Source organism: Streptomyces sp. NPDC041814, from assembly GCF_055590565.1.
In genome coordinates this window covers 777,428-892,770 of the sequence record NZ_JBVJAM010000001.1, presented here as the reverse complement: position 1 = coordinate 892,770, position 115,343 = coordinate 777,428, and the positions used below count along the sequence as shown (strand labels likewise).

The window sequence follows — 115,343 nt, the reverse complement described above, 5'->3', positions numbered from 1 at the left end:
CGCCCCGCTCCACGGCCTCGGCGGCCCGGCCCACCAGCTCGGCGGCGATCGCGTGGTGGGTGCCGGAGCCCGGCGCGTCCTCGATGCCCAGCTCCCGGGCCAGGCGCGCGAGCACCTGGGCGCCCGCCAGTTCCTGGAAGCCGCCCGCGTTGGCCTTGGTGACCTGGCGGACCAGCGGCGCCCCCGGCACCGGCAGGAAGCCGACCTCGCCGGCGCCCCCGGTGAAGCCCCGGTGCAGCCGGCCGTTGATGACGAGGGCGGCGCCCAGGCCCTCCTCGTTCCACAGGAGGACGAAGTCGTCGTGGCCCCGGGCCGCGCCGCGCCGCTGCTCGGCCACCGCGACGAGGTTGACGTCGTTCTCGTACTCGACGGGCATCGGCAGCACCGCCGCCAGCTCGTCGAGCAGCGTGGTGGAGTGCCAGCCGGGCAGGTGCGAGGCGTACCGCAGCCGGCCGGTGTTCGGGTCGAAGGCGCCCGGTGTGCCGATGACCACCCGGTGCACGTCGGCCCGGGTCAGCCCGGCCGCCGCCACCGCGCCGTCCAGCGCCTCGGTCACCTCGCGCACCACGCTGTCGGTGCGCCGCCCGGGGGTCCGCAGCTCGAACTCCCCGACCGTCGCGCCGGTCACATCGGCGACGGCGGCGACGATCCGGTGGGCGTTGACGTCGAGCCCGGCGACATGGGCGGCGGCGGCGTTGACCGCGTACAGCTGGGCGTTGGGGCCGGGGCGCCCGGCGGCGGTCCCGGTGGCGACGACGAGCCCGGCGGCTTCGAGGCGGGCCAGCAGCTGGGAGGCGGTGGGCTTGGAGAGCCCGGTGAGCTTCCCGATCCGGGTCCGGGACAGGGGGCCGTGCTCCAGGAGCAGATCGAGGGCGGCGCGGTCGTTCATGGCGCGCAGGACGCTGGGTGTGCCCGGCGTGTTTCCGGCCATGAGCGTGACACCTGCCCCTCTGTTAGGAAAGTTTCCTGTTCGGTGAGAGGAAGGTAGGGCCCGGGTCACCGGGGCGTCAATGACCTGACGGCCGGTGGCAACCAAAGCGTTACCCGGCCGGAAACGACAGCGGCCGGGGACCCCCGCGGGTCCCCGGCCGTGCGGGCTACTTCGTGGTGCTCGGTGGCGGGATCGGGGTCGCCGCGAGCGACTGCGGGGAGGTCGCGGAGGCGTACGCGGACGGGGCGGCCATCCCGGCCGTGGGGTCGGCACCTGCCGGCGCCTCCTCCGGGGTGCCCGTCACCATGCTGATGCCCGCCGCGTCCAGCGCGACCTTGATGCGCCAGCGCAGCTCGCGCTCCACACCGGCCGCCTCGCCCGGCATGGTCTTCGCGCTCACCCGGACCGTCATCGAGTCCAGCAGCACCGTGTCCAGGCCCAGGATCTCCACCGGTCCCCACAGCCGCTCGGTCCAGGGCTCCTCCTTGGCCATCACCTGGGCCGCCCCGGTGATCACCTCACGGATCTTCTCCAGGTCCTCCGTCGGGCGGACCTGGACATCGACGCCCGCCGTGGACCAGCCCTGGCTGAGGTTGCCGATCCGCTTGACCTCGCCGTTGCGGACGTACCAGATCGCGCCGTTCTCGCCGCGCAGCTTCGTGACCCGCAGGCCCACCTCGATGACCTCGCCGGAGGCCACGCCCGCGTCGATCTGGTCGCCGACCCCGTACTGGTCCTCCAGGATCATGAAGACCCCGGACAGGAAGTCGGTGACCAGGTTGCGGGCGCCGAAGCCGAGCGCGACCCCGGCGACCCCGGCGGAGGCCAGCAACGGCGCCAGATTGATCTGGAACGCGCCCAGGATCATCAGCGCCGCGGTGCCCAGGATCAGGAACGAGGCCACCGAACGGAGCACCGAGCCGATCGCCTCCGACCGCTGGCGGCGGCGTTCCGCGTTGACCAGGAGGCTGCCCAGCGCGGTGCCCTGGACGGCCTGCGCGCTGCGGTTCATCCGTTCTATGAACTTGCTCAGGGCGCGGCGGACCAGATGGCGCAGGACGACCGCGACGGCCGCGATGAGGACGATCCGCAGCCCGGTGTTCAGCCAGGTGGACCAGTTCTCCTCCACCCAGCCCGCGGCGTCTCCCGCCTGCTTCGCGGCTTCGTCCAGCGAGCCGCCGGGCTCGGGCGACGGGGCTGCGGCCAACAGGGCGGACAGGGGCACGGCGAGACCTCCAGGGGGCGGGCGCTGAACGGACGAGCGCTGAACAACCACACTAACGGGGGACCCCTGGGGGAAAAATTCGTTCCGGCCCGTTACCCGTACGTGGTGGCGCTCCGACCAGGCGTGAGGGGAGACTGAGAGCGGAGATCGTCCCGGCGCGAGCCACGCGCCGCCGGCGTACAAGGAGGCATACGTGCCGCATGTCCTGGTTCTCAACGCGTCGTACGAGCCGCTCGGCGTCGTACCGCTCCGCCGAGCCCTCGTCCTCGTCCTCGAGAACAAGGCCATCTGTCTTGAGGAGTCCGGCGCGCTCATGCACAGCGCGACCCGGACCGTCCCGGCCCCCAGCGTCGTCCGGCTCAAGCGGTTCGTCCGCGTCCCCTACCGGGGGCCGGTGCCGCTGACCCGGCGGGCCCTGTTCGCCAGGGACGGCGGACGCTGCATGTACTGCGGGGCCGCCGCGACCAGCGTCGACCACGTCATCCCGCGCAGCCGGGGCGGCCGGCACGCCTGGGACAACGTGGTGGCGGCCTGCCGCCGCTGCAACCACGTCAAGGCCGACCGCCATCTGCCCGAGCTCGGCTGGCGGCTGCACCAGCAGCCCGCCCCGCCGACCGGACTGGCCTGGCGGATCATCGGCACGGGGCACCGCGACCCGCGCTGGCTGCCCTATCTGCAACCGTTCGGCGCGGACGACGCGATGGCCCGGATCGACGGCATCTCAGCCTGAGACCGGGCCCCCGTGCTTTCCGGGGCGGCCCGCCGCCACCCCGGAGCCCCGGCCTGCCCGTGCACCGTCAGTCGTCCTCCGCCACCGCGTACGCCTCGGCCGACCAGAGCGAGATCCCGTACTTCGTGGCCCGCTCGTCGCCCACGACGCGCACGAACCGGGTGTCCTTCGCGTCCATCCGCACCGACTCGCGGCCGCCCCGGCCCTCGCGGACGGTCGCCGCGGTGTGCCAGGTGCGGCCGTCCGCGGAGACCTGGACGCGGTAGCGCGACGGGTACGCGTCCTGCCAGTGCAGCACCATCCGGCCGAGCCGGACCGGGGCGGACAGTTCCGCCTGCCACCACGCCCCGTCCCCGGCCGGTGAGGACCAGCGCGTCTCCGGGTCGCCGTCGGACGCGGCGGACGCCGGGAAGTCCTCGGTCTCGTCGCCCGACGAGGAGGCGGTGGCCCCGCGCAGCAGGTCGGGCCCGGCGGTGCGCGGGTAGGCCCGGACGGTCAGCGTTGTCCTCTCGTCGCCGAAGGCGAACGGCACCTCGTACTCCCCGGCCGGAGTGTCCTCCGGGACCGTGATCCGCACCGGGACCTCGGTCCGCGTCCCGCGCGGCACGGTCGTACGCTTCGGCACCCGGACCTCGATGCCCCCGGGCGCCTTCGCGGTCAGCCGCCCGCGCACCTCGGCCGGGCGCAGGCCGGACAGCCGGGCCCGGACCTCCTGCGGCCCGCCGCCGATGACCGCGTCCGTCTCGCCGCGCGCCAGGTCCAGCCGGGCGGCCGGTTCGTCGCCGAACCAGGGGACCAGGGAGCGCACGTCCGGGGCGGTCCCGGCGCGGACGGACGCCCCGGCCAGCGGCGGGATGACCAGGGGCGGGGCCCCGGCCGCCAGCGGGGTCGCGGCCGGCCAGCCGATCCGGACCGCGTCGGCCCGCACGCCCTCGCCCGCCGCCTGGGTCCAGCCGCTCGCCGACAACGGACCGAGCGCGCGCCACCCCTCGCCCGGCACATGCGCCTGGACCGTCGCGCCCAGCGCCGCCCCGTCGTCCGGCACGGTCGTCGCGGTGACCGCCTCCAGCGGACGGGCCCGGCCGAGGCGCACCGTATAGCTGCCCGGTGCCTCGGACACCTCGCCGCCCGGCCGGTCCGTTCCGGTCCAGGAGCGGGCCTCCTCGCGGACCCGGTCGAGGAACGGGCCGAGCACGCCCTCGCCGACCTTCGCACCGCCCGCCGCGATGTCCTTCCGGACCGGCTCCAGCGCCAGGGACGCCCGCCAGGCGGCGGCCCCGTCGCCCCGGGCCTGGGCACACAGCAGGTCCACGGCCAGCTCGCCCGCGTGGCCGTACCGGGACAGCTGCGCGCTCCACGGCCGGACCTCGGCCCCGAGCCGGCCTCCGGCGACGCCCGCGAGCCGCGCCGGGGCCGCCCGCATCTCGCCGAAGGCGTCCCGCAGCCGGTCCGCCGCCGCGTCGAGCGCCTTGCCCGCGCCGTCCGCGTACGCCGCGCGGAACGCGGCGATCAGCGGCCGCAGATACGCGGACTCGGTGGAGCCCAGCACGGAGCCCGCGCTGTTGCCCGCGAGCGCCCGCAGCGCACCGGCGCTCCGGCCGTCGCCGCCCGCGAGGTCGTCGATCGCGGCGTCCCAGGACTTCGCGGGGTCGTAGCCCCTCGGGTTCCATGCGAAGTCGGCGGTCGTGAAGAGCGGGATGCGGGACGCGGCGGGCTGCTCCATCGCGTTGGCCAGCAGCGCCGCCGAACCGGACGCCACCGCCGGGTCCCGGCCGGTGTACGGGCCGAGGAAGATCCGGTCCTGCGCGTAGTCGTTGACCGGGTAGTTGTCCATGGTCACCAGCGGGTGCCCGAACGCGGCGCGCGCCCCGGCCAGTTCGCCGCCGGTGATGGTCCTCGGTACGACCCCGACGCCCGTCCAGGCGACCTCGGTCCCGTCCGCCAGCTCCCGGGCGAGTGCCGTGCGGTACGCCGTCGCCCCGTCCTGGTAGTACTCCGTCGGCATCACCGACAGCGGCAGGGCGTCCGGGTGGCGCTCCGCCAGGTGCCGGGCCACGCCGTTCACGACGCGGGCCTGTGCCCGGGCCGCCGCCGCGGGCCCGCTGCCGAAGGCGTCCGCGTCGGCCGCGCAGTGCCACTCGCTGTAGCTGACGTCCTGGAACTGGACCTGGAAGACCCGCACTCCCAGGTCCCACATCGCGTCGATCTTGCGGTTCAGTGCCTTGAGGTCGCGGTCCGACGAGAGGCACATGGACTGGCCCGGCGCCACCGCCCAGCCGAGCGTCACGTGCTCGGCCGCGGCCCGTTCGGCCAGCGCCCGGAAGCCGGCCTTCCGCGCCGCCGGGTACGGGTCGCGCCAGCGGGCCTGGCGGTACGGGTCGTCGCCCGCCGCGTACAGATAGCGGTTCTGCTTGGTGCGCCCCAGGAAGCCGAGCTGCGCGAGCCGGTCCTCCTGGCTCCACGGCTGCCCGTAGAACCCCTCGGTCAGCCCGCGTACGGCGGTGGACGGCCAGTCCCGCACGGTGACCCCGGCGACCTTCCCGCCCCGGACCAGCTGGCGCAGCGTCTGCACAGCGTGGAACAGGCCGTCCTCGCCGACGCCCTCGACGGCCACCGTGTCCCGCTTCGCGACCCGCCCGGCCGCCAGCCGGTAGCCGCCCGCCGGGAGGTCCGCGCGGTCCGGGGCGCCCAGGCCGCGCAGCGCGTCCGCCGCCCCCTCGCCGCCAAGACGCAGGACCGGCCCGGCGCCCGGCAGCGTCTCGTGGACCGTGCGCACCCCGGCCTCCGCCAGGACCGCGCGCAGCGCTTCCACGGCGTACGGATCGGCCTCCGGGTCCGCGAGCAGGGTGACCTCGCGGCCCAGGGCGACGGCGGGCCCGGCCGCCGCCATGCTCTGCGGGCGCGGCCACACGGCGGGGAGCGCGGAGTCCGCCGCGCGGCTCCGGTCGGCCGCGGACCTGGCCGCCGGGTCCGGGGGAGCGGCGAGCGCGGGCGGGGCTCCGGCGGCGAGCAGCCCGCCGAGCACGGCCACGGCGACGGCCGTCGCCCGTGTCCTCCCACTGAGCCGCATCCCTGTCTCTCCCCTCGCCCTACCCGTGGGTACCGAGCCCACCACCCCGCGCGCGAGGGTGTCAATGCGCGAGGCGTTCGGTACGGAAATGCCCTGATGTGACCGGTGTGATGAACGGGGTGCGTGCGGCGGGGCGAGACGCGAAGGACAGCGCCGAATGGCCGAAAAAGACGGACGTCTTGCGGACAACGGGCCCTTCGGGAACGGAATGTGACCCGGAGCACGTTGAACTCGTTGTTGTAACGCCTACGTCTGCGGCGGCGCCCGCTGGGTAGGCCGTCACTGTCCTGTTCTCCACGGCCAGGAGGCCACCATGCCCGCCACCGCGCAGCGCCCGCTCTCCGCCCTCCCCAAACAGGCATCCGGTCCCGTCCCGCTGATCAGCGCGTCCCCCGCCACCGTGCCCGGCCCGCTCACGAGCGAAGCGCCGCTCGCCGACGGCATACCCCTGACCAGCGAGCCCCCGCTCGCCGAGGCCACCCCCCTGACCAGCGAGCCGCCGCTCGCCGTCCTCGCCCCGCTGACCAGCGAACCGGCCGCGTCCGGCTGCGCATGGGGCCCGGAGTCCCCAGGAGTCTGAATGGGCTTGTCCCGGCTCGCCGCACTGCACGGCGTCGCCACCTCCTTCTCCCCGTCCGCCGGCGTCACCGGGCCCGTCCCCGAGACCACGGTCGTCGCGGTGCTCGGCGCGCTCGGCGTCGACGCCACGACGCCCGAAGCGGTACGCGACGCACTCGCCGCCGCCGAGTCGGCCGCCCGCACCCGGCTCCTCCCGGACACGCTGGTGGTGTGGTCCGGCGAACCGCTCCCGCCCGCGCTGACCGGACTGCCGCCCGGCACGGAGCTGACGGTCCGGCTGGAGGAGAGCGACGAGAAGGCGGAGCCGGTCCTGCTGCAGGTCCCCACCGGGGGACCGGATCCGGCCGGACCGGGAAGCGCCTGGTGGGCCGAGCCCCCGTTCGGCGTGCACCGGCTCACCGTCCGCGCGCCGGACCGCGAACCGCAGGACTGCACGCTCGTCGTCGCCCCGGACCGCGCCCCCCAGCCGCCCGCCCGCACCCACGGCTTCCTGGTCCAGCTCTACTCCCTGCTCTCCGCCCGCTCCTGGGGCATGGGCGACCTCGGTGACCTCGCCGACCTCGCCTCCTGGTCCGGCCGCCGCCTCGGCGCCGGCTTCGTCCAGGTCAACCCGCTGCACGCGGCGGTGCCCGGAGACCCCACCGACCCCTCGCCCTACCGCCCGTCCTCCCGGCGCTTCCCCGACCCGGTGCACCTGCGCGTCGAGTCCGTCCCGGAGTACGGACACGTGCCCGACCCGGTCGCCCTGGACGCGCTGCGCCGCAAGGGTGCCGAGCTGCGGGAAGCCGTCCTGGACAAGGGCGCCCTCATCGACCTGGACGCCGTCCGGGCACTCAAGCGGCAGGCCCTCGACCTGATCCTCGCGGTCCCCCTCACCCCGGGCCGGCACGCCGCGTACTGCGACTTCCTCGCCGCCCAGGGCCGCGCCCTGGAGGACCACGCCCTGTGGTGCGCGCTCGCCGAGGTGCACGGCCCCGACTGGCACGACTGGCCCCCGGAGCTGCGCGACCCGCGCTCCGACGCCACCGCCCGCGCCCGCGCCGAGCTGCTGGACCGGGTCGACCATCACTGCCGGCTCGCCTGGCTGACCGCCACCCAGCTCGCCGACGCCCAGCGCGCCGCCCGGGAGGCCGGGATGCCCGTCGGCGTCGTCCACGACCTCGCGGTCGGCGTGCACCCCGGCGGCTCCGACACCTGGGCCCAGCAGGACGCCTTCGCCCACGGCATGTCCGTCGGCGCGCCCCCGGACGCGTTCAACGCGCGCGGCCAGGACTGGGGCCTGCCGCCCTGGCGCCCGGACGCCCTCGCCGCCTCCGGCTACGCCCCGTTCCGCGGCCTGCTGCGCGGCGTCCTCGCCCATGCGGGCGCCCTCCGCATCGACCACGTGATGGGCCTGTTCCGGCTCTGGTGGGTGCCCGGGGGCCGCCCGCCGACCGAGGGCACCTACGTCTCGCACGACGCGGAGGCGATGCTCGCCGTCCTGGTCCTGGAGGCGCACCGGGCCGGCACGGTCGTCGTCGGCGAGGACCTGGGCACGGTCGAGCCCGGTGTCCGTGAGGCGCTGGCCCGGCGCGGCGTCCTCGGCACCTCGGTGCTCTGGTTCGAACGGGACTGGGCGGGCGACGGGCGCCCCCTGGCCCCCGAGCGGTGGCGCCGGGACTGCCTGGCCACCGCGACCACCCACGACCTGCCCTCCACCGCCGCCCGGCTGACCGGGGACCATGTGACGCTCCGCCACCGCCTCGGCCTCCTCACCCGTCCCCTGGACGAGGAGCTGAGGGAGGACGGCGCGGACAGGGCCGAGTGGCTGGCCCTCCTCACCCGGCTCGGGCTGCTCCCCGGGGGCACCGCGCTTCCCGGGCACGAGGGCGGCGCCGACGAGGAGGCGGCCGTCCAGGCCGTCCACCGCTTCCTGCTGCGCACCCCCGCCCGGATGACCGGGATCTGGCTGCCCGACACCGTGGGCGACCGCCGCCCGCAGAACCTCCCGGGCACCTGGGACCAGTACCCGAACTGGCGGCTGCCCGTCGCCGACGCGGAGGGCGTCCCGGTCACGCTGGAGCAATTGGCCGCCTCACCCCGGCTGCACCGCCTGATGGACGTCCTGCGCGCCCCGCAGGAGCCCCCGGAGGCCCGCGTGCCGTGAGCCGGACCCCGTACGGCACCCCCGGGCGCGCGGCCCGCGCGGGCGTTCGCTACGTTTGCACCGTGGACAAGAAGAACGCTATGCGCGCCGGCGCCGTCGCCGCCGGAACGACGCTGATGATGCTGCTGATGTCGTCCCCCGCGCTCGCGCTCACCCGCGACGACGGCGACGACCCGGGTACCGGCCTGAGCGTGCTCGACACGCTCGGCCTGTTCGTCCTGGCGCCCCTCGTCCTGTTCGGGGTCATCGCGGGCCTGGTCATGGTCCTCGACAAGTCCAAGAAGCAGGCCTGACCCACCTGCCCGGCGACCGGGGCCCCGCCCCGGTCCCGCCCCGCACGGCACGGGTGCGCCGCACGGTAGCCACTACCGCGCGGCGCACCCGCATGTCCGGACCCGGACGCGGCGGTAGGTTGCGCCCATGACCGAGTGGGACGTCAAGAAGCTCCGCATCCTGCGCACCCTGCGCGACCGGGGCACGGTCACCGCGACCGCCGACGCCCTGCTGATGACCCCCTCGGCGGTCTCGCAGCAGCTCTCCAACCTGGCCAGACAGCTCGGCGTGCCGCTCCTGGAGGCCCAGGGCCGCCGCGTCCGCCTCACCGACGCCGCCCATCTCGTCCTGCGCCACGCCGAAGCGGTCTTCGCCCAACTGGAGCGCGCCGACGCCGAACTGACCGGCTATCTGCGCGGCGAGGCGGGCGAGGTCCGGGTCGCCGCGTTCGCCACCGCCGTGCCCGCCCTCGTCGTCCCGGCCGTGCAGCGGCTGCGCACCGACCCCCGCCCCGGCCCCGCGGTCCGGGTGCGCGAGGCGGAGGCCTCCCAGGCGTACGAACTGCTCGCCGCCGCCGAGGTCGACCTCGCCCTGTCGCTGGCCGCCGACGCCCCGACGGCCCGCGACCCCCGGTTCACCGTCCTGCCGCTGCTCGCGGACCCGCTCGACGTGGCGCTCCCGGCCGGCCACCGCCTCGCGGACGCGGCCGGGCTGCGCCTCGCCGACCTGTCCGCCGAGCCCTGGATCTACGGCGGCTCCGGCCCCTGGTCGGAGATCACCGTCTCCGCGTGCCGGGCGGCGGGCTTCGTACCCGAGCAGGCGCACAGCGCGTCCGGCTGGACGGCGATCCTCGCCATGGTCGCCGCAGACCTGGGGATCGCGCTCGTCCCGCGGATGGCCTCGGCCGAACGGCACGGCCGGGAGGGCGTGGTGATGCGGGTGCTCGACGCGGACCGGCCCCGACGCCATGTCGTCGCCGCCGTCCGGCGCGGGGGAGAGGACGCCCCGGCGGTGGCCCGGGTCCTCGCGGCGCTGCGCGAGGCGGCGGAGCCCTACGGGGACGGCACAACCGTTCAGCCGGACTGAATGGTTCATGCGGAAACTTTCGATGGACCTACCGGCTTCCGGCGTACGACAGTGAACGCATGACCACCGAACGGAACGAGATCCGGCACGACGACCCCCACGCCAACGACGCGGCACCGTACGGCGGCGGTGACCCCTACGCCGACTACCGCACCGCCGACCTCCCCTTCACCGACCTCGTGGACCTCGCCGACCGGCGGCTCGGCGCGGGCGTGATCGCCGCCAACGACGAGTTCTTCGCCCAGCGCGAGAACCTGCTCGTCCGGGAGCGCGCGGTCTTCGACCCCGAGCGCTTCGGCCACAAGGGCAAGATCATGGACGGCTGGGAGACCCGCCGCCGGCGCGGCGCGGACGCCCAGCACCCGTTCCCGGCCCCCGACGAGCACGACTGGGCGCTGATCCGGCTCGGCGCCCCCGGCATCATCCGCGGCATCGTCGTGGACACCGCCCACTTCCGGGGCAACTACCCGCAGCGCGTCTCCGTCCAGGCCACCTGCGTCGAGGGCGCGCCCGGTCCGGAGGAACTGCTCGCCGACGACGTGAAGTGGGAGGAGATCGTCCCCCCGACGCCGGTGCGCGGCCACGCGGCCAACGGCTTCGAGATCACCGGCGGACGCCGCTGGACCCACATCCGCCTCTGCCAGCACCCCGACGGCGGCATCGCCCGCCTCCGCGTGCACGGCGAGGTCGTCCCCGACCCGGCCTGGCTGGCCACGCTCGGCACGTTCGACCTGATCTCGGTCCTGAACGGCGGCAGTTACGAGGACGCCTCGGACCGGTTCTACTCCTCGCCGACCCAGATCATCCTGCCGGGCACCTCGCGCAAGATGGACGACGGCTGGGAGAACCGCCGCCGCCGGGTCCGCGACACCAACGACTGGGTCCGCTTCCGGCTGCCCGCCCAGGGGGCCGTCCGGGCGGTCGAGATCGACACCGCCTACCTCAAGGGCAACGCGGCCGGCTGGATCGCCCTGCACGGCCGGGACGGCGAGAGCGGCGAGTGGTCCGAGATCATCCCGCGCACCCGCCTCCAGCCCGACACCCTGCACCGCTTCACGCTGCCGGACGAGGCCGTGGTCACCCACGTACGCCTCGACGCCTTCCCCGACGGCGGAGTCGCCCGGATGCGCCTGCACGGCTCCCTGACCGAGTCCGGCGCGGCAGACCTCAGGGCCCGCTACGAGGCGTCGGCCTCGTAAGGCCGGTCCCCCCCCCGCTCCCGCCCGGCGGACGGCTGCGCGTACGCGCCTGTCCGCCGGGCGGTTTCCAGCCGGGTTACGCGGTCGCGGCCGCCGCGTCCGCCGTACGGGCCCGCAGCGCGCGCTCCACGCCCGAGCGGGACTCCGAGATCAGCCGGCGCAGCCCCGCGCCCGGCTCGGCCGAGGCCAGCCAGGCGTCCGTGGCGTCCAGGGTCTCCTGCGAGACCTGGAGCGCCGGGTACAGGCCGATCGCGACCTGCTGGGCCATCTCGTGGCTCCGCGAGTCCCAGACGCCCTTCACCGAGGCGAAGAACTTCTCGGTGTACGGGGCCAGCAGCTCGCGCTGGTCCGTCTGCACGAAGCCGGCGATGACGGCCTCCTGGAGGGAGTTCGGCAGCTTGTCGGACTCCACGACCGACGCCCACGCCTCGGCCTTCGCCTCCTCGCTGGGCCGTGCCGCCCGGGCGGAGGCCGCGTGGCGCTCGCCCGCCGCCGTCCGGTCCCGCGCGTACTCGGCGTCGATCTCCTCCTCGTCGATGAGCCCGGTCGCGGCGAGCCGCTGGACGAACGCCCAGCGCAGCTCGGTGTCCACGGTCAGGCCCTCGATCGCCTCGGTGCCGTCGAGCAGCGAGCGCAGCAGGTCCAGCTGCTGAGGGGTGCGGGCGGTGGCCGCGAAGGCGCGCGCCCAGGCCAGCTGGTGGTCGCTGCCCGGCTCCGCCGCGCGCAGGTGCGCGTGCGTCGCCTCGGTCCACTGCGTCAGACCCGCCTCGCGCCACTCCGGCGTCGCGTACAGGTCGATCGCCGTCTTGACCTGGCGGTGCAGCGACTGCACGACGCCGATGTCCGACTCCTTGCCGATCCCCGACAGGACCAGCGAGAGGTAGTCGCGGGTGGCCAGCTCGCCGTCGCGGGTCATGTCCCAGGCGGAAGCCCAGCACAGGGCGCGCGGCAGCGACTCGGTGAAGTCGCCCAGGTGCTCGGTGACGACCCGCAGCGACTCCTCGTCCAGGCGGACCTTCGCGTACGACAGGTCGTCGTCGTTGAGCAGGATGACGGCCGGTCGCGCCTTGCCGGCCGGGAACGGCACGGTGGTGCGCTCACCGTCGACGTCCAGCTCGATCCGGTCCGTGCGGACCAGCTTGCCGTCGGCGTCGAGGTCGTAGCAGCCGATGGCGATCCGGTGCGGCCGCAGCGTCGGCTCGCCCTTGGCGCCCGCGGGCAGCGCGGGCGCCTCCTGGAGCACGGTGAACGAGGTGACGTGACCGTTCTCGTCGGTCTCGATCTCCGGGCGCAGGATGTTGATCCCGGCCGTCTCCAGCCACGCCTTCGACCAGGTCTTCAGGTCGCGGCCGGAGGTCTCCTCCAGCGCGCCCAGCAGGTCGGCCAGCCGCGTGTTGCCGAAGGCGTGCGCCTTGAAGTACGCCTGGACGCCCTTGAAGAACTCGTCCATGCCGACGTACGCCACCAGCTGCTTCAGGACCGAGGCGCCCTTGGCGTACGTGATGCCGTCGAAGTTGACCAGGACGTCGTCCAGGTCGCGGATGTCGGCCATGATCGGGTGGGTCGACGGCAGCTGGTCCTGCCGGTAGGCCCACGTCTTCATGGAGTTGGCGAACGTGGTCCAGGAGTGCGGCCACCCCGAGCCCTCGGCGTACGCCAGGCAGGCGATCGAGGTGTACGTGGCGAACGACTCGTTCAGCCAGAGGTCGTTCCACCACTCCATCGTGACGAGGTCGCCGAACCACATGTGGGCCAGCTCGTGCAGGATGGTCTCGGCGCGCGTCTCGTACGCCGCGTCCGTCACCTTCGACCGGAAGACGTACTGGTCGCGGATGGTGACCGCGCCCGCGTTCTCCATCGCGCCCGCGTTGAACTCCGGCACGAAGAGCTGGTCGTACTTGGCGAACGGGTACGCGTAGTCGAACTTCTCCTGGAACCAGTCGAAGCCCATCCGGGTCACGTCGAAGATCGCGTCCGCGTCCAGGTACTCGGCGAGCGAGGGCCGGCAGTAGATGCCCAGCGGGACGGTCACGCCGTCCTTCTCGTAGCTGCTGTGCACCGAGTGGTACGGGCCGACGATCAGCGCGGTGATGTACGAGGAGATGCGCGGCGTGGGCTCGAACGACCAGACGTCGTCCTTCGGCTCCGGCGTCGGCGAGTTGGAGATCACGGTCCAGCCGGACGGGGCCTTCACGGTGAACCGGAAGGTCGCCTTCAGGTCGGGCTGCTCGAAGCTCGCGAAGACGCGGCGCGCGTCCGGCACCTCGAACTGGGTGTACAGGTAAGCCTGCTGGTCGACCGGGTCGACGAAGCGGTGCAGACCCTCGCCCGTGTTGGTGTACGCGCAGTCCGCGACGACCTTCAACTCGTTGGCGCCGGCCCGCAGGTGCGGCAGCGTGATGCGGGAGTCGCGGAACACCGCCGCGACGTCCAGGGCCCTGCCGTTCAGCTCGACCTCGTGCACCGCAGGGGCGACCAGGTCGATGAAGGTCTCCGCACCGTCCTCGGCGGAGTCGAAGCGCACGACGGTGACGGACCGGTAGGTCCCGCCCTCCTGCGCCCCGGAGAGGTCGAGATCGATCTCGTACGCGTCCACGGTCAGCAGGCGCGCCCGCTCCTGTGCCTCTTCGCGGGTCAGATTCGTGCCAGGCACGCGGTCATCTCCTTGCTCTGTGATGTTTCCCGTCATACTTCCACGGGACCCCCATTCAGGGCGATGTCCGTTTTCCGCCGGACCGGGGCGGCGCGGCGCGGCACGCTCGGGACCATGACCATCTACGAGGCACGCGCCATCGAACCGGACGCGCTCGGCGGACTCCGGAAGACCGACGACGCCGGGCGGCCCTGCGACCCGTACACCGCCACCGAGGGCGGCGACCCGCTGCGGTGCTGCCTGCGCGGCAGCCGGCCGGGGGAGCGCATCGCCCTGGTCTCCTACGCCCCGCTGCGCCGCTGGGCGGCCGAGACCTGGGCCCGCCCGGGGGCGTACGACGAGCAGGGCCCGGTCTTCATCCACGCCGACGCGTGCGAGGGGCCGGAGCCCGGCCGGGAGGGCTACCCCTTCTCCCGCGCGGGCGCGCTGCGCACGGTGCGCCGTTACGACGCGGAGGGCCGCATCGTGGGGGGCAGGCTCCTGGAGATCCCCGGGGACGAGGAGCGGGGCTACGACGAGGCGTTCGCGGAGGCCTTCGCGGACCCGGCGGTGGCCCTGGTCCACGTACGGGCCGTGGAGTACGGCTGCTGGCACTTCGAGGTGCGTAAACCAAGCCCCTCCGGCGATTGAGGAGCGGGGGGTCCGGGGGCAGCGCCCCCGAACCACACGGCACCTCGGCTTCAGCCGGCAAGCTCCGCCGCGACCAGCTCCGCGATCTGGACCGCGTTCAGCGCGGCCCCCTTGCGCAGGTTGTCGTTGGAGACGAACAGCGCGAGACCGTTCTCCGCGGTCTCGTCGTTGCGGATGCGCCCCACGTACGACGCGTCCTTGCCCGCGGCCTGCAGCGGCGTCGGGATCTCGGACAGCTCGACGCCCGGCGCGTCCTTCAGCAGCTCGTACGCGCGCTCCACCGAGACCGGCCGGGCGAAGCGGGCGTTGACCTGGAGGGAGTGCCCGGAGAAGACGGGGACGCGGACACACGTGCCGGAGACCTTCAGCTCCGGGATCTCCAGGATCTTGCGGGACTCGTTGCGGAGCTTCTGCTCCTCGTCCGTCTCGAAGGAGCCGTCGTCCACGATCGACCCGGCCAGCGGCAGCACGTTGAAGGCGATGGGGCGCTTGTAGACGCCCGGCTCCGGGAAGTCCACGGCCGAGCCGTCGTGCGTGAGCTTGTCCGCGTCGGCGACGACCTTGGACGCCTGGCCGTGCAGCTCGGCGACCCCGGCGAGACCGGACCCGGAGACCGCCTGGTACGTGGCGACGGTCAGCGCTTCGAGCCCCGCCTCCTCGTGCAGCGGGCGCAGCACGGGCATCGCGGCCATCGTGGTGCAGTTCGGGTTGGCGATGATGCCCCTGGGGCGGTCCGCGATCGCGTGCGGGTTGACCTCGGAGACGACCAGCGGGACCTGGGGGTCCTTGCGCCAGGCGGAGGAGTTGTCGATCACGACGGCGCCCTGCGAGGCGACCTTCTCGGCGAGCGCCTTCGAGGTCGCGCCGCCGGCCGAGAACAGCACGATGTCCAGGCCCGTGTAGTCGGCCGTGGAGGCGTCCTCGACGGTGATCGCGCGTCCCTGCCACTCGATGACGGAGCCCGCCGAGCGCGCGGAGGCGAACAGCCGCAACTCGTCGGCCGGGAACTTCCGCTCGGCCAGGATGCTGCGCATGACTGTGCCTACCTGACCGGTGGCGCCGACGATTCCGACCTTCACAGGAACTCCCTCAGACGTACGAACGGGCACGGTTGCCGGTCCATGATGCGTCTGTCCACGCCCGCCTTGTCCAATCCATTGTCCGGCCTGCGGACGAGTGGCGCACAGCACAGTGGGGCGGGTGCCCGGTGAGCACCCGCCCCACTGCCGTACGGATCACATGTTCAGCACCGTGTGGCTACGGCGTGACCTTCTCGATCACGACGCTGCCGGTGCCCGCCGCGGTGCCCCGGGCGTTCACCAGGCCGACCTCGCCGAAGAACTGCCGGCCCTCGGGTGCCGCACCGGCCACCTTCACCTCGGCACCGACCTCGGCCGACGCGCCCGCGGCCAGGTTCACGGTCTTCGACTCGTCCACGGAGATCGTGCCGAGCGACGCGGAGTAGTACACGTCGCGGTAGTCGTACTCGGTGGTCCCGGCCGGGACGTCGTACCCGTCGATGACGACGGTGTACGTGCCGGCGGCCGGCTTCACCAGGCTGACGGACTCCTCGGAACCGGCCGTGGTGGAGGCGCCGACCTCGGCGCTCCCCTTGTACACGTACAGGTCGAGGTCGGCGTTGGCGTCGCTCGTGCCGCCGATGGCGACGTCCAGCTTCTCGACGCCCTCACCGATGGTGACCTCCTTGGTGTACGTGCCACCGGTGGAGATCGACGGGCGCTCGACGTCGGCCGAGCCCAGCGAGCCGCCCTTGAGCTTGCCCTCCAGGGGACCGGCGTTGTTGGTGACCGTCCAGTCGACCGAGGCCGGGGTGCCGATCTTCGCCTCGGCGATGGTCTGCACGGCCGGGTCGAAGGTCGCGCCGAGCAGCGCCACGTCCAGCTTGTACGGGTTGTCCAGCAGCGGCGACGTGCGCCGGGCCTCGACCTCGATCTCCCAGACACCGGGCTGCGGGTCCGGGTAGGAGCGCGCGTCCGGGCGGCAGGTGTTGGCCGGGTTCTCGTAGTTCGGGTAGCAGAACGGCGTACCGCTGTCCTCCATCTGCACCCCGTACGGGTGGATGGAGATGAAGCGGGTCTGGCTGCCCGAGCGCAGGGCGCTCATCGCGACCTCAAGGGTCCTGGCGCCCTCCGGCACGGTCACGAAGTACGACGTGGTGCCGTTGCGCTGCACCGAGCCGGACGCCTTGAACGAGTACGACGGCTTCGCCAGCTCCTTGGAGACGACGACCGTCGTCAGGATCTGCTGGTCGGTACCGGCGGTCTTCTTGTCGTCCAGCTGGAGGATCGCGCTGTGCACACCCGCGCTGCCCGGCTTCGCCTGGACCTTGACCGTGACCGGCTTGCCCAGCGGCAGCGCGACCTTCTTGGGGCCGGCCAGCGAGAAGGTGCCGTCGTTGTACTTCCAGGAGAGCGTGTGCTCGACCTTCTTGTCCGGACCCGTGGTGCGGGTGACCGTGACGTCGTAGGTCTTCTTCTGGCCGGCCCGGAGGCCGCCCTCGCGGTCGTACAGGCCGGTGCCGAAGCCCGGGGTCTTCAGCGCGAAGTCGATCGCGGTGTCGACGGGGGCCTTGACCGCGTACTCGTGCGCCGGGGCGCCCTGCTTCGCGATCAGCTTCCAGGCGTCCACGATGTTGATCAGACCGGCGCCCTGGGCGTGCGCGGGCACGTCCTTGATCTTGGTGGCGGTGCTGGTCAGCGCGGTGCGCAGGTCGGCCGGGGGCAGCTCGATGTGCTTCTGCTTCGCGGCGGACAGCAGCAGCGCGGTCGCGCCGGCGGCCTGCGGGGAGGCCATCGACGTGCCCTGGAGCATGGAGTAACCGGCCGGGAGGGAGTAGCCCGCCTCCTTGACCGGCGAACCGGGCAGCCAGGTCTGCGTCGAGTTGATCGCCGCGCCGGGCGCGGTCAGGGTCGGCGCGAAGCCGCCGTCCTCACGCGGGCCGCGCGAGGAGAACGGCATCATGTCGTACTTCTTGGTGACGTTCGATCCGTAGTTGGCGGCCCAGGTCTCCTTGGAGACGGAGGCGCCGACCGAGATGACGTGGTCGGCGAGGCCGGGGTCACCGATGGTGTTGACGCCGGGGCCGTCGTTGCCGGCCGAGATGACCAGCTGGACGCCGTAGATGTCGACGAGCCGCTTGTAGAGCTCGGCGCGGGCGTTGTTGCCGTCGTTCAGCGGCGGCAGGCCGCCGATCGACATGTTGACGACGTCGACGCCGCGGTTCACGACGAGGTCGATCATGCCCTCGGTGAGCGCGATGTTGGTGCAGCCGCCGGACCAGGTGCAGGCGCGCGAGGAGACGATCTTCGCGCCGGGCGCGGCACCGTTCATCTTGCCGCCGAACAGGCCGTTGGCGGCGGTGATGCCCGCGACGTGCGTCCCGTGCTCGGACTCGATGACCCCGATGGAGACGTAGTCGGAGGTGTCGCCGGCCGCGTTGTAGACGACGTCCTCGCGGTTCTCCACGACGAACGGGATGCGCTCCACGACGTCCGTGCGCGGGTCGTCCTCGCCGAAGTAGGAGACCTGGTGCTGCTCCTTGTACGGCTGGAGAGCGGTGTCGTCGCGGAAGTCGCCGTTGTTGTTCAGGTCGACCCGGGAGGTGCCGCTGACCGGGTCGTAGAGCACGGCCCAGGTGTCGGTGGTGTCGCCGTCGCGGTTCAGGTCGCCCGCCATGTCGCCGCCCTTGGTGGCGGCCTCGGCGAACAGGCTGATCCGGTACGAGCCCTTGGGCGCGTTGTACGTACGCCCCTTGTACGTGAACACCGGACCGGAGACGGCGTCCTTCATCCGCAGCCAGGTGCCGTCGCCGTCGCTCACCGGGTCGGTGGCGGTCACCCAGTCGGTGATCTTGCGCTCACCGGTGGTGGTCTTCTGGAGCGCCGGGTGCGCGATGTCGACGCCCGCGTCCAGGACGCCGATGGTGATCCCGCGGCCGTCCGCCTTCGGGTGCTGCTTCACGAAGTCGACCGCGCCCGTCTCGAAGGACGGGTTGTACGGGTTCTTCGCCGGCGTGTTCTTCCCGGGGGCCGGGTAGCTGCCGGTGGACTTCGCCTTGGTCTTGGCGCCGGTGGCCCGGTCGGCCGCGGGCGTCGGGTCGTCCAGCATGATCTCCTGCTTGAGATCGATGCCGTGGACGGAGCTGAGCTTCGACGCCGCCTTGATGGTGGCCTCGGCGGTCGCGGTCGGCACCGTCGCCCGTACGTAGCCCAGCTTGTCGTAGGCGCGTCCCAGCACGGAGCCCTTGACGGCGTCCAGCTGCTTGGTGACCTGCTCGGTCGCGCCGGGGGCGGTCGCGACCATCATCGTGACGTTCTTCTCGCCCTTGGCCTTGGCCTTGGTCAGGACCTCGGCGTCGGCGGTGCCCAGCTTGTCCGCCGGAGCGGTGCCGGCGGCCTTGACGGGGGCGGAGGCCGGGTCGTCGGCGGCGAAGACGGGGGCGACACCGCTGGCGGCCAGAGCGGCCACCAGACCGGCGGCGGCCGCCACCCGGGCCGCTCGTCTCGCTCCGGGTATGGAACCGGGGGATTCGGAGGTCATCAGCATCCCTGTATGTGAAAGAGAGAGTCCGGAAATCGGTACCGGATGACCGCTCACCCTTTCGTAAATGACAGGGGTTTGTGGAGAGTTGTGGGGGGCTTGTTGAGTACATGGCGGGATTCCGCCACTGGTACGGAAGCGCCGGTCGGGACGAACGGGTCGATACGGGACGCAGATTCGGCCATGGGGGACGTGCGGCCGTGAGGCGTGCGTGCGGGGCCCCGGATCAGCGGGGAAGGATCATCACGTACGCCGCCGGCTCCCGGTCCGCCGCGGCCATCAGCGCTGTCCGGACCACGGTCGCCTGCTGCCCGGGCGCGTCCCGCAGCTTCTTCGGCGTGACGTGCACGACGGTGACGCCGAGCCGTTCCAGGTGCTCGCGCCGCGCCGCGTACGCGGACCACTCGGCCTCGTGCCGCTCGTCGTGCCGGCTGTGGCGCGGAGCCCTGGTGTCCAGCTCCACCGCGACCGCCTCGTCCGGCCAGTAGGCGTCCACGCGGCCCAGGTGCGGGCCGCCGGGCAGTCGCAGGTCCACGTTCCACAGCGGCTCCCCGAGCCCGTGCGTGCGCACCACGGCGTACAGCCGTTCCTCCGCCATCGCCCGGCCCTCGGCGAGCAGCGAGTCGACCGCGTGGACCACCTGCGGCCGGCCGAGCACCTTCGCCCGGCTCAGCTCGCCCACCAGCACCGCCGGTTCGCAGTGGCCGCCGCGCACCGCCTCGGTGAGCAGCCGGCGCACCGTCACCGCGTCCCCCAGCCCGGCCACCGCGTCCGCCAGCGCCCGCGCCACCGGGGCCGCCGGCAGCCCGTCCACCCACTCCGGGACCGGCGGTTCGGCGGTCCGCAGCAGCCGGGCGTACCCGGCCGAGCGCAGCCGTCGCACCCGGGGCACCAGCACGTCGACCCGCTCCACGGAAGCGGCGGGGGGCGCGGCGGCGAAGCCGTGCAGCGCGAGCGCCGCGAGCCCGGTGAGCACCGCGTCGCCGTACGCCGGGTCCGCGGACCGCTCGGGGGCCGGGCGCCGCCCGGAGGCCGGCGGGCGGCCCGCGTACAGCAGGGCGGACCGCAGCCGCTCCGGGCCGCTGAGCGGACCGGGGTGCAGGACGAAGACGCCGGGCAGCGGCTGCTGCCACGGTCCGCCGTCCCCGCACCGCTCGACGGCCCGCCCGACGGGCACGCCCATCGCCTTCAACTGGGCTGCGGAGACCACGCGTTGACGCCCACGAGTGGGAACGGAGGGGCCGGAGTGAAGCGGGGTGTTCTGGGTCATGCTCCGGTGTATCCCGCCAACGGCCGGAACTTTAACCGTTGTTACAGGCCCGTCGACATACCCGGACAAGAACACCGTCCTGCGTCACCACCCGGCCCGTCCGGCGTCTGAGGACCTAACCCTTGCCCGGGAGCGCGGCAACCGGCCAAGGGTCCTGGGCCGGAGGCCCTACGCCACCGAGTCCGCGGCCTGCGCCCGCAGCGCGCGGGCCAGGTCGTCCCGGGCCTCCAGCACCAGCCGCCGCAGCGCGGGCGCCGCGTCCGCCCGGGCCGCCAGCCACGCGTCGGTCGCCTCCAGGGTCGCCGGGTCGTCCTGGAGGGACGGGAACAGCCCCCTGACCACGGCCATCCCGATCTGGATCGACCGCTCGGCCCAGACCCGCTCGATCGCCTCGAAGTACCGCGCGGTGTACGGCGCCAGCAGCTCCCGCTGGGAGGACTGCGCGAAGCCCGCGATCGTCGCCTCCACCAGAGCGTTGGACAGCGCGTCCGACTCCACGACGTCCGCCCACGCCCGGGCCTTCACCTCGGCGGACGGCCGCGACGCCAGGCACCGTACGTGGTGCCGCTTGCCGGAGGCCGTGTCGTCCCGGGCCAGCTCCGCGTCGACCGCCGCCTCGTCGGCGGCGCTGTGGGCGACCAGCGGCGACAGGAACGCCCAGCGCAGCTCCTGGTCGACGTCGAGCCCGTCGATCCGGGCGGTGCCGTCGAGCAGCCCGGCCAGCAGCTGGAAGTCGGAGTCCGACGCGGCGACCGACGCGAAGAACCGGGCCCAGGCGAGCTGGTGCTCGCTGCCCGGCTCGGCGAGCCGCAGTTCGCCGAGCGCGCCCTCCGCCAGCGCCCGGCCGCCCTCCTCGCGCCACGCGGGAGCCGCGTAGTTCACGAGCGCGCCGCGCGTCCAGGCGTGCAGCATCTGAAGGACACCGATGTCCGTCTCGCGCCCGGCGAAGGCCAGGACCAGCGAGACGAAGTCGCGGGCCGGCATCAGCCCGTCCCGGGTCAGGTTCCACAGCGCGGACCAGCACAGCGCCCGCGCCAGCGGGTCCGTGATGTCGCCCAGGTGCGCGCGCAGGGTGGCGAGGGAGACCTCGTCGAAGCGGACCTTGCAGTACGTCAGGTCGTCGTCGTTGACGAGGATCAGCTCGGGCCGCTCGGCCCCCGCCAGCTCCCCGATCACGGTGCGCGGACCCGAAACATCCGCCTCGGCACGCGCGTAACGCACCAGCTCGCCCTCGGTGTTGCGGCTGTAGAGCCCGACGGCGACCCGGTGGGGGCGCAGCTCCGGGTGGGACTCGGCGGCCTCCTGGATGACGGCGAGCTCGGTGATCCGGCCGGCCGCGTCGTAGGTGGCGACCGGGGTCAGCGAGTTGACGCCCGCGGTCTGGAGCCAGGAGCGCGACCAGGCGGTCATGTCACGGCCGGACGTCTCGGACAGCACCGACAGCAGGTCCCCGAGCCGGGTGTTCCCGTACGCGTGCTTCTTGAAGTAGCGCCGGGCGCCCTCCAGGAACGCCTCGCGCCCCACGTACGCCACGAGCTGCTTGAGGACGGAGGCGCCCTTCGCGTACGTGATGCCGTCGAAGTTGAGCTTGGCGTCCTCCAGGTCACGGATGTCGGCCGTGATCGGGTGCGTGGAGGGCAGCTGGTCGGCGCGGTACGCCCAGGACTTGCGGTTGTTGGCGAAGGTGATCCAGCCGTCCTCGAAGCGGGTCGCGCCGGTCATCGCGAAGACGCCCATGAAGTCCGCGAAGGACTCCTTCAGCCACAGGTCGTCCCACCACTGCATGGTGACGAGGTCCCCGAACCACATGTGCGCCATCTCGTGCAGGATGACGTTGGCCCGGCCCTCGTACGCCGCCTGCGTCACCTTGCCGCGGAAGATGTACTCCTCGCGGAACGTGACACAGCCCGGGTTCTCCATCGCGCCGAGGTTGTACTCCGGCACGAACGCCTGGTCGTACTTCCCGAACGGGTACGGGTAGTCGAAGTTGTCGTGGAAGAAGTCCAGGCCCTGCTTGGTGATCAGGAAGATGTCGTCGGCGTCGAAGTGCTTGGCGAGCCCCTTGCGGCACATCGCGCCGAGCGGGATCTCCAGCGTCGTGCCGTCCTCGAAGGTGCGGCTGTACGAGTCGGTGACGTAGTGGTACGGACCGGCGACGACCGCCGTGATGTACGTGGAGATCGGCTCGGTCTCCGCGAACCGCCACACCCCGCCCTCGCGGGACTCCTCGGCGCCGTTGCTCCACACCGTCCACTCGGCGGGAGCCGTCACGCGGAAGCGGTACGGGGCCTTGAGGTCGGGCTGTTCGAAGTTGGCGAACACGCGGCGGGCGTCCGCCGGCTCGTACTGGGTGTAGAGGTAGACCTCGCCGTCCTCCGGGTCCACGAAGCGGTGCATGCCCTCGCCGGTCCGGCTGTACGCGCACTGCGCGTCGACCACCAGGACGTGTTCGCCCTCCGTGAGGTCCGTCAGCGCGATCCGCACCCCGTCGAACACCGCCGCCGGGTCCAGCGCGGTGCCGTCCAGCGTCACCGCGTTGACGGAGGGGGCGATGAGGTCCGCGAAGGTCGACGCGCCGCCGCGCGCCGCGCGGAACCGGATCGTCGTCACCGAGCGGAAGGTCAGCGGACCGGCCGCCGTGTCGTCCCGGCCGGGACCGCCGGTCGCGGAGCGGACGTCGAGTTCGACGTCGTAACCGTCGACGGTCAGCAGCTCGGCCCGCTCACGGGCCTCGTCTCGGGACAGGTTCTCGCCGGGCACGGCACACTCCTTTGTGTCACGTTCGAATAATTTGATCCTCCCATGCCGCGCTCCGGACCCGCGGGCGGGAATGGCCGGAGCGTCGTCCGGTGTTGTGGCGCACAGACTTTCGCACCGACGCGATCCGTCCGTTCGAGGAGAGAGATGTCTGACAACAGCACGGCGACCGGCAGGACCCCCGTCGACTTCTGGTTCGACCCGCTCTGCCCCTGGGCCTGGATGACCTCCCGCTGGATGCTGGAGGTGGAGAAGGTCCGCGACGTCGAGGTCCGCTGGCACGTCATGAGCCTGGCCGTGCTCAACGAGGACCGGCTCGACGAGCTGCCCGCCGAGTACCGCGACATGCTGGAGAACAAGGCGTGGGGCCCGGTCCGCGTCGTCGTCGCCGCCCAGCAGCTGCACGGCGACGAGGTCGTCGGCCCCCTCTACACCGCGCTCGGCACCCGCTTCCACAACCGCGGCGAGGGCCCGACCCGCGAATCCGTCGAGAACGCCCTCAAGGACGTCGGCCTCCCCGTCGAGCTCGCGGACCACGCGGACTCCGACACCTACGACACCGAGCTGCGCGCCTCCCACAAGGAGGGCATCGAGAAGGTGGGCCAGGAGGTCGGCACCCCGGTCATCGCCGTCCCCGGCGCGGACGGCGAGCAGATCGCCTTCTTCGGCCCGGTCGTCACCCCGGCCCCCAAGGGCGAGGAGGCCGCGAAGCTCTGGGACGGCACCCTGATGGTCGCCTCGATCCCCGGCTTCTACGAGATCAAGCGCACCCGCACCCAGGGCCCGATCTTCGACTGACCGCCGGTCCGGCGGCGGGGGAGCCCTCCCCGCCGCCGGGCTGTGACGCCACCGTGACGCGATATGTGACCTGGCACACAGCCTGCCCGGGCGCCCTTTGATCTTCTGGGCGGATGCGTCCCGCCCCCGTCCTCGCCCTGTGTGCCGCCCTCGCGAGCACCGCGCTGCTCACGGGATGCGGGAAGGAGGACGCCGGGGCCTCCGCCTCGCCCGGGGCGACCTGCGCCTCCCTCGCGCCGCTCCCCGACCCCGCCGGGCGGACCTGGGACGACGTCCGGGTGGTCAGCGGCAAGTGCGGCCCCTCCGGCGCCCCGTCCACCGGGTTCGAGGTCACCAACACGGACGACGAACCGCTCACCTTCACCATCACGTTCGCCCTGGTCAACGGGTTCGGCGAGGCCATGGACTCCACCACGCGCACCGTCGAGGCGGTGAAGCCCGGCCAGACCGTGCGGCGGCCCCTGGACGCCGAGGGCGGACCGGGCTCGGCCCGCGCGTACCGGGCCCGGATCACGAAGGTGCGGGCCGTCCCGGCGGACGGGGCAGGCGGCGGCTGCCCGTCCTCCGGGGTCCGCATCACCAACGACCGGGGCGACGCCGCGATGGGGCTGCGGGTCGTGGGCATCCACCTCGCCAACTGCGGGACCACCGACTACGAGCTGAACGGCTACCCGGCGCTCCGGCTCCTCGGTGAGGACCGCGAGCCGGTCAGCGGGGTGAAGATCCTGCACGGCACCGACGCGATCTCCACCGGCATCGGCGGCGACGCCGAACCCCGCCCCGTCACGCTGCGCCCGGGCGAGAGCGCGTACGCCACCCTCGCCTGGCGCAACACCACCACGGACGGCGACCCGGTCGACGCCCCCTACGCCGAGGTCACCGCGAAGCCCGGCGCCGCGCCCGTGACGGTCACCCCGGAGCTGGACCTCGGCACCACGGGCCGGCTCGGCGTGAGCCCGTGGACGAAGGACGACACGGCCGCGCGGTCCGGTGAACGCCCCGGTCAGGAGTAGAAGTTGCGCGGCCAGGCGTGCTTGGCCAGGACCGCCAACTGCTCGGCGGTGAGCGGCTGCCCGTCGCCGATCGCGGTGTTGCGCTCCACGTTCCGGACGCTGCGCATCCCCGGGATCACCGTGGAGACCGCCGGGTGGCTCAGGACGAACCGGAGCGCGTGCTCCGCGATCGCGTCCGGCTCGATGCCCAGGTCCGCCACGATCGCCGCGACGCGCCGCTCCACCTGGGCCGGGCGGTCGCCCCGGAAGTAGCGGTTGCGGAAGTCGCCTTCGGGGAACGTCGAGTCCGCGGTGATCCGGCCGGTCAGCCCGCCCTCGTCCAGCGCGACCCGGACGATCACCCCGACACCGTGCTCCGCGCAGGCAGGCAGCAGCTCCTCGGCCGGGGCCTGGTCGAACACGTTGTAGATGACCTGCACGCTGTCCACGGCCCCGCTGCGCACCAGCGCGACCGCGCTCTCGGGCGAGTGGTCGTTGACGGAGACCCCGAACAGGCGGATCTTGCCCTCCCGCTTCAGCGCCGCGACCGTCTCCAGCCAGTCCCCGCGCCCGAGCCACTCGTCGTTCCAGACGTGGAACTGGAGCACGTCGAAGTGGTCCAGGCCGGACGCGGCGAGGCTGGTCTCCAGGCTGGTGCGGATGTGCTCCCCGGGGAACGCGTCCGCCGGGTCCGTGCCGTCCGCCGCCGGCCACACCTGGTTCCTCGGCGGCACCTTGGTCGCGACCAGCACCTCGTCACCGGCCCGTTCGCGGACCACCTGTCCGACGATGCGCTCGCTCTCGCCGTAGCCGCGCGCGGTGTCGATGAGGTTCACCCCGAGGTCGACGGCCCGGTGCAGGGCGCGCAGCGACTCGTCCCGCGTGGCCCCCACCCAGTTCGACTCCCCGATGCCCCAGGCCCCGTAGCCGATCTCGGACACCGGAAGTCCGCTGCGTCCCAGCTCGCGGTAGCGCACAGTCATCCTCCACGTCGTCGTCCCTTTTTGGGCAAACCAGCACGACGATAAGGGAGTTGCCGGGGGCGGGCAGCTGGTTTTACCGGGCGTTCAGCCGCTCACCGGACGGTGCACGGAGACCGGGTCGCCGACCCGCACCACGCCCTCGCGGACCACCGCGTTCTTCGCGCCGAAGCTGAGCTTGTTGCCGAACTCCGGCTCCCTGCGGTACGTGGCCAGCGTGCGCACCGGCTCCGGGCCGGCGCGGCGGCCGGTCCGCTGGTCGATGAGCGGGACGTTGCACCGGATCGCCTTGACCGAGTGGGCGAGTTCGGCGGTGCCCACGGTCATCCGCGCCACCCGGTCCTCGAAGTGCGGCTCGTCGTCACCGGTGAGCACGATGTTGGCCCGGAAGCGGTCCATGGGGACGGGCGCGGCGTCGCCCCGGGCCGCGATGCGGGCGTTGAGCCCGGCCAGCGAGGCGGTCGAGGTGACCAGGACCGCGTGCGCGTCGCCGAAGTTGACCTTGCCGGGGGTCTCGCCCCAGCCGTCCCGGTCGAAGCCGGGCACCACCCGGACCAGGCGGCACGCGGCCCCGAGCGCGTCGGAGAACCACTGCGCGGCCTCGTCGCCCTGGTCGACGGCCTCCCCGAGGTCCCGGCCGAACATGCTGACCTCGCGGCGGGGCCCGTCCTGCGCCACCTCCAGACGCAGCGGCCCGACGGCCTCGGCGGTCAGGCCGAGAGCCTCCCCGGCGTCGAGGACCCGGACCCCGACCGCCGCCATCGCGGGGTGGGTGCGCTGGCTGCGGAACGTGCCGTCGGCCGCGTCGACCACCATGAACGTCCGGTCGTGTTCCAGTCCGGTGGCGGTGACCCGCGCGGATTCGGCCCGGGTCCCGGCGCAGCCCTTGACCGGGTAGTACACCAGCTCGTGGACGGTGATCGTCATGACGTGTTCCTCATGCCGGACATCATGGCAGCCGGGCGCGTACGGCAGAGAGGCCCCCGCCTGTCACGTCCAGGCGGGGGCCTCCCCTTCATCCGCCTGCCAGGTGAAGGGTGAGAAGACGATCACGAGGCAGGACGTCCGGTGGCCCCGGCCGGGGCGTCGGCTCAGGGGGCGAGCAGCAGCACGTCCGCGCGCTCCTTGGCGGCGGCGTAGCGCTTCGCCACGTCCTGCCAGTTGACGACGGCCCACATCGCCTCGATGAAGTCGACCTTCTGGTTCTTGTACTGGAGGTAGAAGGCGTGCTCCCAGGCGTCGAAGACCAGGATCGGGGTGGAGCCCTGGCCCACGTTGCCCTGGTGGTCGTAGACCTGTTCCACGATCAGCTTGCCGCTGACCGGCTCGTACGCGAGGACGCCCCAGCCCGAGCCCTGCGTGGTGGCCGCGGCCTTCGTCAGCTGCGACTTGAAGCCGGCGAAGGAGCCGAAGGACTCGGTGATCGCGTCCGCGAGGTCGCCGACACCGTCCGCGGCCAGCGGCTCGCCGCCGCCGTCACCGGTCATGTTGTGCCAGTAGATCGAGTGCAGGATGTGGCCGGACAGGTGGAAGGCGAGGTTCTTCTGGAGACCGTTGATGGCCCCCCACGCCTCCTTGTCCCGTGCCTCCTCCAGCTGCTCCAGGGTGTCGTTGGCGCCCTTCACGTACGCGGCGTGGTGCTTGTCGTGGTGGAGCTCGATGATCTGCGGGTTGATGACCGGTTCGAGCGCGGCGTAGTCGTACGGGAGTTCCGGGAGCGTGTACGTGGCCATTGGTTTCGAACCCTCCAACTGCTGACAAGTTGTTATTGCAACCTATATGCAAGAGCAGGCTAACAGCAGGAATGCCGGACACCGGGTCAGCCCTTCGGCTTAGGACCCGGTGTTTCGTACGGCTTATGAGGGTTCGGTTCAGGCTCCGGCGACGCGCCGCCGCCGGCGTACGGCCCCGATCGCGGCCAGGGCCGCCGTCAGCGCACCCGACGCCAGGAGCTGGTCGCGGGTCGAGGGCTGGCGGAGCATCAGGACGAAGATGCCGGCCATGGCGAGCAGCGCCACCACCGTCAGTCCCGGGAACAGCCACATCCGCACCACCAGCTTCCCGGGCGCCTCGCGCTCCAGGCGGGCGCGCAGGATCAGCTGGGAGACGGCGATGAAGATCCAGACGACCAGGATCACCGCACCGGTCATGTTGAGCAGCCAGGGGAAGACGTCGTCGGGGCGCCAGTAGCTCAGCAGCACGCACAGGAAGCCGAAGACGGACGAGACCAGCACCGCGGTGCGCGGCACCCCGCCGGAGATCCGGCCGAGCCGCTTCGGGCCCTGGTCGCGCGCCACCAGCGAGCAGGCCATGCGCGAGGCGCCGTAGATGTTGGCGTTCATCGCGGAGAGCAGGGCGACCAGGATGACGACGTTCATGATCTGCGCCGCCTGCCCGATGCCGAGGTGGTCGAGCGCCGCGTAGAACGGGCCCACCTCCACCACCTTCGGGTCGTCCCAGGGCACCAGCGTGACGACGACCGCCATCGAGCCCACGTAGAACAGCGCGATCCGCCACATCGCCGTCCGCACGGCCTTCGCGACGCCCCGCACCGGGTCCTCGGACTCCGCGGCGGCGATGGTGACCGTCTCCAGACCGCCGTACGCGAAGACGGAGGCGAGCAGTCCGATGACCAGGCCGTCCGGGCCGTTCGGCAGGAAGCCGCCCTCGCCGGTGAGGTTGGCGGAGCCCGGCGCGTCCGTGCCCGGCAGGACGCCCAGGACCGCCAGCACGCCCAGCACCAGGAACAGGGTGATCGCGGTGACCTTGAGGGCGGCGAACCAGAACTCGAACTCGCCGAACTTCGTCACCGAGGCCAGGTTCGTGCCCAGGAACACCATCATGAACAGCGCCACCCAGGCCCACTCCGGGGTCCCCGGCAGCCAGCCCGTCACGATCTTGGCCGCGCCGATCCCCTCCAGGCCGACGGCCGTGCACAGCAGCACCCAGAACGCCCAGCCCGCCGTGAACCCGGCCCACGGCCCGATCGCCCGCTCGGCGTGCACCGAGAACGATCCGGACGCCGGATTGGCCGCCGACATCTCGCCGAGCATCCGCATCACGAGCATCACCAGCAGCCCGGAGACGGCGTACGCGATGACGATCGAGGGGCCCGCGGCGGCGATGCCCGCACCGGAGCCGACGAAGAGCCCGGCGCCGATGACACCGCCCAGGGCGATCATCGAGAGATGGCGCTGCTTCAGCCCGTGCGACAGGGCGGAGTCGGGGCCGGTGTCCGGCGCGGTGGCCGGGGAGCCGGTGGGGGAGGGCGCGGAGGTCCGGGACATGGACGAGCTCTGTTCGGTCGGTGAGACGGGGGACGTCCGCCCAGTCTGGACACGTGATCCGTTCACCGGTAACCACTGTCCGCTATACGGTCACCGGGTCCACACCGGGTGCGCACGCGGCGGCGGACGATGGGCCACCGTCACGTACCGCGCTTTTAGAGGGAGTTCACAGTCCCGCTTCCGTGCGCGTTCCCGGCCCGCCCCGGGAGCATCCCCGCTCACCTCCGTGACAAGCATCACGCTCCGCGATGATTGCGCCGGCCTCCTTGTGTGAACCCCACCAACGCCCCGATCGCCGCTTTGTGGGCCGCTGACGGTGATCGGACACGGCCCGGTCGGATAGCGTCACGGTCAGTCCCTCTCCACCCTCACCCCGCGGAGTCCCCGATGAGCACTGCTGCCGCCCCCGCCCGCACCGGAGCGGTCCTCGCCGACCTGCTCCCCGCCGCCCGGCACCGCTACGCCGTGGACACCGCCCTCGTCCTCGGCGGCGCCGCGCTCACCGGCATAGCCGCCCAGATCGCCGTGCCGGTCCCGGGCTCCCCGGTCCCGGTCACCGGCCAGACCTTCGCGGCCCTCCTCGTCGGCACCGCGCTCGGCGCCCGCCGCGGCTTCCTCTCGCTCGCCGTGTACGCCCTCGTCGGCATGGCGGGCATGCCGTGGTTCTCGGCCGGCAGCTCCGGCGCGGGCGGCGCCTCCTTCGGCTACGTCCTCGGCATGCTCCTGGCCGCCACCGTCGTCGGCGGCCTGGCCCGGCGCGGCGGCGACCGCTCGGCGCTGCGCACGGCCGGGACGATGGTCCTCGGCTCGGCGATCATCTACGCGGTCGGCGTGCCGTACCTGGCGCTGTCCACCGGCATGTCGGCGAGCGCCGCGATCGCCGCGGGCCTGACGCCGTTCCTGCTCGGCGACGCGCTGAAGGCGGCGCTCGCCATGGGCGCGCTGCCCGCCTCCTGGAAGCTCCTGGGCCGCCGGGGCTGACCCCGCGACACCTCTTGGCGAGGCCCGCCGACCGCACCGCGGAACGGCGGGCCTCCGCACGTCTGCCCGACAGCGGGCACACCGCACCCCTCAGGGCCTGTCCGGCCGCCGCACGTGCCACACTCCTCCCATGCGCGTGTACCTCGGATCCGACCATGCCGGTTACGAACTCAAGAACCACCTCGTCGAGTGGCTCAAGGCCCAGGGCCACGAGGCCGTCGACTGCGGTCCCCACATCTACGACGCCCAGGACGACTACCCGCCGTTCTGCCTCCGCGCCGCAGAGAAGACGGCCGCCGACCCGGACAGCCTCGGCATCGTGATCGGCGGCTCCGGCAACGGTGAGCAGATCGCCGCCAACAAGGTGAAGGGCGTCCGCGCCGCACTCGCCTGGAGCGAGCAGACCGCCGCGCTCGGCCGCGAGCACAACGACGCCAACGTGCTCTCCATCGGCGGCCGGATGCACACGGTCGAGGAGTCCACCAAGTTCGTGGAGATCTTCCTCTCCACCCCGTACTCCGGCGAGGAGCGGCACACCCGCCGCATCGACATGCTCACGGCGTACGAGAACACCGGCGAGCTCCCCCCGATCCCCGCCCACCACCCGCAGCAGGGCTGACCAGCTTCCTGTGCCGCCGGTCCTTCCGGCGGCACAGCCATGTCCGCCCCCGCACCGCCCAGGAGAACCGCCACCGTGCCCGAGGGACACACGATCCACCGTCTCGCCGCGGACCACCGCGAGCGCTTCGCCGGGCGGCCGGTGCGGGCGAGCAGCCCGCAGGGCAAGTTCTCCGACAGCGCCGCCCTGCTCGACGGCCACGTCCTGGACACGGCCGACGCCCACGGCAAGCACCTGTTCCTCGGCTTCGGAGACACCGGCTGGGTCCACATCCACCTCGGCCTCTTCGGCAAGCTCGGCTTCGGCACGGTCCCGGCCCCGCCGCCCACCGACACCGTCCGGCTGCGCCTGGTCAACGACGCGCACCACGCGGACCTGCGCGGCCCGACCACCTGCGCCCTGATCACGGACGCCGAGAAGCGCGCGATACACGACCGCCTCGGCCCCGATCCGCTGCGCGCCGGCGAGGACGGCGAACGCGCCTGGCAGCGGATCTCCCGCAGCCGGATCACCGTCGCCGCCCTGCTGATGGACCAGAAGGTCATCGCGGGCGTCGGCAACGTCTACCGCGCCGAGGTCCTGTTCCGGCACGGCATCGACCCGTACCGGGCGGGCAAGGACCTCACCCGGGGCGAGTGGGACGCGATCTGGGCGGACCTGCGCGCGCTGATGCGCGAGGGCGTACGGAACAACCGGATCGACACCGTCCGCCCCGAGCACCTGCCCGAGGCGATGGGGCGCCCGCCCCGCGTCGACGACCACGGCGGTGAGGTCTACGTCTACCGGCGCGCCCGCCAGGGCTGCCACATCTGCGGCACCGAGATCCGCACCGCCGACCTGGCCGCCCGCAACCTCTTCTGGTGCCCCGGCTGCCAGTCCGCGTAATCCGCACACCCTACCCATCAGTACGGCACCGCTCGGGTCGATTTCGAACACATTGTCACGGGGTCCCCCTGCACCGGAGGCCGCCGGGTGGATAAGGTCCCCGCAATGGCCCGACGCGCAGGAGCAGAGACGTACCCGGCCCGATGGCGGAAATCGGCGCACCGGGTCTACACCACGCTGCGCCGGTCCGGGGTCGACTACTTCCGCGGCGACGGCTCCGACTGGATTGCCCTGGCCGGATTGTTCCTGGTCATCCCGGTCATCACCTGCCTCACGCTGATGGACCCGGTCTGGTGCGCGCCCACCATGCTCGTCCTGCCGATCGTCGCGGCCGGCCTGCTGCTGCGCCCCGCCAGCCTCCTCGGCCTGTACGCGGGGGTCGCCGTCGCCCTCATCGTGGAGTCCGTCCGGCTCGGCCCCTACGAGGACGGGCCGGCCGGGGTCACCCCCGGCACCGTGCTCACGGTCGCCGCCTGCGGGTTCTTCGGGCTGGTCCTCGCCCAGTTCCGCGCCCGGGTCGGGGTGCCCTGGCGGCGCGGCGGCACCATGCTCTTCGACCTGCGCGAACGCATCCGCGTCCAGAGCTCGCTGCCCCGCCTCCCGCAGGGCTGGCACCGCGAGATGGCGCTGCGCCCGGCCGGCGGGCAGTCCTTCTCCGGCGACTTCGTCGTCGCGGCCCGCACCCACGGCGGCCGCACCCTGGAAGCCGTCCTGACCGACGTCTCCGGCAAGGGCATGGACGCCGGCTCCCGCGCCCTGCTGCTGTCCGGCGCCTTCGGCGGGCTCCTCGGCTCGCTGCCCCCGCACGGCTTCCTGCCCGCCGCCAACGGCTATCTGCTGCGCCAGGACTGGGACGAGGGCTTCGCCACCTCGATCCACCTGGTCCTCGACCTGGAGACGGGCGACTACGAACTCCTCTCGGCGGGCCACCCGCCGGCCCTCCAGCTCCACGCCGGCAGCGGCCAGTGGGAGGAGAAGGCGGCGGAGGGCCCGCTGCTCGGGGTGTACGACGGTGCCGAGTTCGACCCGGTCAAGGGCCATCTCGCCCCCGGTGACGTGCTGATGCTGTTCACCGACGGACTGGTGGAGGCGTCCGACCGGGACATCGCGGAGGGCATCGACCGGCTCACCGGCGAGGCCGACCGCTACGTCAGCACCGGCTTCGAGGGCGCGGCCTGGCACCTCATCGAGGCGTGCGCCAAGGACGTCAACGACGACCGCGCCCTGCTGCTCCTGTCGCGGAAGTCGTGAACTCCCGGAAGTCCTGAACTCCCGGAAGTCGTGAACTCCCGGAAGTCGTGAACTCACGGAAGTCCTGAACCGGCGCCGACCGGATCGGGGAGCGCCGTCTCCGCCCGGCCCGGCAGGAGCCTGGCCAGCCAGTGCGAGCGCCCGGCGGCCAGCGGGGCCAGTACGGCGAGGACGAGCACGTAGCCCGCGATGAACGGGGAGAGCCGCTCGTCAAGGCCGGCGCCCGCCGCCATCGTGGCGAGGATCAGGGCGAACTCGCCGCGCGCCACCAGGGTGGTCGAGATGTTCGCGGTGGCCTGCGGGCCGAAGCCGTACACCCTGGCGGCGGCGATCCCGGCGCACACGTTCATCGCGAGGGTGACCGCGACGGCGGCCAGCACCGGCCAGAGCACGGTCGGCAGGTCGCCCGGGTCGATGGAGAGCCCGAAGGCGAAGAAGAAGATCGCGCCGAACGCGTCGCGCAGCGGGTGCACCAGCTTGAGGATGCGCTCGCCCGACGACGTACTGCCGAGCATCAGCCCGACCATGAAGGCGCCGATCGCGTCCGCGACGCCGAACCACTCCGAGATCCCGGCCACCAGGACGGCGGCGCCGAGGAAGGAGATGACCAGGAGCTCGTCGTCCCGGGTCCGGATCAGCTTGCCGATGACCCGGGTGCCGAAGCGGGCGGCCAGGGCGAGCAGCAGCAGGAAGCCGAACGCCTTGCCGCCGTCGGCCACCGCCGCGGCGAGGCTGTCCGCGCCGGACAGGATGGGCTGGAGGGCCGCCAGATACAGGGCGAGGAAGACGTCCTCCACGACGATGATGCCGAGAATGGGCCGGGTCTCCGGATTGCCGATCCGGCCGAGGTCCACCAGCACTTTGGTGACGATGGCCGACGAGGAGATCCCGAGCACCCCGGCGAGGACCAGCGCCTCGGAGGTGCCCCAGCCGAGCGCGAAGCCGAAGCCGAGCCCGGCGCCGACGTTCAGGGCGAGATAGGTGCCCCCGGCGACGGCCATCTTGCGGCCGCCCGCCTTGAGGTCGTCCAGGTGGAATTCCAGGCCCAGGTAGAAGAGGAGCAGCACCAGGCCGAGCGCGGAGAGCATCTCCAGGTCGTGCGGGTCGGCGACGAGGACGATGCCGGGTGTGTGCGGGCCGAGCAGGATTCCGGCCAGGATGAACAGGGGGATCGTGGGCAGTCCGATGCGGCGGCCGGCGCGGGCGAGGACCGCGGCGGCGAGGAAGGCGCCGCCCATGGCGATGAGCGTGTCTGCGTGTCCGATGAGCCTGGCCTTTCGAAGAGTCAAGAGATCGTCAAGGAATAGTCAGCAGTTAGTTTACCGAACGATTGACGTTGCAACTCTCCGGAGCGCACGCGGAGGTGCGCCTAGAGTCCTTGCCATGACCGCATCACACGCTCAACTGACCCTCGCCGAGGTCGAGGCCCTGGCCCGCGAGGCCCACGCCGCCCAGCGCGACAAGGCCGGCCGCCCCTACGCGGAACACCTCGCGGCCGTCGCGGCCGGCGTACGGAGCAGAGGCGGCAGCGACGAGCAGATCGCCGCGGCCTGGCTGCACGACGCGGTGGAGGACGACGCGCTGTCGGCCGAGTGGCTGGCCGGGGCCGCGCTGCCGCGGGCGGTCAAGGACATGGTGCTCGCCGTCACCAAGCGGGCGGGCGAGGAGCCGGAGGCGTACGCCCTGCGCATCCTGGCCACGCCCGGCGCCCTGCTGGTCAAGGAGGCCGACCTCGCCCACAACGCCGACCCGGCCCGCCTCGCGGTGCTGGAGCCGGCCACGCGTACCCGGCTGACCGCGAAGTATGCGCGGATGCGCGGGCTGCTGGGGCTCACCGCACCGGACGCGCCCCCGGAGCGTCGGGTTTGAGCCAACACCGCCCGCCGGCGCCTTCCGGGGACACGACGAAGCCCGGCCGCCGGGGCCGGGCTTCGCTGGGTGCGCGGGGCGGTCAGATCCTGGCGGCGTCCCGGCGGAACGCCCAGTTCATGTCCGGCTCGGTCACGCACCGCAGCACGCGCCGCACCGGCGGCGTGCACAGCAGCGTGACGGCGGTGGAGGCGACCACGGTCACGATCACCAGGCCCGCCGGACCGACCAGCCAGTCGTGGTCGTCGAAGATCCCCGCGTAGTCGGCACCCTTCACCAGGAAGCCGTGCAGCAGGTAGCCGCAGATGGTGCCGGCGCCGAGCACCGTGAACCACATGTGGCGCTGCGGGACCAGCGCGAGGAACCCGGCCGTCAGCAGCGTCGCGCAGCCGAACATCGCCAGGGTCATCACCGCGCCCGACCACCACGGCGCCCCCATGTCCTGGGCGCTGGAGTCCCGCAGGAACCAGCCCAGCTGCATCCGGGGCGCGGCCCAGTAGGCGAAGACCAGCGCACCGGCGAAGAGCGGCAGGGCGAACAGCCGGGCCTCGCGGCGGCGGACCAGCTCGAAGTGCCCGGGCTTCAGCTGGAGTCCGAGCACGAAGAAGGGCAGGAACTGCAGGACGCGCGGCAGGTCGAGGTCGTCGCCGATGCCGGGCGCGAGCGAGGCGAGAACGGCGATCACCAGCGAAACGGCCAGCGGGTGGCGGAGGTTGCGCCAGATCGGCGTGGTGAGGCGCCAGATGAACAGGGCGGCCAGGAACCAGGTCAGGTACCAGGGCTCAAGCAGGCTGACGGCCGCGTCCGGCTGGTCGTTCGCGTACCGCCGGAACAGCGAGTACGCCGTCTCGAACACCACGTACGGCACGGCGACACCGGTGACGAGCCGCTTCACCTTCTTGGGGCTCAGGTCGAACGACCGGGAGAAATAACCCGAGATGAGGATGAAGGCGGGCATGTGGAACGTGTAGACCACCATGTACAGCGCCCGGGCGGTCCGGCTCCCGTCCATGACCGGCACCCACGAGTGCGCCACCGCGACGAGCACGATGGCGAGGTACTTGGCGTTGTCGAAGAAGGCGTCACGCTTCTTGGCCCCGCCGCTCCGGGCCGGCTGGTCCGCCGCCGGTGAGGGGGCCTCCAGGGTCGCCGTCGGCGCCGGGTGTCTGGGCTCCGCCTCCTCGGTCGCCGGGGGGAGCGTGGCCCTCTGCATTGCGTTCGGAGCGTGGAACATCTCAGGCACCCTAGACGTCTCGATTGCCGTTCGTAAAACCGCCGTTGAATAGCGCGTCTTCCCTGCATATCAAATGGCAAACCAGCGGAAAGTGCCCGATGTGTACCGTTTAATCCATGTCAAATGGGTCAATTCGTCAGGCAGTTGACCGAAGTGAATTACCTCGCGTTCGGTGCGGAATTCACCTGTGAATGAAGTGTGTGGGTACGGAAACGATCACCGTCGCATATTTCCGGTGATCACGCGGCGGATCCCGGCGGGCGCACGGCCCCCGGTCCGGCGCGTGGGGGCGCAAGGGGCGCAGGATGGCGCGATATCGACAGGTCGATACGTCACCCGGCAACATCCCGGCGGGAGTTGGTGGCACGATGGAGTCGACGGAGGGTGCAGGGCCGCACATCTCCGGGCCGGCAAGGCGGACCGACCGAGGGTGTGAGCAGTCGTGGCCATTTCGCTGTCTGTGGTGCTTCTGTTGGGGATCGTCCTGGTCGTCATGATCCGGAGCGGTTCCATAAAGGCGGGGCCCGCGATCGTCGCGGCGCTCTTCGGCTTCTTCCTGGCGCCGACGGGCATGGGGCCGTCGATCAACCGCTTCATGCACTCGATCATCGACTCGATAGGCCAGATCAACTTCTGAGCCGCCCGGACACGACGCGAAGGGCCCGGTCCACTGGACCGGGCCCTTCGGCGGTTGGAGCGGGCGACGGGAATCGAACCCGCGTAGCTAGTTTGGAAGACTAGGGCTCTACCATTGAGCTACGCCCGCATGCGCGGCACCGCAGGTCACACGGACCGCGGCACGAGAAGCATCGTAGCGGGTCGCGGACCCTGCCCGCACACCCCTTGACGACTCCCACGACGGCCCCTCCCGAAAGCGGCCGGCGCGGTGCCTTCCTGCATGTACCCTACGTGTCGCACCGACGGGGTGTGGCGCAGCTTGGTAGCGCGTCCGCTTTGGGAGCGGAAGGTCGTCGGTTCGAATCCGGCCACCCCGACCACTGGCAAGATCGCGTCGACAAGATCGCGTTGCGGGAGTTCATCCCCTTGCCGTTACTATGCAAAATGCGTGCCCGTGTGTCTGATGTACCGGGCTCGGTCCGCGAAGCCGCCCCCCGTGCGGCGGAGCAGAACCCCAAGAAGTCAGCCACCAAGGAGACCGAACCGTGAAGAGCGCCGTGGAGACCCTGAACCCGACCCGGGTTCGGCTCAGCATCGAGGTGCCCTTCGAGGAGCTCAAGGACAGCCTCGACGCGGCGTACAAGAAGATCAACCAGCAGGTCACGGTGAAGGGGTTCCGCAAGGGCAAGATCCCCAGCCGGGTCATCGACCAGCGGTTCGGCCGTGGTGCGGTGCTGGAGGAGGCCGTCAACGACGCGCTCCCGAAGTTCTACACCGAGGCCGTCAACGAGGGTGAGCTGAACGTCCTCGGCCAGCCCGAGGTCGACATCACGGAGCTGAAGGACGGCGAGCTGCTGGCCTTCACCGCCGAGGTGGACGTGCGCCCCGAGATCGAGATCCCGGACTACTCCGGCATCGAGGTCACCGTCGACGCCATCGAGGTCACCGACGAGGACGTCGAGAAGGCCGTCGAGCAGCTGCGTGGCCGCTTCGCCTCCACCAACCCGGTCGAGCGCGCCGCCGCCGAAGGCGACGTCGTCACGATCGACCTGGAGGCCAAGGTCGACGGCGAGGTCCTCGAGGACGGCGTGGCCGAGGGTGTCTCGTACACCATCGGTTCCGGCGAGCTCCTCGAAGGCATCGACGAGGCCGTGACCGGCCTGGAGGCCGGTGGCGAGGCCACCTTCACCTCGCAGCTGAAGGGCGGCTCCGCCGAGGGCAAGGACGCCGAGGTCACCGTCAAGGTCACCGCCGTCGCCGCCCGTGAGCTCCCCGAGCTGGACGACGACTTCGCCCAGATGGCCAGCGAGTTCGACACGCTGGAGGAGCTGAAGGCCGACAGCCGCAAGCGCCTGGAGAGCACCAAGCAGTACGACCAGGCCACCCAGGCCCAGGAGCGCGTCCTGGAGGAGCTGCTGAAGCTCGCCGAGGTCCCGATCCCGGAAAAGCTGCTCGCGGACGAGGTCCAGACCCGCAAGCACAACCTGGAGCACCACCAGCTCGGCCAGATGGGGCTCACCCTCGACAAGTACCTGGAGATCCAGGGCAAGACCGCCGAGGAGTTCGAGGCCGAGACCTCCGAGCAGGCCGTCAAGGGCATCAAGACCCAGTTCATCCTTGACGAGCTCGTCAACAAGGAGAAGCTGAACGTCAACCAGGAGGAGCTCACCGAGCACCTCATGCGGCGCGCCGCCTCCTCCGGCATGAGCCCGGACCAGTTCGCCCAGGCCGTCGTCGAGGGCGGCCAGGTGCCGATGCTCGTCGGCGAGGTCGCCCGCGGCAAGGCGCTCGCCGTCGTGGTCGAGGCCGCCAAGGTGGTCGACACCAACGGTGAGGTCGTCGAGCTGGAGGACGACGAGGACACGGAGGAGACCACGGAGGCCGAGGCCACCGAGGCCGCCGCCGACTCCGAGGAGAAGACCGAGGCCTGAGCCTCGCGCTGACCCCGTACGACGGGCTCCGGACGCCACGCGTCCGGAGCCCGTCGTCGTACCGGCGGGCGTTTCGCCACAACCCTCGTGCCAGCCGCGGACCTTGCGCTCCCAGCGAACAGTCGCGGAAGCGGGATGGCGTTGTTCCACCTGCGCGTTAGGGTCCATGAAGAGGAAGGGTCGGGTAGTCCCGGCCCACCCGGTACGAAGACGCTGAGACGGCCGGAGCCGTCAGAGACGAGCAGGTGGATACGTGACGAATCTGATGCCCTACGCCGCCGGAGAGCCGTCCCTCGGTGGTGGCCTCGGTGACCAGGTCTACAGCCGGCTGCTCGGCGAGCGCATCATCTTCCTCGGCCAGCAGGTGGACGATGAGATCGCCAACAAGATCACCGCGCAGCTCCTCCTCCTCGCGGCCGAGCCCGAGAAGGACATCTACCTCTACATCAACAGCCCCGGCGGCTCGGTGACGGCCGGCATGGCGGTCTACGACACCATGCAGTACATCCCGAACGACGTCGTCACCATCGGTATGGGCATGGCGGCCTCGATGGGCCAGTTCCTGCTCACCGGCGGCACCGCGGGCAAGCGCTTCGCGCTCCCGAACACCGACATCCTCATGCACCAGGGATCGGCCGGTATCGGCGGTACGGCCTCGGACATCAAGATCCAGGCCCAGTACCTGCTGCGTACCAAGCAGCGCATGGCGGAGATCACCGCCCGCCACTCCGGCCAGACCGTGGAGACGATCATCCGCGACGGCGACCGCGACCGCTGGTACACCGCGGAGGAGGCCAAGGATTACGGCCTCATTGACGAGATCATCTCGATCGCGTCGGGCGTTCCGGGCGGCGGCGGCACCGGCGCCTGATCCGGACCCCGGACAGCGCCCCTACCGCCCCGCGCATCTCTCGTACGCCGAGACACCCAGCCACAGAACGCCACCAGGATGGTGAACACCCACATGAACAACTTCCCCGGCGCCTCCGCGAGCGGCCTCTACACGGGCCCGCAGGTGGACAACCGCTACATCGTCCCGCGCTTCGTGGAGCGCACCTCGCAGGGCGTGCGCGAGTACGACCCGTACGCGAAGCTCTTCGAGGAGCGCGTGATCTTCCTCGGCGTGCAGATCGATGACGCGTCCGCCAACGACGTCATGGCGCAGCTGCTGTGCCTGGAGTCGATGGACCCGGACCGGGACATCTCCATCTACATCAACAGCCCCGGCGGCTCGTTCACCGCGCTCACCGCGATCTACGACACGATGCAGTTCGTGAAGCCGGACATCCAGACGGTCTGCATGGGCCAGGCGGCCTCCGCCGCCGCGGTCCTGCTCGCCGCCGGCACCCCCGGCAAGCGCATGGCCCTGCCGAACGCCCGGGTGCTGATCCACCAGCCGTCCTCGCAGACCGGCCGCGAGCAGCTCTCCGACCTGGAGATCGCGGCCAACGAGATCCTGCGCATGCGGACCCAGCTGGAGGAGCTGCTGGCGAAGCACTCCACCACGCCGATCGAGAAGATCCGCGACGACATCGAGCGGGACAAGATCCTCACCGCCGAGGACTCGCTGGCCTACGGCCTTGTCGACCAGATCGTGTCGACCCGCAAGAGCGCGGCCGGCGCGCTCGCCTGACATGCGCCCTCGCCCCTTGGCACGGTAAGGGCACCCGGCTCCGGCCGTGTGAACCGTGCCAAGGGGGGCCCGCATGGGGGGCCGGGCAAGGTACCGTCGGATAGAGGCACAGGAGCCGCTGAACCAGGCGTCTCCCAGGCGAAGGGGAAGCACCTCGTGGCACGCATCGGTGATGGCGGCGACCTGCTCAAGTGCTCGTTCTGCGGAAAGAGCCAGAAGCAGGTGAAGAAGCTCATCGCGGGTCCCGGTGTGTACATCTGCGACGAGTGCATCGATCTCTGCAACGAGATCATCGAGGAGGAGCTCGCCGAGACGAGCGAGGTCCGCTGGGAAGAGCTTCCCAAGCCCCGCGAGATCTACGAGTTCCTTGAGGGGTACGTCGTCGGGCAGGAGCCCGCGAAGAAGGCCCTCTCGGTCGCTGTGTACAACCACTACAAGCGGGTCCAGGCCGGCGAGAACGGCGGCGGGGCGGGCCGCGACGACGCGATCGAGCTCGCCAAGTCCAACATCCTGCTGCTGGGCCCCACGGGCTCCGGCAAGACGCTGCTCGCGCAGACGCTGGCCCGCATGCTCAACGTCCCGTTCGCCATCGCGGACGCGACGGCGCTGACGGAGGCCGGCTATGTCGGCGAGGACGTCGAGAACATCCTGCTGAAGCTGATCCAGGCCGCCGACTACGACGTCAAGAAGGCCGAGACCGGGATCATCTACATCGACGAGATCGACAAGGTCGCCCGCAAGAGCGAGAACCCGTCGATCACCCGTGACGTCTCCGGCGAGGGCGTCCAGCAGGCCCTGCTGAAGATCCTGGAGGGCACCACCGCCTCCGTGCCGCCCCAGGGCGGCCGCAAGCACCCGCACCAGGAGTTCATCCAGATCGACACGACGAACGTGCTGTTCATCGTGGGCGGCGCCTTCTCCGGCCTGGAGAAGATCATCGAGTCCCGGGCCGGCGCCAAGGGCATCGGCTTCGGCGCCACGATCCGCTCCAAGCGGGAGATCCAGGCCAGCGACCAGTTCCAGGAGGTCATGCCGGAGGACCTGGTGAAGTTCGGGATGATCCCCGAGTTCATCGGCCGCCTCCCCGTCCTGACCTCGGTCCACAATCTGGACCGCGAGGCCCTGCTCCAGATCCTCATCGAGCCGCGCAACGCCCTGGTCAAGCAGTACCAGCGCCTCTTCGAACTCGACGGCGTGGAGCTGGACTTCGAACGCGAGGCGCTGGAGGCCATCGCCGACCAGGCGATCCTGCGCCAGACCGGCGCCCGCGGCCTGCGCGCGATCATGGAGGAGGTCCTCCAGTCGGTGATGTACGAGGTCCCGTCCCGCAAGGACGTGGCCCGCGTGGTCATCACCGCCGACGTGGTCCGCAACAACGTCAATCCGACGCTGGTCCCGCGCGAGCCGCGCACGATCGGCAAGGGCGACGAGGGCCGCCACGAGAAGTCCGCGTAACGCGGTGCCGTAGACGTACGCACGCGAAGGGGCGCCCCGCCGGGAGAACCGGCGGGGCGCCCCTTCGCGCTGCCGCGGGTCAGATCTTGGTGCGGGAGCTGTTGTAGAGCTTGGCGGCGAGGTCGGCGACGTCCTCGGTCGGCATGCTCTTGTTGGTCATGGCCGCGCCCAGGTCCACGGCGAAGACGATGCCGACGGTGCTGTAGTCCGTCCAGATGCAGACGGGGGTGTTGAACTCCTTCGGGCCCTGCTGCACCGAGCCGTCGGACTTCTTGTTGACCGACTTGATGACCTGGCACTTCATCAGGGCGCCGTCGAAGCCCTTGGGGGAGTAGCTCTCGGGAGAGCCGACGAGGGAGGTCTCGCTGTCGTCCTCGCCCTGGTCCTTGCTCATCTCCTCCTTGGCACTCGCGAAGGCCGCGTCCAGCGTCTTCTCCGGGTCGTCGACCTGGCCCCAGACACCCTTGAGCATGAGCATCTTCGTGGTCAGCGGGTTCTTCTCGATGTCCCCGCTGCCGTAGACGGCACTGGCCTCGACGGGCGACTTGACGCCCATCGCCTCGGTCTCCGTCTTGTCCTTGCCGGTCAGCGGCCCGGTCTTGTTGTCCGAGTCGCTCTTGTCCTGCTTGTACTCGCCCACCGACTCCGGGGGCGTCAGCTTGTAGCCCTTGGTGGAGGACGCGACGGAGCTGCTGCCGCCGCCCGAGGTGAAGTAGTAGACCCCGCCCGCGACGACCGCCAGCGCCACGACCGCCGCCGCCACGATCAGGCCCGTCTTCTTCTTCTGCGGAGCGGGCGGCGGGAAGCCCGGCTGCTGCCCGTAGGCCGGCTGGCCGCCGTACGGCGGGGTGGGCGGCTGCTGCCCGTACGGGCCCGGCTGCTGCGCCTGCGGGTAGCCGTAACCCGGCTGGGGCTGCTGCTGGGGCGGGACGCCCTGGGGGGCCTGCTGCGGGTAGCCGTAGCCGGGCTGGCCCTGCGGCGGCTGACCGCCGTACGGGCCCGGCTGCTGGCCGTACGGTCCGGGCTGGCCCTGCGGCGGCTGGCCACCGTACGGACCCGGCTGGTTGTAGCTCATCTGCGGTGTCCCCTGTTCGTGATACTTACGCGTTGCGAACATCCTGACGGAAGGCTCGCGCGCGCGGACCACCGGGAGGCACACCGTTACGGAACAAACCGGTTTCAGTGCACTCCTGTGACGGCTCTAAACTGTCCGCGTGACCGAGAACCCTGCGCAGCAGCCAGCCAGCAACCCCGAACTGCCGACCCAGTACACGCCGGCCGAGGTAGAGGGGAAGCTGTACGAGCGCTGGGTAGAACGCGGGTACTTCGAGGCGGACGCCAAGAGCGACAAGCCGCCGTTCACGATCGTCATCCCGCCGCCGAACGTCACGGGCTCCCTGCACCTGGGCCACGCCTTCGAGCACACGCTGATCGACGCCCTCGTCCGCCGCAAGCGCATGCAGGGCTTCGAGGCGCTGTACCAGCCGGGCATGGACCACGCCGGCATCGCCACCCAGAACGTCGTCGAGCGCGAACTCGGCAAGGAGGGCAAGTCCCGCCACGACCTGGGCCGCGAGGCGTTCGTCGAGCGCGTCTGGCAGTGGAAGAACGAGTCCGGCGGCCAGATCTCCGGTCAGATGCGCCGCCTCGGCGAGGGCGTCGACTGGACCCGCGAGCGGTTCACGATGGACGAGGGCCTGTCCAAGGCCGTCCAGACCATCTTCAAGCGGATGTACGACGACGAGCTCATCTACCGCCGTGAGCGCATCGTCAACTGGTGCCCCCGGTGCCTCACCGCGATCTCGGACATCGAGGTCGAGTACCAGGAGGACGACGGCGAGCTCGTCTCCATGACGTACGGCGAGGGCGAGGAGACCATCGTCGTCGCCACCACCCGCGCCGAGACGATGCTCGGTGACACCGCCGTCGCCGTCCACCCCGACGACGAGCGGTACAAGCACCTGGTCGGCAAGCAGATCAAGCTGCCGCTGACCGACCGCACCATCCCGGTCGTCGCCGACCACCACGTCGACCCGTCGTTCGGCACCGGTGCCGTCAAGGTCACCCCGGCCCACGACCCGAACGACTTCGAGATCGGGCAGCGCCACGACCTGCCCTTCCTCACCGTCCTGGACGAGCGCGCGGTCATCACCGTCCCCGGTCCGTTCGAGGGCCTGGACCGGATGGAGGCCCGCTCCGCGATCGTCGCCGCCCTGCGCGCCGAGGGCCGGATCGTCGCCGAGAAGCGGCCGTACGTTCACTCCGTCGGCCACTGCTCGCGCTGCAAGACCACCGTCGAGCCCCGGCTGTCCATGCAGTGGTGGGTCAAGGTCGCCCCGCTCGCCAAGGCGGCCGGTGACGCCGTCCGCGACGGCAAGGTCCAGATCCACCCCCAGGAGATGGAGAAGCGCTACTTCGACTGGGTCGACAACCTCCACGACTGGTGCATCTCGCGCCAGCTCTGGTGGGGCCACCGCATCCCCGTCTGGCACGGCCCCGACGGCGAGATGGTCTGCGTCGGACCGGACGACGAGCCGCCCACCGGGGAGGGCTGGACCCAGGACAGCGACGTCCTGGACACCTGGTTCTCCTCCGGCCTGTGGCCGTTCTCCACGCTCGGCTGGCCCGAACAGACCGAGAGCCTCGCGAAGTTCTACCCGAACTCCGTCCTGGTCACCGGCTACGACATCCTCTTCTTCTGGGTCGCCCGGATGATGATGTTCGGCCTGTACATCAACAAGGACGTCCCGCCGTTCGAGAAGATCGTGCTGCACGGCATGGTCCGCGACGAGCACGGCAAGAAGATGTCGAAGTCCTTCGGCAACGTGGTCAACCCGCTGGACTGGATGGACAAGTACGGCTCCGACGCGCTGCGCTTCACGCTCGCCCGCGGCGCCAACCCGGGCACCGACGTCCCGATCGGCGAGGACTGGGTCCAGGGCTCCGCCAAGTTCTCCAACAAGATCTGGAACGCGACCCGGTTCGCCCTGATGAACGGGGCGACGATCGAGGGCGAGCTGCCGTCCGCCGACGAGATGTCGGTGACCGACCGCTGGATCCTCTCCCGCCTGAACAAGACGGTCGCCGAAGTCGACGCGTACTACGACGACTTCCAGTTCTCCAAGCTAAGCGAGTCGCTGCGGCACTTCGCCTGGGACGAGGTCTTCGACTGGTACGTCGAGCTGTCCAAGACCACGTTCTTCGGCGGCGGCCGCCCGGCCGAGGTCTCCGGCCGGGTCCTGGGCGAGGTCCTCGACGTGATGCTGCGCCTGCTGCACCCCGTCGTCCCCTTCGTCACCGAGACCCTGTGGACCGCGCTCACCGGCCGCGAGTCCGTCGTCATCGCCGACTGGCCGAAGGACTCGGGCTTCCGCGACGACGCCGCCGAGCGGGAGATCGAGCTCGTCCAGCAGGTCGTCACCGAGGTCCGCCGCTTCCGCTCCGACCAGGGCCTCCAGCCCGGCCAGAAGGTCCCGGCCGAGCTCACCCTGACCGGCACGCCGCTCGCCCCGCACGAGACGGCCATGCGGCAGCTGCTGAGGCTCCAGCCGGCCGGGGACGGCTTCCACGCCACCGCCTCGCTCCCCGTCGCCGGGGCGACCGTCGCCCTGGACCTGTCGGGCACGATCGACGTGGACGCCGAGCGCAAGCGGCTGACGAAGGACCTGGAAGCCGCCCGCAAGGAGAAGGCCCAGGCCGAGGGCAAGCTCGGCAACGAGGCGTTCCTCGCCAAGGCCCCGGACAACGTGGTCGACAAGATCCGCGGCCGGCTCGCCAAGGCCCAGGCCGACATCGAGCGCATCGGCGGCCAGCTGGCCGCCCTGCCGCAGAGCTGAAGCCGACGCCCCGGAGCCCCCGCCCCCTCACCCGAGGGGCGCGGGGGCTCCGGCGTGTCCGGCCCCCGGGCGGCTGCGCGCGATGTCCGCGGCCATCCGTAGACTGGGGCCCGTGAGTGAGCCCCGCCCCGACCGGCCCGACGCGTCCGACCCCGACGACACCTTCGCGGAGATCGTGGACGAAGCGACCCAGCGCGACCCCGACCTGGCGGTGATCGAGGCAGGGAGCCGCACGCTGCGCGCCGCCTCCGGGCCGCCCCGCGCCGAGGAGCTTCCCGCCCGCCCCGCCGACCCGGAGGTCGACAAGGCGCTGCGCGCGGTGGAGCAGGAGCTCGCCGGCCGCTGGGGCGAGACCAAGCTGGAGCCGTCCGTCACGCGCATCGCCGCCCTGATGGACGTGCTCGGCGAGCCGCAGCGCGCGTACCCCTCGATCCACATCACCGGCACCAACGGCAAGACGAGCACCGCCCGCATGATCGAGGCCCTGCTCGGCGCCTTCGACCTGCGCACCGGCCGCTACACCTCGCCGCACGTCCAGTCGATCACCGAGCGGATCAGCCTGGACGGCGCCCCGGTGGACCCGGAGCGGTTCATCTCCACGTACGAGGACATCAAGCCGTACGTCGAGATGACCGACGCCCAGCAGCCCTACCGGCTGTCCTTCTTCGAGGTGCTGACCGGCATGGCGTACGCGGCCTTCGCCGACGCGCCGGTCGACGTCGCGGTGGTCGAGGTCGGCATGGGCGGCACCTGGGACGCGACCAACGTGATCGACGCCTCGGTCGCCGTCGTCACCCCCATCTCGCTGGACCACACCGACCGCCTGGGCTCCACGCCGGGCGAGATCGCGACCGAGAAGTCCGGGATCATCAAGCAGGGCGCCACGGTCATCCTGGCCCAGCAGCCCGTCGACGCCGCCCAGGTCATGCTGAAGAAGGCCGTCGAGGTCGACGCCACCGTGGCCCGCGAGGGCATGGAGTTCGGCGTGGTCTCCCGGGAGATCGCGGTCGGCGGCCAGCTGCTGACCCTGCGCGGCCTCGGCGGCGAGTACGACAACGTCTTCCTCCCGCTGTACGGCGCCCACCAGGCGCACAACGCGGTGGTGGCGCTCTGCGCGGTCGAGGCGTTCTTCGGCGTCGGCGCCGAGCAGCCCGGCGCGCTGGACGCCGACATCGTGCGCGCGGCGTTCGCCTCGGTGATCTCGCCCGGCCGCCTCGAAGTCGTCCGCTCCAGCCCGACCGTCGTCCTGGACGCCGCGCACAACCCGGCGGGCGCCCGCGCCACCGCAGAGGGCCTGTCCGAGGCGTTCGGTTTCTCCCGGCTGATCGGGGTGGTCGGCGCCAGCGGCGACAAGGACGTGCGGGGGCTCCTGGAGGCCTTCGAGCCGATCTTCGCCGAGGTCGTCGTCACCCAGAACTCCACCGAGCGCGCCATGGACGCCGACGCCCTCGCGGCCGTCGCCGTCGAGGTCTTCGGCCACGACCGGGTGCAGGTCGAACCCCGGCTGGACGACGCGCTGGAGGCGGCGATCACCCTCGCCGAGGAAGAGGACGAGTACGCGGGCGCCGGCGTCCTGGTGACCGGCTCCGTGATCACGGTCGGCGAGGCCCGGCTGCTCCTGGGAAGGCGCTGACCATGCGCATGCTCTGTGCGTCCACCCTGATCGGTGAGTTCTTCGTGATCGGGTTCGCCGGACTCGTCGCGATGAAGTCGGACGACCTGGCGAACGCCACGGTCTGGACGGTGTGCGGCATCGGGATGCTCCTCTCCGTGCTGCTCTGCGGCATGCTCACCCGGCCGGGGGGCGTCCAGCTCGGCTGGGCCCTCCAGGTGGCGCTGGTGGCGAGCGGCTTCGTGATCCCGGTGATGTTCATCCTGGGCGTCGCCTTCGGCGCGCTGTGGTGGGCCTCGGTGCACTACGGCCGCCGGATCGACGAGGTGAAGGCCCGCTGGGCGGCCCAGGCGGAGGCGGAGTCACCCGCCGCCGGCTGAGCCGCGCCCACCACGGCAAACCCGGCGGCGGGCCCTCTGCCTGGCCCCTGTAATGTCGCCTCACCGCACCCGTATGCCTGCAAGGAGCCGCACATGACCCAGCGCACCCTCGTTCTTCTCAAGCCCGACGCCGTCCGTCGCGGTCTGGTCGGCGAGATCGTCGGCCGCATCGAGCGCAAGGCCGGCTGGAAGATCACGGCGCTGGAGCTGCGTACCCTGGACCGCGCCACGCTGGAGCAGCACTACGCCGAGCACGTGGGCCGCCCGTTCTACGAGCCGCTGGTCGAGTTCATGCAGTCGGGCCCGATCGTCGCCCTGGTGGCCGAGGGCGAGCGGGTCATCGAGGGCGTCCGCGCCCTGGCCGGCCCCACCGACCCGATCGCCGCCGCGCCCGGGTCGATCCGCGGTGATTTCGGCACGATCACCCGGGAGAACCTCATCCACGCCTCGGACTCCGAGGAGTCCGCGGAGCGGGAAATGAAGCTGTTCTTCCCCGGACTTTCCTGAACCGGGATCAGCCGAACAGCGCTCGCGACCTGGGGCGACCGAATTAATTCGGTCGCCCTTCGGCATAGGGTGTCCGATCGCGGGAACGCATCGTCCCGACGTAACGTCACCATGAGTGGAACGGCCACCCGTTCTGCCCAGCAGGGCGGCGTACCCTCGCGCTGTGCCGGTACATCCGGCACTACGATGGAACCTTCCACGCCCGCAGCGCCCATCTCGCCTAACCAAAACAAGCCATCACCGCTTTCACTTGGGAAGGCCCGACGCATCCTCATGGGGAACAAGGGGAACTCAATGTCGTTCATCGGCCGTGACATGGCTATCGACCTCGGGACTGCCAACACGCTGGTGTACGTCAGGGGGCGCGGCATCGTTCTCAACGAGCCGTCCGTCGTGGCCATCAACACCAACACCGGCGGAATTCTGGCGGTCGGCGCCGAGGCCAAGAAGATGATCGGCCGTACGCCCGGCAACATCGTGGCCGTACGGCCCCTGAAGGACGGCGTCATCGCCGACTTCGAGATCACGGAGCGGATGCTCCGCTACTTCATCCTGAAGATCCACAAGCGCCGCTACCTGGCCCGCCCGCGGGTCGTCGTCTGCGTGCCCTCCGGCATCACCGGGGTCGAGCGACGCGCCGTGATCGAGGCGTCGACGCAGGCCGGCGCCCGCCAGGTGCACATCATCGAGGAGCCCATGGCCGCGGCCATCGGCTCGGGCCTCCCGGTCCACGAGGCCACCGGGAACATGGTGGTCGACATCGGCGGCGGCACCACCGAGGTCGCGGTGATCTCGCTCGGCGGGATCGTCACCGCCCAGTCCATCCGGGTCGCCGGGGACGAGCTGGACAACGCGATCATCCAGCACATCAAGAAGGAGTACTCGCTCCTCCTGGGTGAGCGCACCGCCGAACAGATCAAGATCACCATCGGCTCGGCGTACGACCTGGAGAAGGACGAGCACACCGAGATCCGCGGCCGCGACCTGGTCTCGGGCCTGCCCAAGACCGTCGTCATCTCGGCCGGTGAGGTCCGCAAGGCCATCGAGGAGCCGGTCAACGCGATCGTGGACGCGGTCAAGACCACGCTCGACAAGTGCCCGCCGGAGCTGTCCGGCGACGTCATGGACCGCGGCATCGTCCTCACCGGCGGCGGCGCGCTGCTGCGCGGCCTGGACGAGCGGCTGCGCAACGAGACGGGCATGCCGATCCACATCGCCGAGGACCCGCTGGACTCGGTGGCGCTCGGCTCCGGCAAGTGCGTCGAGGAGTTCGAGGCGCTCCAGCAGGTCCTGGACGCCCAGCCCCGACGGTAGTCACCCCACGGCCCCCGCGCGGATGCTGCCGCCTCCGCGCGGGGGACCGCCGACATACAGGCACGATCATTCCTACGAGGAAGGCACGGCCGCCGCACTGTGAGGGACACACGAGAGAGCCGGCTGCTCCTGGTGCTGCTGATCGCCATCGCGTTCGCGTTGATCACGGTGGACATCCGCGGCGGTGAGGCGTCACCGGTGGACGGCGCCCGGCAGGCCGCCGCCACGGTCTTCGGACCCGTGGAGAACGGCGTGGCGTCCGCGGTCGACCCGGTGGGCAACGCCATAGGGGCGGTCCGCGCCTCCGGCGCCCGCCACGACAAGATCGCCGCGCTGGAGAAGCAGAACGCCGAGCTGAAGGCGAAGCTCGGCAGCGACGACCGCAACCGCAGCCGGGTCCGCCAGCTGGACGCGATGCTGAAGAAGTCGGCCACCGGCCAGTACGGCATCAAGGCGGCCGAGGTCATCGCCATAGGAGCGGCCCAGGGCTTCTCCTGGACGGTCACCATCGACGCCGGCACCAAGGACGGCGTCAAGCGCGACATGACCGTCATCAACGGCGACGGGCTGGTCGGCCGCGTCACCACCGTCGGCCCGGACACCGCGACGGTGCTCCTCGCCAACGACCCCGACTTCACCGTCGGCACCCGGATGGAGTCGACCGACGAGCTGGGCTTCGCCACCGGCCAGGGCTCCCGCCCGCTGGCGGTGCAGTTCCTGAACGGCAAGGCCCGGGTCAAGAAGGGCGACCGGCTCGTCACGTTCGGCTCCAGCAAGGACAAGCCGTTCGTGCCGGGCGTCCCGGTCGGCCAGGTCGTCCGCGTCGACCCCTCGGGCGGCGACCTCACCCGGACCGTCTACGTCCGCCCGTACGTCTCCTTCACCAAGCTGGACATCGTCGGCATCGTCGTCCAGGCACCGCGCGAGGACCCCCGCGACTCGGTCCTGCCGAAGAAGCCGAAGGCACCCGCGAAGCCGAAGCCCACGCCGACCGTCACCGTCACCATCTCGCCCAACGGCGACATCGTGGACACCGAGGGCAACGTGGTCGGCAACATCCACGAGAGCCCCAGCCCGGACCCCAGCGGGAACGCCACCCCGAACGCCGACAACGCGGTCAACGAACAGAGGTAGAGCTGATCCCCATGCACGTCAACCGGACCCTGCTCTCCATCGTTCTGGTCGTCATCGCCCTCGTCGTCCAGGTCTCCGTGCTCGCCCGGCTCCAGCTCCCCGGCGCCGTGCCCGACCTGCTGCTCATGGTCGTCCTCGGCCTGGCCTTCGTGTACGGGCACGTCGCGGGCGCCCTCATCGGCTTCGGCGCCGGCCTCCTCGCGGACCTGGCGCCCCCGGCCGACCACGCCGCCGGGCGCTACGCCCTGGTCCTCTGCGTCATCGGCTACCTCGCGGGTCTGGCCCGGCCGGAGAACGGGCAGCTGAAGTCCGCGTTCCTGCCGATGGCCGTGGTCGTCGCGGCGGCGATCGGTTCGACCCTGCTGTACGCGGGCGTCGGCGCCCTCGTCGGCGACACGGCGGCCCGGCACGTGGGCCTCGGCAGCCTGCTGTTCACCGCCGCGGTGTACGACCTCCTCCTGGCGCCGTTCACCGTGCCGCTCATCATGGCGCTCGCCAGACGCACCGTGAACGACCCCGTCACCGAGTCCTCCTCGGGGCGCGGCGATGTGGCGGCCGGCTGGCTGGCGGCCGGGACCGGGCTGCGGATCGGCAGCCAGCGCGGCGGACTGCGCGTGAAGGCGGCCCGCAACCGGGCGGCACGCGCCGGACGGATCAAGGGAGTCAAGCGACTGTGAGGCAGTATTCCGCCGGGCCCCGCCCCCGGGTCACCACCGGGGGCGCCCCGTGAGCAACATCCCCGAGACGGGCCGCACCCAGCGCGTCCAGATCCGGCTGATCGTCATCCAGGTCCTCGTCTTCTCCCTGCTCCTCACCCTCGGCGGCCGCCTCTGGTACCTCCAGATCCGCAACGGCCAGGAGTACTCGGACGAGGCGAAGAACAACCACGTCCAGCAGGTCGTCCAGCCCGCCGCCCGGGGCTCCATCCTCGACGCGCGCGGCGTCCCGCTCGCCGACAACGAGACCCGCCTCGTGGTCTCCGCCAGCCGCACCGAGCTGCTGAAGACGGACGACGACGGCAAGGCCGTGCTCACCCGGCTCGCCGGCGTACTCGACATGAAGCCGAAGGACGTCTTCGACAAGGTCCGGCTCTGCGACGCCAAGACCCCGCAGCCCTGCTGGAACGGCTCGCCCTACCAGCCGATCCCGGTCACCGACGAGGCGACCACCCAGCAGGCCCTGACGATCCGCGAACGCGCCGAGGACTTCCCCGGCATCACCGCCGAGCCCACCGCGGTCCGCCGCTACGCGGCGCCCGGCAAGGCCAACACCGCCCAGGTCCTCGGCTACCTCTCGCCCGTCACCGACGAGGAGATCACCAAGGCCCAGGACAGCGACTCGCCCTACCTGCGCTCCGACATGGTCGGCCGCTCCGGCCTGGAGCGCACGTACGACAAGGAGCTGCGCGGCAAGGCGGGCGTCACCCGCTACGAGGTCGACAACCTGGGCCGGGTCATCGGCCAGGCCAAGAACGACAAGGCGGAGGCCGGCGCCAGCGTCGTCACCTCGATCGACGCCCGCGTCCAGGCCGTCGCCGAGTACGAGCTCAACGACGCCATGAAGAAGGCCCGCCTGGAGTTCGACCACAACACCGGCGAGAACTACAAGGCGGACTCCGGAGCGGTCGTCGTCATGGAGGCCAAGACCGGCCGCGTCGTCGCCATGGCGTCCCTGCCCAACTACGACCCGAACGCCTGGGTCGGCGGCATCTCCGCCAAGGACTACGCCAAGCTCACCGGCAAGAAGTCCAACTTCCCGCTGCTGAACCGGGCCATCCAGGGGCAGGCCGCCCCCGGCTCGATCTTCAAGGTCATCTCCTCGACCGCCGCGGTCAACGCCGGGTACCCCTTCGACGGCCACTACCCCTGCCCCAGCTCGTACTCCATCGGCGGGCAGACCTTCACCAACTACGAGTCCCAGGGCTACGGCGACATCACCATCGGCCGCGCCCTGGAGGTCTCCTGCGACACCGTGTACTACGGCATCGCGCACAAGGAGTGGGCGAAGGACGGCGGGAACAACCCGAAGAAGCACCCCAAGGACTGGTTCTACAAGACGGCCCACCAGTTCGGCCTGGGCAAGGAGACCGGCATCGACCTCCCCAACGAGGTCAGCGGCCGCGTCCCGGACCGCGAGTGGAAGAAGAACTTCGCCAAGGCCAATCACGACGCCTGGTGCAAGCAGGGCAAGAAGAACGGCACGTACGTCGAGAAGATCGCCTACGAGAACTGCCTCGAAGGCGACAAGATGCGCGCCGGTGACTCCGTCAACTACTCGATCGGCCAGGGCGACACCCTCGTCACCCCGATCCAGATGGCCACCATCTACGCGGCCATCTCCAACGGCGGCACGCTCTACGACCCCACCGTCGGCAAGGCGATCGTCAGCGGCGACGGCAAGAACGTCCAGACGATCGAGCCCAAGTCGCACGGCAAGCTGCCCTTCACCAAGAAGACGCGCAACGAGATAGACGAAGCCCTCGCGGGTGTCGCGACCCGCGGTTCGGCCGCCTGGCGATTCGGCGGCTGGCCGCAGGACAAGATCCCGATGCACGCCAAGACGGGTACCGCCGAGGTCTACGGCAAGCAGACGACCTCCTGGTTCGCCACGTACACCAAGGACTACTCGATCGTCATGACGATCTCCCAGGGCGGTACGGGTTCCGGCGCGTCCGGGCCCGCCGTCCGCAACATCTACAACGCGCTCTACGGTCTCGACGCCACCGGCAAGCAGGACCTCAAGAAGGCCCTCCTGCCGACGCCCCAGAAGGGGCTGCCGAAGATCCAGACGGACGGCACCATCGACGCCCCGACGATCAAGCCGTACAACCCGGCCTCGGAGAAGCCCGCGGCCGAGCAGACGCTCGCCGCGGTGCTGGGGAGGCGCGACTGATGGCCGGATTCTCCGTCCCGCGCTACGGCCCCGAGCGGTCCGCCTGGAGCCGGCTCACGGCACGCGACTCCGTCGTGCGCCGGCTCGACTGGCCGCTGCTCGGCTCGGCGGTCGCGCTCTCCTTCATCGGCTCGCTGCTGGTCTGGTCGGCGACCCGGGGACGCGACTCGCTGACCCACGGCGACCCGTACTACTTCCTGTTCCGGCACGCGCTCAACACCGGCATCGGTATCGCGCTGATGATCGGCACGATCTGGCTCGGCCACCGCACGCTGCGCGGCGCGGTGCCCGTCCTGTACGGCCTGTCCGTGCTCCTCGTGCTGGCGGTCCTCACCCCACTGGGCGCCACCGTCAACGGCGCCCACGCCTGGATCCTGCTGCCCGGCGGCTTCTCCATCCAGCCGTCCGAGTTCACCAAGATCACCATCATCCTGGGCATGGCGATGATCCTCGCCGCCCGTGTGGACGCGGGCGACCAGATCCACCCCGACCACCGGAGCGTCGCCAAGGCCCTCGGCCTCGCGGCGCTCCCCATGGTGATCGTCATGGGGATGCCGGACCTCGGCTCCGTGATGGTCATGGTCGTCATCGTGCTCGGGGTGCTGCTGGCCTCCGGCGCGTCCAACCGCTGGGTCTTCGGACTCCTCGGCGCGGGCGTGGCCGGGGCGGTCGCCATCTGGCAGCTCGGGCTGCTGGACGACTACCAGATCGCCCGCTTCGCCGCCTTCGCCAACCCGGCGCTCGACCCGGCCGGCGTCGGCTACAACACCAACCAGGCCCGCATCGCGATCGGCTCCGGCGGCCTGCACGGCACCGGCCTCTTCCAGGGCACCCAGACCACCGGGCAGTTCGTCCCCGAGCAGCAGACCGACTTCGTCTTCACGGTCGCGGGCGAGGAGCTGGGCTTCCTCGGCGCCGGGCTCATCCTCGTACTGCTCGGCGTCGTCCTGTGGCGCGCCTGCCGCATCGCCCGCGAGACCACCGAGCTGTACGGCACGGTCGTCGCAGCCGGGATCATCGCCTGGTTCGCCTTCCAGTCCTTCGAGAACATCGGCATGACGCTCGGCATCATGCCGGTCGCCGGACTCCCGCTGCCGTTCGTCTCCTACGGCGGCTCCTCGATGTTCGCCGTCTGGGTGGCCATCGGCCTGCTCCAGTCGATCCGGGTGCAACGGCCGATAACGGCCTGAGCGGTTTCCCCGTGGCGCGTTAGGTTCGTTGCATGGCGGATTCCAAGCGCGAGATCGAGCGGAAGTACGAAGCCACCGACGCCACCCGGCTGCCCGACCTGGGCCGGGTGGCCGGTGTCGGGTCCGTCGTGCACGAGGGCGTCATGGAGCTGGACGCCGTCTACCACGACACCGAGGACCTGCGCCTCGCCGCCGGAAACGTCACCCTGCGCCGCCGCACCGGAGGCTCCGACGCCGGCTGGCACCTGAAACTCCCCGTCACCGACGGCATCCGCGACGAGATCCGGGCCCCGCTCTCCGACCACGTCCCGGCCCGCCTCACCGCCCTGATCCGCTCCCGGGTCCTCGGCGCCCCCGTCGTCCCCGTCGTCCGGCTGGTGTCCGTCCGCGACGTCCACGTACTCCTCGGCGACGACGGCGCTCCGCTGGCCGAGCTCAGCGTGGACGAGGTCCGCGCGGAGCGGCTGCACGGCGGCCACCGCACCGCCGCCTGGACCGAGATCGAGGCCGAGCTCGCCGACGACGGCGACCCCGCCTTCCTCGACACCGTCGACCGCGCGCTGGAGGAGGCCGGCATCCGGCCCGCCACCGCCCCCTCCAAGCTGGCCCGCGCCCTGGCGGAGACGGGGTCCGGACCCACGCGCCCCGGGGAGGACGAACCGCGCACCGCCGGGGACCACGTCCTCGGCTACGTACGCCGCCAGGCCGAGGCGATCGTGGCGCTCGACCCGGCCGTGCGGCGGGGGCTGCCCGACTCCGTGCACCGGATGCGCGTCGCCACCCGGCGGCTCCGCAGCACCCTGCGCACGTACCGCCGCGTCCTCGACCGCGAGGCCACCCGCCCTCTCGGCACCGAACTGAAGTGGCTCGCGGGGGAGCTGGGGATCGACCGGGACCAGGAGGTCCTGGACGCCCGGCTGCGCGCCCGGCTCGACGAGCTGCCCCGCCCGCTGGCCTTCGGACCGGTCAGGGCGCGGCTGCGGCTCCGGTCGGCGGCGGGGCGCGGCGGTTCGGGCCGCCGCACGACCGCCGTCCTGGACTCCGCGCGCTACCTGGACCTGCTGCGCGCCCTGGAGGCCCTGCTCGCCGCCCCGCCGCTGCTGCCCGGGGCCGACGCGGCGCCCGCCGACGAGTTGGCCCGCGCGGTCCGCAAGGACCACAAGCGCCTCGCCGGGCGGGTGGCGCACGTCCGGGAGCTGCCGCCGGGGCCGGACCGGGACGCCGCGCTGCACAGCGCCCGCAAGGCCGCGAAGAGGGCACGGTACGCGGCGGAGGCCGCCCGCCCGGCCCTCGGGAAGCCCGCGAAGAAGGCGGCCAAGCGGCTCAAGGCCGTACAGAGCCTCCTCGGTGACCACCAGGACGGCGTCGTCGCCCGCGAGGCCCTGCGCGCCCTCGCCGTACAGGCGCACGCGGCGGGCGAGCCGTCGTTCACCTGGGGACTGGTGTACGGGCGCGAGGAGGCGGCCGCCGCCGCGACCGAGCGCGAGCTGCCAGGGGTGTGGCACCGGGCGCACAGGGCCCGTCTCCGGCGGTCCGCCGGAGACTGAGCGGCGTACTCCGGCGGGCGCGGGCAGTACGGGCACCGAGGTACGCTGGATGGTCACCCCTGCCGGCTCTCGAAAGTTCGCGATGTCTGTCGATTCGGTCTTCCCACAGCTCGAAGCTCTGCTCCCGCATGTGCAGAAGCCCATCCAGTACGTCGGCGGTGAGCTGAACTCCACCGTCAAGCCGTGGGACGAGTGCGACGTCCGCTGGGCACTGATGTACCCGGACGCGTACGAGGTCGGGCTGCCCAACCAGGGCGTCATGATCCTGTACGAGGTGCTCAACGAGCGCCAGGGCGTCCTCGCCGAGCGCACCTACAGCGTCTGGCCGGACCTCGAAGCGCTGATGCGCGAGCACGAGGTGCCGCAGTTCACCGTGGACAGCCACCGCCCGGTCAAGGCGTTCGACGTCTTCGGGCTCAGCTTCTCCACCGAGCTGGGCTACACCAACATGCTCACCGCCCTGGACCTGGCCGGCATCCCGCTGGCCGCCAAGGACCGGGACATCGACGACCCGATCGTGCTCGCGGGCGGCCACGCCGCGTTCAACCCGGAGCCGATCGCGGAGTTCATCGACTGCGCGGTCATCGGCGACGGCGAGCAGGCGGTCCTGGAGATCACCGAGATCATCCGCGCCTGGAAGGCCGAGGGCCGCCCCGGCGGCCGCGAGGAGGTGCTGTTCCGCCTCGCGAGGACCGGCGGCGTCTACGTCCCCGGCTTCTACGACGTGGAGTACCTCCCGGACGGCCGCATCGGCCGCGTCGTACCGAACAAGTCCGGCGTGCCGTGGCGGGTGTCCAAGCACACCGTCATGGACCTGGACGAGTGGCCGTACCCGAAGCAGCCCCTGGTCCCGCTCGCCGAGACCGTCCACGAGCGGATGTCCGTGGAGATCTTCCGCGGCTGCACCCGCGGCTGCCGCTTCTGCCAGGCCGGCATGATCACGCGCCCCGTGCGGGAGCGAAGCATCACCGGCATCGGCGAGATGGTGGAGAAGGGCCTCAAGGCGACCGGCTTCGAGGAGGTCGGCCTGCTCTCGCTGTCCTCCGCCGACCACACCGAGATCGGTGAGATCGCCAAGGGCCTCGCGGACCGCTACACCGACGACAAGATCGGCCTCTCGCTGCCGTCCACCCGCGTCGACGCGTTCAACGTGGACCTGGCCAACGAGCTGACCCGCAACGGGCGCCGCTCCGGTCTCACCTTCGCCCCCGAGGGCGGCTCCGAGCGCATGCGCAAGGTCATCAACAAGATGGTCTCGGAGGAGGACCTGATCCGCACGGTCGCCACCGCCTACGGCAACGGCTGGCGCCAGGTGAAGCTGTACTTCATGTGCGGGCTGCCCACCGAGACCGACGAGGACGTCCTCCAGATCGGTGACATGGCGGTCAACGTGATCGCCAAGGGCCGCGAGGTCTCCGGCCAGAACGACATCCGCTGCACGGTCTCCATCGGCGGTTTCGTGCCCAAGCCGCACACCCCGTTCCAGTGGGCACCGCAGCTCAGCGCCGAGGAGACGGACGCCCGCCTCGCCAAGCTCCGGGACAAGATCCGCGGCGACAAGAAGTACGGCCGCTCGATCGGCTTCCGCTACCACGACGGCAAGCCCGGCATCGTGGAGGGCCTGCTGTCGCGCGGCGACCGCCGGGTCGGCTCCGTCATCCGCGCGGTCTACGAGGCCGGCGGCCGGTTCGACGGCTGGCGCGAGTACTTCAGCTACGACCTGTGGATGAAGAGCGCCGCGGCGACCCTGCCGGAGTTCGGCGTGGACGTCGACTGGTACACCACCCGCGAGCGGACCTACGAGGAGGTCCTGCCCTGGGACCACCTGGACTCGGGCCTCGACAAGGACTGGCTCTGGGAGGACTGGCAGGACTCGCTGGACGAGACCGAGGTCGAGGACTGCCGCTGGACCCCGTGCTTCGACTGCGGGGTGTGCCCCCAGATGGACACCAGCATCCAGATCGGCCCGACCGGGAAGAAGCTCCTGCCGCTCACGGTCGTGAAGTGAGCCGCGAAGTGATCGCGGGCGTGTGACAGCTCGGTGACGATGGCCCGGTCCGGGGAAACTCCCGGCCGGGCCTTCGCGTCATGAGGGGCATGGAACAGGGAAAGCACCGGAAGCCGCCGGAGTACGGCGCTCACCAGGCGCCCGCGCACTACGAGGGCGGTGACGGCTGCCTCACCACCCTCATCCGGATCCCCGTCCGGATCGTGGTGCTCCTCGTCGTCCTGCCGGTACGGATGGTGTGGGACGCCCTCGTCGTCACCGCCCGGGCAGCCGAACGGGTGCTGTTCCGGCCGCTCGGCCGCGCCCTGGCCTGGCTCTTCGACGTGCTGGTGGCCATCCCGGCGCGATGGCTGTGGCGGTACGTGTGCGTCCCGCTGGGGCTCGCGCTGGCCTGGCTGGCCCGCGCGGTGTTCGTGTGGCCGTGGGTCGCGCTCTGGCGCCACGTCGTGGTGCCCGTGGTCCGGTACGGGATCGTGGTGCCGCTCCAATGGGTGTACGCGCACCTGCTCATCCCGCTCGGACACGGGCTGCGGTGGCTGTACCGGGAGGTGCTGGTCCCGGTGGCGCGATGGCTGGGGGCCGCCCTGAAGTGGCTGCTCACCGTGGTGTTCGTGATGCCGGTGGTGCTGCTGTGGCGGTACGTCCTGGTGCCCGTCGGGCTCGCCGCGGCCTGGCTGGTCCGGTACCTGGTGGTGATGCCGCTCGTCTGGGTGTACCGGCGGGTCCTCACCCCGCTCGGCCACGGCATCGCGTGGACGCTGGATCTGGTGATCCGCGGGATCGAGGCGTTCTTCCGGGGAATCGGCATCGCGCTGCGGTGGCTCGTCGTCGTGCTTCTCGTCACGCCCGTCGTCTGGGTGTACCGGCGCGTCCTGACCCCGGTCGGCCGGGAGGTCGCCGCCGCGCTCGGCATCGCCTGGCGCGTCGCCGGATACCTCTCCCGGGCGGCCGGCCGGGCGCTCGCCTGGCTCGCCCGGAATCTGATCGCCGCGCCGGTGCGCTGGGCGTACCGCACGGTGTGCGTCCCGGTCGGCCGCTTCGTGCGCGACGCCCTCCTGGCACCCGTCGGGCGGGTCCTGCGCGCGGCGGGCCGCACGGCCCGCCAGACGCTGCGCGCCGCCCGGGAAACGGTGCGCCGGGCCAGGCGCGATGCCTGGCGCGCCCTGGTCGGCGCGCCCGCCGAACCCGAGCCCGGGGAACCCGGAAGCCCCCTTGCGCGTACTCTGGGTAGTGCAACGACCGTGCCCAGCGCGGCGCCAGGACCAGAGTTCGCCCCGCTTCCGGAGAAATCCGCACAGCAGGGGTGAGCCGGACCGGGGCCCCCGGGCCACCCGCATTTCGAGGGCGGCGCGCCACCGCGCCCGCCCCGCACCGAGGAGAAGAACCACTGGGCAAGCGACAGCCCGAAGGCCCGCCGCCCGCACCGGCGGTGCAGCGCATCCGACTGCGCTACACCAAGCGCGGCCGCCTCCGGTTCACCAGCCACCGCGACTTCCAGCGTGCCTTCGAGCGGGCGCTGCGCCGCTCCCAGGTGCCCATGGCCTACTCGGCGGGCTTCACCCCGCACCCCAAGGTGTCGTACGCCAACGCCGCACCCACCGGTACGGGCAGCGAGGCCGAGTTCCTGGAGATCGCCCTCACCGAGCCCCGCGATCCGGGCGTTCTGCGTGAGCTGCTCAACGACTCCATGCCGGACGGCCTGGACATCACGGACGCCGTAGAGGCCCGCACCTCGGGTCTCGCGGACCGGCTGACCGCCTCAGTCTGGGAGATCCGCCTGGACGGGGTGACCCCGCAGGACGCGGAGAAGGCCGTGTCCGCCTTCAACGCGGCGGAGACCGTCGAGGTCGAGCGCCGCACGAAGAACGGCATGCGGAGCTTCGACGCCCGTTCCGCCGTGGTCGACCTCCGGACCCTTGATCTTCCGGCTGATAGGCCCGGTGACAAGGCCTGTGCGATACTGCGGCTGGTTGTTCGGCACGTGACACCTGCCGTACGGCCTGACGACGTCCTGTCCGGTCTCCGCGTTGTGGCCGACCTGGCGCCGCCGGTGCCCGCAGCGGTCACCAGGCTGGCGCAGGGGCTCTTCGACGAGGAGTCCGGCACGGTGACCGACCCGCTCGCGCCCGACCGCGAGGCAGCCCCGGCCGCATCAACCACGGCCACCGGGACCGCCGTCGCGACGGCGCCGGAAGGTGCAGGTTCCGCGTAAGGCGGTCGTCGTAGCGCAGCCCTCGTGCTCGGGAGCCACCTGGGCCGGGCCGCGCGCTGACCCATAAGACTTTCGCCAGGCCGTCCGCACACCGCGTACGGAACCGGCGAGCCAAGATTCAGCTCCCGTGCGGCGCCCGCGCCCCGGACGGCGGTGCCGCGGCCACCCGCGGACCGAGCCGGACCGGAATCAGGTGCGGCGCCCGGGAGCGCGACGGGAGAAACGCCCGCATGCCCCAGCCGAACGAACCCGGCACCGCCGGGAACGCCGAAGACAACAACACCCCCGGAGACAAGCTGCCCCCGCGCCGCAGGCGCCGCGCGGCCTCCCGCCCCGCCGGCCCGCCGTCGGCCGGGGCCCGGGCCGCCGCCGACGCACCGGCCATACCGGCCGTTGACGCCGCAGAGTCCCCGAGCACGGAACCGGCCGCCGAGGCCGCCCCCGCCCGCCCCCGCCGCCGCGCGGTCCGCAAGGCCACATCGCCCGCCGGCGCGCCCTCGGCCGCCGGGCAGGCCGAATCCGTGGAGCCCGTGACCGCCGAGCCGACCGCCGCCGAGCCCGTGGCGGAGCCCGCCGCGGAAGCGCCCGCCGAGCCCGCCGCCGAGGCCCCCCGCCGCCGCCGTGCCGTGCGCAAGGCCACGTCCCCGAGCGGTGCGCCCAAGGCCGCCGAGCCGGTCGAGATCGTTGAGGAGGCCCCCGTCGTGGAGAGCCCCGAGTCCGCCGCCGAGAGCGCCGCTCCGGCGCGCCCGCGCCGCCGTGCCGTCCGCAAGGCCACGTCGCCCGCCGGTGCCCCCAAGGCCGCCGAGCCGGTCGAGATCGTTGAGGACGCCCCCGTGACGGAGGCCCCCGCCGCGGAAGCGCCCGCCGAGCCCGCCGCCGAGGCCCCCCGCCGCCGCCGCGCCGTCCGCAAGGCCACGTCGCCCGCCGGTGAGCCCAAGGCCGCCGAGACCGTGGCGAAGGCCGCGGAGACCGCCGAGCCGGTCGCCGAGGAGACCCCCGAGCCCGCCGAGGCCCCGCGCGGCCGTACCCGCCGCAGGGCCTCCGCCCCGGCGGGTGCCCCGCAGGCCGCCGCGGTGGAGCCCGTCGCCGAAGCCGTCGGGACCGAGGAGGACGAGGAGACCGACGAGGTCACCGAGCCGGCCCAGGCTCCCGAGGCGGTCGTCGAGCCCGCAGAGGCCCCCCGCGGCCGCCGCCGCGCGACCCGCCGCGCGTCGTCCCCGGCCGGTGCGCCGAAGGCCGCCGACGAGCAGCCCGCCGAGGCCCAGACCGGTGAGAGCCTGCCCGAGGCTGCCGTCGAGGAGCTGGCCGCCGAGCCCGCCGAGGTCGAGGAGGCCGCCCCGCGCGGCCGTCAGCGCCGCCGGGCCACCGCGGCCGCCGGCCGCCCCGAGTTCACCGCCGAGCCGGAGGAGCCGGCGCGCCGCGGCCGCCGGGCCGCCCGCCCGGCCGTCGCCGTCTTCCAGGCGCCGGTCTTCGCCGAGCCGATGTTCCAGACCCCGGAGACCGCGGCAGCCGCCGCGGCCGCCGCCTCGCACGAGGAGCCCGAGGAGGAGATCGCCCCGGTCCGCGAGGAGGCGCCGGCCCCCGCCGAGTCCGCGTCCCAGGGCGGTTCGCGCCGCCGTCGTCGCCGTCGCGGTGAGGCCGCCGAGGCCGACACCACCGAGACCGTGACCGCCGCCCCGGCGCAGGAGCAGCCCGAGGACGAGCAGGAGCCGGAGTCCGCCGCCGAGGCCGAGCAGGACGGCGAGGACACCGACGAGTACGGCGACCGCCCGTCGCGCCGCCGTCGCCGGGGCGGCCGTCGCCGTCGCCGGGGCGAGGCCGCCGAGGACGAGGGCCCCGAGCAGCAGACGGACGACGAGCACGCCGACCGGGCCGAGGACGAGCCCGAGGCCGACCGGGACTCCGCCGACGAGGGGGACGAGGACGACGACGAGCGCGAGTCCGCCGCCTCCGGCACGAGCAGCAGCCGCCGCCGCCGGCGCCGCCGTCGTCGCAGCGGTGACGCGGTGTCCGATGCCGGGGACGGCGCGGACGACCCGGAGCGCACCGTCGTCAAGGTCCGCGAGCCCCGCAAGAAGGAGGAGCGGGAGCCCGGCACCGGCTTCGACGAGGTCCAGTCCATCAAGGGCTCGACCCGCATGGAGGCCAAGAAGCAGCGCCGCCGCGAGGGCCGCGAGCAGGGCCGCCGCCGGGTGCCGATCATCACCGAGGCCGAGTTCCTGGCGCGCCGCGAGGCCGTCGAGCGCGTCATGGTCGTCCGCCAGAGCGGCGAGCGCACCCAGATCGGCGTGCTTGAGGACAACGTGCTCGTGGAGCACTACGTCAACAAGGAGCAGGCCACCAGCTACGTCGGCAACGTCTACCTGGGCAAGGTGCAGAACGTGCTGCCGTCCATGGAGGCCGCCTTCGTGGACATCGGCAAGGGCCGCAACGCCGTCCTGTACGCCGGTGAGGTCAACTTCGAGGCGCTGGGCATGGCCCACGGGCCCCGGCGTATCGAGACCGCGCTCAAGTCCGGCCAGTCCGTCCTGGTGCAGGTCACCAAGGACCCGATCGGCCACAAGGGCGCCCGCCTGACCAGCCAGGTCTCGCTGCCCGGCCGCTACCTGGTCTACGTGCCCGAGGGCTCGATGACCGGGATCAGCCGCAAGCTGCCCGACACCGAGCGCGCCCGGCTCAAGACCATCCTCAAGAAGATCGTCCCCGAGGACGCGGGCGTCATCGTGCGCACCGCCGCCGAGGGTGCGAGCGAGGACGAGCTGCGCCGTGACGTCGAGCGGCTCCAGCAGCAGTGGGAGGACATCCAGAAGAAGGCGAAGGGCACCGGCAGCTCCAACGCGCCGACGCTCCTGTACGGCGAGCCGGACATGACCGTCCGGGTCGTCCGCGACATCTTCAACGAGGACTTCTCCAAGGTCATCGTCAGCGGCGACGACGCGTGGGAGACCATCCACGGCTACGTCTCGCATGTGGCGCCCGACCTGACGGACCGGCTGTCGCGGTGGACCTCCGAGGTCGACATCTTCGCGACGTACCGGATCGACGAGCAGCTGATGAAGGCACTGGACCGCAAGGTCTACCTGCCGAGCGGCGGCTCGCTGGTGATCGACAAGACCGAGGCGATGGTCGTGGTCGACGTCAACACCGGCAAGTTCACCGGCCAGGGCGGCAACCTGGAGGAGACGGTCACCAAGAACAACCTGGAGGCGGCCGAGGAGATCGTGCGCCAGCTGCGGCTGCGCGACCTCGGCGGCATCGTGGTGGTCGACTTCATCGACATGGTGCTGGAGTCCAACCGGGACCTGGTGCTGCGGCGTCTGCTGGAGTGCCTGGGCCGCGACCGTACGAAGCACCAGGTCGCCGAGGTCACCTCGCTGGGCCTGGTCCAGATGACCCGCAAGCGGGTCGGCCAGGGGCTGCTGGAGTCCTTCTCCGAGACCTGCGTCCACTGCAACGGCCGCGGGGTCATCGTCCACATGGAGCAGCCCTCCTCCACGGGCGGCGGTGGCGGCGGCAAGCGCTCGAAGAAGCGGCGCGGCGGCGGCCAGGACCACGACCACGGCCACGAGCACGACCACGGCCAGGAGCACACCGAGGCCGAGACCGAGGCCGAGGTCGCCGCGGAGGTCGCCGCACCGGTGGCCCTGCCCGAGCCCGAGTTCGTCCCGGACGAGGAGCTGTACAGCAGCGCCGCCGAGGCCGAGGCCGCCGTCGCACGCGGCCGCGGCCGCCGCCGGGCGACCCGCAACGCATCGGCCCCGGCCGGCGCCCCGAAGGCCTCCACCGCCCCGGCGGAGGAGATCGTCGCCGAGCCGGTCGCCGAGCCGGAGCCCGTCGCGGCCCCGGAGCCGGTCGCCGAAGAGGCTCCCGTCGAGGCCCCGCAGGGCCGGCGCCGCCGGGCGACCCGGAAGGCGACCGCCCCGGCAGGTTCGCCGGCCCCGGCCGAGGCGGCCGTGACCGAGGCGGCCCCGGCCGAGCCCGCGCCGGCCGCCGCCGAGGAGCCGGCGCCCGGCCCCGACCCGGTGGCCGCCGAGGACCCGGTGGTCGAGGCGTCGCACGCCGAGGCCCCGGCCGAGGAGCCGGCCGCGCCGCCGCGTGTCCGGCGCCGCGCCACCCGTAAGGTCAGCGCGCCCGCCGGTTCCCCCGCGGGGGCCGAGGACGCCGCGGTCGTCGTGGTGGAGACTCCGGAGGCCCCCGAGGTCACGGAGGCCCCCGAGGCCACCGAGGCGGAGCCGGAGGCCGCCCCGGCCAAGAAGGCGGCCCGCAAGACCGCCAAGAAGGCCACGGCCAAGAAGGCGGCGGTCAAGAAGACCGTGGCCAAGAAGACGGCCGCGAAGAAGACGACGGCCAAGAAGGCGGCGGCGAAGAAGACGGTGGCGGCGGAGCAGCAGACCGCCCCGGCCGTCACGGCCACGGCCGACGAGGGCTGATCCGCCTCGCGTGACGCGGTCCGGCCGGTCCCGACCCAGGGACCGGCCGGACCCCGTCACGGCGCCGGGCCCTCCCGCCCCCGACACGAAAGCCCCCACATGCGCAAGATCCAGAAGGCCGTCATACCGGCCGCCGGGCTCGGTACCCGGTTCCTGCCCGCGACGAAGGCGACTCCCAAGGAGATGCTGCCGGTCGTGGACAAGCCGGCGATCCAGTACGTCGTGGAGGAGGCCGCCGCCGCGGGGCTGAACGACGTCCTGATGATCACCGGGCGCAACAAGCGCGCGCTGGAGGACCACTTCGACCGGAACTACGAGCTGGAGTCGGCGCTGACCCGCAAGGGCGATGCCGAGCGGCTGGTCCGGGTCCAGGAGTCGAGCGACCTCGCGACCATGCACTACGTCCGCCAGGGCGACCCGCGCGGTCTCGGCCACGCCGTCCTGTGCGCGGAGCCCCACGTGGGCGACGAGCCGTTCGCGGTCCTCCTCGGCGACGACCTGATCGACCCGCGCGACCCGCTGCTGACCCGGATGACCGAGATACAGGAGCGTGAGGGTGGCAGCGTCGTCGCACTGATGGAGGTGGCGCCCGAACAGAGCCACCTCTACGGCTGCGCGGCGGTGGAGCCCACCGCAGAGGACGGCATCGTCCGGGTCACCGGCCTGGTCGAGAAGCCGGAGCCGGGCGACGCCCCCAGCAACCTCGCGGTCATCGGCCGCTACGTCCTCAACCCCGCCGTCTTCGCCGTGCTGCGCGAGACCGAGCCGGGCCGGGGCGGCGAGATCCAGCTGACCGACGCGCTCCAGCAGCTCGCCGCCGACGAGAAGCTCGGCGGCCCGGTGCACGGCGTGGTCTTCCGGGGCCGCCGCTACGACACCGGCGACCGCGGCGACTATCTGCGGGCCATCGTCCGCCTCGCCTGCGAGCGCGAGGACCTGGGCCCGGACTTCCGCAGCTGGCTGCGCGCCTACGTGGCCTCGGAACTCTGACCCGCCGGCCCGGCCCCGACTCCTGACCCCAGACACCCGTAACACCGCACCGCACCGAGGAGAACCCCATGATCGGCATGATTCTGGCCGCCGGCGCCGGCCGTCGTCTGCGTCCCTACACCGACACGCTGCCCAAGGCGCTCGTGCCCGTCGGCCCGGAGGGCGACGAGGAGAGCCTGACCGTGGTCGACCTGACGCTCGGCAACTTCGCCGAGGTCGGTCTGACCGAGGTCGCGATCATCGTGGGCTACCGCAAGGAGGCCCTGTACGAGCGCAAGGCGGCGCTGGAGGCCAAGTACGGCGTCAGCATCACGCTGATCGACAACGACAAGGCCGAGGAGTGGAACAACGCCTACTCCCTGTGGTGCGGCCGGGACGCCCTCAAGGACGGCGTCATCCTCGCCAACGGCGACACCGTGCACCCGGTCTCCGTCGAGAAGACCCTGCTGGCCGCCCGCGGTGACGGCAAGAAGATCATCCTCGCCCTCGACACCGTGAAGTCCCTCGCCGACGAGGAGATGAAGGTCGTCGTCGAGGACGGCAAGGGCGTCCGCCGGATCACCAAGCTGATGGACCCGGCCGAGGCCACCGGTGAGTACATCGGCGTCACCCTCATCGAGGGCGACGCGGCCGAGGAGCTGGCCGACGCGCTGAAGACCACCTTCGAGCGTGACCCGGACCTCTACTACGAGGACGGCTACCAGGAGCTCGTCAACCGCGGCTTCAAGGTCGACGTGGAGCCGATCGGCGACGTGAAGTGGGTCGAGATCGACAACCACGACGACCTCGCCAAGGGCAGGAAGATCGCGTGCCAGTACTGACCCGGCTGATACCCGCGCCGGTCGTCGTGGACATCCGGGCCGGGGCTCTGGCGGATCTGGCGGGCGTCCTCGCCGATCAGCGGATCTCCGGCTCGGGGAAGCTGGCGGTCGCGATCAGCGGGGGTTCCGGCCGGGCCCTGCGCGAACGGCTCACGGACAGCCTGCCGGGCGCCTCCTGGTTCGAGGTGGGCGGCGGCACGCTGAACGACGCCGTCAAGCTCGCCGAGGCCATGAAGTCCGGCCGGTACGACGCCGTGGTCGGCCTCGGCGGCGGCAAGATCATCGACTGCGCCAAGTTCGCCGCGGCGCGCGTCGGGCTGCCCCTGGTCGCCGTGGCGACGAACCTGTCCCACGACGGGCTGTGCTCCCCGGTCGCGACGCTGGACAACGACGCGGGCCGGGGCTCGTACGGGGTGCCGAACCCGATCGCCGTGGTCATCGACCTCGACGTCATCCGTGAGGCCCCCGTCCGCTTCGTGCGGTCCGGGATCGGGGACGCGCTGTCCAACATCTCGGCCGTGGCCGACTGGGAGCTGGCCCACCGGGTCAACGGCGAGGACATCGACGGCCTGGCCGCCGCGATGGCCCGGCAGGCCGGCGAGGCCGTGCTGCGCCACCCGGGCGGCCTGGGCGACGACGCGTTCCTCCAGGTCCTCGCGGAGGGCCTGGTGCTCACCGGGATCTCGATGTCGGTGGCCGGTGACAGCCGCCCGGCCTCCGGCGCCTGCCACGAGATCAACCACGCCTTCGACCTGCTCTTCCCGCAGCGGGCCGCCAGCCACGGCGAACAGTGCGGGCTCGGCGCGGCGTTCGCCATGCACCTGCGCGGCGCCGTCCAGGAGTCCGTACGCATGACCCAGGTGCTGCGGCGCCACGGGCTGCCGGTCACCGCCGAGGACATGGGCTTCGACGTGGACGAGTTCGTACAGGTGGTGGCTTTCGCGCCGAAGACCCGGCCGGGCCGGTACACGATCCTGGAGCACCTGAACCTGTCCGAGAACGGCATCCGGGACGCGTACGCCGAGTACGTCAGAACCGCCGCGGTCTGAGGCGCCGGGCCCGGTTTGACCGGCTGTGCCGGGCCCCGTAACCTTGACTGTCGGCGTTTGTTCGCCACACCTCTGAGCACCGACCTCCCGCTCGTACGGGAGAGGCCGCTCGTCCACTCCGGATCGTCATGGGTCCCCGGACCCGTGTGAGCGGCTGGCATCAGAGGTTTCCGCTTCGAGTGAGAGTGAGATCCGCGTGTACGCCATCGTGCGCAGCGGTGGTCGCCAGCACAAGGTTGCTGTCGGCGACATCGTTGAGGTTGACAAGATTTCCACTGCCAAGGTTGGCGACACGGTAGAGCTCTCTACCCTGCTCGTTGTCGACGGCGACGCCGTGACCAGCGACCCGTGGGTGCTCGACGGCATCAAGGTCCAGGCCGAGGTCGTGGACCACCACAAGGGCGCGAAGATCGACATCCTTCGCTACAAGAACAAGACCGGCTACCGCCGTCGCCAGGGTCACCGCCAGCAGTACACGGCGATCAAGGTCACCGGTATTCCCGCGGCTGCGAAGTAAGGGACTGAGAACACATGGCACACAAGAAGGGCGCATCGTCCACCCGGAACGGGCGCGATTCCAATGCTCAGCGGCTCGGCGTGAAGCGCTTCGGCGGCCAGGCCGTCAACGCCGGTGAGATCCTGGTCCGCCAGCGCGGCACCCACTTCCACCCGGGCACGGGCGTCGGCCGTGGCGGCGACGACACGCTGTTCGCCCTCGCCGCCGGTGCGGTCGAGTTCGGCACGCACCGTGGCCGTAAGGTCGTGAACATCGTTCCGATCGCCGGCTGAATTCCCGGCGCTCGTAGAGCGGTATGACGTGGAGGCGGACCTCACTTCCCGAGGAGGGAAGTGGGTCCGCCTTTCGCGTGTTGCCCTTACGGGGGCAAGCGAAGTCTTTCCGCAGGTATGCAACTGGAGGTTCCACCCATGACCACCTTCGTGGACCGCGTCGAACTGCATGTCGCCGCGGGTAACGGAGGCCACGGCTGTGCCTCCGTTCACCGTGAGAAGTTCAAGCCGCTCGGCGGTCCGGACGGCGGCAACGGCGGCCGCGGCGGCGATGTGACCCTGGTCGTGGACCAGTCCGTCACCACGCTCCTCGACTACCACCACCACCCCCACCGCAAGGCGACCAACGGCCAGCCCGGCGGCGGCGACCACCGCACCGGCAAGGAGGGCCAGGACCTGGTCCTGCCCGTCCCGGACGGCACCGTCGTCCTCGACCGCCAGGGCAATGTGCTCGCCGACCTGGTCGGCCAGGGCACCGCCTTCGTCGCGGGCCAGGGCGGCCGCGGCGGCCTCGGCAACGCCGCACTGGCCTCCGCCCGCCGCAAGGCCCCAGGCTTCGCGCTGCTCGGCGAGCCCGGCGAGTCGCGCGACATCGTCCTGGAGCTCAAGACCGTCGCCGACGTGGCCCTCGTGGGCTACCCGAGCGCCGGCAAGTCCTCGCTGATCTCGGTCCTCTCCGCGGCGAAGCCGAAGATCGCGGACTACCCCTTCACCACCCTCGTCCCGAACCTGGGCGTGGTCACCGCCGGCGAGACCGTCTACACCATCGCCGACGTCCCGGGCCTGATCCCGGGCGCCAGCCAGGGCAAGGGCCTCGGCCTGGAGTTCCTGCGCCACGTCGAGCGCTGCTCGGTGCTCGTCCACGTCCTGGACACGGCGACGCTGGAGTCCGACCGCGACCCCGTCTCCGACCTCGACACGATCGAGGAGGAGCTGAAGCTGTACGGGGGGCTTGAGGACCGGCCCCGCATCGTCGTCCTCAACAAGATCGACATCCCGGACGGCCAGGACCTCGCGGACATGATCCGCCCCGACCTGGAGGCGCGCGGCTACCGCGTCTTCGAGGCGTCCGCCGTCGCCAGGACCGGGCTCAAGGAGCTGTCGTTCGCCCTCGCCGGCATCATCGCCGAGGCGCGCGCCGCCAAGCCGGTCGAGGAGGCCACCCGCATCGTCATCCGGCCCAAGGCCGTGGACGACGCCGGGTTCACCGTCACCCTGGAGGAGGACGGCATCTACCGGGTGCGCGGCGAGAAGCCGGAGCGCTGGGTCCGCCAGACCGACTTCAACAACGACGAGGCCGTCGGCTACCTCGCGGACCGGCTCGCCCGGCTCGGTGTCGAGGACCAGCTGCGCAAGGCCGGGGCCCGAGCGGGCGACGGCGTGGCGATCGGCGCCGAGGACAACGCGGTCGTCTTCGACTGGGAGCCGACCGTCACCGCCGGTGCGGAGATGCTCGGCCGCCGTGGCGAGGACCACCGCCTGGAGGAGCCGCGTCCGGCCGCTCAGCGCCGCCGCGACCGCGAGGCGGAGCGCGACGAGGTCGCCGAGGAGTACCGGGACTTCGACCCGTTCTCGTAAAGCACCCGCAGGACAACGACCGCGGGCCCGGTCCCTCCCGGATGACGGAAGGGGCCGGGCCCGCGGTTTCGTTACGGGCGCTCAGACCTGGGACAGGGCCTCGGCGGGGGAGGGGACCGGGGTGCGCTCCGCGAGCGGGACCACCGGCAGCAGGGTCTCCTCGCCCAGGAACACCCTGCGCACCACGCGCTCCGCGGCCCGCCCGTCGTCGTAGTCGCAGTACCGCTCCCGGAACGCCGCGCGCAGTGCCGCCGCCTTCTCGTCGCGCCACTCCTCCGAGCCCAGGATCCCGGTCAGCCGCTCCTGGGTGGTCGCGACGGCGCCCGGGGGCTCCGCCATCAGGTCGAAGTAGGTGCCGCGCACGGCCCGGTAGGTGTCCCAGTCGTCCGCGTGGATGACGATCGGCCGGTCCAGGTTGGCGAAGTCGAACATCGCCGAGGAGTAGTCGGTGATCAGGGCGTCGGCGGCGAGGTAGAGCTGTTCGACGTCGCCGTGGCCGGAGACGTCGATGATCCGGCCGCCGGCCTGGAGCTCGGCGAGCCGGCCGGTGGGCTTGTAGAAGTAGTGCCCGCGCACCAGCAGGGTGACGTCCGGGCCCAGGTCCTCGGCCAGCTTCGACAGGTCGAGCCGGGGCGCGAACCCCTTCTCGTACTCGCGGTGGGTCGGCATGTACAGGAAGGCGGTCGTGCCGTCCGCGAGGCCGAGCTCCCGCCGGGCCGCCACGACGTCCGCGGCGGTCGCGTTGACCAGCACGTCGTTACGCGGGTAGCCGGTCTCCAGGGTGGTGTACCGGCAGGGGTAGACCCGCTCCCAGACGGTGGTGGAGAACCGGTTGGCGGACAGGCTGAAGTCCCAGCGGTCGCAGCGGCGGAGCAGCTTCTCCATGTCCATGTTGGTGGACGCCGGGTACTGCGCCTGGTCGAGGCCCATCGTCTTCAGCGGGGTGCCGTGGTGGGTCTGGAGGTGGATCTGCCCGTCGCGCTTGACGATGGTGTCGCCGAAGTTGACGTTGTTCGTCAGGTACTTGGCGCGGGCCATGACCGCCCAGTACTCGCGTGAGCCGACGATCACCTTCTCGACGCCCTCGGGCACCCGGTCGCGGTGCTCGGCGCGCACGGCCCAGACCCGGCGCATCTGCGGCGCGAGCCGGCCCAGCTCGGCCTCGATGGCCGCCGGGTTGCAGGAGTAGCCCCGGCCCCAGTACGCCGAGAACACGGCCAGGTTCTCGTCCACCGGCAGCCGCAGCTGGGACCGGTAGAACATGCCGAGGGCCGCCCGCTTGGCCCGCCCGATACGGGCCTGACCGCCCAGCCGCGCCCGGTGGCGGACGTTGTTGGCGCGGGTCAGGCCGAAGAACGCCGAGTACGAGTCGACGCCGAGCAGCGCGTACTTGTAACCGCGCCCGCCCGGCGGTCGCTCGAAGTCCTCCGGGAGCCGCGCGCGGTAGGCCTTCGCGGCCCGGTGGAAGAACTCGGCGCGCGCGTTGCGCGGCAGCCGGCCCGGCTTCTCCAGCACGGTGAGGAAGTGGTCGACCATCTTCCGGAACAGCGCCGGGCGCCAGGAGCCCAGCTCCGGCCGCTCGTCGAGGAACGCGAACACGCGGTCGTACTGGTCGAAGACGTCGAAGTGCTTCCGGCTGACCGTGCGCAGGATGTTGCCGCCCTCACGCCGCTGCCGGTACATCACGCAGGAGCGGTCGAGCACCGCGATGCTCTCCGCCGCGATGAGCGAGCTGTACGTCCACGGCGCGTCCTCGTAGTAGCCGGGCGGGAACTGGAAGCCGTGCCGGGTGACAAAGTCGCGGCGGTACGCCTTGTTCCACACGATCTGGAGCAGGTCCAGGAGCTGCGGGCGGTCGGCGAGCGAGAAGACGTCCGGGCCGTCCTCGGTCATCAGGTCGGACCGCTTGTTGCGCAGCAGCCGCCCGTCCCAGTAGGTCCGGGTGTAGTCGTAGACCAGGATGTCCGGGTCGCCGGTCGCGTCGAGCCGGGCCGCGATGGCCGACAGCGAGCCCGGTGCCAGGGTGTCGTCGCTGTCCAGGAAGAGGACGTAGTCACCGGTCGCCTCTTCGAGCCCCGCGTTGCGCGCACGGCCCAGGCCGACGTTCTCCGTGAGGTGCAGCACACGCAGCCGGTCGTCGCGGGCCGCGTATGTGTCGAGGATCGCACCGGAACCGTCCGGGGAGCAGTCGTCGACGCCGATGACCTCGAAGTCGGCGAAGTCCTGCCCGAGTACGGAGTCCAGACACTCCCCGATGTACCCCTGCACGTTGTACGCAGGCACGATGAGTGTCAGTCGAGGCATCGTCCACCAGTTCCAGAGGGCTGTCCGCAGGGGGCTTTACGAGGGCGCGGTCGGACCGTGCGACAGTGGTCGGCGTCCGGCACCCGGACAGCGTAATTGATCGCCCCGGCCGTACCCGGGGGGTGCCTCGGCCCCTTCCACGTAGGGTGGAACGCCGACGGGGCACAGCAGCTGACAGGAGACGCACGACATGACCTGGATGGTTACGGGTGGGGCGGGGTTCATCGGCGCGCACGTGGTGCGCGCGATGATCGCCGGTGGTCAGCGGGTGGTCGTGTTCGACGACCTGTCGACCGGCAGCGCCGACAAGGTGCCCGCAGGGGTTCCCCTGGTGACCGGGACCGTCCTCGACCGTGAGGCCCTGGACGCGGCGATCCGCGAGCACGGGGTGACCGGTGTGGTGCACGTCGCGGGCAAGAAGCAGGTCGGCGAATCCGTCGAGCGGCCCCTGTACTACTACAAGGAGAACGTCACCGGCCTGGAGGTCCTGCTGGAGAGCATGGTCGCCGCAGGCGTCGACCGGCTGGTGTTCTCCTCGTCGGCCGCCGTCTACGGCATGCCCGACGTCGACCTCGTCACCGAGACGACGCCGTGCGCGCCGATGAGCCCGTACGGCGAGACCAAGCTGGTCGGCGAGTGGCTGATCCACGCCGCCGCCAGGGCACACGGGCTGCGCGCCGCCTCGATGCGCTACTTCAACGTGGCGGGCGCCGCCTCGCCGGAGCTGGCCGACGAGGGCGTCTTCAACCTCGTCCCGATGGTCTTCGAGCGCCTGGAGGCCGGCGAGGCCCCGCGCATCTTCGGTGACGACTACGACACGCCCGACGGCACCTGCATCCGCGACTACATCCACGTCGAGGACATCGCTTCCGCCCACCTTGCCGCCGCCCGCCGGCTGGAGGATGCCGAGCCCGGCACGGACCTCACGCTGAACATCGGCCGCGGCGAGGGCAGCTCGGTGCGCGAGATGGTCGACCGCATCCTCAAGGTCACGGGCAACGAGGACGCCACCGCCGAGGTCTCGGCCCGCCGCCCCGGCGACCCGGCCCGCGTGGTCGCCTCCGCCGAGCGCATCAGCCAGGAGCTGGGCTGGTCGGCGCGGTACGGCGTGGACGAGATGATCGAGTCCGCCTGGCAGGGCTGGCGTCTGCGCCACCCGTAAGCACGGCCGTACGAAGGGCCCGGCACCGCTCCCACGGGGCGGCGCCGGGCCCTTCGCGTACCGCACGGCGGTCCGGGTTACGGGAGACCGTCACTTTTCCTCCCGATGTGGCGGCAATGGGCCGTCAAGCACCGTTTTGTTCATGGAAGTGCGGCTGAATCTCAGTAAAGTCCCATGGACAGCGGCCTTGGCGGCCGCCGTCACATCTCATCGTGGGGGCAGGAACTGTGAAGGCTCTCGTACTCTCCGGTGGGGCCGGCACCCGGCTGCGCCCCATCACCCATACCTCGGCGAAACAGCTGGTGCCGGTGGCGAACAAGCCGGTGCTGTTCTACGGCCTGGAGGCCATCGCGGAGGCCGGCATCACCGAGGTCGGCATCATCGTGGGCGACACCGAGGAGGAGATCCGCGCGGCGGTCGGCGACGGTTCGCGCTTCGGCATCGACGTCACCTACATCCGGCAGGCCGAACCCCTCGGCCTCGCCCACGCGGTCCTGGTCGCCCAGCGCTTCCTGGGGAACGACGACTTCGTGATGTACCTGGGGGACAACTTCATCGTCGGCGGGATCGCGGACCTGGTCGCGGAGTTCCGCGCGGACCGGCCCGACGCGCAGATCCTGCTGACCCGGGTGCCCGACCCGACCTCGTTCGGAGTCGCGGAGCTGGACGGGGACGGCAGGGTGGTGGCCCTGGAGGAGAAGCCCGAGCACCCCAAGAGCGACCTCGCGCTCGTTGGCGTCTACCTCTTCACCCCGGCCGTCCACGAGGCCGTCCGCTCGATCCGCCCCTCCTGGCGCGGCGAGCTGGAGATCACCCACGCCATCCAGTGGCTCATCGACCGGGAACGCGACGTGCGCTCCACCATCATCCACGGCTACTGGAAGGACACCGGCAACGTCACCGACATGCTGGAGGTCAACCGGACGGTCCTGGAGAGCGTCGAGCCGTGCACCGACGGCGCCTACGTCGACGGCGAGAGCGAGATCATCGGCCGGGTGCTGATCGAACCGGGCGCCCGGGTCACCCGCAGCCGGATCGTCGGGCCCGCCGTGATCGGGACCGGCTCGGTGATCAGCGACGCCTATGTCGGTCCGTTCACCTCGATCGCCCAGAACTGCCGCATCGAGGACAGCGAGATCGAGTACTCCATCGTCCTCGGGGGCGCCTCCATCGACGGGGTGAGGCGCGTTGAGGCGTCGCTGATCGGCCACGACGTCGAGGTGACGCCCGCGCCCCGCAGCCCGTCCGCCCACCGACTCGTCCTCGGCGACCACAGCAAGGTGCAGATCTCCTCATGACCGGTACACGCATCCTCGTCACCGGAGGCGCCGGCTTCATCGGCTCCCACTACGTCCGTACGCTGCTCGGCCCGGACGGCCCCGGCGACGTCTCCGTCACCGTGCTCGACGCCCTCACCTACGCGGGCAACCCGGCCAACCTGGACGAGGTCCGGGGCCACCCCGGCTTCGCCTTCGTGCACGGCGACATCTGCGACCCGGAGCTGGTCGCGCGGCTCATGGCCGGGCACGACCAGGTGGTGCACTTCGCCGCCGAGTCCCACGTCGACCGCTCCATCGACGGCGGCGCCGCCTTCGTCCGTACGAACGTCGTGGGCACCCACACCCTGGTCCACGCCGCGTACGAGGCGGGCGTCCGCACCTTCGTCCACATCTCCACCGACGAGGTCTACGGCTCCATCGAGGAGGGCTCCTGGACCGAGGACGAACCCCTCGCGCCCAACTCCCCGTACTCCGCCTCCAAGGCGTCCGGCGACCTCATCGCGCTGGCGTACCACCGCACCCACGGCCTCGACGTCCGCGTCACCCGCTGCTCCAACAACTACGGGCACCACCACTTCCCCGAGAAGGTCATCCCGCTCTTCGTCACCAACCTCCTGGAGGGCCGGCCCGTCCCGCTGTACGGCGACGGCGCCCACGTCCGCGACTGGCTGCACATCGACGACCACGTCCGGGGGATCGAACTCGTCCGCACCAAGGGCCGTCCCGGCGAGGTCTACAACATCGGCGGCGGCACCGAACTCCCCAACAAGGAGCTCACCCGGCTGCTCCTGGAGGCGTGCGACGCCGACTGGGACACCGACGTGACCCACGTCGAGGACCGCAAGGGCCACGACCGGCGCTACTCCGTCGACTGCACGAAGATCCGCGAGGAGCTGGGTTACGCGCCCCGCAAGGACTTCGCGGCCGGCCTCGCCGAGACCGTCCGCTGGTACCGCGAGAACCGCTCCTGGTGGGAACCGCTCAAGGAACGGGCCGCCCTGTGAGGCCGCGCTGGCTGGTCACCGGGGCCGGAGGGATGCTCGGCCGCGACCTGACGACCGCTCTGGCCCGCGAGGGCGCCACCGTCGTCGCGGCGGACCGCACGGCCCTGGACATCGCCGACCCGGCGCAGGTCCGGGCCGTCCTCGACGCCCAGCGGCCCGCCGTCGTCGTGAACTGCGCCGCCTGGACCGCCGTGGACGACGCGGAGAGCCGGGAGGCCGAGGCGCTGCGCGTCAACGGCACCGGACCCGCCGTCCTCGCCGACGCCTGCCGCGCCCACGGGAGCGTCCTGCTGCACGTCTCCACCGACTACGTGTTCGCGGGCGACGCGGACCGGCCGTACCCGGAGGACGCCCCGACCGCCCCGCGCAGCGCGTACGGCCGCACCAAACTGGCCGGGGAACGCGCGGTCCTGGAGACCCTGCCGGACACGGGCCACGTCGTGCGGACGGCCTGGCTCTACGGCGCGGGCGGCGCCAACTTCGTCCGTACGATGATCAAACTGGAAGCCGTCAAGGACACCCTGGACGTGGTGGACGACCAGCACGGACAGCCCACCTGGACCGTGGACCTCGCCTCCCGGCTGGTGGCGCTGGGCCGCGCCGCGCTCGACGGCACGGCCCCGGCGGGCGTCTACCACGGCACCAGCGGCGGCGCGACGACCTGGTACGGCCTGGCCGGGGAGGTGTTCCGGCTGCTGGGCGCCGACCCGGACCGCGTCCGTCCGGTCAGCAGCGCCGCCTTCGCCAGGCCGGCACCCCGGCCCGCGTACAGCGTCCTCGCGCACGACCGCTTCCGGGCCGCGGGCATCGACCCGGTCCGCGACTGGCGCGCGGCGCTGCACGCGGCCTTCCCCGCGCTCCTCGCCGCCGAACGCCCCGGTCAGCGGCCGGCCGGGCTGAACGACGGCTCGCCGGCCCGGACCACCGAGGCCGCCGGGCCGTCCGCCCGCAGCCGCGCGTAGTACGCCTCGCACGCCGCGTACGAGGGCAGCAGCCCGCACTCCTCGGCCTCGGCGAGCCCGGGGGCCGAGGCGTCCTTCGGGGAGAGCAGTGGCGCGATGTCCGACGGCCACCCGATGCCCAGGTCCGGGTCGAGCGGGTCGACGCCGTGCTCCCGCTCCGGCGCGTACCCCTCGGAGCAGAGGTACAGCACGCACGCGTCGTCGGTCAGCGCCATGAATCCGTGCCCGAGGCCCTCCGCGAGGTAGACCGCCCGGTGGTCGGCGTCGTCCAGCCGGACCGCCTCCCACCGCTTGTACGTGGGCGAGCCGGTGCGTACGTCCACGATCACGTCCAGCACCGCGCCCCGCACGCACTTCACGTACTTCGCCTGGCCCGGCGGCACGTCCGCGAAGTGGATCCCGCGCAGCGTGCCCCGCCGGGAGCTGGAGAAGTTGGCCTGCGCGAGCCCCAGCGTGTGCCCGGCCGCGGCTCCCAGGTCCGCCGCCCGGAACCACTCGTGGAAGGTGCCTCGGCCGTCCGGGAAGACCGTGGGCTCGTGGACCCAGGCCCCGGGAACGGAGAGCCGGCGCATGCGATCACATCCTGTTCGACGCCGCGGGGCCTCCTGCCGGCCCCGGTGTCTCTGCCCAACGAGTCCGGAGACCGAACAGACACGGAACGGGACATAAGGTGTCGAAAAGGTTTCGCGGTGCTTCCATGGCGCTTCCACGGTGCGGAACGCGAAGGCGCCGGATTCCGCTCTCGCGTAGATTGCGGGGTCCAGCGAGCGAATGCGGGGGACCGGGTGTCAGGGGCAAGGCAGGGCGTGACGGAAGCCCGCAGGATCGTGGTCAAGGTCGGTTCCTCCTCCCTCACCACCGCCGCAGGCGGCCTCGACGCCGACCGCGTCGACGCCCTGGTCGACGTGCTGGCCAAGGTGCGCGACGGCGGCGAACGCGAGGTCGTCCTCGTCTCCTCCGGTGCCATCGCGGCCGGGCTCGCTCCGCTCGGACTGCACCGCAGGCCCAAGGACCTGGCCCGCCAGCAGGCCGCCGCCAGCGTCGGCCAGGGACTCCTCGTCGCCCGCTACACCGCCTCCTTCGCCCGCTACGGCGTCCGTGTCGGCCAGGTCCTGCTGACCAGCAACGACACCAGCCGCCGCGCCCACTACCGCAACGCCTACCGCACCCTCGACCAGCTCCTGGACATGGGCGCGCTGCCCGTCGTCAACGAGAACGACACCGTGGCCACGGACGAGATCCGGTTCGGCGACAACGACCGGCTCGCCGCCCTCGTCGCCCACCTGGTCCGCGCGGACCTGCTGGTCCTCCTCTCCGACGTGGACGGCCTCTACGACGGCGACCCGAGCATCCCCGGCACCACCCGCATCGCCCAGATCACCGGCCCGGCCGACCTGGCCGGGGTCAGCATCGGCAGCGCGGGCAAGGCGGGCGTCGGCACCGGCGGCATGGTCACCAAGGTCGAGGCCGCCCGGATCGCCACCGCCGCGGGCATCCCCGTAGTCCTCACCTCCGCGAGCCACGCCGCCGACGCCCTCGCCGGCCGCGACACCGGCACCTACTTCCACCGCACCGGCCGCCGCTCCGCCGACCGGCTCCTCTGGCTCGCCCACGCCTCGACCCCGCGCGGCTCACTGACCCTGGACGACGGCGCGGTGCAGGCGGTCGTGGAGCGCCACAGCTCGCTGCTGCCGGCCGGGATCGCGGCGGTCGAGGGCGAATTCACGGCGGGTGACCCGGTGGAGCTGCGCGATCTGCGGGGGCGGCCCGTGGCGCGCGGGCTCGTCAACTTCGACGCCAAGGAGATGCCGCAGCTGCTCGGCCGCTCCACCCGGGACCTCGCCCGGGACCTCGGCCCCGCCTACGAACGCGAGGTCGTACACAGGGACGATCTCGTCCTCCTGCACGGCTGACGCCCCCCGAAACGGCTGAAAGTCCAGCCTTCGGACCGGGACCTTCAGGAAAACCACCCCACGCCGGGCCGCGGGCTGGTCCACTTTGTAGCAGGGAAACTGCGGGGTACAGCAAAAGCAACACATCACAGGAGGCCGCCGGTGAGACGAGCGCGCCCGGGGGCGCCGCCCCGAGGAACGGGTGGCCGCACCCTGACCAGTGTGGGAGCGGGGACCGGCTTCGACGGGAGCGGGCCCGCGGACCGGAGGGACGAGCGCCCCGCCCGGCCGGAGCCGAGACCGGCCGGGCAGGAGCACACCCCGTCGAAGCTGTGGCACGTCACCCTCTGCGTCTCCGGGAACGAGTTCCCGCTGAAGGAGGTCAGGCGCGGTCTCGAACAGCTCGCGCACGACCACCCGTTCCTGCTGACCAGCCGTTACGCCAACGACCACGCGGAGATCCGGTACTGGGAGGAGGCCCGAGACCTGCACGACGCCGCGGCGGTCGCGCTGCGGCTGTGGGGCGAGCACCGCTCCACAGCCGGCCTGCCGCCCTGGGCGATCGTCGGCCTCGAAGTCATCGACCGCGAGACCTACCACCAGCGCGTCGCCGAGGGATACGGGCCGCCGCCGGCCGCCCCGGTCGGCGTCCACCCGTACTGACCGGCCGCCGCCGGTGAAACGGCCGTCTCGCATCACGGGATGCGTGCGGAATGCCCGCAGGGCGCGCACTACTCTGCGGGCATGACCACGCTCACGCCGTACGACAACATGTCTCCCGTGGCCCAGGCCGCCTACCGGGCCCGCTCCGCCGCCGCCGACATCGCGCCACTTCCGCGCGCGGCGAAGGACGACGCGCTCCTGGCCATCGCGGACGCGCTGGAAGTACGGACGAGCGACATCCTCGCGGCCAACGCGGAGGACGTGGCGCGCGCCCGTGAGGCGGGGACCAGCGAATCCGTCGTGGACCGGCTGACCCTCACCCCGGAGCGCATCCGCGCCATCGCCGCCGACGTACGGCACGTCGCCGCCCTGCCCGACCCGGTCGGCGAAGTCGTCCGCGGCTCGACCCTGCCCAACGGCATCGACCTGCGCCAGGTCCGGGTGCCGCTCGGCGTCGTCGGGATCATCTACGAGGCCCGGCCCAATGTGACCGTGGACGCCGCCGCCCTCTGCCTGAAGTCGGGCAACGCCGTCCTGCTGCGCGGCTCGTCCTCCGCCTTCGCGTCGAACACCGCCCTGGTACGGGTGCTGCGCGACGCCGTGGGCGGCTCCGGGCTGCCGGCCGACGCGGTGCAGCTGGTCCCGGGGGAGAGCCGCGACTCGGTGCGCGAGCTGATGCGCGCCCGGGGCCTCGTGGACGTGCTCATCCCGCGCGGCGGCGCCTCGCTGATCCGCACGGTGGTCGAGGAGTCGACCGTCCCCGTGATCGAGACCGGCACCGGCAACTGCCATGTGTACGTGGACGCGCAGACCGACCTGGACATGGCCGTGGAGATCCTGGTCAACTCCAAGGCCCAGCGCCCCAGCGTCTGCAACGCCGCCGAGACCCTGCTCGTCCACAAGGACATCGCCGATGCTTTCCTGCCCCGCGCGCTGGACGCCCTGGCCGAGGCAGGCGTGACCGTCCACGGCGACGCGCGGGTGCTGGAGTACGCCGAGGGCTCCAAGGCCACGGTGGTGGCGGCGACCCCGGAGGACTGGGAGACCGAATACCTCTCGTACGACATCGCGGCGGCCGTCGTGGAGTCGCTGGACGCGGCCGTGGCGCACATCCGGCTCTGGTCCTCCGGCCACACCGAGGCCATCGTGACCACCTCGCAGGCCGCCGCCCGCCGCTTCACCCAGCTGGTGGACTCCACGACGGTGGCCGTCAACGCCTCGACCCGGTTCACCGACGGAGGCCAGTTCGGTTTCGGCGCCGAGATCGGCATCTCCACGCAGAAGCTGCACGCCAGGGGCCCCATGGGCCTGCCGGAACTGACGTCGACCAAGTACATCGTCACCGGCGACGGCCACGTGAGGTGACCCCCGTGACAGGCGAATGCGCCGTCTCCCTGCCCAAAGCGGTCCGCCGGGGCTAGTCTGAAACCGTGGCGGACGACGTGGGGGGCAGGCCGTATCCGAACGGCTGGGAGCCCGACGACGACCGCGGGGGCGCGGACGAGGACTTCGCCTCCGTGGTGTTCGACGAGGACTTCGTACGGGCCGCCGAGTTCCACGAACCGACCGCCGTCGAGCGGCTGTTGGCCGCGGCCGAGGCGCGCGCGGAGGCCGACGCCCGGAGCGCCGGCGCCCGCGGCGGCCCCTACGACGACGAGGGCTACGGTCCGGGCGGCTACGGCGGCCCGGACGGCTACGACCCGCTGGACGCGGACGAATTCCACGAGCACGGGCCCTACGGGCGCCACGGCGGCGCCCTCCGTCCGTACCGGGGGTCGGCCCGCTGGCACCGGCCGGTCGCCTGGCTGCTGGCCGTCCTGATGGGCATCGGCATGGTGGCCCTGGCCTTCAGCGCCGTCTACCGCAACAGCTCGGCGGAACGGCAGGATCAGGTCCCGCCGCCTGCCTCGACCGGGGACAGCGCGCCCGGGCCCGGCCCCGGCTCCGCCCCCTCGGACGCGGACGACTACTCCCGCCCGATGGTCTCCGCCGTCCCGCGCACCCCCTGACCTCCCGCGCACCCCTGACCTCCCGCGCCCCGGCCGGCCCGGTCCCGCGTCCCGGTCCCCCGTCCGGCGGTCCGGCGGAACTCCCCGGTGGTTGCCGGGCGTCACCGCGTTTACCGTCGTCGTGATCGACCCACCCTGAATGTATGACCCCTCCTCCGCCCGAAGAGGGGACTTCTCACGGAGTCGGGAGAAGTCATGGCACATCGCGGAGATCCACCCGACGGCCCGGCGGAGAACGGCGCGCACGGTCCGGACGACGACTACGGCTCACTCGTCTTCGACGAGTCCTTCGTGCGGGCCGCCCGGCTCCAGGAGTTCTCCGCCCAGGAACGGATGGGGGAACACGCCCGCGCCGTCCGCAGCCTGCCCGGGCGGGCCTACCGCAACGGCTCCCGGATCGCTCTCGCCCTGATGATCCTCATCGCCCTGGCCTTCGGCACGGCCATCTTCATGGGTCTGAGCCACCCCTACGAGACCCCGGCCGCCGCCCGGAAGCCCGAACCGTTGCGGATGACCCTCGTCCCCCTGGCCCCGCGCGGAGCCGTCCCCGCGGGCACTCCCGCCGCGCTCTTCGCGAGCAGCCCCGCCGCGCACTACCCGAAGGGCCGGGACGGCATCAGCCCGCCGCCCGCCCGGCACACCGCCGACTTCTCGGAGAGCGAGGTGAGCGCCGCCCTGGCCACCGTCAAGGACTATCTGGCCGCCTCCTCGCTCGACCCCGACGTGCTCAGCGGGAACGCCGTGCGCCCCGTGGAGGCGCTGCTCGACCCGGACCAGATGGAGCAGTTCGACCGCAGTGTCAACGAGCCCTATGACGACGGGCAGCACGCCGCGACCGGCTGGCTCGTCCGCTTCGACCCGGTCCGGGTCACCCCGGACCCCGAGGTCCGGGTCCGGGGCACCCTGCGCTACACCCAGACGGGCTCCGACGCGCTGGAGGTCGTCTCGGACCACACCTTCACGTACGCCCTGCGCCCCGCCGTGTCGGGCCCCCAGCCGAAGGGCGGCGCCTCCCTCTTCACCGTGCGCCGGGAGATGCGCTTCCGATTCGACCGGGAGGACCTGCGGCTGCACCGGCTGGAGGTGCAGACCAGCTACCTCCAGGCGGGCCCGCAGTCCTGCCCGGCCGACGCCTCGGGTGCCCTGCGGCCGCTGCTCGCCGGCCAGCGGGCGGTCTCGCGCGGACCTGCGGGCACCGACCCGTACGCCACGGGCCGGCCCGTCGCCGCGCTCTGCGGGACGCTGGAGGTCAGCTCCCTTCCGCCGACGGCCCCTGCGAGCCCTCAGGGCCCTGGGTCCCGTCAGTCCCCTCCGTCCCCGACGGCCGCGCCGAGCCGCCTGTAGCGCCACCCTTGGCGTTGCCCGCGCCGGTGAACTTGTCCCGCAGCTTGCCGCCCAGGTCCCCGGCGCCGCCCGCTATGTCGCCGACGAGCTTCATCAGCGGGTCCTTGCTGTTGCGCACCGAATCGGCGTAGTGCGAGGCGGACTCCTTGAACGAGTCCGTCACGGAGGTGTCCTTGTCCTCGTCCCGGCGCGGGTAGTGGCCGTCCATGATCCGCTGGTAGTCGCGGGTCTCCGACCACTTCTTCAGCTCGGCGGCGCGGACCGCGGTGAACGGGTGCGAGCGGGGCAGCACGTTGAGGATCTTGAGCACCGAGTCGCGCAGGTCGCCGGACTTCTCGTACTCGTCGGCCTGGGCGAGGAACGCGTCCACGTTCATCTCGTGGAGGTGGTTGCCGCCGGCGATCTTCATCAGGCCGCGCATCGACGCCTGTATGTCCTGGCCTGCCAGGAGCCCGGCCCGGTCCGCCGACAGCTCCGACTTGCGGAACCACTCGCGCAGCGCCGTCACGATCGCCATGATCGCGACGTTGCCCAGCGGGATCCAGGCGACCTTGAGCGCCAGATTGGTGAGGAAGAGGAGGATCGTGCGGTACACCGCGTGGCCCGACAGGGCGTGTCCGACCTCGTGGCCGATGACCGCCCGCATCTCCTCCTCGTCCAGCAGCTCCACCAGGCCCGTGGTCACCACGATGATCGGCTCGTCGAGCCCGATGCACATGGCGTTGGGCCGGGGGTCCTGGTTGACGTACATCGGCGGGACCTTCTCCAGGTCCAGGATGTAGCAGGCGTCCCGGAGCATGTCGTTGAGGTGCGCGAACTGGGCGTCGCTCACCCGGACGGAGTCCGACAGGAAGAGAAGGCGCAGGCTGCGCTCCGGCAGCAGTCCGCTCAGCGCCTTGAAGACGGTGTCGAAGCCGCTCAGCTTGCGCAGCGCGACCAGCGCGGAGCGGTCCGCGGGGTGCTCGTAGGCCCGGGAGGAGATCCCCGGGAAGCGCTTGCGCTGCCTGCTCGGCACGCGGTCCTGGCTCTCGTGGCTGCTGGTCATGACATGGGCCCCCTGTGTTCGTACGAGACGTCGCTCGCCCCCTGACGCCGCCCAGCCTAGGTGCTGGGGCTACGGTGTGCGGGGGGCTGTGGATAACTGAGGAGACGCCCGACATGCCGCATACCGTTGCTCTGTTCGCCGCCGCATCCGGGGACCAGGGGCCGGGCAACACGATCCGCATCGTGCTGGTCGCCTCCCTGCTGGGGGCCGCCCTGCTGGCCTGGTTCCTGCTCCGCGGATACCGCAACGACGACAACAACGACTGAGTCGGCGTGAGCGTGCCCGGGGCCCCCGCATACGATGTCCGCGACGTCTTCCCCCGACTCCCGATCGATAGGTCCTGCCGAAGATGAGCCTCACGAGCACCGCACACCAGCTGGTCACCGTCGCCGCCGAGGGCGAGCACGGCGGCAATCACGAAAGCCTGAGCCCCTACCTCACCGGTGGCGGTGCCTTTGTCGTGCTTCTCCTCCTTCTGTGGATCACCACGCGCTTCAACCGCGACCGCTGAGGCCGAGGCGTACAGCTGTGCCAGTAGGCTCTGCACGCATGGGAGAGCAGGAAGTGCCTACCGGCCGCGGAAAACGCCGACTCGGCGTGATGGGCGGGACGTTTGACCCGATTCATCATGGACACCTGGTGGCGGCCAGTGAAGTGGCCGCCCAGTTCCACCTCGACGAGGTGATCTTCGTACCGACCGGGCAGCCGTGGCAGAAGAGCCACAAGCACGTGTCCCCGGCGGAGGACCGTTATCTGATGACGGTCATCGCGACGGCGTCCAACCCGCAGTTCTCGGTCAGCCGCAGCGACATCGACCGCAAGGGCCCCACGTACACGATCGACACCCTGCGGGACCTGCGCGAGGCCCACGAGGACGCGGACCTCTTCTTCATCACCGGTGCCGACGCGCTCGCCCAGATCCTCACCTGGCGCGACGCCGAGGAGCTGTTCTCGCTCTCCCACTTCATCGGCGTGACCCGGCCGGGCCATGTGCTCACGGACGACGGGCTGCCGAAGGGGGGCGTCTCCCTGGTGGAGGTCCCCGCGCTCGCGATCTCCTCGACGGACTGCCGCGCGAGGGTCGCCCAGGGCGAACCGGTCTGGTATCTCGTGCCCGACGGCGTGGTCCGCTACATCGACAAGCGCCAGCTGTACCGCGGCGAGTGAGCCACGGAAAGGGGCACCGGTGAACGACCGACAGAACCCGTACGACCCGTACTACCAGCAGCCGCAGATCATCGGCTACGACGAGTACGGGCAGCCGGTGTACCAGCAGCAGCCGGAGCAGCAGCCGTACGACCCGTACGCGCAGCAGCCGCAGCAGCAGCCCGACCCGTACGGCGGCCAGGCGCCCCAGGGCGGCGGGCAGGGGTACGGCTACGACCCGTACGCCCAGCAGCGGCCCCCCGCGCCGCCGCAGCCGTACGACCCCTACGCGGCCCAGCCCCAGCAGACCCCCCAGCAGACCCCCCAGCAGGACTACGGCTACGGCCGGTACGGGTACGACACCGGGCAGCAGCAGCCCGTCCACGACACCGGGCAGCAGCCCGCCGCGGTCGACACGACGCAGCAGTGGAGCATCCCGCAGCAGGCCGCGACCCCGGCACCCCCGCCCGCCCCGCCCCGGGAGCCCGGAGCGGGCCCGGGGCCGGAGGCGGCCGTGCCCGGGCAGCGCCGCGGCGGTGACGACTACCGCACCGAGCAGTTCGCCTTCATCGAGGAGCCCGACGAGGACTCCGAGGACGTCATCGACTGGCTCAAGTTCACCGAGAGCCGCAGCGAGCGCCGCGAGGAGGCGCGCCGCCGGGGCCGCAACCGGATCGTCGCGCTGCTCGTCGTCGGCGTCCTGGTCGTGCTCGGCGGCGTCGGCTACCTCTGGTCGGCGGACAAGATCCCCGGCCTGTCCGGCGGCGACGAGAAGGAGAACACCGCGACGACGGGCCCGCAGCGCCGGGACGTCATCGTGGTCCACCTCCACAACACGAAGACCGGCGGCACGTCCACCGCCCTGCTGGTCGACAACGTCACCACCAAACAGGGGACCACGGTCCTGCTCCCCAACTCCCTCGCCGTCTCGGACGAGGACGGCACCACCACCACGCTCGGCAAGTCGGTCGAGGACGACGGCACGTCCGGGACCCGCGACTCCCTGGACACCCTGCTCGGCACCGACATCAGCGGGACCTGGCGGCTCGACACCCCGTACCTGGAGAACCTGGTCGACCTCGTGGGCAACATCGAGGTCGACACGGACACCGCGGTGCCGGGCGCCAAGAAGGGCTCCGGCGACCTGGTCAAGAAGGGCGAGGCGCAGACCCTCAGCGGCCAGATGGCCGTCGCGTACGCCACGTACCGGGGACCGGGCGAGGCCGAGGCCAAGCAGCTGATGCGGTTCGGGCAGGTCATGCGCGGAGTGCTGCGCAAGATGTCCGACGACCCGCAGGCGGCCACGGTCACCGTCCAGACGCTGGCCCAGATCCTCGACCCGTCGCTGCCCGAGAAGGACCTCGGCGCCTCACTGGCGAAGTTGGCCGAGCACGCCAAGATCGGCGACTACAAGACGGCGCTGCTGCCCGTGCAGGACGACGGCACCCTCACTGACGCGGCCACCGAGAGCGTGGTCAAGGACATCCTCGGCGGCAGGGTCAAGGCGCCGTCGGCGGACGGGGTGATCCGGGTCGGGATCAAGAACGCCACCGGCGACACCGGCTCCATCGAGTCCGCCCGGGGCAAGCTGGTCAACGGCGGTTTCGCCTTCGTCAACAGCGGCAAGGCCGACGCGGTCTCCTCCTCGCAGGTGGTCTACGCCGAGGCGGCCGACAAGGAGAAGGCGACCCAGGTCGCCAAGACCCTCGGACTGCCGACGAGCGCGGTCAGGAAGGGCAAGCCGGCCGGGAACGCGGACGTGTCCGTCCTCCTCGGCCAGGACTACAAGCCCGAGTAGCCGCGGAGCGGTCGCGGGAGGTCCGGGCGGGGAGGCCCGGGCCTCCCCGCGAGGCCCGCGGAATATGGCTGCGTGGGCGGGCGGTTCCCCGTGAGACCCTAGAGGTCTATCCGACCGACGACGAAAGCCTGCTTGTGACCGCCACTGACCGCTCCATCGAGCTCATCAACGCCGCCGCCCAGGCGGCTGCCGACCGGCTCGCGCACGACATCATCGCCTACGACGTCAGCGACGTGCTGTCGATCACCGACGCCTTCCTGCTGGCCTCGGCCCCCAACGACCGCCAGGTCAAGTCGATCGTCGACGAGATCGAGGAGCGGCTCCAGAAGGAGCTCGGGGCCAAGCCGGTCCGCCGCGAGGGCGACCGCGACGCCCGGTGGATCCTCCTCGACTACGTCGACATCGTCATCCACGTCCAGCACAGCGAGGAGCGCGTCTTCTACGCGCTGGAGCGCCTGTGGAAGGACTGCCCCGAGCTCGACCTGCCCGAGGACGCGGTGAAGACCCGCGGCAAGGCCGCCGAGCACGCGCAGCTCAACGGCGGTCCGGAAGGTGAGCAGAGCTGAACGGCAGCAGGAGCGGCAGGGGCCGCAGGATCGTCCTCTGGCGTCACGGCCAGACGGCATGGAATCTGGAACGCCGCTTCCAGGGCTCCACGGACATCGAGCTGACCGAGACCGGCGTCGCGCAGGCGGCCCGGGCCGCCCGCCTGCTCGCCTCCCTGAAGCCGGACGCGATCGTGGCTTCCGACCTGCGGCGGGCGGCTGCCACGGCCGCCGAACTCGCCGCGGTCACCGGGCTCGACGTGGTGCACGACGCGGGTCTGCGCGAGACCTACGCGGGCGCCTGGCAGGGCCTGACCCACGAGGAGATCGTGGAGCGGTACGGCGAGCAGTACGCCGCCTGGAAGCGCGGCGAGCCCGTGCGGCGCGGCGGCGGCGAGCTGGAGACCGAGGTCGCCGACCGGGCCGCGCCCGTGGTCCTCGGGCATGCCGGAAAGCTGCCCGATGACGGCACGCTGGTCGTCGTCAGCCACGGCGGCACCATCCGGACCACCATCGGCCGGCTACTGGGCCTGGAGGCGCACCACTGGGAGGGGCTCGGCGGGCTGACCAACTGCTGCTGGTCCGTGCTCGGCGAGGGCGCCCGCGGCTGGCGGCTGCTGGAACACAACGCCGGCACCCTGCCCGAACCGGTGCTCGGCGACGACACCTGATCCGGACGTCGCCGGCCGCCCCTCGGGGCGGCGGGGGCCGGATTTCACTTTCCGGCTGGTCACAGGCTAAAGTTCTTCTTGTTCGCAGCGCGGAAGCGCAGGGAAACACAGCGGACAGCGGGGCTATAGCTCAGTTGGTAGAGCGCTTGCATGGCATGCAAGAGGTCAGGAGTTCAATTCTCCTTAGCTCCACAATCGGAAATCCCGTCCCCGTCAGGGGGCGGGATTTCCGCATGTACCGGCCTCCTGGTGGTACGCCCGCAGCGCGGCGAGCACGTCCTTGCTCTCGTCGTCGGCCGGGGTGTACGTGACGATCCGGCACTCGGGCAGCCCGTTGATGCTCATCGACACCGAGGTCATCCGTATCTCTCCGGTCACCGCCCAGTGCCGGAAGGTCTTCACGCGCCGCCCCGGCGGGACGACGTCCCCGCTGCGCCACAGCTTCGCGAAGTAGGGGCTCGCCTCCGACAGCGCCGCGATGAACGACTCCCACGCGGGCTCGCCCACATGGCGCCCGTAGCCGCTGCGCAGGGTCGCCGCCATCAGGGGCAGCTCCTGTTCGCGGTGCACGACCGGGCAGTAATCCTCGGACGCGGTGAAGAGCGACCACAGCGCGTTGCGGACCTTGGTGCCCCGCATGACGGGGATGCCGAACAGGTCCCGGTAGCCCGGGTTGGTCGCCAGCACGTCGTAGCGCGCGTTGTAGACGACTGCGGGGAGCGGGTCGAGCGCGTCGATGATGCCCTGGATCTCCTCGCCGACCTCGAAGGCGTCGGACTCCCTTCCCGGCAGGAAGGCGACGCCCGCCAGCTCGTACAGGTGCTCGCGCTCCGGGGGGTCCAGCCGCAGCGTCCTCGCGACCGCGTCCAGGACCTGCGGGGAGGCGTTGATCGGGCGGCCCTGTTCCAGCCAGGTGTACCAGGTCACCCCGACGCCGGAGAGCTGCGCGACCTCCTCGCGCCGAAGGCCGGGGGTGCGCCGCCGCAGGCCGGGGGCCATGCCCACGTCGGCCGGGGTCACCCGGGCCCGGCGGCCGCGGAGGAAGGCGGCGAGCTCGGGCCGCTTTCCGTGCGACGGTCCGCTCCGCCGCGTGTGCTCTTGTGTCGTCACCGTCGTCACGCCCCCATCGTCCGTGCTGCGCACCGGAGTTGCCAGGTGCTGCCAGTACCAGCATCAGCGGGCTCTCGTTACCCGTATACGTACGGCACCAGCCTGGAGCCCATGACCGCGACATCCGAAACGGCGGCCCCACGCTCCGTCACCAGTAGAACTCCCACCGCTGACAAGACCCCCGGCCGACTGCTCGCCGTGGTGCTCACGGCCCAGTTCATGGCGATGCTCGACATCTTCATCGTGAACGTCGCCGCCCCGACGATCCGTGCCGAACTCCAGGCGTCCGGAGCTCAGTTGCAGCTCGTGGTGGCCGGATACACCATCTCGTACGCCGTGCTTCTCGTCGCCGGCGCCCGGCTCGGCGGTGTGTTCGGCCACGGCCGCGCGCATCTGGCCGGGCTCGCCGTCTTCACCGCCGCCTCGCTCGCCTGTGGACTGGCCGCGGACTCGGGTCAGTTGATCGCCTTCCGGGTGATCCAGGGGGCGGGCGCGGCGGTGATGATCCCGCAGGTGCTCAGCCTGATCCAGCAGCACTTCACCGGGGTGGCGCGGGTGCGCGCGATCGGTGCGTACAGCGCCGTGCTGGCCACGGGGGCCGCGGCGGGGCAGGTCGCCGGCGGGGTGCTGGTGAGCGTCGACCTGTTCGGGGCGGGCTGGCGGCCGGTGTTCCTGGTCAACGTGCCGATCGGGCTCGTCCTGCTGGTGCTCGGCGCGCGGGTGCTGCCGGGCGAACCGCGTACCGGGGAGGCCCGGAGGGAGGCGCGGAGGCGCGGCTTCGACCCGGTGGGCCTCTTCCTTCTCGCGGTGGCCGTCACGCTCCTGACCGTGCCGCTGGTGCTCGGCCAGGAGCTGGGCTGGCCGGACTGGACGTGGGCCTGCCTGCTCGCCTGCGTGGTGGTCCTCGCCGGCTTCGTGGCGTACGAGACACGGCTCGCCGCGCGCGGGGGTGCGCCCCTGATCGCGCCCCGTGTGCTCCGGTTGCCCGGAATCGCCGTGGCGGCGGTGCGCATCCTGCTGGCGATGGCGGCCAACGCGGGCTTCCTCTTCACGCTGACCCTGCACCTCCAGGGGGGCCTCGGATACTCCGCGCTGCACGCCGGGCTGATGTGCGCGCCGACCGCGGTGGTATTCGGCGCGGCCGGGCTGACCTGGCGGCGGTGGCCGGCGCGGCTCCAGCGGTACCTGGTGCCCGGCGGGTTCGCCGTGCTGGCCGCCGGTGTGACGGTGACCGGTCTCGTGCTGCGGGGCGGGGGCGACGGGAGCGTCGCGCTGTACGCGGGTTTCGTGCTCATCGGCGGGGGTATGGCTCTCGCGTTCAGCCCCAACCTCGCGGGCGCCCTGGCGGACGTACGTCCCGAGGACGCCGCCGACGCCAGCGGTGTGCTGGTGACCGTGACCCAGCTCGGGCAGGTCATCGGCGTCGCCGCCATCGGCACCCTCTACCTCAACCGCCTCGGCACACCGGGGCCGCAGGGGTCGGGGCACGCGCTGTGGGTCTGCGAACTGGCCCTGGCCGCGGTGGCGTGCGCGGGGGTCGCGGCGGGGCTCGTACGACGCCGGCGGCGGACGGGAACGCCGGTCGGCTGACCCTCTTGCGGGGTCATGGCAGAATCGGACCGCCGGAGGGGGCGACGGACCGAACGGGAGGGTGTGCGCGATGCCTGGGAGCCGCCACGAGGTCCCGCAGCCGCCTTTCGTCCGCCGGAGCCGGAGCTGATCCATGGGTGCACACAGGCGGAAGTGCGACTGGTGCGGCAGCGGTACGCCCATCGTCAGGGACATGGACCCGGTCAACGCGGACTATCAGTACTGGTGCGAGGAATGCGCCCGGGCGCTGATCATAAAAGGCGACCCCATCGAGACCTACCGGGAGCTCGAAGGGGAGCCGATCTACGGCCGGCTCCTTGAGGAGCACTGCACCCTCAAGCGCTTCTACTCCTTCGCCACGGCCTGACCGCTTCCCCTCCTCCGGCGGGAGAAAACCGGGCGGACCGGAATCGATTTGGTGGACGGCCCGGGTGACCGGTACTGTTCTCGATGTCGCCAGGGAGACCGGGCGGCACGACAAGGGGCTATAGCTCAGTTGGTAGAGCGCTTGCATGGCATGCAAGAGGTCAGGAGTTCAATTCTCCTTAGCTCCACAGTGAAGAAGGAACGGCGGGCCATCCCAATCGGGTGGCCCGCCGTTCTGCGTGCGAGGACCGGTCGACGGCTATGGCCCGGAGCGGGACCGGCTCGGTGCGGTACCCTGACGCCATGCGTGCCGTAGCCCTTCTGCTTAGCGAGCCGCGCTGATCAGTCCCGACCGGTGAGAACGCCTGGTCGGCATCAGCGCGGCGTCCCCTCCTGTGCGAGGGGATTTTTCGTTTCCAAGGACGTGTGTCCGTAGACGTGGATGCCGGCAGATGACGATCGATGGAGCTTTGAGGATCATGAGCGAGACGAATTCCGCAGCGGACGCCGCTGCGCCGCACCGCTACACGGCAGCGATGGCCGCCGACATCGAGGCACGCTGGCAGGACTTCTGGGACGCCGAGGGCACGTACGAGGCACCCAATCCGACCGGTGACCTGGCGGGCGACCCGGAGCTGGCCGCCAGGCCCAAGAAGTTCATCATGGACATGTTCCCGTACCCCTCGGGTGCGGGGCTGCACGTCGGCCACCCGCTGGGCTACATCGCCACCGACGTCTTCGCCCGCCACCAGCGGATGACCGGGCACAACGTCCTGCACACCCTGGGCTTCGACGCCTTCGGTCTGCCCGCCGAGCAGTACGCCGTGCAGACCGGCACGCACCCGCGGGTCTCCACCGAGGCCAACATCGAGAACATGACGGCGCAGCTGCGCCGACTGGGCCTGGGCCACGACAAGCGCCGCTCGTTCGCCACGATCGAGTCCGAGTACTACAAGTGGACCCAGTGGATCTTCCTGCAGATCTTCAACTCCTGGTACGACACCGAGGCGGACCGCGCCCGGCCGATCGCCGAGCTGGTCGCCCAGTTCGAGAGCGGCGAGCGCGCCACCCCCGACGGCCGTGACTGGTCCGCGCTGACCGCCGCCGAACGCGCCGACGTCCTGGGTGAGTACCGGCTGGCCTACGCCTCCGACGCGCCGGTCAACTGGTCGCCCGGCCTGGGCACCGTCCTGGCCAACGAGGAGGTCACCGCCGACGGCCGCTCCGAGCGCGGGAACTTCCCCGTCTTCAAGGCGAAGCTGCGCCAGTGGAACATGCGCATCACCGCCTACGCGGACCGGCTGCTGAACGACCTGGACGGGCTGGACTGGCCCGAGGCGATCAAGCTGCAGCAGCGCAACTGGATCGGCCGCTCCGAGGGCGCGCGGGTCGACTTCGCGGTCGACGGCGCGGGCAGCGTCACCGTCTTCACCACCCGCCAGGACACCCTGTTCGGCGCCACCTACATGGTGCTGGCGCCGGAGCACGAGCTGGTCGAGCGGATCATCCCCGCCGCCTGGCCCGAGGGCACCCACCCGGTCTGGACGGGCGGCCACGCCTCCCCGGCCGAGGCGGTCACCGCGTACCGCAAGCAGGCCGCCGCCAAGTCGGACGTCGAGCGGCAGGCCGAGGCCAAGGACAAGACCGGTGTCTTCACCGGTGCGTACGCCACCAACCCCGTCAGCGGCGAGCAGATCCCCGTCTTCATCGCGGACTACGTCCTGATGGGCTACGGCACCGGCGCGATCATGGCCGTACCGGCGCACGACGCGCGCGACTTCGCGTTCGCGCGCGCCTTCGAGCTGCCGATGCGCTGCGTGGTCGAGCCCTCGGACGACCGCGGCACCGATGCCTCGACGTGGGAGGACGCCTTCGCCTCGTACGACGCGAAGCTGGTCAACTCCGCCAACGACGAGATCTCGCTGAACGGTCTGGGTGTCGCCGACGCCAAGGCCCGCATCACCGAGTGGCTGAAGGAGCACGGCGTCGGCGAGGGCACCGTCAACTTCCGGCTGCGCGACTGGCTGTTCAGCCGCCAGCGCTACTGGGGCGAGCCGTTCCCGATCGTGTACGACGAGGAGGGCATCGCCCACCCGCTGCCCGAGTCGATGCTGCCCCTGGAACTGCCCGAGGTGGACGACTACTCGCCGCGCACCTTCGACCCGGACGACGCCGACACCCAGCCCGAGACCCCGCTGTCGCGCAACGCCGAGTGGGTCAACGTCACGCTGGACCTGGGCGACGGGTCCGGTCCGCGGAAGTACCGCCGCGAGACCAACACCATGCCCAACTGGGCCGGCTCCTGCTGGTACGAGCTGCGCTACCTGGACCCGAACAACTCCGAGAAGCTGGTCGACCCGGCCATCGAGGAGTACTGGATGGGCCCGCGCGAGGGGCAGCCGACCGGCGGCGTCGACCTGTACGTGGGCGGTGCCGAACACGCCGTGCTGCACCTGCTGTACGCGCGCTTCTGGTCCAAGGTGCTGCACGACCTGGGCCACGTGTCCTCCGCCGAGCCGTTCCACAAGCTGTACAACCAGGGCATGATCCAGGCGTTCGTCTACCGGGACAGCCGTGGCATCGCCGTCCCGGCGGCCGAGGTCGAGGAGCGCGACGGGGCGTTCTACTACCAGGGCGAGAAGGTCTCCCGCGTCCTGGGCAAGATGGGCAAGTCCCTGAAGAACGCCGTCACGCCCGACGAGATCTGCGCCGAGTTCGGCGCGGACACGCTGCGCCTGTACGAGATGGCCATGGGTCCCCTGGACGTGTCGCGGCCCTGGGACACGCGTGCGGTCGTCGGCCAGTACCGCTTGCTGCAGCGGCTGTGGCGCAACATCGTCGACGAGGAGACCGGCGAGGTCACCGTGGTCGACACCGAGCCCGGCGAGGACACGCTGCGCGCGCTGCACAAGGCCATCGACGGCGTCGGCGGCGACATGGCCGGGATGCGCTTCAACACGGCGATCGCCAAGGTCACCGAGCTGAACAACCACCTGACCAAGGCGGGCGGCCCGCTGCCCCGCCCGGTCGCCGAGGCCCTGGTGCTGCTGGTGGCGCCGCTGGCGCCGCACATCGCCGAGGAGCTGTGGCACCGGCTGGGCCACACGGAGTCGGTCGTGCACCAGGACTTCCCGGTGGCCGACCCCGCGTACGTCGTGGACGAGACCGTGACCTGCGTGGTGCAGGTGAAGGGCAAGGTCAAGGCGCGTCTGGAGATCTCCCCGTCGATCACCGACGCGGAGCTGGAGGCGCTGGCCCTGGCCGACCCGGCCGTCGTCGCCGCGCTGGGCGGCGCGGGCATCCGCAAGGTGATCGTCCGCGCGCCGAAGCTGGTGAACATCGTTCCCGCCTAGTCACTGCCACGGGGTGGGGGCTTTCCCCTACGGGCAGGTTGGGGGTTCCGCCGGAACCCTCAACCTGCCCGTTCCGTTTACGGTGGAGAAGACCGGTGTACGTGTACCGGAGGCCGTCACACCATCCGAGGGGCGCTCATGGAAGCCGTCATCCTGATTCTGGGGCTGCTCGTCGTCGCCTTCATGGCGCTGGGCGTCTATGCGACGGTCAAGGTGGTCGGGGCGGCCCGGCGCGGCGTGGACCGCACGATCACGCAGGCACGCCGCACCGTCGAGGACACCACCCTGCGGGCCAAGAGCTACGGCCAGCTGGGCGTCGGCGGTGAGCTGGCACAGCTGCGCCTCTCGCTGCGTACGTCGATGCGCGCCACTCAGGACGCCCTGCGGGCGGGCGTGGCCGAGGACGCGTCGCTGTCGGAGTCCCTGGGGCTGTTCGACCGGCTCAGCGTGCACGGACTCGAACTGGACGCGGAGCTGAAGGCGCTGGAGCGCGAGCCCGACAAGGCGACGGTGTCCTCGCGGCTGCCGGGCCTGAAGGAGCGCACCGCGCAGATCACCCGGTCCGCGGACTCACTGCGCTGGGCCGCCCGGGACCGGGCCCGCAAGTTCGCCGACGACGAGCTCTCGGCGCTGAACGCGCAGATCGACGTCGAGGCCGGGGCCCTGCGGCACTGGACCACGGCGGATCCGGCGCCCGGTCCGGCGCCGGAGTGGGGTGGCGGGGCGGACGCGCCGGGCGGTGTCGGGCGGCCGGCGTCCGACGCGCCGGACGAGGAGCGGAGGAAGCAGCCCGAGGCCATCACCGCCCGGGACCCCCGGCGGAGCAACACCTACCCGTGGCAGAAGGCGGCCCGGCCCGAGACCACGAACTGAGCGGCGCATACCCGCAGGCTTTGGACGCACCGGGGGAGGACGGCGGCCACCGGTGACCGAGGGTGGCAGGATGCGATGCGAAGCGATCGTGAGTGATCGCTCGCGCGGGGTCGGACTGCTTGCCCCGGGCGCCTGCGGGTAACCTCCGGGGCATGTCCCGCCATGTCGCGATCGTCACCGATTCAACGGCCTACCTGCCGCCCGACGCGATGCGGCGGCACGGCATCACGGCGGTGCCGCTGACCGTGGTGCTGGGCGATCAGGCCCTGGAGGAGGGCACGGAGATCTCGGCCCGTTCGCTGGCCCTGGCCCTGCAGAAGCGCCGTTCCGTGACGACGTCCCGGCCCAGCCCCGAGGTCTTCGCCGCCACCTACCGGGCCGTCGCGGAGGCCGGTGCGACCGGCATCGTCTCGCTGCATCTGTCGGCGGAGTTCTCCGGTACGTACGACGCGGCGGTGCTCGCGGCGAAGGACGCCCCGGTGCCGGTACGCGTGGTCGACACGGGAATGGTCGCGATGGCCCTCGGCTTCTGCGCCCTGTCCGCCGCAGAGACGGCCGAGGCGGGCGGCGGCCTGGACGAGGCCGTGGCGGCCGCCGAGAAGCGCGCCTCGGGCACCTCCGCGTACTTCTACGTCGACACCCTGGACTACCTGCGCCGGGGCGGCCGGATCGGCGCCGCGCAGGCCCTGCTCGGCTCGGCCCTCGCGGTCAAGCCCCTGCTCCAGCTCGACGGCGGCCGGATCGAGTTGCTGGAGAAGGTGCGGACGGCCTCGAAGGCCATCGCCCGCCTGGAGGAGATCGTCGCCGAGCGCGCGGGCAGCGGGCCCGTGGACATCGCGGTGCACCATCTCGCGGCGTCCGAGCGCGCTGAGCGGCTGGCCGAGCGGCTGCGGGAACGCGTGCCCGGCCTCGCGGACCTGCACGTCAGCGAGGTCGGCGCGGTGATCGGCGCGCACACCGGGCCGGGGCTGCTGGGCGCGGTCGTCTCGCCGCGCTGAGGCCCCGCTCGTCCGGCGAAAGTGTCACTCTCCGGAGTGGCCGAGTTATACACAATGAGCCCGTTGTCCACGGATATCGCCTGTGCTCAGCGGGATCCGGCGGGACTGCCTAGCGTCCTGATCCATGGCTTTCCGATCACATCGTGCAACCAGCGGACGCGGCGGGCCGGGTGCGGGTCCCGGCCGCGCCCCGGATTCCGACGGGCGCCTGCGCCGAGCGGCGCGCCCCGGACCGGGCCGCCGACGCCGGACCACAGCCCGCGCGGAGGCGGTCGCGGCGGCGCGCAGCAGGGCCGACGCGCTGATGGCCGGCGGGTCAGGGGGACGCGTCGCGCGATGGGGGACCGGGGGAGGGGCGCCTGTTGCGGCGCCCCCTGCCGCAGGCGGTGACGCGGAGGCGCCCTCGGGTGCGGTGGGCGCGGCGCCCGTGGGGCGGTGGGCGGCGGCCGTGTTCGCGGTGCGGGAGCGGCTGCCGATGTGGGTGCAGCTCCGATGCGGCCTGGAGCCGAAGACCCTTGCCGCGCTCGTCGTGGTCCTGGTCGCGGCCGCCGCGTTCGCCGGGATGCACTTCTGGTCCGCTCGGCCGGAGGGCGTGCGTGCTCCGGACATGGTCGGTGAGGGGGTGCTCGCACCTGCGCCGGTGCCGGAGGCGGACGCGGAGGCGGCGGCGGGGCCGGAGGGCGGTGGCCGGCCCGAGCCGTCCCCCGGGCCCGCCGCCGGGCCGGGCGGGCAGATCGTGGTGGACGTCAGCGGGAAGGTGCGCGACCCGGGGCTGCGCCGGCTGCCCGCCGGATCGCGGGTGGACGACGCGCTGACGGCGGCGGGCGGGGCGCGGCCCGGGACGGACCTGGCGGGGCTCAACCGGGCCCGGGTGCTCATGGACGGCGAGCAGATCGTGGTGGGCGCCCCGCCGGCCCCGGTCCAGGGCCCCGGTGCGGGCGGCCCGGCCGCGGAGGGGAGCGGGCCGGTGAGCCTGAACTCCGCGACGGCGGAGCAGTTGGAGGGGCTGCCGGGCGTCGGTCCCGTCCTGGCCCAGCACATCATGGACTACCGGACGCAGCACGGGGGCTTCCGGTCCGTGGACGAACTCCGCGAGGTCAACGGGATCGGCGCCCGCCGGTTCGCGGATCTCCAGCCCCGGGTGCGGCCGTGAGCGCGGGGGGCGCCCTCGGGGGGCCGGGCCCGCGCGCGGCGGCGCAGGTCCACGAGGAGCGGGACCTTCACGCGGCGCCGGTCCGGCGGCCGGGGCTTTCCGACCCCTGCCAGGAGGGCCCGGCCGACCTTCGGCTGCTCGCCCCGGCAGCGGCGGCCTGGGCAGGGGCCGGGCTGGCGGTGGGCGCTCCGGGACGCTGGGCGGCGGTGGGGGTGGTGCTCTGCCTGGGGACGGCGATGGTGCTCCTCGCGGTGGGGCTGCGGCGGTCCCGTGGCGCGGGTGTGGGTGGGGAGGCCGGTGGCGGCGGGGGGCGGGGCGGAGGAGTTGGTGGCGGCGGGGCGCCGGGCGGAGGCGTCGGTGGCGGCGGGGCTTCGGGCGTGGCCGGGGCGGCCGGGGCCGGGCGGGTGCGGTGGCGGTTGCGGGCGACGGCCGTTGCGGCGGTGCTGCTCTGCGGGGCGGCCGGGGCGGCGTCCGCCGGGCTGCACGGCGCCGACACGCGGTGGGGACCCGTGCCCGGACTGGCCCGGCAGTACGCGCGCGTCCAGGTGGAGATGGTCCTCACCTCCGATGCCCGGCGCACGTTCCCCCGGGTGCGCGGTGACCACAGCACGCCCGCCTCCCTGCTCCTGGACGCGGAGGTCACCCGGCTGACGCGGGCCGACGGCACGGCCGTGCGGCTGCGGACGCCGGTCCTGGTCATCGTCCCGCCGGGCGGCGCGGCGGCGGTCTGGCAGCGGCTGCTGCCCTCCACCCGCCTGCGGATCGCCGGGCGGCTGGCGCCTCCGCTGCACGAGGGCGAACGGGTCGCCGCCGTGCTGCGGCCCGACGGCAAGGCCCCGCCGAGGGTGACCGGGCCGCCCAGCCTCCTCCAGCGCACGGCGGGCCGGCTGCGCTCCGGGCTGCGCGAGGCGACCGACGGACTGGGCCCCGACGCGAGGGCGTTGCTGCCCGGACTGGTCGTCGGCGACACGTCACGGGTCAGCCCCGAACTGCACGACGCGTTCCGGGCGACCGACCTCACACACCTGATGGCCGTGTCCGGGTCGAACCTGGCGATTCTGCTCGTTCTGCTCATCGGGCCGCCAGGCCGGGCACTGCGTGCCGAGCGCGGAGGGCTGGCACCCAGGCTCGGGATCTCCCTGCGGATGACCGCGCTGCTCGGCGGCGGGCTCACGCTCGCCTTCGTCCTGGTCTGCCGGCCCGAACCGAGTGTGTTGCGGGCCGCCGCGTGCGGGCTGATCACGCTTCTGGCCATCGGCACCGGGCGGCGCAGGACGCTGATTCCCGCGCTGTGCGCCGCCGTGTTGCTGCTGGTGCTCTACGACCCATGGCTGGCGCGCAGTTACGGCTTCGTGCTGTCGGTGCTGGCCACCGGCGCCCTGCTGACCCTCGCCCCGCGCTGGGGCGACGCACTGCGCCGGCGCCGGGTGCCGCCACGGCTGGCGGAGGCACTGGCCGCCGCGGCCGCCGCGCAGGCGGTGTGCTCGCCCGTGGTGGTGCTGCTCGCCTCCCGGGTGAGCCTGGTGGCGGTCCCGTGCAATCTGCTGGCGGAGTTCGCCGTGGCGCCGGCCACGGTCCTCGGGTTCGCCGCGCTGGCCGTGGCGCCGTTGGCGATGCCGGCGGCCGGGCTGCTCGCCAGGATCGCGGGGTGGCCGGCCGGGTGGATCGCCTCGGTGGCCAGGACCGGAGCGGCGTTCCCCGGGGCGGAGGCCGACTGGCCCGGCGGCCTGCCGGGGGCCGCGCTGCTGGCCGCCGTGGTCCTGGTCCTGGTCCCGGCCGCACGCTGGGCCGGGCGGCGGCCCTGGGTGTGCTCGGCCGCCGCGCTGCTGCTGGTCCTCGCGGTGCTCCGGCCGGCGCCGCTGACGCGCGTGCTGACCGGGTGGCCGCCGCCGGGCTGGGCGTTCGCCATGTGCGACGTCGGACAGGGCGACGCCCTGGTGCTCGCGGCGGGGCGGGGCTCCGGCGTGGTCGTGGACACCGGCCCCGAACCCCGGCTCGCCGACCGGTGCCTGCGCGAACTGGGCATCAGCCGCGTCCCGTTGCTCCTGCTCACCCACTTCCACGCCGACCACGTGCGGGGGCTCCCCGGGGTGCTGCGCGGCCGGGTGGTGGGCGCGATCCAGACGACGGGCCTGGACGAGCCGCCGGAGCAGGCCGCGTTCGTCCGGAGAACGGCGGCGGGGGCCGGTGTGCCCGTCGTGCGGGCCGCCCCCGGGGAACGGCGGCGGATCGGCGGGCTGGACTGGCAGGTGTTGTGGCCGCCGGGCGCGGCGGGCGGGGCCCCGGCGGCCGGGCCCGTCCCGTACGGCGTCGCGCAGGACCCGAACGACGCCAGCGTCACGCTGCTCGTGCGGACCGGCGGGCTCACCCTGCTGCTGCCGGGCGACCTGGAACCGCCCGCCCAGCAAGCCCTGTTGCTCAGCCATCCGGAGCTGCCCCGGGTGGACGTGCTCAAGGTCGCCCACCACGGCTCCGCGCACCAGGACAGTGCGCTGCTGCGGGCCGTCCGGCCCCGGTTCGCCCTGGTGAGCGTGGGCCGGGACAACCCGTACGGGCACCCGGCGCCCAGGACGGTCGACGCGCTCGCGGAGGAAGGGGCGGTGGTGCTGCGCACCGACAGGGACGGAGCGATCGCGGTGACCGGTGCGGGAAGCGGGCTGCGGGCGGTGGGGCGGTCATGAGGGCGTACGCGGCGCGACGGCGGGCGGCGCCCGACGCGCCGGTCCGGACGGGGGTCCAGTGGGTCCTTGCCTCAGACCAGCCAGTTCCCGTCGGTCATCAAGTCGCGGCCGGGCTGCTCGTTGGACTCCCGCCAGGCCCGGACCGCGTACGGGGTGAAGCGGAGGTACACCCAGCCGGGGCGCCCCCGCAGGTCCCAGGAGAACTTCGCGGCGAATGCGTCGCCCGACGCCGGCGGCAGGTCCGTGCCCTCCACCACCTCGGCCGTCGCCTCGATCATGACCACGTCGCGGGTGTGGCCCAGGGCGATGTGGGCCCGGCCGTCCGGCGTCAGGTTGACCGCCGTCGGGTTGGTGCGCCGGGTCGCCATCAGCAAGGCGTCCCCGTCCCACACGAACCACAGTGGCACCAGGGTCGGCGCCCCGTCGGCGGAGGCCGTCGACACCCAGGCGTCCGTGTCCTTCTCCAGGCGGTCGAGTACGTCCTGCTTGCGCTGTTCACGGCTGCGCGCCGGTTCCGGGAGGGGCATGCGGCGCACGCTAACCCGCGCCCCGGCCGCGTAACACCGTCGCCGGACCTAGGACCAGTGGCGCATGGCGCGCGGCCGGTGCGGCGGCACAGACTGGCCCCATGGACCCGCAGCTGCCGCAGACCATCGACGCCTATCTGGACCGCATCGGGGCGGCCAGGCCCGCCCGCCCGGACGCCTCGGCGCTGCGTGAACTGCAACTGCGCCACCTCGTCGCCGTGCCTTTCGAAAACCTGTCCATCCACCTCGGCGAGGACATCGTGCTGGAGGACGGACCGCTCCTGGACAAGATCGTGGCCCGCGGGCGCGGCGGCTTCTGCTACGAACTCAACGGGGCGTTCGCCGTGCTGCTGCGGGCACTGGGCTTCCGCGTCACCCTCCTCCAGGCCCGGGTCCACGGCGACGGGGGACGGCTCGGCATTCCGTACGACCATCTGGCGCTGCGCGTCGAGACGGAGGACGGGACCGGGCCGTGGCTCGCCGACGTCGGCTTCGGCGACCACGCCAGGCACCCGCTCGCGCTCGACGTCCGCGCCGACCAGGAGGACCCGGGCGGCGTCTTCCGGATCGCCCCGGCCGCGACCGGTGGCGGGGAGTTCGGGGACCTCGACGTCCTCCGCGACGACGGGCCCCGGTTCCGGCTGGAGCTGCGGCCGAGGGAGCTGGCCGACTTCCGGGCGGGCGCCTGGTACCACCGCACCTCGCCCGACTCCCACTTCACCCGGGCCCCGGTGTGCTCGCGCAGTACGGACGACGGCCGAATCACCCTCAGCGGCCGCAAGCTCCTCACGACGGCGGGCGGGGAGCGGCACGAGGAACCACTGCGCGGCGACGCCGAGGTGCTGGCCGCCTATCGGGACCACTTCGGCCTGCGCCTGGACCGGCTGCCCGGAAAATCGGACCTTCGGTAACACCTGCGCCCAAGCCGGCGCCAGCCGCTCTGTTTGCCTCGAACGCCTCAAGGGTGGTCGAATGCATGCTCGTCGGCGGGCCGCTGCTCCGACAACGACGTCTGCCCTCCGGCCCGAGGTGAGCGAGTGCCCGGGAGTGTGTGGAGATGTTCGGCCGTTGGTTCGGGAACAAAGGAGCGACGGGTGCCGCTCGGGGCAATGCCTTCGCCGGACTGGCGGTGCCGGATTCGGCCGGTGTTCTCAGCTGCCGGGTGCTGGACCCGGTCAACGAGCCCGTGACGCAGGCGGAGTTCGTCCTGACGGACCGGGTGGGGCGCAAGGTGGTCGGGGGCGAGACCGACCCGTACGGCAGTGTCATGGCCACGGTTCCGGCGGGGGAGTACCGGCTGGCCGTCACGGCGGACGGGTTCACCCCCTTCCACGGTTCGGCCACGGTCACCGAGGGCGGCCATGCGAGCCTCGGCGATGTGACCCTTCAGGTCGCAGCCCCGCCGCAGCTGCCCGAACCGGGCGACTGGGAGATCGAACCGATGCACTCCCAGATCGGCTTCACCGCCCGGCACATCGGGATGGCCCGCATCCACGGCCGGTTCAACACCTTCGCCGGGGCGGTGCGGATCGCCGACCGCATGGAGGACTCGGCGATGCACGTGATCATCGACGCCGCGTCGATCGACACGAACGTCCAGATGCGCGACGACCACCTGCGCTCCAGCGACTTCCTGGACGTCGGCCGCTATCCGACGCTGGAGTTCTACAGCGACCGCTTCGTACACCGGGGCGGCACCCGCTGGGGTGTGAGCGGTGCGCTCACGCTGCACGGGGTGAGCCGTACGGTGACCCTCGACACCCAGTACCTCGGACTCGGCAACGGCATGGAGGGCGAGTCCCGGGCCGCCTGCCGCGCCACCACGCAGCTGCACCGCGAGGACTTCACGCTCACCTGGCAGACGATGCTGGCGCGCGGCATCGCGGTCGTCGGCCCGAGCATCTCGATCGAGATGGACGTCCAGATCGTCCCGAAGGGCTGACGGCCGGCCCCGCGGGTCCGTTCCTACGGAGCCTCCAGCCACCCCTCGTACTCCGCGGCGAACGCGTCGAGCGCCGCCGGGTCGAGACGGTGGTCCGGGTCCTCCACGACGACCAGCCACTGGGCGTCCTCGGCGTCGTCCTCGCCGGCCAGCGCGTCCCGCACGAGCTGTGGTTCGTCGGTGACGCCGAAGCGGTCGGCGAGTTCCTCCGCCGCCTCCTCGGCGGCATCGCGGTCGGGCAGCACCAGCACGTGTCTCTCATCGCTCACGTGCTCATTCTCGGATACGGGGGAGGGTGCGTCGGAGGCGGCCGTGGCCGGCCTGTCAGTGGCCCGTGGGATGCTGGACGGCGATGGCCACCAGAAAGAATTCCAGCGACGACCCGCTCGCCCCGCTCACGCTCGCCGTGGGGCAGGAGGACCTGCTCCTGGACCGAGCCGTGCAGCAGGTGGTGGCGGCCGCGCGCGCCGCCGACGCCGACACGGACGTCCGGGACCTCACCTCCGACCAGCTCCAGCCGGGCACGCTGGCAGAGCTGACCAGCCCCTCGCTGTTCGCCGAGCGCAAGGTCGTCATCGTGCGCAACGCGCAGGATCTGAGCGCGGACACGGTCAAGGACGTCAAGAAGTATCTGGACGACCCGGTCGAGGAGATCACCCTCGTCCTGCTGCACGCGGGCGGCGCCAAGGGCAAGGGGCTGCTCGACGCGGCCCGTAAGGCGGGGGCCCGCGAGGTCGCGTGCCCGAAGACGACGAAGCCGGCCGAGCGGCTGTCCTTTGTACGGGGTGAGTTCCGCGCGCTCGGGCGGTCCGCGACGCCCGAGGCGTGCCAGGCGCTGGTCGATTCCATCGGGAGCGACCTGCGGGAGCTGGCGAGCGCGGTGTCGCAGCTCGTCGCGGACATCGAGGGCACGATCGACGAGGCGGTCGTCGGGCGCTACTACACCGGGCGGGCCGAGGCGTCGAGCTTCACGGTCGCCGACCGGGCGGTCGAGGGGCGGGCGGCGGAGGCCCTGGAGGCCTTGCGCTGGTCGCTGTCCACGGGGGTCGCGCCCGTCCTGATCACCAGCGCGCTGGCGCAGGGGGTCCGGGCGATCGGCAAGCTGTCCTCGGCACGTGGCGGGCGGCCGGCGGATCTCGCCCGTGAGCTGGGGATGCCGCCGTGGAAGATCGACCGGGTGCGGCAGCAGATGCGGGGGTGGACGCCGGACGGGGTCGCCGTGGCCCTGCGGGCGGTCGCAGAGGCGGACGCGGGGGTGAAGGGCGGCGGGGACGACCCCGAGTACGCGTTGGAGAAGGCGGTGGTGGCCGTGGCGGGTGCGGCGCGGGGCGGGCGTAGCCCGCGGTAGGGGGCGGGCCCGCGCTTGTGTTCCTCAAGCGCCGGACAGGCTTGAACCTTCGGGCGTCCTCAAGCGCCGGACGGGCTGGTTGCGCCGCCCGGGCTGGGTTTGCCGCGTGGGCCCGGACGCGTATGCCGAAGGCCCCGCTGTCCTGGGGAAAGGACTGCGGGGCCTTCGGGTTCAAGATGAGTGCGTCGCACCCGCGTGGCGAACGCAGGTTCGGTGTGCGGCGCGGGGGCCGGGCAGGAGCGGGGTAGAGGGCCCGCTTGATCCGTTCCGGCGGTGGGATCAGATCGCTCAGCCCTGGAGGGTGGCAGCCTTGGAGGCCAGCGCCGACTTCTTGTTGGCGGCGGCGTTCTTGTGGATGACACCCTTCGAGACGGCCTTGTCCAGCTGACGGGACGCGGCGCGCACGGCGACGGTGGCCTTCTCGACGTCGCCGGCGGCGACGGCCTCGCGGGCCTTGCGGATCGCGGTCTTGAGCGACGACTTGACGGCCTTGTTGCGCAGGCGCGCCTTCTCGTTCGTCTTGTTCCGCTTGATCTGGGACTTGATGTTCGCCACGAAAGAGCCTTTTCAGGTTCGTTGGATCTTCGATGTGTGTCCGTGTGGCCCGAGAGCCACATGGCACAGCTGTCCACGGTAGCAGGAGCGGTCCGACCGGCCCAAACCGGTCGCCGCCCCGCAGGCGTGGGACGATGGAGGCTACGTACAGATCCGCCCCGACCCGAACCGACCCGAGACACGGCGTCCGGCGTCTCAAGAATCAGGACCCTGCGTGCCCGCGACTCCTCTCCACGTGCCCGAGCCGAGCCGTACCGACCCGGCGCTGATCCGCAACTTCTGCATCATCGCGCACATCGACCACGGCAAGTCGACCCTCGCCGACCGGATGCTCCAGCTCACCGGGGTGGTCGACCAGCGGCAGATGCGCGCTCAGTACCTCGACCGGATGGACATCGAGCGCGAGCGCGGTATCACCATCAAGTCCCAGGCGGTCCGGCTGCCCTGGGCGCCGACCACCGGTGAGGGCCAGGGCAGCACCCACGTCCTCAACATGATCGACACGCCGGGCCACGTCGACTTCACCTACGAGGTCTCCCGGTCGCTGGCCGCCTGCGAGGGCACGATCCTGCTGGTCGACGCCGCGCAGGGCATCGAGGCCCAGACCCTGGCCAACCTCTACCTGGCGATGGAGAACGACCTCACCATCGTCCCGGTGCTCAACAAGATCGACCTGCCGGCCGCCCAGCCCGAGAAGTTCTCCGAGGAGCTGGCCCACCTCATCGGCTGCCAGCCGGAGGACGTGCTCAAGGTCTCCGCGAAGACCGGCATGGGCGTGGACGCGCTGCTCGACCGTGTCGTCCGGGACGTCCCGGCACCCGTCGGGAACGCCGACGCGCCCGCCCGCGCGATGATCTTCGACTCGGTCTACGACTCGTACCGGGGCGTCGTCACGTACGTCCGTGTCGTCGACGGCTCGCTGAACAAGCGCGAGCGGATCCGGATGATGTCGACCGGCGCCACCCACGAGCTGCTGGAGATCGGTGTCTCCTCGCCGGAGATGACGCCCTCCGACGGCATCGGCGTCGGCGAGGTCGGCTACATCATCACCGGTGTGAAGGACGTCCGGCAGTCCAAGGTCGGTGACACGATCACCTCGCTGAACAACGGCGCGACCGAGGCGCTGGGCGGCTACAAGGACCCCAAGCCGATGGTGTTCTCCGGGCTCTACCCGCTGGACGGCTCGGACTACCCGGACCTGCGCGAGGCCCTGGACAAGCTCCAGCTCAACGACGCCGCCCTGGTGTACGAGCCGGAGACCTCCGCCGCGCTCGGCTTCGGCTTCCGCGTCGGCTTCCTCGGCCTGCTCCACCTGGACGTGGTCCGCGAGCGGCTGGAGCGCGAGTTCGGCCTCGACCTGATCGCCACCGCGCCCAACGTGGTCTACCGGGTCGAGATGGAGGACGGCAGCGAGCACGTCGTCACCAACCCGAGTGAATTCCCCGAGGGCAAGATCGACAAGGTGCACGAGCCGGTCGTCCGGGCCACGGTCCTGGCGCCCAGCGAGTTCATCGGCGCGATCATGGAGCTGTGCCAGCAGCGCCGCGGCACCCTCCTCGGCATGGACTACCTCTCCGAGGACCGCGTCGAGATCCGCTACACGCTGCCGCTCGCGGAGATCGTCTTCGACTTCTTCGACCAGCTGAAGTCCAAGACCCGGGGCTACGCCTCCCTCGACTACGAGCCCACCGGTGAGCAGTCGGCCCAGCTCGTCAAGGTCGACATCCTGCTGCACGGCGACAAGGTCGACGCGTTCTCCGCGGTCACGCACAAGGACAAGGCGTACGCGTACGGTGTACGCCTCGTCGCCAAGCTGCAGAAGCTCATCCCCCGGCAGAACTTCGAGGTGCCGATCCAGGCGGCCATCGGCTCCCGGGTCATCGCCCGCGAGACCGTCCGCGCCATCCGCAAGGACGTCCTCGCGAAGTGCTACGGCGGCGACATCTCCCGTAAGCGCAAGCTGCTGGAGAAGCAGAAGGAAGGCAAGAAGCGGATGAAGATGGTCGGCAACGTGGAGGTGCCGCAGGACGCGTTCATCTCCGTGCTGTCGACCGACGAGTCCGCCGGGGACGGCAAGGCCAAGAAGTAGTCCTCGCAGGCAGACGAAGGGCCCCCGTGTCGCAGCCGCGCTGCGACACGGGGGCCCTTCGTTATCAAGCGGCGTCCGATTGCCTCTTACGCGGGGCGCGCGGGCGCTCTACCCTGATCACGACTTCTTAGTTACTCGCCAGTTAAGCAAGCGGGATCGCAGCACGCAGACGCAGACAGCAGCAAGCACCACCGCCGCAGGCCCGGAGGATGTCGTGAGCGACACACAGACCATGATCGATAACCGTCCGCCCTCCGTGGCGACCCTCTTCATCGACCGGGTGGCGGCCACCCCGGACGGGGAGGCCTACCGCTACCCCGTGCCCCCGGCCGGCGGCGAGGGCCCCGACGAGTGGAAGTCGCTCAGCTGGGCGCAGGCCGCCGAGCGGGTGTACGCCGTCGCCGCCGGGCTGATCGAGCTCGGCGTGAACCCGGAGGAGCGCGTCGCCCTCGCCTCCTCCACCCGGGTCGAGTGGATCCTCGTGGACCTCGGCGTCATGTGCGCGGGCGCCGCGACCACCACGGTCTACCCCTCCACCAACGCCGAGGAGTCGGCGTTCATCCTCGCCGACTCCGAGAGCCGGGTCCTGATCGCCGAGGACGCCGTCCAGCTGGCCAAGGCCCGCGAGCGCCGCGCCGAGCTCCCGAACCTGGCCCATGTCGTGGTCATCGACGCGGAGGGCGCCGGTCCGGCCGAGGGCGACCCCGAGGGCTGGGTGCTCACCCTGGCCGAGCTGGAGGCCCTGGGCGCCGAGCACCTGGCGAAGAACCCGGAGGCGGTCCGCGAGCGCGTCGACGCCATCACCTCCGACCAGCTGGCGACCCTCATCTACACCTCGGGCACCACAGGCCGCCCCAAGGGCGTACGGCTGCCGCACGACAACTGGTCGTACATGGCCAAGGCCACCGTCTCCACGGGCCTGATCACCAAGGACGACGTCCAGTACCTCTGGCTGCCGCTCGCCCACGTCTTCGGCAAGGTCCTCACCTCCGGGCAGATCGAGGTCGGCCACGTCACCGCCGTCGACGGCCGCGTCGACAAGATCATCGAGAACCTGCCGGTCGTCCAGCCGACCTACATGGCCGCCGTGCCGCGCATCTTCGAGAAGGTCTACAACGGGGTCGCGGCCAAGGCGCGCGCGGGCGGCGGCGCCAAGTACAAGATCTTCCAGTGGGCGGCCGGCGTCGCCCGCGAGTACGCCAGGGTCTCCCAGGACAACTTCCGGCGCACCGGCAAGGCGTCCGTGCCCTTCGCGCTCGGCAGCAAGCACAAGGTCGCCGACGCACTCGTCTTCGCCAAGATCCGCGAGGCGTTCGGTGGCCGGCTCCGCGCCTGTGTCTCCGGCTCCGCCGCGCTCGCCCCCGACATCGGGCTCTTCTTCTCCGGCGCCGGCATCCACATCCTGGAGGGCTACGGCCTCACCGAGTCGAGCGCCGCCTCCTTCGTCAACCCCGGCGAGAGCTACCGCACCGGCACGGTCGGCAAACCGCTGCCCGGCACCGAGGTGCGGATCGCCGACGACGGCGAGATCCTGCTGCGCGGTCCCGGCATCATGCAGGGCTACCAGGGGCTGCCGGAGAAGACCGCCGAGGTGCTGGAGGCCGACGGCTGGTTCCACACCGGCGACATCGGCGAGCTCTCCGTGGACGGCTACCTCCGGATCACCGACCGCAAGAAGGACCTGATCAAGACGTCCGGCGGCAAGTACATCGCGCCCGCCGAGGTCGAGGGCCAGTTCAAGGCGGTGTGCCCGTTCGTCTCCAACATCCTGGTGCACGGCGCGGACCGTAACTTCTGCACCGCGCTGATCGCCCTGGACGAGCCCACCCTCCTCGGCTGGGCCGCCGAGAACGGCATGGAGGGCAAGTCGTACGCGGACGTCGTGGCCTCCCCGAAGACCGTCGAGCTGATCGACGGCTACGTGAAGCGGCTCAACGAGGGCCTTCAGCGCTGGCAGACCATCAAGAAGTTCAGGCTGCTCCCGCGTGACCTCGACATCGAGCATGGCGAGGTCACGCCCAGCCTCAAGCTGAAGCGGCCGGTGGTCGAGCGCGCCTACAAGGACCTGATCGAGGAGATGTACGCGGGCTCCCGCGAAGCCTGACCGGCGCCCGCGCCGCCTCCGTACGCCCCTCGAAAGCCCCCCGCGCACTCCGGCGCGGGGGGTCGGCGCGTTCTCACCGCAACGTCTTGACCACCCACTTCGGTAACTCGGCGCGTATGTGAAGGACCGATCTGTCACTCTGTCCGTGTCGTCAGCGGCGCACCACGGAGAAACAGGCAGAGCGAGAACAGGTCAGGAGCCGCCCTGTGGGGTCCATTCCCTTGCAGCGGGACATCGTGCAGCGTCCCGGAACCACCGCCGCCACAGGCACACAGCCGGTCGCCCGGACCAGCCTGCCCGGCAACCTCCTCGCGCCCGCGGCGGCCCGGCGGTTCGTCACCGCCGCGCTGGACGAGTGGACCGGGCTCGGCCTGCCCGCCGCGGTCGGGTTCAGCGAGCGGCTGTCCGAGGACGCCGCGATGATCGTCAGCGAGCTGGTGACCAACGCCGTCGTCCACGCGGGCACCGCCGTCGAACTGCTCTTCCGGCTGGAGGAGGCCACCGAGGACGAGGAGGCCGCCCTGGTCCTGGAGGTCTCCGACCACCACCCCGGCCGCACGGTGCGCGGCGACCACGCGCACAGCTCCGAGGGCGTGGGCGAGCCCGCCGACTACGGGCGCGGCCTGGACATCGTCGCCGCCCTCTCCGAACGCTGGGGCATCACCTACCGCACCGGTACGAAGACCATCTGGGCCCGGCTCCCCGTGGACGACTGGAATCCGTTCCCGGAGGGGCGCGGCGGGACCGGGCTTGACCGCGGGCTGCGCGCCGCGGAGCTGCTCGCCCCCACCGCCCGGCGCGCCGCCCGCGACGACGGGGACTGGGCCGGGCGCGGCGCGCTCTCCTTCCTCGCCGAGGCGTCCGACCTGCTGGCCGGGCAGCTGGACGAGGACATCGTGGCGGCCCTCGCCGGACAGTTACTCGTTCCCCGCCTCGCCGACTGGTGCGCGATCTGGCTGGAGCCCGAGAGCGGCGGCCCCGCGGCCGTCCCCCGCCTCGCCAAGGTCTGGCACGTGGACGAGGAGCGGACCGGGACGCTGCGCGCCCTGCTGGAGGGCGACCCGCTGCGGCTGCCCGAGCGGGTGGGCAGCGGTGCCGTCTCCATGCCGTGGCCCGGCAGCGGGGAGGACGGCGAGCCGTCGGACGAGGAGGAGGGCGTCGCCTTCGCCTACCGGATCACTTCGGGCGGCCGCCCCCTCGGGGCCGTGCTCATGGGCCGTGAGTCCACCGACCGGCTGCCCGATGAGCTGACGGCCCTCATCGAGGACTTCGTGCGCCGGGTCGGCCTCGCCGTGGGCGCAGCCCGCGCCTACACCCGGCAGGCCACCATCAGCCGTATCCTCCAGCGCGGACTGCTGCCCAGCAAGGTCGCCGAGATACCGGGTGTGGCCAGCTCCCTCGTCTACGAACCGAGCGACGACGGCGTCGTCGGCGGTGACTTCTACGACATCTTCCCGTGCCCCGGCGACCGCTGGTGCTTCGTCCTCGGCGACGTCCAGGGCAGCGGCCCCGAGGCCGCCGTCGTCACCGGCCTCGCCCGCCCCTGGCTGCGGCTGCTGGCCCGCGAGGGCTTCCAGGCCGACGAGGTCCTGGTCCGGCTCAACCGGCTGCTCCTGGACGACGCCATGGAGGCCGCCGAGGCCGCCGCGCTCATGGTCGCCGCCGCCGGGGGCCAGCACTCCGCGGACAACGGCGGGCAGTCCCGCTTCCTGTCCCTGCTGTACGGGGAGCTGGTGCCGCTGCCCGGCGGCGGCGCCCGGTGCACCCTGGCCAGCGCCGGGCACCCGCTGCCGCTGCTGCTGCGCCCGGACGGCACCGTGCGGCCGGCCGCCGAGCCGCAGCTGCTGCTGGGGCTGATGGACGACGCCGTCTACGAGACCCAGAGCTTCGACCTGGCGCCCGGCGACAGCCTGCTCTGCGTGACCGACGGGGTCACGGAGCGGCGCTCGGGCGCCCTGATGTTCGATGACGGGGACGGGCTGGCCAAGGCGCTCTCCGGGTGCGCGGGGCTGAACGCGGAGGAGATCGCGGAGCGCATCAAGCACGCCGTGCACGACTTCGCCGAGCGCCCGCCGGACGACGACCTGGCTCTGCTGGTGCTCCAGGCCGAGTAGCGACCGTCCGGGGCATGGCGTCCGTTCCCCGGGCGGCGCGCGACAATGGACGGTATGCCTTCCGTACTGCCCGATGGTGAACCCGTGCCCGACGACGGGGCGCTGCCCCGCCATGCGCTGGAAGGCGCAGCCGGCCGCCCGCTCGGCTTCTACCTGCACGTGCCGTACTGCGCGACCCGCTGCGGCTACTGCGACTTCAACACCTACACCGCGACCGAGCTGCGCGGCTCCGGCGGTGCGCTGGCCTCCCGCGACAACTACGCCTCGCACCTGACCGGCGAGGTCCGTCAGGCCCGCAAGGTCCTCGGCGACGACCCGCGCCCGGTCCGCACGGTCTTCGTCGGGGGCGGTACGCCGACCCTCCTGGCCGCCGCTGACCTGGTCCGGATGCTGGCGGCGATCCGCGAGGAGTTCGGGCTCGCCGACGACGCCGAGATCACCACCGAGGCCAATCCGGAGTCCGTCGACCCCGCCTACCTGGCCGAGCTGCGCGAGGGCGGCTTCAACCGGATCTCCTTCGGCATGCAGAGCGCCCGGCAGCACGTCCTGAAGATCCTCGACCGCACCCACACCCCGGGCCGGCCCGAGGCCTGCGTGGCCGAGGCGCGGGCGGCCGGCTTCGAGCACATCAACCTGGACCTGATCTACGGCACCCCCGGCGAGTCCGACGACGACTGGCGCGCGTCCCTGGACGCGGCCATCGGCGCCGGGCCCGACCACGTCTCCGCCTACGCGCTGATCGTGGAGGAGGGCACCGGCCTCGCCCGTCGCATCAAGCGCGGCGAGATCCCGATGACCGACGACGACGCGCACGCCGACCGCTACCTCATCGCGGACGAGGCGATGGCCGCCGCCGGCTACTCCTGGTACGAGGTGTCGAACTGGGCCCGCACCCCCGAGGGCCGCTGCCTGCACAACGAGCTGTACTGGCGGGGCGCCGACTGGTGGGGTGCCGGCCCGGGGGCGCACAGCCACGTTGGAGGCGTGCGCTGGTGGAACGTGAAGCATCCCGGGGCGTACGCACAGGCGCTCGCCGAGGGGCGGTCTCCGGGGGCCGGGCGCGAGATCCTGTCCGCCGAGGACCGCCGCGTCGAGCGCATCCTGCTGGAACTGCGTCTCGTGGACGGCTGCCCGCTCTCCCTGCTGGCCCCCGCCGGCCTCGCGGCGGCCCGCCGGGCGGTGGACGACGGACTCCTGGAACCGGCGCCGTTCGCCGACGGGCGGGCCGTGCTGACGCTGCGCGGGCGGCTGCTGGCCGACGCGGTGGTGCGCGACCTGGTCGACTGAGCGCGGCGCGCGCCCGGGGGCGTACGAAGCCCAAGCCGCACGCCCCCGGGCACGCGGGGCTCACTTCAGCGGGCAGCCCGCCGGTGTCAGCGCCCGGGCCCCCGCCGCCCGGCCGCAGATGACGCGGGCGTGACTCCGGCCGTCCGGGTAGGTGATCTGCACGATGTCCAGACCGTGGCCCGCCTGGGCCTCGTACGGGATGAAGCCGCGGAAGGTGACCGTCCCCGTGGGCATCGTCCGCAGGTTCACCGCGTACAGGTTCGCCCAGGTCTCCGCCGCGCTGTTCACCGCGTCGCCATGGCTCGCCGCGTCGTACAGCGCGGCCGTGGCGCTGTACGACATGACCGACTGGCCGCTCGCGAAGAGCGGGTCCTCGTACGGTTTCGACTCCGGCAGGCGGGGAAGCGTCACGCCCTCGGGCAGCAGCTTCCCGAGCGCCCGGTGCGACTCCTCGTAGAAGCCGTCGGCGCGGCCGCGGCCCATCGGGGCGAGGGCCGAGTGGTAGAGCGTGACGTTCTTCGTGGTGTCCGTGCTGGCGTCGAGCCGGGCCTTGGTCAGGTCGTCGCCCGTGAAGACGGTGATGGGGCGGCGCGAACAGCTGTGGGCGAGCCGGCTCATCAGGTTGGCGACGTCCTCGACCCGGCCCGCGAAGTACAGCGCGTCCGGCGCCGGGTCCGCCGCGCAGATCCGCTGCACCGGCCGGTCCAGGTCGGCGCTGCTGCGGCGGCCGAGGTCGTACTCCTCCGCATCCGCCAGCTCGAAGCCCGAATCCTCCAGCATCGCGCTGCCCACCTTGCGCTGCTCCAGCGTGTAGCGGTCCTTGTCGTTGTTGCCGAGCTTGCGCGACAGGACCAGGGCCCGGGGCTTGTGTCCGCTGCGCGCCCTGGCGGCCACCTGCCTCGCGACGAGGCCGAGCGCGTCCGCCTGCTCCTGGTCGGTGGCCGCCAATCCGAAGTAGTTGGAGTAGTCCGTCGCCAGATAGCCGCCCGAGTTGGTGGTGTCCACCACGGGCAGGCCCGCCTGCTGGAGGAGAGCGGTGGCCTTCGGGCTGTCGGTGGTGTCACGGCCGAGCCCGACCACGCCGACGACCGAGGGATCTCTTTCGGCCACCTCGATGATCTTCTTCACCGCGGGTATCTGCTGGAGCATGTCCTGCCCGCCGTTGGCGGTCAGCACCCGCAGCTTCACGGAGAAGTCCAGCGTGTTGGTGTGGTGCTGGTAGAGGTAGACACCGGTCAGCTCTTCCAGGGCCTTGCGGGTGCGCTCCGGGGACGGGGCGGTGAACGGACCCGCGTAGATCAGCGTGACGTACTTGTCGCCCGGCTCGATCGAGTCGTTCTCCTCGGACACCGCCCGCTCGATCCGGTCGAAGGTGACCCCCGCCCCGGCCCCGTCCAGCTCCAGGCCGTTGCCCTCCGCGAAGCGCACCCGGGTGGACGTCGCCACGCCGATGCACTCCTTGTCCCCGCCGCCCGGCCCCGCCAGCCGCACCGAGTCCGTGTCGACGTCCGTGAGCGGACCGTGACAGTAACGGTTCGCCAGGTGGTTGCTCAGCAGCATCGTGCCCAGCAGCGCGCCGGCCACCAGGCAGGCGACCGTCGTCCGGGACATCACCCACCACACCCACGTCCTGCGCACCCGCTGCGTGGACAGCTGCGCGTGCGCGTGCTCATGGGTCAGCTGGGCCGTCGACAGCGGCAGCCGCAGCACCCACGCGGGCGTGGCCGTGCCCGAGGGCGACTGGCCCACGCTGAGATGGCCCACCCAGTCCTCGTACCGGGCCCGCGCCGCACCCGTGTGCACAGGAGGCGGGTCGGGCGGCAGCGGCGGGGTGTGCCGCAGGATCTCGGCCGCCGGCAGCGAGGCGAGGAGCAGCAGCGGATCGACCTCGCTGCGCCGCGAGCGGACGTTGTTGACGGCGTTGATCAGCTGGATGCCGCCGTTGCTCTGGACGGCCCTCGGCAGGAAGACCACCGGCGGCACGGTGCGCTTGCCGCGCCGCCAGTCCGGCGCGTGCGGCCGGTAGTTGTTGCGCAGGTCCTCCAGCAGCGCCTGGACCCTCAGCTCCAGGTGGAACTGGCGGGACCGCTCGTCGCCCGCCGCCGCGTCGGCCACCCGCCCCGCGACCACCGCGGCGCGCGCCCGGATCACCCGCCACGAACCGCTGGGCGAGAGCCGGGACCAGCCGTCCGAGGGATAGCCGGTACTGGCGGCGGCCAATGACGACGTGGTGGCGAACCACTTGCTGGCCCGGCGCAGCCACAGCAGCGGCGGCGCCGACGTCGTCACCAGCCGGACCGCCGCGAGCCCGAGGACCGCGCCCACGGCCACCAGCGTGGTCGGCAGCCAGCCGATCTCACCCAGCAGCACACCCAGGACCGCGATGACCACGGCCCCCACGAAGGTCTCCGGCCGCACCGACTCGCGCAGCGCCGTCCACCAGGTGCCCCGGCCGCGCCGTCCGGCCCGCCAGCGCAGCGCGCTCAGCTCCTCCAGGATCCGCTCGTCCCGGCGGTCCCGGGAACAGCCCGGCTCCGGGGCCCGCAGCACGGACTCGGTGGCCTGCTCGATGGCGCCGAGCAGCCGGGACCGGGGGAAGGTGAACGGCTTGTACTGCGATCCGCCCCGGGTCTCCCACGGCCTCTCGGTCAGCGTGCGGACCATGTCGAGCGCCGCGTCGTACGGGGAGTCGCCGTGCCCGTCGAGCAGCCTCAGGGGGACGCGGCGCGGCTGGTTGGCCCGGTGGACCTGGCGCACGATCTGCTCGACCCGGGCGTCCACGTCGGCCGGTACGTCGGCGTCGGCGGCCTGGAGGACCACCAGGGGCATCACGGGCCGGTTGGCGCGGTAGCCGTCGATGAGCTGCTGCACGAAGTGGAAGACGGCGGAGGCCGCCTCGTTCTCCGCAGTGTCCCGCCAGACCTCGCGTGCCATCGCCCCCGTGCCTTCCCTCGCGAAAAGAGCCTGGCCCCCTCAATAACCGATGATGTGTGCGAGGCGCAGGCGGTTGTCCGGATTGGTGCCGGATCGACGGGAAGGCGCGCCGGACATCAGTCCGGAAGGGTGACGAAATCGATCAATTCCTCGACGCGGCCCAGGAGTTCGGGCTGAAGGTCCCGGTAGGAGCGGACCGAGGACAGGATGCGCTGCCACGCCGCTCCGGTGTTCTCCGGCCACCCCAGCGCCCGGCACACGCCCGTCTTCCAGTCCTGCCCGCGCGGCACCACCGGCCACCCGGCGATCCCCACCGACGCCGGCTTCACGGCCTCCCACACGTCGATGTACGGGTGCCCGACCACCAGCACGTCGCCGTCCGACACCTGGGCCGCGATCCGGGACTCCTTGGAACCGGGCACCAGATGGTCGACCAGCACCCCGAGGCGGGCGTCCGGCGCGGGCGCGAACTCCCGGACGATCGCCGGCAGGTCGTCGATGCCCTCCAGGTACTCCACGACCACGCCCTCGATGCGCAGGTCGTCGCCCCAGACCCGCTCGAC

At 72.1% G+C, this 115,343-nt stretch carries 92 protein-coding genes and 4 tRNA genes (2 of these 96 running past the window's edge); 71 read left to right on the top strand and 25 right to left on the bottom strand.

Going from position 1 to position 115,343, the window contains the following annotated elements:
- Together ACZ6C6_RS04020 and ACZ6C6_RS04015 are read right to left on the bottom strand one after the other, a co-directional pair.
- A protein-coding gene (locus ACZ6C6_RS04020) for an ROK family transcriptional regulator (protein ID WP_469198785.1) crosses the window boundary here: on the bottom strand, nucleotides 1-931 show its 5' portion. 287 nt of this gene lie to the left of the window's left edge; 931 of the gene's 1,218 nt are visible here — the first part of the coding sequence; its start codon is at nucleotides 929-931; its stop codon lies off the left edge, out of view.
- Nucleotides 932-1,097: 166 nt separating this feature from the next.
- On the bottom strand, nucleotides 1,098-2,156 hold the full coding sequence (locus ACZ6C6_RS04015; RefSeq protein WP_469198783.1) for a mechanosensitive ion channel family protein: 1,059 nt from the start codon (nucleotides 2,154-2,156) through the stop codon (nucleotides 1,098-1,100).
- Between the two features lie 193 nt (nucleotides 2,157-2,349).
- On the opposite strand from ACZ6C6_RS04015, the gene ACZ6C6_RS04010 reads away from it, so the two are divergent.
- Entirely contained in the window at nucleotides 2,350-2,886 is a 537-nt protein-coding gene (locus tag ACZ6C6_RS04010) for an HNH endonuclease (RefSeq protein ID WP_365681456.1), read from the top strand.
- Between the two features lie 67 nt (nucleotides 2,887-2,953).
- Here ACZ6C6_RS04010 and ACZ6C6_RS04005 read toward each other — a convergent pair whose 3' ends face one another.
- Entirely contained in the window at nucleotides 2,954-5,956 is a 3,003-nt protein-coding gene (locus ACZ6C6_RS04005) for a beta-N-acetylglucosaminidase domain-containing protein (protein ID WP_469198781.1), read from the bottom strand.
- A 313-nt stretch (nucleotides 5,957-6,269) separates the two neighbouring features.
- Here ACZ6C6_RS04005 and ACZ6C6_RS04000 point away from each other — a divergent pair, with 313 nt between their 5' ends.
- From ACZ6C6_RS04000 to alc, 5 genes are all read left to right on the top strand, one after another.
- Nucleotides 6,270-6,536, top strand: coding sequence for a hypothetical protein (locus ACZ6C6_RS04000; RefSeq protein ID WP_469198779.1), 267 nt, complete (start codon nucleotides 6,270-6,272; stop codon nucleotides 6,534-6,536).
- Nucleotides 6,537-8,681, top strand: a complete 2,145-nt coding sequence (gene malQ / locus ACZ6C6_RS03995) for a 4-alpha-glucanotransferase (RefSeq protein WP_469198777.1) — start codon at nucleotides 6,537-6,539, stop codon at nucleotides 8,679-8,681. It begins immediately after the preceding gene.
- 62 nt (nucleotides 8,682-8,743) lie between these two features.
- Entirely contained in the window at nucleotides 8,744-8,974 is a 231-nt protein-coding gene (locus tag ACZ6C6_RS03990) for a hypothetical protein (RefSeq protein WP_365681448.1), read from the top strand.
- Between the two features lie 127 nt (nucleotides 8,975-9,101).
- On the top strand, nucleotides 9,102-10,040 hold the full coding sequence (locus ACZ6C6_RS03985; RefSeq protein ID WP_469198775.1) for a LysR substrate-binding domain-containing protein: 939 nt from the start codon (nucleotides 9,102-9,104) through the stop codon (nucleotides 10,038-10,040).
- A gap of 59 nt (nucleotides 10,041-10,099) precedes the next feature.
- Nucleotides 10,100-11,239, top strand: coding sequence for an allantoicase (alc, locus tag ACZ6C6_RS03980; RefSeq protein WP_469198774.1), 1,140 nt, complete (start codon nucleotides 10,100-10,102; stop codon nucleotides 11,237-11,239).
- Nucleotides 11,240-11,315: 76 nt separating this feature from the next.
- On the opposite strand, the gene pepN (ACZ6C6_RS03975) is transcribed toward alc, so the two are convergent.
- Nucleotides 11,316-13,892 carry an aminopeptidase N gene (gene pepN / locus ACZ6C6_RS03975; protein WP_469198772.1) on the bottom strand — a complete coding sequence of 859 codons (2,577 nt, stop codon included), beginning with the start codon at nucleotides 13,890-13,892 and terminating at the stop codon, nucleotides 11,316-11,318.
- 114 nt (nucleotides 13,893-14,006) lie between these two features.
- Here pepN (ACZ6C6_RS03975) and ACZ6C6_RS03970 point away from each other — a divergent pair, with 114 nt between their 5' ends.
- Entirely contained in the window at nucleotides 14,007-14,522 is a 516-nt protein-coding gene (locus tag ACZ6C6_RS03970; protein ID WP_469198770.1) for a DUF1203 domain-containing protein, read from the top strand.
- Nucleotides 14,523-14,572: 50 nt separating this feature from the next.
- On the opposite strand, the gene ACZ6C6_RS03965 is transcribed toward ACZ6C6_RS03970, so the two are convergent.
- The 4 genes from ACZ6C6_RS03965 to pepN (ACZ6C6_RS03950) all read right to left on the bottom strand — a co-directional run bounded on the left by ACZ6C6_RS03965 (nucleotide 14,573) and on the right by pepN (ACZ6C6_RS03950) (nucleotide 23,112).
- Nucleotides 14,573-15,601 (bottom strand): aspartate-semialdehyde dehydrogenase, encoded by a 1,029-nt coding sequence (locus tag ACZ6C6_RS03965; protein ID WP_469198768.1) that lies wholly within the window; start codon nucleotides 15,599-15,601, stop codon nucleotides 14,573-14,575.
- Nucleotides 15,602-15,779: 178 nt separating this feature from the next.
- On the bottom strand, nucleotides 15,780-19,088 hold the full coding sequence (locus ACZ6C6_RS03960) for a S8 family serine peptidase (protein WP_469198766.1): 3,309 nt from the start codon (nucleotides 19,086-19,088) through the stop codon (nucleotides 15,780-15,782).
- 220 nt (nucleotides 19,089-19,308) lie between these two features.
- Nucleotides 19,309-20,352: a hypothetical protein gene (locus ACZ6C6_RS03955; protein ID WP_469198764.1), complete on the bottom strand. Its 1,044-nt coding sequence runs from the start codon at nucleotides 20,350-20,352 to the stop codon at nucleotides 19,309-19,311.
- Between the two features lie 168 nt (nucleotides 20,353-20,520).
- Entirely contained in the window at nucleotides 20,521-23,112 is a 2,592-nt protein-coding gene (gene pepN, locus ACZ6C6_RS03950) for an aminopeptidase N (RefSeq protein WP_469198762.1), read from the bottom strand.
- A gap of 144 nt (nucleotides 23,113-23,256) precedes the next feature.
- Here pepN (ACZ6C6_RS03950) and ACZ6C6_RS03945 point away from each other — a divergent pair, with 144 nt between their 5' ends.
- Nucleotides 23,257-23,907, top strand: coding sequence for a mycothiol-dependent nitroreductase Rv2466c family protein (locus tag ACZ6C6_RS03945; protein WP_469198760.1), 651 nt, complete (start codon nucleotides 23,257-23,259; stop codon nucleotides 23,905-23,907).
- 113 nt (nucleotides 23,908-24,020) lie between these two features.
- On the top strand, nucleotides 24,021-24,920 hold the full coding sequence (locus tag ACZ6C6_RS03940; RefSeq protein WP_469198758.1) for a DUF4232 domain-containing protein: 900 nt from the start codon (nucleotides 24,021-24,023) through the stop codon (nucleotides 24,918-24,920).
- Here ACZ6C6_RS03940 and ACZ6C6_RS03935 read toward each other — a convergent pair.
- The 4 genes from ACZ6C6_RS03935 to ACZ6C6_RS03920 form a co-directional block, all read right to left on the bottom strand.
- Entirely contained in the window at nucleotides 24,911-25,876 is a 966-nt protein-coding gene (locus ACZ6C6_RS03935; RefSeq protein ID WP_469199325.1) for an aldo/keto reductase, read from the bottom strand. The two genes, ACZ6C6_RS03940 and ACZ6C6_RS03935, sit on opposite strands and share 10 nt — an antisense overlap.
- A gap of 90 nt (nucleotides 25,877-25,966) precedes the next feature.
- Nucleotides 25,967-26,806 (bottom strand): MOSC domain-containing protein, encoded by an 840-nt coding sequence (locus tag ACZ6C6_RS03930; RefSeq protein WP_469198756.1) that lies wholly within the window; start codon nucleotides 26,804-26,806, stop codon nucleotides 25,967-25,969.
- Between the two features lie 164 nt (nucleotides 26,807-26,970).
- Nucleotides 26,971-27,612 (bottom strand): superoxide dismutase, encoded by a 642-nt coding sequence (locus tag ACZ6C6_RS03925; RefSeq protein WP_073965192.1) that lies wholly within the window; start codon nucleotides 27,610-27,612, stop codon nucleotides 26,971-26,973.
- Nucleotides 27,613-27,750: 138 nt separating this feature from the next.
- Nucleotides 27,751-29,166, bottom strand: coding sequence for an amino acid permease (locus ACZ6C6_RS03920; protein WP_469198754.1), 1,416 nt, complete (start codon nucleotides 29,164-29,166; stop codon nucleotides 27,751-27,753).
- Between the two features lie 387 nt (nucleotides 29,167-29,553).
- Between ACZ6C6_RS03920 and ACZ6C6_RS03915 the strand changes: the two genes are divergently transcribed.
- From ACZ6C6_RS03915 to ACZ6C6_RS03900, 4 genes are all read left to right on the top strand, one after another.
- Entirely contained in the window at nucleotides 29,554-30,147 is a 594-nt protein-coding gene (locus tag ACZ6C6_RS03915; protein WP_469198752.1) for a biotin transporter BioY, read from the top strand.
- Between the two features lie 130 nt (nucleotides 30,148-30,277).
- Nucleotides 30,278-30,766 carry a ribose-5-phosphate isomerase gene (locus ACZ6C6_RS03910; RefSeq protein ID WP_469198750.1) on the top strand — a complete coding sequence of 163 codons (489 nt, stop codon included), beginning with the start codon at nucleotides 30,278-30,280 and terminating at the stop codon, nucleotides 30,764-30,766.
- 75 nt (nucleotides 30,767-30,841) lie between these two features.
- Nucleotides 30,842-31,651, top strand: coding sequence for an Fpg/Nei family DNA glycosylase (locus ACZ6C6_RS03905; protein WP_469198748.1), 810 nt, complete (start codon nucleotides 30,842-30,844; stop codon nucleotides 31,649-31,651).
- Between the two features lie 105 nt (nucleotides 31,652-31,756).
- Nucleotides 31,757-32,902 (top strand): SpoIIE family protein phosphatase, encoded by a 1,146-nt coding sequence (locus ACZ6C6_RS03900; protein WP_469198746.1) that lies wholly within the window; start codon nucleotides 31,757-31,759, stop codon nucleotides 32,900-32,902.
- 53 nt (nucleotides 32,903-32,955) lie between these two features.
- Here ACZ6C6_RS03900 and ACZ6C6_RS03895 read toward each other — a convergent pair whose 3' ends face one another.
- A complete protein-coding gene (locus ACZ6C6_RS03895; RefSeq protein ID WP_469199323.1) occupies nucleotides 32,956-34,140 on the bottom strand; it encodes a cation:proton antiporter in 1,185 nt (394 codons plus the stop codon).
- Nucleotides 34,141-34,285: 145 nt separating this feature from the next.
- Between ACZ6C6_RS03895 and ACZ6C6_RS03890 the strand changes: the two genes are divergently transcribed.
- Nucleotides 34,286-34,771 carry an HD domain-containing protein gene (locus tag ACZ6C6_RS03890; RefSeq protein WP_469198744.1) on the top strand — a complete coding sequence of 162 codons (486 nt, stop codon included), beginning with the start codon at nucleotides 34,286-34,288 and terminating at the stop codon, nucleotides 34,769-34,771.
- An 82-nt stretch (nucleotides 34,772-34,853) separates the two neighbouring features.
- Here ACZ6C6_RS03890 and ACZ6C6_RS03885 read toward each other — a convergent pair whose 3' ends face one another.
- On the bottom strand, nucleotides 34,854-36,005 hold the full coding sequence (locus ACZ6C6_RS03885) for an acyltransferase family protein (protein WP_469198742.1): 1,152 nt from the start codon (nucleotides 36,003-36,005) through the stop codon (nucleotides 34,854-34,856).
- A gap of 442 nt (nucleotides 36,006-36,447) precedes the next feature.
- Here ACZ6C6_RS03885 and ACZ6C6_RS03880 point away from each other — a divergent pair, with 442 nt between their 5' ends.
- Nucleotides 36,448-36,642, top strand: a complete 195-nt coding sequence (locus ACZ6C6_RS03880) for a hypothetical protein (RefSeq protein WP_073965200.1) — start codon at nucleotides 36,448-36,450, stop codon at nucleotides 36,640-36,642.
- Nucleotides 36,643-36,697: 55 nt separating this feature from the next.
- Here ACZ6C6_RS03880 and ACZ6C6_RS03875 read toward each other — a convergent pair.
- A tRNA-Gly gene (locus ACZ6C6_RS03875) sits at nucleotides 36,698-36,771 on the bottom strand.
- A gap of 155 nt (nucleotides 36,772-36,926) precedes the next feature.
- Here ACZ6C6_RS03875 and ACZ6C6_RS03870 point away from each other — a divergent pair.
- The 5 genes from ACZ6C6_RS03870 (at nucleotide 36,927) to clpX (ending at nucleotide 41,642) form a co-directional block, all read left to right on the top strand.
- Nucleotides 36,927-37,003: transfer RNA gene (locus ACZ6C6_RS03870), tRNA-Pro, on the top strand.
- Between the two features lie 165 nt (nucleotides 37,004-37,168).
- Nucleotides 37,169-38,554: a trigger factor gene (gene tig, locus ACZ6C6_RS03865; protein ID WP_469198740.1), complete on the top strand. Its 1,386-nt coding sequence runs from the start codon at nucleotides 37,169-37,171 to the stop codon at nucleotides 38,552-38,554.
- A gap of 265 nt (nucleotides 38,555-38,819) precedes the next feature.
- On the top strand, nucleotides 38,820-39,425 hold the full coding sequence (locus tag ACZ6C6_RS03860; protein WP_469199321.1) for an ATP-dependent Clp protease proteolytic subunit: 606 nt from the start codon (nucleotides 38,820-38,822) through the stop codon (nucleotides 39,423-39,425).
- A 78-nt stretch (nucleotides 39,426-39,503) separates the two neighbouring features.
- A complete protein-coding gene (locus tag ACZ6C6_RS03855) occupies nucleotides 39,504-40,187 on the top strand; it encodes an ATP-dependent Clp protease proteolytic subunit (protein WP_018518168.1) in 684 nt (227 codons plus the stop codon).
- Nucleotides 40,188-40,343: 156 nt separating this feature from the next.
- Entirely contained in the window at nucleotides 40,344-41,642 is a 1,299-nt protein-coding gene (gene clpX, locus ACZ6C6_RS03850) for an ATP-dependent Clp protease ATP-binding subunit ClpX (RefSeq protein WP_018103185.1), read from the top strand.
- A 79-nt stretch (nucleotides 41,643-41,721) separates the two neighbouring features.
- On the opposite strand, the gene ACZ6C6_RS03845 is transcribed toward clpX, so the two are convergent.
- A complete protein-coding gene (locus ACZ6C6_RS03845; protein ID WP_469198738.1) occupies nucleotides 41,722-42,717 on the bottom strand; it encodes a hypothetical protein in 996 nt (331 codons plus the stop codon).
- A gap of 139 nt (nucleotides 42,718-42,856) precedes the next feature.
- Here ACZ6C6_RS03845 and ACZ6C6_RS03840 point away from each other — a divergent pair, with 139 nt between their 5' ends.
- The 20 genes from ACZ6C6_RS03840 to obgE all read left to right on the top strand — a co-directional run bounded on the left by ACZ6C6_RS03840 (nucleotide 42,857) and on the right by obgE (nucleotide 69,931).
- The gene (locus ACZ6C6_RS03840) at nucleotides 42,857-45,478 is read left to right on the top strand and encodes a valine--tRNA ligase (RefSeq protein ID WP_469198736.1); all 2,622 of its coding nucleotides are present in this window, start codon (nucleotides 42,857-42,859) and stop codon (nucleotides 45,476-45,478) included.
- A gap of 112 nt (nucleotides 45,479-45,590) precedes the next feature.
- Nucleotides 45,591-47,111, top strand: a complete 1,521-nt coding sequence (gene folC, locus ACZ6C6_RS03835) for a bifunctional tetrahydrofolate synthase/dihydrofolate synthase (RefSeq protein ID WP_469198734.1) — start codon at nucleotides 45,591-45,593, stop codon at nucleotides 47,109-47,111.
- A 2-nt stretch (nucleotides 47,112-47,113) separates the two neighbouring features.
- Nucleotides 47,114-47,470 (top strand): DUF4233 domain-containing protein, encoded by a 357-nt coding sequence (locus tag ACZ6C6_RS03830; protein WP_469198732.1) that lies wholly within the window; start codon nucleotides 47,114-47,116, stop codon nucleotides 47,468-47,470.
- A gap of 93 nt (nucleotides 47,471-47,563) precedes the next feature.
- A complete protein-coding gene (ndk, locus tag ACZ6C6_RS03825) occupies nucleotides 47,564-47,977 on the top strand; it encodes a nucleoside-diphosphate kinase (RefSeq protein ID WP_018103190.1) in 414 nt (137 codons plus the stop codon).
- A gap of 294 nt (nucleotides 47,978-48,271) precedes the next feature.
- A complete protein-coding gene (locus ACZ6C6_RS03820) occupies nucleotides 48,272-49,291 on the top strand; it encodes a rod shape-determining protein (protein ID WP_018103191.1) in 1,020 nt (339 codons plus the stop codon).
- Nucleotides 49,292-49,390: 99 nt separating this feature from the next.
- The gene (gene mreC / locus ACZ6C6_RS03815) at nucleotides 49,391-50,425 is read left to right on the top strand and encodes a rod shape-determining protein MreC (RefSeq protein ID WP_469198731.1); all 1,035 of its coding nucleotides are present in this window, start codon (nucleotides 49,391-49,393) and stop codon (nucleotides 50,423-50,425) included.
- Between the two features lie 11 nt (nucleotides 50,426-50,436).
- The gene (gene mreD, locus ACZ6C6_RS03810) at nucleotides 50,437-51,102 is read left to right on the top strand and encodes a rod shape-determining protein MreD (RefSeq protein ID WP_469198729.1); all 666 of its coding nucleotides are present in this window, start codon (nucleotides 50,437-50,439) and stop codon (nucleotides 51,100-51,102) included.
- A gap of 49 nt (nucleotides 51,103-51,151) precedes the next feature.
- On the top strand, nucleotides 51,152-53,317 hold the full coding sequence (mrdA, locus tag ACZ6C6_RS03805) for a penicillin-binding protein 2 (RefSeq protein ID WP_469198727.1): 2,166 nt from the start codon (nucleotides 51,152-51,154) through the stop codon (nucleotides 53,315-53,317).
- The gene (gene rodA / locus ACZ6C6_RS03800) at nucleotides 53,317-54,507 is read left to right on the top strand and encodes a rod shape-determining protein RodA (RefSeq protein WP_469198725.1); all 1,191 of its coding nucleotides are present in this window, start codon (nucleotides 53,317-53,319) and stop codon (nucleotides 54,505-54,507) included. Before mrdA ends, rodA begins: the two co-directional genes overlap by 1 nt.
- 32 nt (nucleotides 54,508-54,539) lie before the next feature.
- A complete protein-coding gene (locus ACZ6C6_RS03795) occupies nucleotides 54,540-56,054 on the top strand; it encodes a CYTH and CHAD domain-containing protein (protein ID WP_469198723.1) in 1,515 nt (504 codons plus the stop codon).
- Between the two features lie 82 nt (nucleotides 56,055-56,136).
- The gene (locus ACZ6C6_RS03790) at nucleotides 56,137-58,062 is read left to right on the top strand and encodes a TIGR03960 family B12-binding radical SAM protein (RefSeq protein WP_469198721.1); all 1,926 of its coding nucleotides are present in this window, start codon (nucleotides 56,137-56,139) and stop codon (nucleotides 58,060-58,062) included.
- An 89-nt stretch (nucleotides 58,063-58,151) separates the two neighbouring features.
- Nucleotides 58,152-59,369: a hypothetical protein gene (locus ACZ6C6_RS03785; RefSeq protein WP_469198719.1), complete on the top strand. Its 1,218-nt coding sequence runs from the start codon at nucleotides 58,152-58,154 to the stop codon at nucleotides 59,367-59,369.
- Between the two features lie 122 nt (nucleotides 59,370-59,491).
- Nucleotides 59,492-60,274 carry a TIGR03936 family radical SAM-associated protein gene (locus tag ACZ6C6_RS03780; protein ID WP_469198717.1) on the top strand — a complete coding sequence of 261 codons (783 nt, stop codon included), beginning with the start codon at nucleotides 59,492-59,494 and terminating at the stop codon, nucleotides 60,272-60,274.
- Nucleotides 60,275-60,504: 230 nt separating this feature from the next.
- The gene (locus ACZ6C6_RS03775; protein ID WP_469198715.1) at nucleotides 60,505-64,704 is read left to right on the top strand and encodes an Rne/Rng family ribonuclease; all 4,200 of its coding nucleotides are present in this window, start codon (nucleotides 60,505-60,507) and stop codon (nucleotides 64,702-64,704) included.
- Nucleotides 64,705-64,803: 99 nt separating this feature from the next.
- Nucleotides 64,804-65,694 carry a UTP--glucose-1-phosphate uridylyltransferase GalU gene (gene galU, locus ACZ6C6_RS03770; protein ID WP_469198713.1) on the top strand — a complete coding sequence of 297 codons (891 nt, stop codon included), beginning with the start codon at nucleotides 64,804-64,806 and terminating at the stop codon, nucleotides 65,692-65,694.
- Nucleotides 65,695-65,762: 68 nt separating this feature from the next.
- Nucleotides 65,763-66,515 carry a phosphocholine cytidylyltransferase family protein gene (locus tag ACZ6C6_RS03765; RefSeq protein WP_018103202.1) on the top strand — a complete coding sequence of 251 codons (753 nt, stop codon included), beginning with the start codon at nucleotides 65,763-65,765 and terminating at the stop codon, nucleotides 66,513-66,515.
- Nucleotides 66,503-67,564: an iron-containing alcohol dehydrogenase family protein gene (locus tag ACZ6C6_RS03760; protein WP_469198711.1), complete on the top strand. Its 1,062-nt coding sequence runs from the start codon at nucleotides 66,503-66,505 to the stop codon at nucleotides 67,562-67,564. Before ACZ6C6_RS03765 ends, ACZ6C6_RS03760 begins: the two co-directional genes overlap by 13 nt.
- Nucleotides 67,565-67,760: 196 nt before the next feature.
- Complete coding sequence (rplU, locus tag ACZ6C6_RS03755) at nucleotides 67,761-68,081, top strand: 50S ribosomal protein L21 (protein WP_014045903.1); 321 nt, start codon at nucleotides 67,761-67,763, stop codon at nucleotides 68,079-68,081.
- Nucleotides 68,082-68,095: 14 nt separating this feature from the next.
- Nucleotides 68,096-68,353, top strand: a complete 258-nt coding sequence (gene rpmA / locus ACZ6C6_RS03750; protein ID WP_018103204.1) for a 50S ribosomal protein L27 — start codon at nucleotides 68,096-68,098, stop codon at nucleotides 68,351-68,353.
- A gap of 138 nt (nucleotides 68,354-68,491) precedes the next feature.
- Entirely contained in the window at nucleotides 68,492-69,931 is a 1,440-nt protein-coding gene (gene obgE / locus ACZ6C6_RS03745) for a GTPase ObgE (protein WP_469198709.1), read from the top strand.
- Between the two features lie 81 nt (nucleotides 69,932-70,012).
- On the opposite strand, the gene ACZ6C6_RS03740 is transcribed toward obgE, so the two are convergent.
- Nucleotides 70,013-72,235 carry a bifunctional glycosyltransferase/CDP-glycerol:glycerophosphate glycerophosphotransferase gene (locus tag ACZ6C6_RS03740; protein WP_469198707.1) on the bottom strand — a complete coding sequence of 741 codons (2,223 nt, stop codon included), beginning with the start codon at nucleotides 72,233-72,235 and terminating at the stop codon, nucleotides 70,013-70,015.
- Nucleotides 72,236-72,425: 190 nt separating this feature from the next.
- Here ACZ6C6_RS03740 and galE point away from each other — a divergent pair, with 190 nt between their 5' ends.
- From galE to rfbD, 4 genes are all read left to right on the top strand, one after another.
- A complete protein-coding gene (galE, locus tag ACZ6C6_RS03735; RefSeq protein WP_469198705.1) occupies nucleotides 72,426-73,397 on the top strand; it encodes a UDP-glucose 4-epimerase GalE in 972 nt (323 codons plus the stop codon).
- A 227-nt stretch (nucleotides 73,398-73,624) separates the two neighbouring features.
- Nucleotides 73,625-74,695 carry a glucose-1-phosphate thymidylyltransferase gene (locus ACZ6C6_RS03730; RefSeq protein WP_469198703.1) on the top strand — a complete coding sequence of 357 codons (1,071 nt, stop codon included), beginning with the start codon at nucleotides 73,625-73,627 and terminating at the stop codon, nucleotides 74,693-74,695.
- Nucleotides 74,692-75,681, top strand: a complete 990-nt coding sequence (rfbB, locus tag ACZ6C6_RS03725; RefSeq protein ID WP_469198701.1) for a dTDP-glucose 4,6-dehydratase — start codon at nucleotides 74,692-74,694, stop codon at nucleotides 75,679-75,681. Before ACZ6C6_RS03730 ends, rfbB begins: the two co-directional genes overlap by 4 nt.
- Nucleotides 75,678-76,643, top strand: a complete 966-nt coding sequence (rfbD, locus tag ACZ6C6_RS03720; RefSeq protein WP_469198699.1) for a dTDP-4-dehydrorhamnose reductase — start codon at nucleotides 75,678-75,680, stop codon at nucleotides 76,641-76,643. Before rfbB ends, rfbD begins: the two co-directional genes overlap by 4 nt.
- Here rfbD and ACZ6C6_RS03715 read toward each other — a convergent pair.
- Complete coding sequence (locus ACZ6C6_RS03715) at nucleotides 76,562-77,215, bottom strand: dTDP-4-dehydrorhamnose 3,5-epimerase family protein (protein WP_469198697.1); 654 nt, start codon at nucleotides 77,213-77,215, stop codon at nucleotides 76,562-76,564. The genes rfbD and ACZ6C6_RS03715 overlap by 82 nt on opposite strands.
- Nucleotides 77,216-77,449: 234 nt before the next feature.
- Here ACZ6C6_RS03715 and proB point away from each other — a divergent pair, with 234 nt between their 5' ends.
- The 5 genes from proB (at nucleotide 77,450) to ACZ6C6_RS03690 (ending at nucleotide 82,551) form a co-directional block, all read left to right on the top strand.
- On the top strand, nucleotides 77,450-78,556 hold the full coding sequence (proB, locus tag ACZ6C6_RS03710) for a glutamate 5-kinase (RefSeq protein ID WP_469198695.1): 1,107 nt from the start codon (nucleotides 77,450-77,452) through the stop codon (nucleotides 78,554-78,556).
- Between the two features lie 141 nt (nucleotides 78,557-78,697).
- Nucleotides 78,698-79,198 (top strand): hypothetical protein, encoded by a 501-nt coding sequence (locus ACZ6C6_RS03705; protein WP_469198693.1) that lies wholly within the window; start codon nucleotides 78,698-78,700, stop codon nucleotides 79,196-79,198.
- 81 nt (nucleotides 79,199-79,279) lie between these two features.
- A complete protein-coding gene (locus ACZ6C6_RS03700) occupies nucleotides 79,280-80,563 on the top strand; it encodes a glutamate-5-semialdehyde dehydrogenase (RefSeq protein WP_469198691.1) in 1,284 nt (427 codons plus the stop codon).
- Between the two features lie 65 nt (nucleotides 80,564-80,628).
- Entirely contained in the window at nucleotides 80,629-81,207 is a 579-nt protein-coding gene (locus ACZ6C6_RS03695; RefSeq protein WP_469198689.1) for an SCO2584 family spore wall biosynthesis protein, read from the top strand.
- 195 nt (nucleotides 81,208-81,402) lie between these two features.
- Nucleotides 81,403-82,551, top strand: a complete 1,149-nt coding sequence (locus ACZ6C6_RS03690; RefSeq protein ID WP_469198687.1) for an SCO2583 family membrane protein — start codon at nucleotides 81,403-81,405, stop codon at nucleotides 82,549-82,551.
- Here the strand turns inward: ACZ6C6_RS03690 and ACZ6C6_RS03685 are convergent.
- A complete protein-coding gene (locus ACZ6C6_RS03685; RefSeq protein ID WP_469198685.1) occupies nucleotides 82,457-83,596 on the bottom strand; it encodes a M48 family metallopeptidase in 1,140 nt (379 codons plus the stop codon). The two genes, ACZ6C6_RS03690 and ACZ6C6_RS03685, sit on opposite strands and share 95 nt — an antisense overlap.
- A 113-nt stretch (nucleotides 83,597-83,709) precedes the next feature.
- On the opposite strand from ACZ6C6_RS03685, the gene ACZ6C6_RS03680 reads away from it, so the two are divergent.
- The 7 genes from ACZ6C6_RS03680 to ACZ6C6_RS03650 all read left to right on the top strand — a co-directional run bounded on the left by ACZ6C6_RS03680 (nucleotide 83,710) and on the right by ACZ6C6_RS03650 (nucleotide 87,948).
- On the top strand, nucleotides 83,710-83,862 hold the full coding sequence (locus ACZ6C6_RS03680) for a hypothetical protein (protein ID WP_185992685.1): 153 nt from the start codon (nucleotides 83,710-83,712) through the stop codon (nucleotides 83,860-83,862).
- An 83-nt stretch (nucleotides 83,863-83,945) separates the two neighbouring features.
- Entirely contained in the window at nucleotides 83,946-84,107 is a 162-nt protein-coding gene (locus ACZ6C6_RS03675; RefSeq protein ID WP_018518201.1) for a hypothetical protein, read from the top strand.
- Nucleotides 84,108-84,145: 38 nt separating this feature from the next.
- Nucleotides 84,146-84,763, top strand: a complete 618-nt coding sequence (gene nadD / locus ACZ6C6_RS03670) for a nicotinate-nucleotide adenylyltransferase (RefSeq protein WP_469198683.1) — start codon at nucleotides 84,146-84,148, stop codon at nucleotides 84,761-84,763.
- Between the two features lie 19 nt (nucleotides 84,764-84,782).
- Nucleotides 84,783-86,540, top strand: a complete 1,758-nt coding sequence (locus ACZ6C6_RS03665; protein ID WP_469198681.1) for an LCP family protein — start codon at nucleotides 84,783-84,785, stop codon at nucleotides 86,538-86,540.
- A gap of 134 nt (nucleotides 86,541-86,674) precedes the next feature.
- Nucleotides 86,675-87,106: a ribosome silencing factor gene (rsfS, locus tag ACZ6C6_RS03660; protein WP_469198679.1), complete on the top strand. Its 432-nt coding sequence runs from the start codon at nucleotides 86,675-86,677 to the stop codon at nucleotides 87,104-87,106.
- Nucleotides 87,103-87,756 (top strand): histidine phosphatase family protein, encoded by a 654-nt coding sequence (locus tag ACZ6C6_RS03655; protein WP_469199319.1) that lies wholly within the window; start codon nucleotides 87,103-87,105, stop codon nucleotides 87,754-87,756. Before rsfS ends, ACZ6C6_RS03655 begins: the two co-directional genes overlap by 4 nt.
- A gap of 119 nt (nucleotides 87,757-87,875) precedes the next feature.
- A tRNA-Ala gene (locus ACZ6C6_RS03650) sits at nucleotides 87,876-87,948 on the top strand.
- Between the two features lie 21 nt (nucleotides 87,949-87,969).
- Here the strand turns inward: ACZ6C6_RS03650 and ACZ6C6_RS03645 are convergent.
- The gene (locus tag ACZ6C6_RS03645; protein WP_469198677.1) at nucleotides 87,970-88,875 is read right to left on the bottom strand and encodes a helix-turn-helix transcriptional regulator; all 906 of its coding nucleotides are present in this window, start codon (nucleotides 88,873-88,875) and stop codon (nucleotides 87,970-87,972) included.
- A gap of 189 nt (nucleotides 88,876-89,064) precedes the next feature.
- Here ACZ6C6_RS03645 and ACZ6C6_RS03640 point away from each other — a divergent pair, with 189 nt between their 5' ends.
- The 8 genes from ACZ6C6_RS03640 to ACZ6C6_RS03605 all read left to right on the top strand — a co-directional run bounded on the left by ACZ6C6_RS03640 (nucleotide 89,065) and on the right by ACZ6C6_RS03605 (nucleotide 99,880).
- Nucleotides 89,065-90,456, top strand: coding sequence for an MFS transporter (locus tag ACZ6C6_RS03640; RefSeq protein WP_469199317.1), 1,392 nt, complete (start codon nucleotides 89,065-89,067; stop codon nucleotides 90,454-90,456).
- A gap of 133 nt (nucleotides 90,457-90,589) precedes the next feature.
- Nucleotides 90,590-90,823, top strand: a complete 234-nt coding sequence (locus ACZ6C6_RS03635) for a hypothetical protein (protein WP_018103228.1) — start codon at nucleotides 90,590-90,592, stop codon at nucleotides 90,821-90,823.
- Between the two features lie 114 nt (nucleotides 90,824-90,937).
- Nucleotides 90,938-91,010: transfer RNA gene (locus ACZ6C6_RS03630), tRNA-Ala, on the top strand.
- 291 nt (nucleotides 91,011-91,301) lie between these two features.
- Complete coding sequence (gene leuS, locus ACZ6C6_RS03625) at nucleotides 91,302-94,175, top strand: leucine--tRNA ligase (protein WP_469198675.1); 2,874 nt, start codon at nucleotides 91,302-91,304, stop codon at nucleotides 94,173-94,175.
- Nucleotides 94,176-94,313: 138 nt separating this feature from the next.
- On the top strand, nucleotides 94,314-95,048 hold the full coding sequence (locus ACZ6C6_RS03620; RefSeq protein ID WP_469198673.1) for a hypothetical protein: 735 nt from the start codon (nucleotides 94,314-94,316) through the stop codon (nucleotides 95,046-95,048).
- A gap of 152 nt (nucleotides 95,049-95,200) precedes the next feature.
- Entirely contained in the window at nucleotides 95,201-96,046 is an 846-nt protein-coding gene (locus tag ACZ6C6_RS03615) for a DegV family protein (protein WP_469198671.1), read from the top strand.
- Between the two features lie 412 nt (nucleotides 96,047-96,458).
- Nucleotides 96,459-97,199 carry a ComEA family DNA-binding protein gene (locus ACZ6C6_RS03610; protein ID WP_469198669.1) on the top strand — a complete coding sequence of 247 codons (741 nt, stop codon included), beginning with the start codon at nucleotides 96,459-96,461 and terminating at the stop codon, nucleotides 97,197-97,199.
- Complete coding sequence (locus ACZ6C6_RS03605) at nucleotides 97,196-99,880, top strand: ComEC/Rec2 family competence protein (RefSeq protein WP_469198667.1); 2,685 nt, start codon at nucleotides 97,196-97,198, stop codon at nucleotides 99,878-99,880. The genes ACZ6C6_RS03610 and ACZ6C6_RS03605 overlap by 4 nt, the downstream gene beginning before the upstream one ends.
- 71 nt (nucleotides 99,881-99,951) lie before the next feature.
- Here the strand turns inward: ACZ6C6_RS03605 and ACZ6C6_RS03600 are convergent, their stop codons facing one another.
- Nucleotides 99,952-100,407 carry a pyridoxamine 5'-phosphate oxidase family protein gene (locus tag ACZ6C6_RS03600; RefSeq protein WP_469198665.1) on the bottom strand — a complete coding sequence of 152 codons (456 nt, stop codon included), beginning with the start codon at nucleotides 100,405-100,407 and terminating at the stop codon, nucleotides 99,952-99,954.
- 101 nt (nucleotides 100,408-100,508) lie between these two features.
- On the opposite strand from ACZ6C6_RS03600, the gene ACZ6C6_RS03595 reads away from it, so the two are divergent.
- Nucleotides 100,509-101,318: an arylamine N-acetyltransferase family protein gene (locus ACZ6C6_RS03595; RefSeq protein WP_469198663.1), complete on the top strand. Its 810-nt coding sequence runs from the start codon at nucleotides 100,509-100,511 to the stop codon at nucleotides 101,316-101,318.
- Between the two features lie 146 nt (nucleotides 101,319-101,464).
- A complete protein-coding gene (locus ACZ6C6_RS03590; RefSeq protein ID WP_469198661.1) occupies nucleotides 101,465-102,349 on the top strand; it encodes a YceI family protein in 885 nt (294 codons plus the stop codon).
- Nucleotides 102,350-102,372: 23 nt separating this feature from the next.
- On the opposite strand, the gene ACZ6C6_RS03585 is transcribed toward ACZ6C6_RS03590, so the two are convergent.
- Nucleotides 102,373-102,618, bottom strand: a complete 246-nt coding sequence (locus tag ACZ6C6_RS03585; RefSeq protein ID WP_073965243.1) for a hypothetical protein — start codon at nucleotides 102,616-102,618, stop codon at nucleotides 102,373-102,375.
- Nucleotides 102,619-102,701: 83 nt separating this feature from the next.
- On the opposite strand from ACZ6C6_RS03585, the gene holA reads away from it, so the two are divergent.
- The gene (gene holA, locus ACZ6C6_RS03580) at nucleotides 102,702-103,697 is read left to right on the top strand and encodes a DNA polymerase III subunit delta (protein ID WP_469198659.1); all 996 of its coding nucleotides are present in this window, start codon (nucleotides 102,702-102,704) and stop codon (nucleotides 103,695-103,697) included.
- Nucleotides 103,698-103,985: 288 nt separating this feature from the next.
- On the opposite strand, the gene rpsT is transcribed toward holA, so the two are convergent.
- Nucleotides 103,986-104,252: a 30S ribosomal protein S20 gene (gene rpsT, locus ACZ6C6_RS03575; protein ID WP_018103239.1), complete on the bottom strand. Its 267-nt coding sequence runs from the start codon at nucleotides 104,250-104,252 to the stop codon at nucleotides 103,986-103,988.
- Nucleotides 104,253-104,466: 214 nt separating this feature from the next.
- On the opposite strand from rpsT, the gene lepA reads away from it, so the two are divergent.
- The 4 genes from lepA to hemW all read left to right on the top strand — a co-directional run bounded on the left by lepA (nucleotide 104,467) and on the right by hemW (nucleotide 111,846).
- Nucleotides 104,467-106,341, top strand: a complete 1,875-nt coding sequence (lepA, locus tag ACZ6C6_RS03570) for a translation elongation factor 4 (RefSeq protein WP_026171536.1) — start codon at nucleotides 104,467-104,469, stop codon at nucleotides 106,339-106,341.
- A 214-nt stretch (nucleotides 106,342-106,555) separates the two neighbouring features.
- Complete coding sequence (locus ACZ6C6_RS03565) at nucleotides 106,556-108,445, top strand: AMP-dependent synthetase/ligase (protein ID WP_469198656.1); 1,890 nt, start codon at nucleotides 106,556-106,558, stop codon at nucleotides 108,443-108,445.
- 221 nt (nucleotides 108,446-108,666) lie between these two features.
- Nucleotides 108,667-110,559: a SpoIIE family protein phosphatase gene (locus tag ACZ6C6_RS03560; RefSeq protein ID WP_469199315.1), complete on the top strand. Its 1,893-nt coding sequence runs from the start codon at nucleotides 108,667-108,669 to the stop codon at nucleotides 110,557-110,559.
- A 54-nt stretch (nucleotides 110,560-110,613) separates the two neighbouring features.
- Complete coding sequence (gene hemW, locus ACZ6C6_RS03555) at nucleotides 110,614-111,846, top strand: radical SAM family heme chaperone HemW (protein ID WP_469198654.1); 1,233 nt, start codon at nucleotides 110,614-110,616, stop codon at nucleotides 111,844-111,846.
- A gap of 60 nt (nucleotides 111,847-111,906) precedes the next feature.
- Here the strand turns inward: hemW and ACZ6C6_RS03550 are convergent, their stop codons facing one another.
- Together ACZ6C6_RS03550 and ACZ6C6_RS03545 are read right to left on the bottom strand one after the other, a co-directional pair.
- Nucleotides 111,907-114,780, bottom strand: coding sequence for a hypothetical protein (locus ACZ6C6_RS03550; protein WP_469198652.1), 2,874 nt, complete (start codon nucleotides 114,778-114,780; stop codon nucleotides 111,907-111,909).
- A gap of 116 nt (nucleotides 114,781-114,896) precedes the next feature.
- A protein-coding gene (locus tag ACZ6C6_RS03545) for a DUF3097 domain-containing protein (RefSeq protein WP_469198650.1) crosses the window boundary here: on the bottom strand, nucleotides 114,897-115,343 show its 3' portion. It continues 372 nt past the right edge of the window; 447 of the gene's 819 nt are visible here — the last part of the coding sequence; the start codon falls outside the window, past its right edge; the stop codon is at nucleotides 114,897-114,899.

What these genes read in the sequence shown, in the direction of transcription:
- ACZ6C6_RS03895 (WP_469199323.1), bottom strand. Translation starts at nt 34,140, where the DNA reads ATGGGCGGCGCCTTCCTCGCCGCCGCGGTCCTCGCCCGCGCCGGCCGC.
- ACZ6C6_RS03700 (WP_469198691.1), top strand. Translation starts at nt 79,280, where the DNA reads ATGACCACGCTCACGCCGTACGACAACATGTCTCCCGTGGCCCAGGCC.
- ACZ6C6_RS04000 (WP_469198779.1), top strand. Translation starts at nt 6,270, where the DNA reads ATGCCCGCCACCGCGCAGCGCCCGCTCTCCGCCCTCCCCAAACAGGCA.
- mreD (WP_469198729.1), top strand. Translation starts at nt 50,437, where the DNA reads ATGCACGTCAACCGGACCCTGCTCTCCATCGTTCTGGTCGTCATCGCC.
- ACZ6C6_RS03930 (WP_469198756.1), bottom strand. Translation starts at nt 26,806, where the DNA reads ATGACGATCACCGTCCACGAGCTGGTGTACTACCCGGTCAAGGGCTGC.
- hemW (WP_469198654.1), top strand. Translation starts at nt 110,614, where the DNA reads ATGCCTTCCGTACTGCCCGATGGTGAACCCGTGCCCGACGACGGGGCG.
- ACZ6C6_RS03940 (WP_469198758.1), top strand. Translation starts at nt 24,021, where the DNA reads ATGCGTCCCGCCCCCGTCCTCGCCCTGTGTGCCGCCCTCGCGAGCACC.
- ACZ6C6_RS03970 (WP_469198770.1), top strand. Translation starts at nt 14,007, where the DNA reads ATGACCATCTACGAGGCACGCGCCATCGAACCGGACGCGCTCGGCGGA.
- ACZ6C6_RS03675 (WP_018518201.1), top strand. Translation starts at nt 83,946, where the DNA reads ATGAGCCTCACGAGCACCGCACACCAGCTGGTCACCGTCGCCGCCGAG.
- ACZ6C6_RS03775 (WP_469198715.1), top strand. Translation starts at nt 60,505, where the DNA reads ATGCCCCAGCCGAACGAACCCGGCACCGCCGGGAACGCCGAAGACAAC.
- ACZ6C6_RS03845 (WP_469198738.1), bottom strand. Translation starts at nt 42,717, where the DNA reads ATGAGCTACAACCAGCCGGGTCCGTACGGTGGCCAGCCGCCGCAGGGC.
- alc (WP_469198774.1), top strand. Translation starts at nt 10,100, where the DNA reads ATGACCACCGAACGGAACGAGATCCGGCACGACGACCCCCACGCCAAC.
- ACZ6C6_RS03885 (WP_469198742.1), bottom strand. Translation starts at nt 36,005, where the DNA reads ATGTTCCACGCTCCGAACGCAATGCAGAGGGCCACGCTCCCCCCGGCG.
- ACZ6C6_RS03985 (WP_469198775.1), top strand. Translation starts at nt 9,102, where the DNA reads ATGACCGAGTGGGACGTCAAGAAGCTCCGCATCCTGCGCACCCTGCGC.
- ACZ6C6_RS03830 (WP_469198732.1), top strand. Translation starts at nt 47,114, where the DNA reads ATGCGCATGCTCTGTGCGTCCACCCTGATCGGTGAGTTCTTCGTGATC.
- ACZ6C6_RS03860 (WP_469199321.1), top strand. Translation starts at nt 38,820, where the DNA reads ATGCCCTACGCCGCCGGAGAGCCGTCCCTCGGTGGTGGCCTCGGTGAC.
- ACZ6C6_RS03550 (WP_469198652.1), bottom strand. Translation starts at nt 114,780, where the DNA reads ATGGCACGCGAGGTCTGGCGGGACACTGCGGAGAACGAGGCGGCCTCC.
- holA (WP_469198659.1), top strand. Translation starts at nt 102,702, where the DNA reads ATGGCCACCAGAAAGAATTCCAGCGACGACCCGCTCGCCCCGCTCACG.
- ACZ6C6_RS03690 (WP_469198687.1), top strand. Translation starts at nt 81,403, where the DNA reads ATGGCACATCGCGGAGATCCACCCGACGGCCCGGCGGAGAACGGCGCG.
- ACZ6C6_RS03685 (WP_469198685.1), bottom strand. Translation starts at nt 83,596, where the DNA reads ATGACCAGCAGCCACGAGAGCCAGGACCGCGTGCCGAGCAGGCAGCGC.
- ACZ6C6_RS03920 (WP_469198754.1), bottom strand. Translation starts at nt 29,166, where the DNA reads ATGTCCCGGACCTCCGCGCCCTCCCCCACCGGCTCCCCGGCCACCGCG.
- ACZ6C6_RS03900 (WP_469198746.1), top strand. Translation starts at nt 31,757, where the DNA reads ATGGCCCGACGCGCAGGAGCAGAGACGTACCCGGCCCGATGGCGGAAA.
- rodA (WP_469198725.1), top strand. Translation starts at nt 53,317, where the DNA reads ATGGCCGGATTCTCCGTCCCGCGCTACGGCCCCGAGCGGTCCGCCTGG.
- galU (WP_469198713.1), top strand. Translation starts at nt 64,804, where the DNA reads ATGCGCAAGATCCAGAAGGCCGTCATACCGGCCGCCGGGCTCGGTACC.
- ACZ6C6_RS04005 (WP_469198781.1), bottom strand. Translation starts at nt 5,956, where the DNA reads ATGCGGCTCAGTGGGAGGACACGGGCGACGGCCGTCGCCGTGGCCGTG.
- ACZ6C6_RS03615 (WP_469198671.1), top strand. Translation starts at nt 95,201, where the DNA reads ATGTCCCGCCATGTCGCGATCGTCACCGATTCAACGGCCTACCTGCCG.
- nadD (WP_469198683.1), top strand. Translation starts at nt 84,146, where the DNA reads ATGGGAGAGCAGGAAGTGCCTACCGGCCGCGGAAAACGCCGACTCGGC.
- ACZ6C6_RS03620 (WP_469198673.1), top strand. Translation starts at nt 94,314, where the DNA reads ATGGAAGCCGTCATCCTGATTCTGGGGCTGCTCGTCGTCGCCTTCATG.
- ACZ6C6_RS03910 (WP_469198750.1), top strand. Translation starts at nt 30,278, where the DNA reads ATGCGCGTGTACCTCGGATCCGACCATGCCGGTTACGAACTCAAGAAC.
- galE (WP_469198705.1), top strand. Translation starts at nt 72,426, where the DNA reads ATGACCTGGATGGTTACGGGTGGGGCGGGGTTCATCGGCGCGCACGTG.
- ACZ6C6_RS03945 (WP_469198760.1), top strand. Translation starts at nt 23,257, where the DNA reads ATGTCTGACAACAGCACGGCGACCGGCAGGACCCCCGTCGACTTCTGG.
- ACZ6C6_RS03590 (WP_469198661.1), top strand. Translation starts at nt 101,465, where the DNA reads ATGTTCGGCCGTTGGTTCGGGAACAAAGGAGCGACGGGTGCCGCTCGG.
- ACZ6C6_RS03600 (WP_469198665.1), bottom strand. Translation starts at nt 100,407, where the DNA reads ATGCCCCTCCCGGAACCGGCGCGCAGCCGTGAACAGCGCAAGCAGGAC.
- ACZ6C6_RS03795 (WP_469198723.1), top strand. Translation starts at nt 54,540, where the DNA reads ATGGCGGATTCCAAGCGCGAGATCGAGCGGAAGTACGAAGCCACCGAC.
- ndk (WP_018103190.1), top strand. Translation starts at nt 47,564, where the DNA reads ATGACCCAGCGCACCCTCGTTCTTCTCAAGCCCGACGCCGTCCGTCGC.
- ACZ6C6_RS03890 (WP_469198744.1), top strand. Translation starts at nt 34,286, where the DNA reads ATGACCGCATCACACGCTCAACTGACCCTCGCCGAGGTCGAGGCCCTG.
- ACZ6C6_RS03955 (WP_469198764.1), bottom strand. Translation starts at nt 20,352, where the DNA reads ATGACCCAGAACACCCCGCTTCACTCCGGCCCCTCCGTTCCCACTCGT.
- leuS (WP_469198675.1), top strand. Translation starts at nt 91,302, where the DNA reads ATGAGCGAGACGAATTCCGCAGCGGACGCCGCTGCGCCGCACCGCTAC.
- ACZ6C6_RS03915 (WP_469198752.1), top strand. Translation starts at nt 29,554, where the DNA reads ATGAGCACTGCTGCCGCCCCCGCCCGCACCGGAGCGGTCCTCGCCGAC.
- ACZ6C6_RS03740 (WP_469198707.1), bottom strand. Translation starts at nt 72,235, where the DNA reads ATGCCTCGACTGACACTCATCGTGCCTGCGTACAACGTGCAGGGGTAC.
- ACZ6C6_RS03820 (WP_018103191.1), top strand. Translation starts at nt 48,272, where the DNA reads ATGTCGTTCATCGGCCGTGACATGGCTATCGACCTCGGGACTGCCAAC.
- ACZ6C6_RS03765 (WP_018103202.1), top strand. Translation starts at nt 65,763, where the DNA reads ATGATCGGCATGATTCTGGCCGCCGGCGCCGGCCGTCGTCTGCGTCCC.
- rpmA (WP_018103204.1), top strand. Translation starts at nt 68,096, where the DNA reads ATGGCACACAAGAAGGGCGCATCGTCCACCCGGAACGGGCGCGATTCC.
- ACZ6C6_RS03960 (WP_469198766.1), bottom strand. Translation starts at nt 19,088, where the DNA reads ATGCTGATGACCTCCGAATCCCCCGGTTCCATACCCGGAGCGAGACGA.
- malQ (WP_469198777.1), top strand. Translation starts at nt 6,537, where the DNA reads ATGGGCTTGTCCCGGCTCGCCGCACTGCACGGCGTCGCCACCTCCTTC.
- ACZ6C6_RS03595 (WP_469198663.1), top strand. Translation starts at nt 100,509, where the DNA reads ATGGACCCGCAGCTGCCGCAGACCATCGACGCCTATCTGGACCGCATC.
- ACZ6C6_RS03785 (WP_469198719.1), top strand. Translation starts at nt 58,152, where the DNA reads ATGGAACAGGGAAAGCACCGGAAGCCGCCGGAGTACGGCGCTCACCAG.
- rfbB (WP_469198701.1), top strand. Translation starts at nt 74,692, where the DNA reads ATGACCGGTACACGCATCCTCGTCACCGGAGGCGCCGGCTTCATCGGC.
- ACZ6C6_RS03635 (WP_018103228.1), top strand. Translation starts at nt 90,590, where the DNA reads ATGGGTGCACACAGGCGGAAGTGCGACTGGTGCGGCAGCGGTACGCCC.
- obgE (WP_469198709.1), top strand. Translation starts at nt 68,492, where the DNA reads ATGACCACCTTCGTGGACCGCGTCGAACTGCATGTCGCCGCGGGTAAC.
- ACZ6C6_RS03715 (WP_469198697.1), bottom strand. Translation starts at nt 77,215, where the DNA reads ATGCGCCGGCTCTCCGTTCCCGGGGCCTGGGTCCACGAGCCCACGGTC.
- ACZ6C6_RS03925 (WP_073965192.1), bottom strand. Translation starts at nt 27,612, where the DNA reads ATGGCCACGTACACGCTCCCGGAACTCCCGTACGACTACGCCGCGCTC.
- ACZ6C6_RS03680 (WP_185992685.1), top strand. Translation starts at nt 83,710, where the DNA reads ATGCCGCATACCGTTGCTCTGTTCGCCGCCGCATCCGGGGACCAGGGG.
- ACZ6C6_RS03855 (WP_018518168.1), top strand. Translation starts at nt 39,504, where the DNA reads ATGGTGAACACCCACATGAACAACTTCCCCGGCGCCTCCGCGAGCGGC.
- ACZ6C6_RS03790 (WP_469198721.1), top strand. Translation starts at nt 56,137, where the DNA reads ATGTCTGTCGATTCGGTCTTCCCACAGCTCGAAGCTCTGCTCCCGCAT.